We start from the raw sequence: 112,554 nt of genomic DNA on the forward strand, positions 1-112,554 counted from the left end.
CGACGAAGCCGCGCTGGGCGACTAGGAAGATCAGCAGGATCGGCACGACGTACATCACGGAGGCCGCGGCCTGGAGGTTGGCGACCGGGGTGCCGGCCGAGGTGACGTACGTCGTCATGACGGCGACGGCGAGCGTCGACTTGTCGGTGGACAGGAGGAGTTGGGGCGCGATGTAGTCGCCCCAGCTCCAGGTGAAGGCGATCACGAAGCTCGCGGACAGCACCGGCCAGGACTGCGGCAGGAAGATCCGCCAGAAGATCATGCCGTAGCCGCAGCCGTCGACGATCGCGGCCTCCTCCAGCTCACGGGGCAGCCCGGCGAAGAACTGCCGGAAGAGGAAGACCAGATAGGGAGCGGCGGCCAGTCCCCAGAACACCCATGGCCAGTACGTGTCGACCATGCCGAGCTTGGCGAAGATCAGGTACGTCGGCAGCAGGGTGATCATCTGGGGCAGCATCATCGAGCCGATGAGAATGCCGAACAGCGTCTTCTTGCCGGGGGCTTCCAGCCGGGCGAAACCGAAGCCGACCCAGGCCGAGCTGAGCGTGACGAGCACGGCGTAGATCAGGGCGATGATCAGGGAGTTGCGGGCGTAGCCGAGGAAGTCGATCAGGTTGAAGGCGTCGGCGAAGTTCTGCCATTGGAAGGTGGTGGGCAGCCAGTGCACGGGCGAGGCGGCCAGTTCCGCCGGGGTCTTCAGGCCGGAGAGGATCAGCCAGCCGAAGGGGCCGATGAACAGCCCGGTGAGGGCGACGAGGACCGTGTAGAGGACGAGGCGGTTGGCGCGCACCCGCACCCGGGGCGCGGAGTTCGGGGGCAGGCTGGTGGCGGTCACTTCTTCGCCTCCGGGTCGACGTTGTAGAACACCACGCCGGACGTGAACTTGAAGATGAGTCCGGTCACGATGAGGATCAGGACGAAGAGCACCCACAGCAGTGCGGAGGCGTAGCCGTAGCGGCCGAGCGCGAAGTACTGCGAGAAGACGTGCATCATGTAGAGGTAGTTGGACTGCGGCAGGGCGGTGACGCCGGCCGTGGTGCCGTCGGGTGACAGCAGCAGCGGCATGATGGTCTGCACGGAGGCGATCACGCCGGTCACGGTCTGGAAGAGCAGCACCGGCGACAGCAGCGGCACGGTGATGCTGCGGAAGGTCCGCCAGGCACTCGCCCCGTCGATCCGGGCGGCCTCGTGGAGTTCCCGGGGCACGTCCTGGAGGCCCGCCAGCGAGATGATCATGACGTTTCCGGCCGCCCACAGCACGCTCATCAGCAGCACGTAGCGGGCGTAGGGATCGGCGAGCCAGCCCAGCGCGTCGAAGCCGAACAGGGTGATGACGCCGTTGGCGGCACCGGAGTTCTGGTCGAAGAGCGCCTTGAAGGTGAGGCCCACACCGACCGGGGGCACCACGGCCGGCAGATAGAGCAGGGTGCGGAACAGCCCGCGCGCCTTGACCGGCCGGTTGACCAGGACGGCGAGGCCGAGCCCAGCGATGATCGACAGCGGCACCGACGTGAGCGCGAACAGGCCGGTGCGGCCCAGGGAGTTCCAGGTCTGCGGGTCGGAGAACAGCTCGGTGTAGTTACCGAGGCCGACGTAGCGCCAGTGCGGCGAGATGCCGTCGTACGTGGTGAAGCTCAGCCACAAGGCGTAAGCCATCGGCACGATCGTCAGCAGCAGGAAACCGATGATCCAGGGCGCGGTGAACAGGTAGAAAGCGCGATGCCTGCGCGCGGTCATGGAGATCCGGGGCCGCCGGGCGGCCGGTGTGGCGCGGCCGGCACGCGCGGCCGGGTCGGTCCGCCCCGTGGCGGGTATCTGGTCGACCGTCATCCCACCTGCTCCTTACCGCGCTTGAGCTGCTCGTTCATGGCCGAGTTCAGGCGGCCCGCGAGGGTGTCGACGGACATCCGGCCGTTCATCGCGGCCGGGGCCTCCTGGTTGAAGAGGGCGTAGAGCGAGTCCGCCGTGGCGTAGGGGGTGTAGGCGATCACCGAGAAGTGCTTCAGCTCGGCGTTCTGCACCTTCAGCACGCGCTTCTGGTAGTCCTCCTGGGCCGGCATCAGCGGGCGCAGGGACTTCAGCGTGGGGATGCCCCAGCCACTGGAGGCGCGGGCCTTGGCGGGTCCCTCGCCGAAGAACCACTCGAAGACCCGCCAGGCGGCGTCCTTGTTCTTGGCCTTCTTCGGCATCCACAGTCCGGTGCCGGCCTGGCAGGGGCTGACCCGCTGACCGCCCTCGAAGATCGGAGCCGGGGCGAGGCGGGCGAGTGGCGCCAGCTTCTTGTCGGCGTTGATCAGCCCGCCGAGCCAGTAGCCGGAGTTGGACATGGCCATGCGGTTCGCCTGGAACGTGGGGCCGTCCCAGGTGTTGGGGTCCGGCTGGATGATGCTGGGGCCGACCCTGGCCCGGCCGTACTCGATGTACCAGTTCAGCGCCTTGCGGGCCTCGGGGGTGGTGAAGTCGACCCGGGAGAAGTCGTCGCTGAACAGGCTCCCTCCCGCCGCCGCCGTCAGGCTCGCCAGGAGGTTGGGTGTCAGCACGCCGTTGTAGCTGCCGCCGAAGACGGTCGTCTGGCCGCTCTTGCGCCGGGTGAGCCGCTTGGCGTTCTCCAGCCACTCCTCGAAGGTGACCGGCTCCGTCTCGGGCGGGTAGTCGACGCCCGCCTTGTCGAAGAGGGCGGTGTTGTACCAGAACATGGAGTCCTGGGAGAAGTCCTTCGCCATGCCGTAGCGGGGGCCCATGCCCTGGGTGCGGCCGTCGAAGCGCCACAGGTCGTTGACCGGGTCCAGGTCGTCGACCCTGAGGATGTTGCTCCGGGCGAAGTAGGGGTCCAGGTCCTCCATCGCGTCCCGCGCCGCGAAGTAGGGCGCGTCGGTGGCACCGACCCCGCGGACCAGGTCGGGTGGAGCGCCGTTGGTCATCATGCCGATGAGCTTGGTGATGTCGTAGCGCACCGTGACGATCTTGACGCCGATGTCCTTCTGGGCCTGTCTGACCAGCTCCGGGGAGATGTCGTCGGGCTTGACCATCAGCGTGACCGTCTCGCCGCCGCCGCTGACACCGCCGGAGACCTGCATCGCGCAGCCGCTCAGCGCCGCCGCGCCGGTCGCGGCACCGGCCGCGGACAGGGCGAGGAAACGGCGGCGGCTCAGGGAAGCACCAGCATGTGGGTGCATGAACGCACCACCTCCTTGCTTTTCCGGCTCGCTGTGGCAACCGGTTGTTGTGCGTGGGGCAGAGCTTCTTGCGGTCGGGATGGCGCGTCAAGAGCCTTGACGAATTTTCGAAAAGACTGTGTAACCTCGGCTTCATCAGCCAGAGTGCCGGTGAGACCTGTTTCCGGGCGCCGCACACCAGCCGTCTACGGGCGACCGGACCACCCCTGACCAGGGGCGCGCCGGATCTCGTCTCGGCAACGGAATGGGGAACCGGTTGCTGAAGCGGTCGTCCGGGCACTCGGGGGGCGACGGCGGCGCAGCCGGTCCCCACGGTCACGCACTGAAACAGTGGTAATCGATTTCCATGATGCGCTTGCATCGAGCCGCCCCCGAGGGGGTGGCGGCTCGGGCTGCACCCTCAAGCCACACGCACCCCTGCACCCCCGCTTCGCTCCCCTCCGCCTGTCGCCCTCAGGGGACGACGTGGGAAAACCAAGGCCGTTGCCCGGAAACCCGGCGTCGCCGACCATCACCCCGGCCCTGCCGATTGACCGCCGCTTCCCGGCGGATCTACGGTAGAAGGCGCTTTCTGAAACTGTTTCCGTCCTCTGCTCCAGGAGAGTCATGCCCAGCCCTCAGCTGCCGCGGGCCGTGTTCGCGATGGATCCGGTACACCTCCCGCTGCTCTTTCCTCCGCCGCTGATGGAGCGGCTGAGGCGCACGGCCGACATCGACCCCGGGTTGGTCGTGCGGGACTTCACCGATCCGGCCGCGGCCGGCGCCCTGGCCTGCTCCGAGGTGCTGATCACCGGCTGGGGCTGCCCGCATCTGGACGCCGGTGCCCTCGCGGCGGCCCCGAAGCTGGGCGCCGTCCTGCACGCGGCCGGCTCCGTGCGCTCCCTGGTCGGCGACGCCCTGTGGGAGCGCGGCGTGAAGGTGTCCAGCGCGGTGACGGGCAATGCCCTGCCCGTCGCGGAGTACACGCTCGCGATGATCCTGCTCGTGGGCAAGGACGCCTTCGACCACCGCGAGCGTTTCCGCCGCACGCACACCTACCCGGGCCCGGCGGAGACCGCGGCGACCGGCAACCTCGGCCGCCGGGTCGGTGTCATCGGCGCGTCCCGGGTGGGCCGCCGGCTGCTGGAGCTGCTGCGGCCGTTCGACCTCACGGTCCTGCTGCACGACCCGTATGTGAGCCCGGCCGAAGCCGCCGCCCTCGGTGCGGAGTCGCTGTCGCTGGAGGACCTGCTCGGACACAGCGACATCGTGAGTCTGCACGCCCCCGACATCCCCGAGACCCACCACATGCTCGACCGCGGCCGGCTCGCCCTGGTGCGGGACGGCGGCGTGCTCATCAACACGGCCCGCGGCGCGCTGGTCGACCATGACGCGCTCGCCGACGAACTGGTCTCCGGCCGGCTCAGCGCGGTCCTCGACGTCACGGACCCGGAGCCGCTGCCGGCCGGTTCCCCGCTGTACAACCTGCCCAACGTGTTCCTGACCCCGCACATCGCCGGCTCCCTGGGCAACGAACTGGAGCGGCTCGGCCGCATCGTCGTCGAGGAACTGGAACGCCTGGTGGCGGGCGCGCCGCCGGCCCACGAGGTGCTGCGGGCGGATCTGGCGCGGGTGGCGTGACGCCGTGGCGGTCGGACGGTCCGGGCTCAGGGCGGATCGAGCAGGACCGGCACCCTTCCCCGGTGGACACGCCATGACAGGTGGCGCTGCGACCGGACGACGCGGCCCCGCGACCGGACGGCAAGGAAGGAGCGCGAAGTCGGCCGACGGGCCCTCACTCGGGGGACGGCCTCGTCACTCCGAGGTCCTCGCGCATCGTGGTGCGCATCCTGGACAGGTCTTGCCAGCCCTGCTTGATCGCATCCCGCACGTCCTCGATGTCGTCGCCGTCGCGTGTGGTGCCGCGGGTGAGTCGGGCCAGGACGCCGTAGACGGAGTTCAGGTCGCTGTCGACCCGTCTCACCTCCGTCAGCACGATGTCCGGCACGATCATCTGGGCCTCGGCGTAGCGGCGACGGTAGTCCACGCGGGCCGCCTCCACCGTGGCCAGCGACTCCTGCGGGTCGTGCCCGATGCGCAGTACGTGGGAGTGGTCGTTGAGGGTCGCCAGATAGTGGCGGGCGGCGGCGTTGAACTCCGTGTACGCCGCTCTGCGGGCCTCACGGCCCGACTCCGCTCGCCGGGCGGCCGTCTCGGCGCGGCGTGTTCCTTCGAGTCGTTCCCACTCCTCGCGGCGGGAGACGTCTCCGCGGCGCTGGGTCAACCACGCCGAACCCAGCGTGCCGCCCACGCCCACCACCGCCGCCAGCAGGCCTGCCACAGTCGAGTCCATCGCGCCTCCCCCGTGCCACCAGCGCCTCCGTACCGCCACTCAGTGTGCCTGCCGGAGGCGCTCCGCCACAGAACGCGTTACGGCTCGGTGACCAGCGGCCGGGGGATGCTCCGCGGCCGGTCACGGCAGGGCAGGCGATTCCTGCACACGTCATGCCGGGCGGGCGCCTCCAGCCCCTGTCCACAGGCCCTCCAGCCCTGGAGTAACGATGGGATACGGTTTCCGCACGGCGCGGGCACGACCCCGGCAGCAGGCGCGGCGCGGCCCGCCACCGACCGGACGACAACAGGCCGGGCCACTACCGTGAAGGAGCCGCAAGGGTGAGTCAGCGCAAGGCGACGAGCGACGCCGGACGGGCGACCATTCGCGACGTCGCGGAGCGGGCCGGCGTCTCCGTGGCCAGCGTCTCGCGGGTGCTGTCGGGCAACTACCCGGTGTCGGAGGAGCTGCGCCGCAGGGTGATGAAGGTGGTCCGGGACCTGGACTACGTCACCAACGCCCACGCCCGTTCGCTCGCCGGCGGCGGCACACCGACGGTGGCGATCCTCATCAACAACATCACCGGCGCCGCGTTCGCGCATGTCGCGAAGGGCGTCGAGGGCGCCGCCACGCTGCGCGGCTGGCTCTCCCTGGTCGGCACCACCGGCGACGACCCGGAGCGGGAGCTGGCCCTGGTGAACCTGATGCGCCAGCAGGGCGTGGCTGCCGTGATCCTGCTCGGCGGCGCGTACGACTACGACGAGTACCAGCTGCGCATGGCCCGCTTCGCCCGTTCCCTGGACGCGGCAGGCTCGCACCTGGTCCTGGTGGGCCGGCCCCCGCTGGAGGGCGACGTCCCGGCGACGACCGTCGACTACGACAACGAGGGCGGCGCCTACGCGATGGCCAGCCACCTGCTGTCGGCCGGTCACCGGCGCGTCCTGGTCCTGCCGGGACATGCGGAACTCACCACCGCGCAGGGGAGGTTGAGGGGAGCGCAGCGGGCCTTCGAGGCGTACGGCGTGCCGTTCGACCCGGGTATGGTCCGGCACGGCCCGTACGACTACGAGCACGGGTACGAGGCCGTCGAGGCGGCCCTGCACGACACGCCTGACTTCACCGCCGTGCTCGCGGGGACGGACGTGGTCGCGGCGGGCGCCATGCAGGCGCTGCGCGCGGCGGGCCTGCGGGTGCCCGAGGACGTCTCGATCGTCGGCTACGACGACATCCCGCTCGCGTCCCAGCTCACTCCCCAACTGACCACCGTGCACGTGCCGTACGAGGAGATGGGCCGTGTCGCGCTGCGCGCGGTGGCGGACCGGCGCGAGGGCGGCGCGGGGCGCCGCAAGAGCGCCGACGGCGACCATCTGGTGCTGGGTACGCATGTCGTGGTCCGCAACTCGGTGCAGCCGCCGGGTCAGCACGGATAACGACCAGAGGTCGTTACGTAACCGTTTTCCAGAGCCTTTGCGGCCGGTTCGAGGTTTCGTCGGCGTGCCCGCCGAGGCCTGGGGCCGACCGGTCCGACACCGCATTGACCTGCGCGGATAAGCGCCCGCGGGCGAGCGCCTGCCGCGTGTCCGGAGATAACCGGGCGGACAATCCGCCGTAACAAATTTCCGCGCACCTCTTGCTAAGAGCCGAGCCAGCCGCCTACCGTCCCAGCAACCGCTTACTACAGCTTCTGCTTCCGCTTGGCCGAACCCCCCGCAACCGCGAGCCGACGGTTTCCGGCCGCCGTTCCTGGCCAGCACAACCGAGCCGCTGCCGTCCTCTCGTTCTGAGAACGCCTATTCCGAAGGATCACGGTCAGATGAACTTCACCAGCCCCCGGAGAAGGTTCGCCTCCGCCGCTGTCGCGGGTATCGCGCTGACAGGTCTGCTCTCCGCCTGCGGCGGATCCGGCTCGGGTGACGACGCCGCGTCGAAGTCCGGCCCGGTCACCCTCCCCTTCTGGGGCTGGGCCAACGGCCAGGAGGCGGTCGTCAAGGCGTTCAACGCCTCGCACAAGGACATCCAGCTGAAGTACACCAAGGTCACCGACCAGCTGACCATGCAGAAGCAGCTGACCAACGCGGTGAAGGCCGGCAACGCCCCCTGCCTGGTGCAGAACACCGCCGAGTACGTGACCAGCTGGGTCTCGCAGGGCGCGCTCGCCGACATCTCGCAGTACGTGGAGAGCGAGAAGGACAAGTTCAACACCGGCGCCTGGGCGAGCGCGCAGGTGCAGGGCAAGCTCTACGGCGTGCCGACCAGCTCGGCGCCCCAGTTCACGATCTACCGTACGGACATCTTCAAGAAGCACGGACTGAAGCCCCCGACGACCTGGGACGCCTTCATCGCCGCGGGCAAGGAGCTGAAGAAGCACAACATCAAGATCACCAACTACGCCGGCGAGGACCCGAGCACCCTGGAGGTGCTCGCCATGCAGGCCGGTGCGCACTGGTACTCGATCGACGGCAACGCCTGGAAGGTGAACTTCCAGGACGAGGGCACCCTCAAGGCCGCGAAGGTGATCCAGGAGATCATCGACAACGACCTCAACGCCAAGCTGTCCTTCGCCGACTACGCGGCCGTGCAGCGCAGCTACGACACCGGCGCCACCGCCACCCGGCAGATCTCCACCTGGCAGATGGCCGGCATGGTGCAGAACTTCACCAAGTCCTTCGGCGACTGGGCCCTGGCCCCGTGGCCGACGTACAAGGGCGAGGCGCCCAAGACGCCGGCCGGCACCAACCTGACCGGCAGCGTCACCCTGGTGACCGAGCAGTGCAAGAACCAGGAGCAGGCGGCGCAGGCCGCGCTGTGGATGTCGACGAACCAGGACGCGGTCAAGACGATGGCCAGCCCGGAGACCGGCAACGGCGTGATGCCGGCGCTGGCCGACAGCAAGTCCTACGTCGGTGAGTCGATCTCGCAGAAGCTGCTCGGCAAGAACTACGAGCCGGCGCAGAAGGTCGTGACGGACAGCCTGGGCACCGTCACCACCGACTGGACCTTCGGACCCAACTGGACCGCGATGTTCACCGAGCTCCAGGCGGGCTGGGCCAAGGTCGTCAGCAAGGAGCAGACGGTCACCGACCTGCTCGCGCACATGCAGCAGTGGACGGTCAAGGACCTGAAGTCCCGCGGTATCAGCGTCAAGGGCTGAGGCATTCGATGATTCGCTCCCTGCGCTGGAAGGGTGCCGCGTTCACGGTGCCCTTCCAGCTCGGCTTCGTCTTCCTGTATCTCCTCCCGATCGGCTACGCCGTCTACGAGTCGCTGTTCACGGAGAAGCAGTCCGGGCTCGGCCTCGGTGGCGCCACGACGGAGTTCGTCGGGCTCGACAACTACACCCAGGGGCTGACGGACTCGGCGTTCATGAACTCGATCCTGCGGGTGGTGCTCTTCGCCTGTGTGCAGATCCCGTTCATGCTGCTGATCAGCCTGCTGCTGGCGCTGTTCCTGGACGCTGTCACCTCAAGGGTGGCGAGCCGGTTCCGGATCCTGCTGCTGGTGCCGTACATGATCCCGGGCGTGGTCGCGGCGATCGTGTGGGTCAACCTCTACAGCCCGGACGTCGGCCCGCTCACCCCGATCGGCAAGGCCCTCGGCTTCGACTGGAACTTCTTCGCGCCGTCGATGGTGTGGCCGTCCATCGGCAACCTGCTGACCTGGCACGGCATCGGCTACAACATGGTGATCATCTACTCGGCGCTGCAGGGCGTGCCCCGCGAGCTGTTCGAGGCGGCCCGGCTGGACGGCGCCTCCGAGCTGCGGATCGCGCGCAGCATCAAGATCCCGTACGTGCGCGGGGCGCTGGTGCTGACGGGTCTGCTGTCGATCATCCAGATGCTCCAGATCTTCAACGAGCCGGCGCTGTTCCGGAACATCACTCCGCAGACGGTCAGCGACAGCTTCACCCCGATCATGATCATCTACAACCAGGCGTTCAACGCGGGCAACTACAACTACGCGGCGGCGCTGTCCGTGCTGCTCGCCCTGATCCTGGGCGTGGCCTCCTTCCTCTTCTACCGGCTCACCTCGAAGGAGGCCGACTGATGGTGCTGACCGAGCACACCACGAAGCGGCCCCCCGTCCGCAGCGTCCGGCGCCTCCCCCGCCCTGACGCGGCCTCCCGCGGGCGGGGCGGTCAGCGCTTCCTCCTCGTCGGGCTGATCCTGGCCAGCGTCTACAGCCTGTTCCCGGTGTGGTGGCTGATCGTCGCCGCGACCAAGGACCGCACGGCGCTGTACCAGAGCAACGGCCTGTGGTTCTCCGGCTGGCATCTGTGGGACAACCTGCAGCAGGTGTTCACCTACCAGGACGGCATCTTCCTGCGGTGGACGGCCAACTCGTTCCTGTACGCCGGGGTCGGCTCGCTCGGCGGCACGCTGATCGCGCTCGCAACCGGTTACGGCCTTGCCCGCTTCGACTTCCCCGGCCGCAACGCGATCTTCGCGTGTGTCGTGGGCTCGTTCCTGATCCCGATCGCCCTGCTCACGCTCCCGCTGTATCTGCTGTTCTCGGCGCTCGGCATGGTGGACACCCCGTGGGCGATGCTGATCCCCTGCCTGATCAACCCGTTCAGCGTGTATCTGGCCAAGGTGTACACCGAGGCCACGGTCCCCTACGAGCTGCTGGAGGCTGCTCGGATCGACGGCGCCGGCGAGCTGCGGATCTTCTTCAGCATCGTGCTGCGGATGATGACGACGGGCGGCGCGACGGTGTTCCTGCTGGCCTTCGTCAACACCTGGAACGCCTTCTTCCTCCCGCTGACCGTGCTGCGCGGCAAGGAGAACTGGACCCTCAACCTCGGCCTCTACAACTGGACCGGCACGCGCCTGGAGTCCGGCATCGACCTGACGGGCCTGGTGCTGACCGGCGCGCTGCTGTCCATCGTGCCGATGGCGATCATGATGGTCGCGATGCGCCGCTACTGGCGGTCGGGCGTGACGCTCGGCGCCCTCAAGTGATGGTCGCCCTCGAGTGACCGGCGCCCTCAAGTGATGCCCCTCGCCTCTTCCTGACTCCCGGGGGCCGCAGGTGACCCTGACTCCCTGCGGTCCCCGGGTGCCCGACCCTCCCGGAGCCCTCGCGTGACCGTCCTGCACAACCCCGTCCTCCGCGGCTTCGCCCCCGACCCGTCCCTGATCCGGGTCGGCGACTGGTACTACGTGGCGACCAGTTCCTTCGAGTGGTTCCCGACGATCCCGGTCCACCGCTCCCGCGACCTGGCCCACTGGGAGTACGCGGGGCACGTCCGGGGCGCGGCCCCCGGCGGTTCGCTGGCCGGGGTACCTGACTCCGGAGGCATCTGGGCGCCGTCGCTGAGCTGGGACGGGGAACGGTTCTGGGTGACGTACACCGTGGTGCGCTCGGTCGGCACGCCGTACTTCGACCTGGACACGTACGTTTCGACGGCCACCGAGGTGAGCGGCGAGTGGAGCGCGCCGCGCCGGGTCGCGAGCCACGGCTTCGACCCGGCGCTGTTCCACGAGGACGGCAGGCTGTGGCTGCTGAACCTCCAGAACGACCACCGGCCGGGCGGCCGGAGGTTCGCCGGGATCGTCGTCACGGAGCTGGACCGGGACACCCTGGCGCCCGTCGGGCCGACGCGTCTGCTGCTCCAGCACGACCGGCTGATCGAGGGGCCGAAGCTGCTGCGGCGGGCCGGCTGGTACTACCTCATGCTCGCGGAGGGCGGCACGGGCTGGGAGCACGGGGTGCGGGTGGCCCGCAGCCGGGAGCTGACCGGTCCGTACGAACTCGACGAGCGGCCGCTGCTGACCACCCGGGACGACCCGGACGTGCCGTTGCAGAAGGCCGGGCACGGCGAGCTGGTCGAGACGCCGGACGGGCAGTGGCTGCTCGGCCATCTGACGGCCCGTCCGCTGCACACACCCCGGGGCCGCCGCTGCCCGCTCGGCCGGGAGACCGCGATCCAGGCGGTGACCTGGGACGCTGAGGGCTGGCCGCGGCTGCGGCAGGGCGGTTGGCACCCGGCGGTGGAGGTCGACGTACCGACGCGGCCGCACCCGCTGCCCCCTGCTGCCCCACCCGGGGGCCTGTCCTGGCCGTGGAGCTCCCTGCGCGAGCCGCCGGACCCGTCCTGGGCCGACACGACGGCCCGGCCCGGCTGGATCCGGCTGCGCGGCCGGCACGGGCCGGAGTCCCGCTGGGCGAGCAGCCTGCTGGCCCAGCGCGTCACCGAGCACCATGCGGAGGCCGAGGTCACCGTGGAGGCGCGGCCGGTCACCTTCACCCAGGCCGCCGGTCTTGTGCTCTGGTACAACCCAGAGGCGTATCTCAGCCTGGACCTGACCTGGGCGGAGCCCGAGGGCGAGCCGCAGCGCGGACAGCAGTGGCGGGGAACGCCCGGCGCTGGGGGCCGTACGGTACTCAGCCTCGTGGAACGCGACGAGGAGACCACCCGCCAGGTCGCCGTCGTGGAGGTGCCGGTGGCGGCGGCCGTGACGCTGGGGGTGACGATCGAGGGGGCCGAGGCACGCTTCTGGCACGTCCGGGACGGGGTGCGGACGGCGATCGGCCCGGCCCTGGACTTCAGCCGACTCTCCGACGACCACGGTTCCCGGCTGCGCTTCACCGGTGCGATGGCGGGCATCCACGCCCGGGACCTCGTCGACGCGGCGTTCACGGCGGACTTCACGGGGTTCCGGCTGACCTGTTCCGGCTGACCTTCACACCCGACTGATCGCGTTGTTCGGGGTTTCGAAAGTTTTGACCGACGAGAACCGGTGATTTCACTTGTCTTCCCGCCGTCCTGCGCCGCACCTACAGTAGGAAGCGCTTTCTGCCCGGTCGGACTCCGGATTGCGGTGAGCAGCGCTGGTCGAAACTTTCCACGGCCCTCGGGCGGGCCGGAGAGGTGGGTTCCCGATGGTCCGTACGGCGAGTGCGAGCGTGGCGGCCGGTCCGACGCTGGCGGTCGTGGCCCGCGAGGCGGGGGTGTCGGTGCCGACCGCGTCCAAGGTGGTCAACGGCCGGGAGGATGTGGCGCCCGAGACGCGCCGCCGCGTCACCGAGGCGCTCGACCGGCTCGGCTATGTGCGCAGACCCCGGTTCGACGCGTCGAAGGCGCCCCGGCTGGTCGACCTGGTCGTGCACTCACTGGAGAGCTCCTGGTCGGGCGCGGTGCTGCACGGGGCGGAGGAGGCGGCGCACGACGCGGGCCTGGAGGTCGTGGTGTCGGCGGCCCTGACCCGCACCCGGGCCGGCCGCCCGGAGCGCGGCTGGCTGGACAAACTGGTCGCCCGGGGCTCCTCCGGGGTCCTGTTCAACCTCGCCGAGCTGAGCGATTCCCAGTACGCCTGGCTGGAGCAGCACCGCATCCCGTTCGTGATGATCGACCCGGTCCAGGAACCGCCGGAGGGTGTCGCGTCGGTGGGCGCGGCGAACTGGCAGGGCGGTCTGACGGCCACGGAGCATCTGCTGTCCCTGGGCCACGAGCGCGTCGCCGTCATCGCCGGTCACCGGCGCACGATGTGCAGCAGCGCCCGGGTCGCCGGTTACCGCTCGGCGCTCGCGTCGGCCGGGCTCCGGCACCGTGCCGAGTACGTCCGGCACGCCGGGTTCGACGAGAGCCTGGCCCGCCGCCGCATGCTGGAACTGCTCGACCTGCCCGAGCCGCCGACGGCCGTCTTCGTCTGCTCGGACCGGATGGCGCTGGGGGTGTACGAGGCTCTGGCCGAGCGGGGGTTGAGGGTCCCGGACGACGTCAGCGTGGTCGGCTTCGACGACCTGCCCGAGGCGCGCTGGGCCTCCCCCGCGCTGACCACGGTCCGCCAGCCGCTGTCGGAGATGGCCGCGACGGCCCTGCGGTCGTTGCTGCGCCTGATGGACGGCCACCACCCGGAGAGCACGCGGACGGAGCTGTCGACGCGGCTGGTGGAACGGGCGAGCACGGCGCCGCCACGAAGGTAGCGGCGGTGCCACGCGGGTAGCGGCGGTGCACAGCGGGCCGGACGAGCGCGGATCCAGCGAGCCGCAGGCGTTCGCCACGCGCGTGCGAGGAAGGTGTGCGGCGGACGGAATGCCGTACAGGCGCGAGGAGTTGGGGAGGAGTGCCAGGGTCGCCGTCGGTGTGCGGAGGCCGAACTCCGAGAAAGGACAGCCCGGTCATGACGCGCGACTCGCGCACGATCACCAACCCGGCCACCCTCCACGACCCCACGCCGTTCGGCTACAGCCACGCCGTCTCGGCACCCGGTGAAACCGTATTCATCGGAGGCCAGTACGCCTCCGACGCCACCGGCGCCCCGGTGCCCGGCGACTTCGCCGCGCAGGTGGAACTGGCCTTCGACCGGCTGCGGTCGGCGCTGGAAGGGGTCGGGCTCGGCTATGAACACGTCGTACGGCTCGGCACGTTCATCGTGGACCACGACCCCGGCAAGCTGGAGATCCTCGGCAAGGCGCTGCACGCGCGCTTCGGCGGGCGGCTCCCGGCGCAGACCCTGAGCGGTGTCGCGTCGCTGGCGCTGCCGGGGATGCTGTTCGAGGTCGACGCGGTGGCGGTGCGTCCCGGCGTGTGACGGTCGCCCGGTCGGCAGCCGCACACCCCTTACGCGCGCCGCGCGCCCGTCGTGATGGGGAACTGGCCGGAACCGGTCGGCGTCGAACGATGCGGTGGGGAGGGGCCGTTGCCCCGGGCGGAGCGGCGGCGGGCAGTTGGGGGACGACCATGACACGCTGGCGGCCGCTTCCGGACGCACTGCCGAGGGAGGCACGGCACCTGGTCGCGCAACTGCGGGCCCTGAAGGACCGCACGGGTCTGAGCCTGGCCGAGCTGGCGCGGCGGACGGCGTACAGCAAGTCGTCGTGGCAGCGGTATCTCAGCGGGGCCAAGCAGCCGCCGAGGGGGGCGGTGCAGGCACTGTGCCGGGTGGCGGGGGCGGACCAGGCGCGGCTGCTGGCGCTGTGGGACCTGGCGGACCAGACGTGGCCGCACGGCGCGGCGGTGCCGGTGGCGCCGGCCGGGCAGGCGGTGGACACGGCGATGCCGCCGCCCGGCGCCGAGTACCGGCGGTGGCGGGCGGCGGCGTTGGTCTCCTTCGCCGTCATCGTGGTGCTGCTGGCCGGGCTGCTGTGGGCGCTGCCGACGAGGAGCGGGTGAGGGGCAGGTCAGCCGAGGCTGCGGTAGTAGGCGTTCTTCCAGGGGCCGACGTTCTTCAGCTTCACCTGGTACTTGCCGCTCACGCGCTTGAAGTTGACGTTCCGCGCGTCGCCCTTGTACTGGACGATGTTCCCCGGGTGGCTCTGCAGCCGGGTCTGGGCGAAGTCCCAGCTCTCGCTGACGACGACACCGTCGGTCTCCGGCAGGTTGTGCCGGCTCTGCCACCACTGCGTGGCCGACTCGGTCTCCGGCCCGAACGAGCCGTCGATCTGGCTCTTCTTGAAGGGCCGCCACTCCCCCTCGTCGTCCTCCCACAGGGCACCGTCCGCCCACAGGACGGTCTCCCACAGGGCGATGGCGTTGCCCCTGGCGTAGGCCTCGACGCCGAGGTTCTCCTCGTCCTCCCAGTCGTTGCCGACGGCGCCACCGCCGTCGATTCCGAAGTAAGCGGGTGCGGCACCTGCGGCCGGCGCCAGGGCGATTCCGGTGCCCCCGGCCCCCAGCAGTACGGCCGTCACCATCGCCATGGCCCGATTGCGCATGCTCATGCGGTCTTCCTTTCCGAACCGCCGTCACCCGTGGGTTCCCCCGGGGCGGCTCGTCTCATCCGGCACGGCACAGCCTCACGGGCCGGGGGCGGCCGGAGCGAGCTTTCCCGCCGTACGCGGACCGCCCAGGGACGGTTCACGAGCGGGGCGGCGGCGTCCCGGCGGGGGGTGGGACGCACGGAACCCGCATGGGCCGGGGCGGGACGGGTCCAGGAGGTCGATGCGGCAGAACGAGGCCCAGCACTGCTTCGTGACTCCCGAGTTGGACGGATGGGGGCCGCTCACCCTTCCGTCATGCTGTGACAACCGGCCGAAATTGGCATAGACCTTTTCTGTGATCACGGGCTAGGCTCTGCCGCGCACATCACGAGAGCGCTCTCAAGCACTGCTGTTCCACCCTCACCCTGCTGGAACAACGAAGGGTCATTCCCTTGAGACGCACCACAACACTGCGCACCGCACTGTCCGCACTCCTCCTGCTCGGCACCTGGGCGACCGCGAGCGTCCTGCCTGCCTCCGCCGCGGATGCTCCCGCGCGCTCCGCCGAAGCACCGGCCTCCCCCGAGCTCCTGTCCGCGATGCAGCGCGACCTGGCGCTGACGCGGAACGAGGCCGTGGCACGCCTGGCCGCGGAGAAGACCGCTACGGCCGTCGAACGCAAGGCGCGCAGCGCGGCCGGTTCGGCCTACGGCGGCTCCTGGTTCGACGCCGGCAGTGGCCGACTCACCGTCGCCGTCACCCGTGCCGCGCGTGCCGACGCCGTACGCGCGACCGGAGCGGCCGTACGCCTCGTGCGCTACGACGCACGGCAGCTCGACGCGGCGAAGAAGAGCATCGACTCGCTGTCCGCGCCCGCCAAAGTCGCCAGTTGGCACGTGGATCCCAAAGCCAACAAGGTCGTCGTGAATATCGTCGCCGCTCACCGGGACGACAACGATGTCCGGGCCTTTCTCGCCCGAGCCCGCGAAGCGGGCCCCGTGACGGTGCGCCAGACCCCCACCGCACCGCGTACCTTTGCCGCCGGCACCGTGGGCGGTGACCCCTACTACACCGGCAACGTCCGCTGCTCCATCGGCTTCTCCGTGCACGGCGGCTTCGTCACCGCCGGGCACTGCGGCGCGCCGAGTGCGGCCGTGTACGGCTGGGACCGGTCCTACATCGGCAATTTCCAGGGGTCATCGTTCCCGGGTAACGACTACGCCTGGGTGAACGTGGGCAGCGGCTGGTGGACCGTACCGGTGGTGCTGGGCTGGGGCACGGTTCCCGACCAGCTCGTCCGCGGCTCCGCCGAGGCCCCGGTGGGTGCCTCCGTCTGCCGTTCCGGCTCCACCACTCACTGGCATTGCGGCACCGTGCTGGCGAAGAACGAGACGGTGAACTACAGCCAGGGCGCCGTCCACCAGATGACGAAGACGAGCGTCTGCGCCGAACCCGGCGACTCAGGAGGCTCCTTCATCAGCGGCGACCAGGCCCAAGGCGTCACCTCCGGCGGCTGGGGCAACTGCAGCGGCGGCGGCCAGACCTGGCACCAGCCCGTCAACGAGATCCTCAACCGGTACGGGCTGACACTGCACACGGCCTGATCCCTCATCAGCACGGCCGAGCGGACTCCGTCACGGGACTGTCGACGGAGTCCGCTCGAACTTCACGTCCCACACGGACATGACCGGATCCGGCCCGCTGCGCTCAAGTGGGCCTCTGCGCTTCCGCCTCCTACCGTCAAGGCCGTCAGCACTGCTCTGACGCCCCGGGTTGCGTCGTCGGCGTGACTCTCGAAGTACCTGACACCCTCGAGTACGGCCCGGACCCGTCCCCACAGGAGTCGAGCCCGTGAGGAGTAGCCGGCCGCCCAGGACCTGACGAACCAACCCCCAGGGTCGGTCCCGTCGGCATGATGATCGGCATGCAACCAGAAGTCCTCTCGGGCCTGATCGGTTTTGGCGGGGCAGTCCTCGGCGCGGTCATCGGTGGCGGCACGTCCTTGATGGCGACCAGACTGACCTTGGTTCACCAGAGGGAACAGCTGCGAGAAACTCGGCTCGCCGACCTACGGCATTCAGCCACGGAGTCCACTGCATCCGAGCTGATTGAACTCAGCCAGTACCTCCGTACAGTGACGTGGGATCCCCAATCTGGACAAGAAATCAACCACTGGATTCCAGGAGCTGCCGCTCACGTAAGGCGGGTCCGCCTGGCAATGGCTCGCATTCCTGATGAGGCCGTCCGGGAGAGACTGAGTGTCCCACTCGATCTTGCTCTGGAGTATCGGGCTGCCGAAGTGCGCGTGGCACAGGTCCTTGCGGCCTGGGTGGAGTGGTTCGATGAGATGACTCAGGATGCCCTGAATGCAACGTTCGCCCACCTCCGTAACGAAGAGCCGCCTCCGCTGTCAGACTTCGTCCTCTCAGCGCAAGAGCGATTCGCGGCGTGGACGCAACGGCGGGAGCAACAGTTTCGCGAGTGGCAAGAGCAGGATCGCCTGCGCGGCGTTCAGAGGCCCACCTCCGGCGAAGGGACCTGAGTGGCCTCGGCTAGATCAACGCCATCAACGCTCACATCGCCGCAAGCTGATCACCATGCAAGCAGAGACGTTGGCGGGGCTGATAGGTCTCGCGGGTGCCGTGGTCGGTGCGGGGGGTCTCCACGGCAGCCGTGATCTGGCAGCAGCGGAAGACCGCTCATGAGGCCGAGCGGACGCATCTGCTGGGCCTGGCCGAGGCAGCGGGCAACGAGGTCATCCGACCGAGCCAGGAACTTCAAGACCACTTCGCCGAGGACGTAGAGGTGGACCCCTGCAATAGCAGGTATTGGGCCTGGGCTTCCCGCCTCGCGGAGCTGAACCGCTCCCTGGAACAGCAGGCCCTCAGGCCCTAGCAGCCCCTAGTTCAGTGACGTCGGAACAGTCGCTTCCGATCCGTTAGCCGTCGTCGCGCCATTCAGGCTGACACCGTTCAGGACAGGGATCTGTGCCTGGGCGAACTTCAGAATCAGCGCAGCCTGCAGCTGGGATTTCAGGGCTGGGTTCTGGACGTCGTCAAGGAGCGCAACGGCCTGCCGAGCATCACGCTCCATCGCCATATCCGCCCTGAGATTCCTGGTCTGGTCCGTCAGATGCTCAAGCGCTTTGTCGGCACGGCGATGAAAGAGTGTCGCAACCACGGACATCACCAGACCCGCCAGGCTGGTGACGATCGCGGCGTAGAACTCACCAGTCGTCTCTGCCTTCCAGATGGCAAGGCCAACGCCTCCCAGCAGTACAAGGCCGCCGAGAACCGAGAAGCTGACACTCGTCACTTGGTTGATGCGCGCCTGCGAGAGTCCATGTGCGTAGTACTTGCGCAGCATCTTCGTGAAGTCCTTTTCGAGCGTCCGCGTACGCGAGTCTCCGCTCGAAGGGTCCGTCTCCGGCTCCATATCGAGCTGGTCGACCTCTTTCTTGATCGAACGGTCGACGAGCCAGGACGAGATGCCGGAAACACCCATGGCGCTCACGGCGGCCAACAGGACCTGAACAATCTGCATGGCGCTGATGTTGTCAGGGCAACCGGGGCACCGTCAGCCGTTCTCGCTGACTGGCCGGTCACCCGTCACCACACGCGCGTGAGGGGGTGAGCCGGCCGTGGCCCGAACCTTCTCCGCCGAGGACGAGGAGCGGCTCCGTCTCCACGCTGACGGCGTCAGCCGCAATGAGATCGCCCCTCAGTTGGAGTGGTCCGTCGGCACGATCACGAACCACGCGAGGCGCCTCGGGCTCTCCTTCGACCGGGAGGCCGTCAGGGCCGCCACTGACGCCCGTCAGGTGTGCCTCGTCCACGGCTACCAGTGGCCCGGGGGCTGGTCCCGGACCTCGGGCCACGGCGGTAGCGGAAAGCTCCTGCCTGCACACCGCCCTGGACGCCCCCCCGCCTGGCCTACACCGAAGACCTGCCCGACGAGACCGCCCCGACCTGCGCAGGCTTCCTCACCCGCGCCACCACCTGACCGACAACGCCTGGGCCTACACCAAGAACACCTGGCGCGGCCTGCCACGACCTGGGCATCAGCCCCCGCTGGACCCGACCCTGGCGGCCCCGGACCAACGACAAGGTCGAACGCTTCCACCGCACCCTGCTCGACCGGCATCGGCGGCCACACCCCAGCCAGCCGCGTCACCAACCTGTGCGATCAGCACCACCTAGGCGCGTTCCATCAGCCGCTTGAGGGCGGTGAGGTCGGCGGTCACCGCCTCCGCGTCGCGGTGGAAGTCCTCGTCGCTCATCCAGGGCCGGCGGCGCAGGGTGAAGACCACCTCGCAGCCGGGGCCGTCGGTGAGCACCCGCATCGGGTTGTGGACGGTCTCCCCCGAGGGCAGAGTGACGTCGTGGTCGAGCACGCCGAAGTCGTTCCTGGGCGTGAAGTCCACCACGACCCGCCCCATGGGCGACTCCCCCACCCACCGGCCGTCCACCAGCTCGAGGGAACGGGCCAGTCCGGGGGCCCAGCCGGGGACGTTGGCGGGGTCCGAGACGTAATCGTAGACCTCCTGGGCGGGTCGGTCGATGGAGATGCCGAGGTGCCTGGAATGCCGTGTCGTGGTCGTCATGGCGGCGACGTTACGGGCCTGCCCGGGGGCCGTCTTGAACGTATCGGACACCGCGCGACCGGTGTCCGATTCCTTCAAGACCCAGCGTCGCGGGCCTGCCTACGGTGGGCCCATGACTGCACGATTCGATGCCATCGGCCTGGTCGTCTCCGACATGGCCGCCTCCGTCGCCTTCTACCGCCGGCTCGGGTTCGCCTTCCCGGAGGGCGCCGAGAACCAGCCGCACTCCGAGGCCGGGCTGCCCGGCGGACTGCGGCTGATGCTCGACACCGAGGAGACGGTCCGCTCCTTCCTGCCCGAGTGGCGGCCGCCGACCGACGGCGGCCGGACCTCGCTGGCCCTTCGGTGTGACGGGCCGGAGGAAGTGGACGCGCTGTACGCGGAGTTGGTGAGCGCCGGGTGCCGGGGTGAGCTGAAGCCCTGGGACGCCTTCTGGGGTCAGCGGTACGCCGTCGTGCTCGACCCGGACGGCAACGGGGTGGACCTGTTCGCTCCGCTAACCGGGTCGGGCGAGTAGCTCCCCCAGCGGCAGGCCGGTCAACTCTCTGACGTCCCGGGCGAGATGGGCCTGGTCGGCGTAGCCGGCCCGGGCGGCCGTGTCCGCGAAGGGCACACCGCGCCGGGCCAGCGCGAGGGCGCGGCGCAACCGCAGGATCCGGGCCAGGGTCTTGGGTCCGTAGCCGAACGCGGTCAGCGAACGGCGGTGCAACTGGCGTGCCCCGAGGCCGAGTTCGTCGGCGGTCGCGGCGACGGGCCGGCCCGCGCCGAGGGCGGCCACGACCTGCCGCAGCAGCGGATCCGGCGGATCGGCACCGGCCGCCTGCCGCAGGGCGAGGTCCTCCAGTCCGCTCGCCGGGTCGGGGGCGGCGTTCACCCGTGCCGCCAGTCGCCGTACCTCCGGGGCCGGCCACAGATCCGTGAGCTCGACGCGGCGGTCGCGCAGCTCGTGCGCCGGTACGCCGAGCAGGGCCGGGGCCGTGCCCGGGTAGAAGCGGACGCCGGCCCAGGCGCCGGTCTCGCCGTCCGTGACGTACGCGTGCGTGTCGGGCCCGGCGACCAGCAGCCGCCCCTCGTGCCACAGCAGGTCCATGCACCCGTCGGGCAGCACACGCGCTGCCCCGTCCCGCTCCGGGGCATTGCTCCACACGACCGCTCCCGCCAGTCGTGACGCCCGCTCCACGTACACGTGAGCCAGGCTACGCCGCCGGCCGCGAGGCTGCCGCGAGCGTCCCGGGCCGGGGTGCCCCACCGCCGCTGACCAGGGCGTCCGGCCAGGGCACCGTGGCTCCCGGCCGCTACGCCCCCCGCCCCCGGTACTCCACCGGGCTCACCCCGTACACCCGCTTGAACGCCGTCGACAAGGCGAACGCGCTGCCGTACCCCACCCGGCGGGCCACCGCGTCGAGCGTGTCCTCGGAGTCGCGCAGACGGTCGGCGGCGAGGGCGAGGCGCCAGCCGGTGAGGTACGCCATCGGGGGCTCGCCGACCAGGGCGGTGAAGCGGCGGGCGAGTGCGGCGCGGGACACCCCGGCCTTGGCGGCGAGCGCGGCCACGGTCCACGGGTGGGCGGGGTTGTCCTGGAGCAGGCGCAGGACGCCGCCGACGACCGGGTCGGCGAGGGCCCGGTACCAGGCGGGGGCCTCCGCCTCGGGGCGGGCGAACCACGCGCGCAGCGCGGCGATGACCAGCAGGTCCAGCAGCCGGTCCAGGACCACCTCCTGGCCGGGCTCGTCCCGCACGATCTCCTCGGCGACGTACGGCGTGAGCGGGCAGTCCCACACGTCGGACGTGAGGGCGAGCAGCGGCGGCAGCGCGTCCAGCAGCCGGCCGTTGATCTCGCCCTGCATCGGGTACGTGCCGATCAGCATCACCGTGGACCCGTCGAGCCGGTCGCCCCAGGTGCGTACGCCCAGGTCCATGGAGCCGTGGAGGGGGCGTCCGTCCGGGTAGCGGCACTCCTGGCCGGGCAGGATCAGCGCCTGCGGTGCCGTGCCGGGGGCGTCCCCGCAGGTGTAGGGGTCCGGGCCGCGGGCGACGGCGAGGTCCCCGGCCCGCAGCAGGGTCCGCTCGCCCCGGTCGGGCAGGACCCAGGCCTCGCCGCGCACGACGAGCATCACGGTGAGCGGCGCCCGGTCCTCCACGCGTACCGCCCACGGCGGGTCGAAGCACGCCCTGATCATGAACGCGCCCCTGGCGCGCGGGCCCTCCAGCAACCCTGAGAGTGCGTCCATGGGGTCAGCGTAGACGCGGCCGTATGGGAATGAGCCGTTCAGCGATGGTTCCGTGCGGTGTACGGCAGTTGACTCGACGGCATGACGAACACGACACGGAACTCGAAGGACATGACGGTTGTGGTGACGGGCGCCTCGGGCCGTACGGGCAGCCGGGTGGCACGGGCGGCGAAGGCGGCCGGGCTCACGGTACGGGCGGCGTCGCGGGCGACCGGTTTCGACTGGTGGGACCGCTCGACGTGGGCGGACGCCCTGCGCGGCGCCGATGCGGCCTACCTCGTATACCCCTCGGACGTCGGCGCGCCGGGCGCCGCCGAGGCGGTCGGGGACCTCGCGCGGGAAGCGGTCGGGCTCGGGGTGCGGCGGCTGGTGCTGCTGTCCGGGCGCGGCGAGGACCAGGCCCTGCCCACCGAGGAGGCGCTGAACGCGTCGGGGGCGGACTGGACGGTCCTGCGGGCCGCGTGGTTCGCGCAGAACTTCAGCGAAGGGCCGCTGGTGGCGGAGCTGCGGGAGCGGGGGGAGCTGGTGTTCCCGGCCGACGAGGTGCGGGAGCCGTTCCTCGACGTGCGGGACATCGCGGACGTGACGGTGACCGCGCTGACGTCCGGCGACCGGTACGTGGCCCGGACGGTCACCCTCTCCGGGCCGCGCCTGCTCACCTTCGGCGAGGCGGTCGCGGAAATCGCCCAGTCGACGGGCCGCCCACTCACCTACCGGGCGGTGTCGACACACGAGTACGGCGAGATCCTGCTCGGCTTCGGCATCCCGCCGCAGGAGGTCACGGCCCTGACCGGAATCTTCGACACCCTCCTCGACGGCCGCAACGCACACGTCTCGGACGGCGTACGGGAGGTCCTGGGCCGCGCGCCCAGGGACTTCGCGGACTTCGTACGGGAGGAGACGGCGGCGGGAACGTGGCAGACGTGACGACGGGCCGCCGCCGGGCCGGGCCCTGGAGACGAGTGACGGTGCGTCGCCTGCCGACGAGCACACGGTGCCTCGAAGGCACGCCGACGGCGACCCGCCGGGCCAGGGGTGAGTGACGGCACGTCGCCCGCCGACACCCAGCGCCGGCCGCCGGCAGACCGGACCCCGGAAGGCGTGACGACGGCCAACCGCCCGCAGGGCAGGCAGCGCGCATCACGAGCAGGCCACGCCCGGACCCGCCCCGGCGGCGATGCGGCACGGCCGCAGTCCCGGCGGGCCCGCCGGACCGCGTGCCCGTTGCGGCCCCGGCGGCTCGATACGCAGGCCCGTTACTTGTCGGCGGGCGGTGGTGGCTCCCCGTTCGCGTGGCCGGGGCCCTTCGTGTGGGTGTGGGTGCTCTTCACGTGTGTCCGCAGGCGGGCCGTGACGTCCTCCGGAGGGAGGAAGCGGGACCAGCGTTCGGGGAACTCGGAGGGCATGTCGGGGTCGGACTCGCCCGCGGCGGCGGCGCGGGCGACGTACTCGGCGACCTGCGCCTGCCGCAGGCGTTCGTTGGCCTCGCGGGCCGCGGCCGTCGCGGCGGCCGGCCAGACCCGGTCGATGGCGGCGTTGACCGCGGCGCCGACGAGCACGGCGAACGCGGACACACCGATCCACAGCAGCACGGCGACGGGCGCGGCCAGGGAGCCGTAGATCGTCGGGCCCTCGACCGTGCTGGTCAGGTAGATCCGCAGCAGGAAGCTGCCGAGGACCCACATGCCGAGGGCGACGAGCGCGCCGGGCACGTCCTCGATCCACGGGGAGCGGACGGGGACGGACACGTGGTAGAGCGTGGTCAGGAAGGCGATCGACAGGAGGATGACGACCGGCCAGTAGAGGACCTGTACGACCGTGGTCGACCACGGCACGATCCGTACGACCGCGTCCGGCCCGGCCACCATCAGCGGCAGCGCGATCGAGCCGATCAGCAGGGCGACGATGAACAGCGCGAAGGCCATCAGGCGGGTCTTCACGATGCCCCGGACACCGTCGAGGCCGTACATGACGGTGATGGTGTCTATGAAGACGTTCACGGCGCGGGAGCCGGACCACAGGGCGAACAGGAAGCCGATGGAGATGACGTCGGGCCGGCCGCCCTTCATCACGTCGTGCAGGATCGGCTCGGCGATCTGCCGCACGCCCCGGTCGGACAGCACCGTGCGGGCGGCCTCCAGAAGGTTGGCCTGGAGGCTCTCGATGGTGTCGGCGCCGGTCCAGGCGTCGACGTAGCCGAGCAGTCCGATCATGCTCAGCAGCAGCGGCGGCACCGACAGCAGCGTGAAGAACGCGGCCTCCGCCGCCAGGCCCAGGATGCGGTACTCGATGCAGGAGTTGACGGTGTCCTTGAGCAACAGCCAGGCGGTCCTGCGCTTGGAGACGTTCCGGTAGAGAGCACGAGCCCGGTGGAGGCGCCCGGAGGGTGTGTCGGGGGTTTCACTTGCTGGCTGCACCCCCTAACGGTATCCGCCGCGCCTGACCGTACTCACCCACAGGCTGGTCTGCGGCACCCGGCCCCCGCCGCTGGGTGACCAAGGTGCCGCCCCGGGGTACTTTCGCAGCATGGCTGGCAGCACCCACTCCGTGAACAACCAGGTCCCGCCGCTGGTCGGGTACGACGTCTTCTCGGCCGACCGGGCTCTCACGGCGGCGGTCGAACGGCATCTCGATCCCGGCCTGCGCGACGAGGTGCTCGGCGAGCTCTCGGCGCTCGGGCGGTCCGCCGGCTCGGCCCAGGTGCAGGAGTGGGGGGCGCAGGCCAACGAGAACCCGCCCCGGCTGCGCACCCACGACCGGTACGGCCGGCGGATCGACGAGGTCGAGTTCCACCCGTCCTGGCACCGGCTGCTCGGCAAGGGCGTCTCGGCCGGCCTGACCGCGGCCTGGGACCGGCCGGCCGGGCATCTGCGGCGGGCCGCCGCCTTCCTGGTGTGGACGCAGGTCGAGGCCGGCAACGGCTGCCCGCTGTCGATGACGCACGCGGCGGTGCCCGCCCTGCGCACCGACCCGGACCTGGCCGCCGAGTGGGAGCCGCGGCTGACGTCCATGGTCTACGACCGTGAGCTCAGGCCCGCGCGCCTCAAGGCCGGGGCGCTGTTCGGGATGGGCATGACGGAGAAGCAGGGCGGCAGCGACGTACGGGCCAACACGACGTCCGCGCGGCCGCTCGCGGAGGACGGGACGTACGAACTGACCGGGCACAAGTGGTTCTGCTCGGCGCCGATGTCCGACGGTTTCCTGGTGCTGGCGCAGGCGCCGGGCGGGCTCACCTGCTTCCTGGTGCCGCGGGTGCTGGCGGACGGCACGCGCAACGTGTTCCTGCTCCAGCGGCTCAAGGACAAGCTCGGCAACCGGTCGAACGCCTCGGCAGAGGTCGAGTTCGACGGGACCTGGGCGCGCCGGGTCGGCGAGGAGGGGCGCGGGGTGCGCACCATCATCGAGATGGTGGCGGCGACCCGGCTCGACTGTGTGCTGGGCTCGGCGGGGCTGATGCGGCAGGCCGTGGCGCAGGCGGTGCACCACTGCACGTACCGGGAGGCGTTCGGCGGGAAGCTCGCCGACAAGCCGCTGATGCGCAACGTCCTCGCCGACCTCGCCCTGGAGTCGGAGGCGGCGACGACGCTGGCGCTGCGGCTCGCGGCGGCCTACGACGACGGCGGCGAGCAGGAGCGGGCGCTGCTGCGGATCGCGGTGCCGGCGGCCAAGTACTGGGTGACCAAGCGGTGCCCGCCGGTGGCGGTGGAGGCGGCCGAGTGCCTGGGCGGCAACGGCTACGTCGAGGAGTCCGGGCTGCCCCGGCTGGTGCGCGAGTCGCCGCTCAACTCGATCTGGGAGGGTGCGGGCAACGTCCAGGCCCTCGACGTGCTGCGGGCGTTGCAGCGGGAGCCGGGGGCGCTCGACGCGTATCTGCGGGAGGTCGGGCAGGCGCGCGGCGCCGACCACCGGCTCGACGGGGCGATCAAGAACCTGCTGACCGAACTCGCCGATCTGGAGGGGGTGGAGGGCAGGGCGCGGCGGCTGGCGGAGCGGCTGGCGCTGGTGCTCCAGGGGTCGCTGCTGGTCCGTTTCGCGCCACCGCAGGTCGCCGACGCGTTCTGCGCGGCGCGGCTGGGCGGCGACGGGGGCGCGGCGTTCGGGACGCTGCCGCACACGCTCGATCTGGCGTCGGTGGTGGAGCGGGCCCGGCCGGTGGCCTGATCCGGGCAGCCGAAGCGGAGGTGGTGCTGCGCCGACACGGCACCACCCCCGCCGCACTGGCCCGTTCGAGCCACTGAACGCCGCTCGGGACGGCGCCGCTCAAGTTTCGGACACGGCCGGGCTGTCCACCAGGGTTGCAAGGGGTTGCAACTTGCTGCTGACTGTGCGCGCCCCTGGGGGGCAGACGGCACTATGAGACGGACAGTCAGAAGCGACTCGGGGGGGGCCCACGCCTATGGACGTCACGCAGCTCGCCGCCGGGGACACCACGCGTGCGGCCCGGGTGCTCAGCGAGGTCCGTTCCGCCCGGCTGTCCGGGCAGCCCGCGCCCGTGCCGCCGCGCCGGGTGATCGAGCAGTCCTGGGAGCGGATGCTGCGCAGCGGTGTCGATCCGGACCACGACTTCCGGGCGGATCTGCTGTCCCGCGAGGAGGTGCAGCGGCGGCGCGAGACGTCGGTGCTGCGCCATGTGCTGCCGGTGCTGCGGGAGGGGCTGCTGGGGTTCGCGGACGTCGCGCACCACATCATGGTGGTCGCCGACGAGGAGGGCCGGGTGCTGTGGCGCGAGGGCAGCGCGCCGGTGCTGCGCAAGGCCGACGGGCTCGGCTTCGAACTCGGCGCGGACTGGCGTGAGGACATCGTCGGCACGAACGGTCTGGGCACCCCGGCGGTGGTGCGCCGGCCCGTACAGGTCTTCGCCTCCGAGCACTTCGTGCGCTCCCAGGCCGTCTGGACCTGTGCCGGCGCTCCGCTGACGGATCCGCGGGACGGCCGGCTGCTCGGCGTGGTGGACGTGAGCGGTCCGCTGGAGACGATGCATCCGGCCACGCTCGCCTGGGTCGACTCGGTGGCGAAACTCGCCGAGGCCCGGCTGCGGGAGCGGCACCTGGAGTCGCTGGAGCGGCTGCGCGCGGTCGCGGCGCCGGTGCTGGCCCGGCTCGACGGGCGTGCCCTGGTCGTCGACCGGGACGGCTGGACCGCCGCGGTCAGCGGGATGCCGTACACGCGGCGCGTGGCCGTGCCCAAGTCCCTGTCGCCGGGCCCGAGGTGGGTGCCGGCGCTCGGGCTGTGCTCGGTGGAGCCGCTGGCCGGGGGCTGGCTGCTGCGGTCGGCCGCCGACGAGCCGGCGGTGCGTGGGGCGGCCAGGATCGTGCTGGACCTGAGACAGGCCCGCGGCTGGACGGTGGCGGTCCGCGGCGGCGCGGGCTCCTGGACGCGCGAACTGAGTCCCCGGCATGTCGAGTTGCTGTATCTCCTCGCCGTCCACCGCACCGGCCGCAGCGCCTCGGATCTGGCCGGCGACGTGTTCGGCGACCCGGCCCGCACGGTGACGGTACGCGCCGAGATGTCGCGGATACGGCGCTACCTCGGCGCGTTCCTGGAACACCGGCCGTACCGCTTCGCCGAGGACGCCGAGGTCGAGGTGCTCCTCCCGGACGACCCGAACGACCTGCTGCCGCACTCGACGGCACCGGCGGTGGGGAGGCTGCGCGGCTCCGCACCGGCCCCCTGAGGTTCACGGGACGTGCCGTCCGGCCGCCCCAGGGGTGCATCTTGCGCATATTTGCAAGGTCTTCGCCCCCCGCCCCGCCCACCTGCCGTAGCATCCTCTACGGGCCACCCCACCTGCTCCTCCGTCAACGTACGGACCACAAGGCGCAGTTGGCCCGCCTCGGGAGGACGTTATGAAGCATCGTGGCAGACACCGGCGGCGCAGGCGGGGCAGGGCGCTGCGTGGGGTCCTGGCCGGGACGGCACTCGCACTCACCGCCGCCGCCACTCTGATCAGCGCCTCGCAGGCCACGGTCGCCGACGCGCCCGGGGCTCTGAAGCCGATCGGTGCGTCCGCCGAGGCGGGGCGGCTGCCGCTGGCCGAGCACCGGGTGCCCGGGCGGTGGCTCGACCGGCTCACCTCTCTGATGGGCCGGCCCGTCGGTGCCGGCACGGTGCTGGACAGCGCCGACCGCACGCTGCGGAACGCGGACGGCTGCCCGGCCGCCGAGAAGCACACCCTGCCGGTCGAGCCGGCGGCCACGCGCGCGTACTGCTTCGACGGCGCCGACACCCGGGGCTGGCAGCCCGGCGCGGTCACCACCTCGGGCGACGCGGACGACGACGGCCGCTGGGGCCACAACCGTGTGATCCTCTCCGGCTGGACCCGCGGCGCCACCGCGGGCGGCTCCCTGGACGGCCCGGCCCCCGAGCAGGGCTTGGCCAAGGTCGCCTTCGTCGACGCGAACGACCCCGACCGGCTCCGCTACACCTGGGCGCTGCTGGCCGTCCCGGTGGACGGCGGGCGGGACTACCGGGGGCTGGTCTCCCCCCTGTCGGGCATGGTCTGGTATCAGGACAAGCTGCTGGTGACGACCCGCGAGGGCGACCGGGACGCGCTGTACGTGTACGACATGGACCGCATCCAGCGCGCCACGGTCGACTCCGACGCGGTCGGCCGGGTGCGGGGCGGCTGGTCGGCGTCCGGCTACCGGTACGTGCTGCCCGCGGTCGCCTCGTACGCCCTGCCCGACGGGGACGACGTGCCGCACCCGGCCGCCGTCTCCCTCGACCGCAGCACCACCCCCGACAGCCTGGTGGCGAGCGAGTGGGTGCCCGCGGACGGTGACCGGCGCACCCGGTTGTGGCGCTACGCGTTGAGCCGGGACCCGGCCCGGTCCGGCCTGCTCGCCACGGACTCCTCGGGACATGCGGACCCGGTCGAGGCGTACGAGACGAAGACGGCCGACGTGCGGGGCGTGCTGTCGTACCGCTCGGGCTGGTACCTCGACCGCGCGGCGGGCACGTCCGGCGGGCACGGGACGCTGTGGCGCCAGGACACGAAGGGCGCCCGGGCGACGGAGTGCGCGACGGACGAGACGCGCCACTGCTGGAGCGGCCGGTCGGGTTCCCTGTCCTACTGGGAGGAGACCGGTGAGGTCTGGTCCCAGTCGGGGCGGATGCTGTTCGCGCTGCCGCTGGCGTCGGTGGACCGGTCCCTGGGCCGATCGGCGGACCGGTAGGCCACGATCGACAGACCAGTGGGTCAGATGATTTTCTGGCCCGCATGACCACCATCGCCGTGACCACCTGGTCCCTGGAGCAGACCGCCCCGACCGACCTGCTGCCGGCCGCCGCGCCGGACGGGGACGTCCGGGTCGTCCGCTCCGAGGTGCCCTCGCCCGAGTTCAGCCGGTACCTGTACGCCTCGGTCGGCGGCGACATCCTCTGGACGGACCGGCTGAGCTGGTCGTACGCGCGGTGGCTCGAGCACCTTCAGCGGCCCGGCGTGGAGACGTGGGTGGCGTACGACCGGGGCACGCCCGCGGGCTATGTGGAGCTGGAGGCGCAGGACGACGCGGTCGTGGAGATCGTCTACTTCGGGCTGCTCCCCGCTTTCCGCGGCCGGCGCATCGGCGGGCACCTGCTGTCGTACGGCACGGCCCGTGCGTGGGACCTCGCGGACCGCTGGGCGGGACTGACGCCGACGAAGCGGGTCTGGCTGCACACCTGCAGCAAGGACGGCGAGCACGCGATGGACAACTACCAGCGCCGCGGCTTCAAGCTGTTCGACACCAAGGTCGAGGAGGAACCGGACGTCACCACTCCGGGACCGTGGCCTGGGGCGTTCCCCGTCTGACCTGGTCGGACACCCCGGGGCGGCCCGATGTGACCAAGGACACTCATGTCTTGGATAGCGAGACACGAGTGTCCGAATCTTGGACGAAGCTGGACTGTGTCCAGATCGCCGTGACACGCTTCCGTCATGCCTGGAACTGGGATTGCCTTGGTGAGTCGACGCCACGTCGACCTCGGCCGCATGTCCAGCGCCATCTGTCCGGCGCGCTGAGAGCACTCACGCAGCGCCCGACATCCCCCTTTTTCGTCGCATTCCCGCGCAATGACGCGCCCTATGCCCATGCGCCCGCACGCGCAGGTCAGAGCCGCTTTCCCGCCTGTCCCGAAGGACGTATCAACCATGGCCGCCACCCCGCAGAACCCTGCCGCCGCGACTCCCCGCCGCAAGGTGAGCCGTCACCGCGGTGAGGGTCAGTGGGCCGCGGGGCACCACACCCCGCTCAACGGCAACGAGCAGTTCAAGAAGGACGACGACGGTCTCAATGTGCGGACACGCATTGAGACGATCTACTCCAAGCGGGGCTTCGACTCGATCGACCCGAACGATCTGCGCGGCCGGATGCGCTGGTGGGGTCTGTACACCCAGCGCCGTCCCGGGATCGACGGCGGCAAGACGGCGGTCCTGGAGCCGGAGGAGCTGGACGACGAGTACTTCATGCTGCGCGTCCGCATCGACGGCGGGGCGCTGACCACCCGGCAGCTGAGGGTCATCGGCGAGATCTCGCAGGAGTTCGCGCGCGGCACCGCCGACATCACCGACCGGCAGAACGTGCAGTACCACTGGATCCGGATCGAGGACGTGCCCGAGATCTGGAACCGGCTGGAGGGCGTCGGCCTGTCCACGGTCACCGCCTGCGGCGACACCCCGCGTGTGATGATCGGCTCCCCGGTGGCGGGCATCGCCGAGGACGAGATCATCGACGGCACTCCGGCGCTGGAGGAGATGAAGCGCCGGGTGCTGAACAACAAGGCGTACTCGAACCTGCCGCGAAAGTTCAAGACCGCGATCTCGGGCTCGCCGGTGCTGGACGTCGTGCACGAGATCAACGACGTCGCGTTCGTCGGCGTCGTGCACCCCGAGCACGGCCCGGGCTTCGACGTGTGGGTCGGCGGCGGCCTGTCCACCAACCCCAAGCTGGGCGTGCGGCTGGGCGCCTGGGTTCCCAGCGACGAGGTCCCGGACGTCTACGAGGGCGTCATCTCGATCTTCCGTGACTACGGTTACCGGCGGCTGCGCACCCGGGCCCGCCTGAAGTTCCTCGTCGCGGACTGGGGCGCGGAGAAGTTCCGCCAGGTCCTGGAGGACGAGTACCTGGGCCGCAAGCTGGTCGACGGCCCCGCTCCCGAGCAGCCGGTCCAGCAGTGGCGCGACCACATCGGCGTACACCGGCAGAAGGACGGCCGCTTCTACGTCGGCTTCGCCCCGCGCGTGGGACGCGTCGACGGTGCGACGCTCACGAAGATCGCCGACCTCGCGGAGGCCCACGGCTCCGGCCGGGTGCGCACCACCGTCGAGCAGAAGATGATCGTCCTCGATGTCGAGGAGGACAAGGTCGAGTCGCTCGTCGAGGGCCTGGAGGCGCTCGACCTGACCGCCCGGCCGTCCTCGTTCCGGCGCGGCACCATGGCCTGCACCGGCATCGAGTTCTGCAAGCTGGCCATCGTCGAGACCAAGCAGCGCGGCTCGCAGCTCATCGACGAGCTGGAGCGCCGTATGCCGGACTTCGACGAGCCGATCACCATCAACCTCAACGGCTGCCCGAACGCCTGCGCCCGTATCCAGGTGGCGGACATCGGTCTCAAGGGCCAGCTGGTCGTCAACGACAAGGGCGAGCAGGTCGAGGGCTACCAGGTGCACCTGGGCGGCGCGCTCGGCCTGGAGGCGGGCTTCGGCCGCAAGGTGCGCGGCCTGAAGGTCACCTCCGACGAACTGCCCGACTACGTCGAGCGCGTCCTGAAGCGGTTCCAGGCGGAGCGCGAGGACGGCGAGCGGTTCGCCACCTGGGCGGCCCGGGCCAGCGAGGAGGCCCTGTCGTGAGCGAACGAGCGGCCCCCTTCTACTGCCCCTACTGCGGTGACGAGGACCTGCGTCCGCACGAGGACGGACACGGCGCGTGGGAATGCGCGGCGTGCAACCGAGCCTTTCAGCTGAAGTTCCTCGGGCTGCTGGCCCAGGGGCTGAAGCGATCCGACACCGGAGGGGCGAAGATATGACCACGGTTCAGGAACAGCGCACGGCAGAGGAGCTCAAGGCCCTCGCCGAGCAGGCGGGCCGCGACCTGGAGGACGCCTCCGCGCTGGAGATCCTCCAGTGGGCGGCCGAGACGTTCGGCAAGCGCTTCTGCGTGACCTCCTCCATGGAGGACGCGGTCGTCGCCCACCTGGCCTCCCGGGCGATGCCGGGCGTCGACGTCGTCTTCCTCGACACCGGCTACCACTTCGAGGAGACCATCGGCACCCGCGACGCGGTCGACGCCGTGATGGACGTCAACGTCATCACGCTCACGCCGCGCCGGACGGTCGCCGAGCAGGACGCGGAGTTCGGCCCGAAGCTGCACGACCGCAACCCCGATCTGTGCTGCGCCATGCGCAAGGTGGAGCCTCTGGAGCGAGGCCTTAAGGACTATCAGGCCTGGGCGACCGGTCTGCGCCGCGACGAGTCCCCGACCCGGGCGAACACCCCGGTGGTCGGCTGGGACGACAAGCGCCAGAAGGTCAAGATCTCCCCGATCGCCCGCTGGACCCAGGACGACGTGGACGCCTACGTCACCGAGCACGGCGTCCTGACGAACCCGCTGCTGATGGACGGCTACGCCTCCGTCGGCTGCGCCCCCTGCACCCGCCGGGTCCTTCAGGGCGAGGACGCGCGCGCCGGCCGCTGGGCGGGCCGCAGCAAGACCGAGTGCGGGCTGCACGGATGACCGCGCCTCAGACTCAGACTCCTCAGATGACTCAGACGATTCAGGAGACCGACGTGACGACCGGAGCCACCGTCTGGCTCACGGGTCTGCCGAGTGCCGGCAAGACCACCATCGCCTACGAGCTGGCCGGCCGGCTCCGCGCCGAGGGCCACCGCGTCGAGGTGCTCGACGGCGACGAGATCCGCGAGTTCATCTCGGCGGGCCTCGGCTTCAGCCGCGAGGACCGGCACACCAACGTGCAGCGCATCGGCTTCGTCGCCGAACTGCTCGCCCGCAACGGCGTGCTCGCCCTCGTCCCGGTCATCGCGCCGTACCAGGACAGCCGCGACGCGGTGCGCAAGCGGCACCAGACGAACGGCACCGCGTACGTGGAGATCCACGTGGCGACTCCGGTGGAGGTGTGCAGCGAGCGGGACGTGAAGGGCCTGTACGCCAAGCAGGCCGCGGGCGAGCTCAAGGGGCTCACCGGGGTCGACGACCCGTACGAGGCACCCGAGTCGCCCGACCTGCGCATCGAGTCGCAGAACCAGACCGTGCAGGAGTCCGCGGCTTCCGTGTTCGCCCTGCTGACCGAAAGGGGACTGGCATGACGACCGTCGCCACCGTTTCCGAGGAGACCGACAGCCCGTACGCGCTGTCGCACCTCGACGCCCTCGAGTCCGAGGCCGTGCACATCTTCCGCGAGGTGGCGGGCGAGTTCGAGCGGCCGGTGATCCTCTTCTCCGGCGGCAAGGACTCCATCGTCATGCTGCATCTGGCGCTGAAGGCCTTCCGGCCGGCGTCGGTGCCGTTCTCGCTGCTGCACGTGGACACCGGGCACAACTTCCCCGAGGTCCTCGACTACCGCGACCGCACGGTAGAGAAGCACGGGCTGCGGCTGCACGTCGCTTCCGTGCAGGACTACATCGACCGCGGTGTGCTCAAGGAGCGCCCGGACGGCACCCGCAACCCGCTGCAGACGCTGCCGCTGACGGAGAAGATCCAGGCGGAGAAGTTCGACGCCGTCTTCGGCGGCGGGCGCCGTGATGAGGAGAAGGCCCGGGCCAAGGAGCGGGTGTTCTCCCTGCGCGACGAGTTCTCCCAGTGGGACCCGCGCCGGCAGCGCCCGGAGCTGTGGAACCTCTACAACGGCCGGCACGCCCCGGGCGAGCACGTCCGCGTGTTCCCGCTGTCCAACTGGACCGAGCTGGACGTGTGGCAGTACATCGCCCGCGAGGGCATCGAGCTGCCGCAGATCTACTACGCGCACGAGCGCGAGGTGTTCTCCCGCAGCGGCATGTGGCTGACCGCCGGCGAGTGGGGCGGGCCGAAGGACGGCGAGACCGTCGAGAAGCGCCTGGTGCGCTACCGGACCGTGGGTGACATGTCCTGCACCGGCGCGGTCGACTCCGACGCCGACACCATCGAGAAGGTGATCCTGGAGATCGCCGCCTCCCGGCTCACCGAACGCGGCGCCACCCGCGCCGACGACAAGATGTCCGAGGCCGCGATGGAAGACCGCAAGCGCGAGGGGTACTTCTAGAGATGAGCACCATCACCACCGAGGAACTCTCGGAGACCACCCTGCTGCGGTTCGCCACCGCCGGCTCCGTCGACGACGGCAAGTCCACCCTCGTCGGGCGACTCCTGCACGACTCCAAGTCGGTCCTGACCGACCAGCTGGAGGCCGTCGAGCGCGTCTCCGCGAGCCGTGGCCAGGAGGCCCCGGACCTCGCGCTGCTGACCGACGGTCTGCGCGCGGAGCGGGAGCAGGGCATCACGATCGACGTGGCGTACCGCTACTTCGCCACGCCCCGGCGCCGGTTCATCCTCGCCGACACCCCGGGCCATGTGCAGTACACCCGCAACATGGTCACCGGCGCTTCCACCGCCGAGCTGACGGTGATCCTGGTCGACGCCCGCAACGGCGTCGTCGAGCAGACCCGCCGGCACGCGGCCATCGCCGCCCTGCTGCGCGTGCCGCACGTGGTCCTCGCCGTCAACAAGATGGACCTGGTGGGCTACGAGGAGAAGGTGTTCGCCGCCATCGCCGAGGAGTTCACGGCGTACGCGACGGAGCTGGGTGTCCCCGAGGTCACCGCGATCCCGATCTCCGCCCTCGTCGGCGACAACGTGGTGGACGCGTCCGCGAACATGGACTGGTACGGCGGCCCGACGGTGCTGGAGCACCTGGAGACGGTGCCGGTCGCGCACGACCTGAGTCACTGCCACGCGCGGCTGCCCGTGCAGTACGTGATCCGGCCGCAGAGTGCGGACCACCCGGACTACCGGGGTTACGCCGGTCAGATCGCGGCCGGTTCCTTCCACGTCGGCGAGCAGGTCACCGTGCTGCCGTCGGGCCGCTCCACGAAGATCTCCGGTATCGACCTGCTCGGTGAGCCGGTCGACGTCGCCTGGACCACCCAGTCGGTGACCCTCCTGCTGGAGGACGACATCGACATCTCGCGCGGCGACCTGATCGTGCCCAGCAAGGACGCGCCGCCGACCACCCAGGACATCGAGGCGACCGTCTGCCATGTCGCGGACGCCCCGCTGACCGTCGGCCACCGGGTGCTGCTCAAGCACGGCACCCGCACGGTCAAGGCGATCGTCAAGGACATCCCCTCCCGCCTCACGCTCGACGACCTGTCCCTGCACCCGCACCCGGGACAGCTCGTCGCCAACGACATCGGCCGGGTGAAGATCCGTACGGCCGAGCCGCTGCCGGTCGACTCCTACTCCGACTCGCGCCGCACCGGCTCGTTCATCCTGATCGACCCGAACGACGGCACCACGCTGACCGCGGGCATGGTCGGCGAGTCCTTCGCCTCCCCGGAGCCGGTCAAGGACGAGTCCGAGGACGACGGGTGGGACTTCTGACATGAACTCCCCCGACTTCTACTCGATGTTCGCGAAGGAGGGCGGCCGCGTCGGCAGCGGTGCTCTCGGCAGCGGGCAGGGCGGAGTGGCGCGATGTGTGTGCTGACGTACGCGCACCGCTTGCGCGCCCTCACCCCCCACCGCCGTAGACGAAAACCTGCCGACCTCCCGGCCACGACCTGAGAGACCGTGACCGCCGGGCCTCCGAGAGGAAACCCTCCCGTGCCTGCATCATCCGCTCTGCGCCGATCCTTCGCGGTACTGGCCGCACTGCCCCTGCTCACGCTGGCCGCCTGCGGCTACGGCTCCCAGGCCAAGGACGACGGCACCGCCAAGGTCGCCGCCGGGGCCAAGAAGATCGAGGGTCTCGACACCGTCAAGATCGGCTACTTCGGCAACCTCACCCACGGAACCGCGCTGGTGGGCATGCAGAAGGGCTTCTTCCAGAAGGCGCTCGGCGCCACCAGGGCCGAGCCCGCGCTCTTCAACGCGGGGCCCTCCGAGATCGAGGCCCTCAACTCCGGGTCCATCGACATCGGCTGGATCGGCCCCTCCCCGGCCATCAACGGCTACGTCAAGTCCCAGGGCAAGAACCTGCGGATCATCGGCGGTTCGGCGTCCGGCGGTGTCAAGCTGGTCGTGAACCCGGACAAGATCAAGTCCCTGAAGGACGTCAAGGGCAAGCGGATCGCGACCCCGCAGCTCGGCAACACCCAGGACGTGGCGTTCCTCAACTGGGCCGCCGACCAGGGCTGGAAGATCGACCCGCAGAGCGGCAAGGGCGACGTCACGGTCGTGCGCAGTGACAACAAGGTCACCCCCGACGCCTACAAGTCCGGCTCGGTGGACGGTGCGTGGGTGCCGGAGCCGACCGCGTCGAAGCTGGTCGCCGAGGGCGGCAAGGTCCTCCTCGACGAGGCGTCGCTGTGGCCGGACAAGAAGTTCGTGATCACGAACATCATCGTGCGGCAGGAGTTCCTCAAGAAGTACCCGAAGGTCGTCGAGGCCGTGCTGAAGGGTTCGGTCGAGACCAACAAGTGGATCAACGCCAACCCGGACGCGGCGAAGGCGGCGGCGAACGAGCAGCTGGAGGCGGACTCCGGCAAGGCGCTGCCCGCTGATGTGCTGGACCCGGCGTGGAAGTCGATCCGGTTCACCGACGACCCGCTGGCTTCCACCCTCAACACCGAGGCCGAGCACGCCGTGAAGGCCGGGCTCCTGCAGAAGCCCGACCTGAAGGGCATCTACGACCTCGCGCCGCTGAACAAGGTCCTCAAGGCCGAGGGTGAGCCCACGGTCGACGACGCCGGTCTCGGCGCGAAGTAAGCCCGGTTCCCGAAGAGTCCCAGGAGGTGACGACCATGGCCACGACCCTCGCCAAGGCCGCCGACGGCACGGAGGCGGCCACCCACGCCGCCCGGATCGAGCACGTCTCGAAGTCGTTCGCGGGCCCCGCCGGGCAGCAGCTCGTCCTGGACGACATCACCCTCGATGTCGCGCCCGGCGAGTTCGTCACCCTCCTGGGGGCCTCGGGCTGCGGCAAGTCCACCCTGCTCAACCTGGTGGCGGGCCTGGACCGGCCCTCCGCCGGCGAGATCAGCACGGACGGCCGCCCGGCCCTGATGTTCCAGGAACACGCCCTGTTCCCGTGGCTGACCGCCGGCAAGAACATCGAACTCGCCCTGAAGCTCAGCGGTGTGCCGAAGGCGGAGCGCCGCGAGCGGGCGGAGCGGCTGCTGGAACTCGTCCGGCTCAAGGGCGCGTACGGCAAGCGGGTGCACGAGCTGTCGGGCGGTATGCGCCAGCGCGTGGCGCTGGCCCGCGCCCTGGCCCAGGAGAGCAAGCTCCTGCTGATGGACGAGCCGTTCGCCGCCCTGGACGCCATCACGCGGGACGTGCTGCACGACGAGCTGACCCGTATCTGGCGCGAGACGCAGGTGTCCGTCCTGTTCGTCACGCACAACGTGCGCGAGGCCGTCCGCCTCGCCCAGCGCGTGGTGCTGCTGTCCTCCCGTCCGGGCCGCATCGCCCGCGAGTGGACGGTGGACATCGAGCAGCCGCGCCGCATCGAGGACACCGCCGTGGCGGAGCTGTCCGTCGAGATCACCGAAGAACTGCGTGGGGAGATCCGCCGTCATGGCCAGCACTGACACGACGACGACCGTCGACAAGGACGGCAACGATCTCGCCGGTCTGGAGGCGGGTCTCGACGCGCTGGAGACGCGGCAGACCAGCCGCAAGCCGTTCCGGCAGACCCTCACCGAGAAGATCCTGCCGCCCGTCCTCGCCGTCGCGCTGGTGCTGGCGGTCTGGCAGGCCCTGGTCTCCTTCAAGGTCGTCGACGACCCGACCAAGCTGCCCGCCCCCTCGGCGGTGTGGGACGTCGTCCACCAGGCCTGGCTCCAGGGCGAACTGCTCGGCTACATCTGGACCAGCGTCTCGCGCGGTCTGCTCGGCTTCTGCTTCGCCCTGGTCATCGGCACCCCGCTCGGCCTGCTGGTGGCCCGAGTGAAGTTCATCCGCGCGGCCATCGGCCCCATCCTGTCCGGCCTGCAGTCCCTGCCCTCGGTCGCCTGGGTCCCCCCGGCCGTCATCTGGCTGGGCCTGAACAACTCCATGATGTACGCCGTCATCCTGCTCGGCGCCGTGCCGTCCATCGCCAACGGCCTGGTCTCCGGCGTCGACCAGGTGCCCCCGCTGTTCCTGCGCGCGGGCCGCACCCTCGGCGCGACCGGCCTGAAGGGCACCTGGCACATCGTCCTCCCGGCCGCCCTGCCCGGCTACGTGGCGGGCCTGAAGCAGGGCTGGGCGTTCTCCTGGCGCTCCCTGATGGCCGCCGAGATCATCGCCTCCTTCCCCGACCTCGGCGTCGGCCTCGGACAACTCCTGGAAAACGGCCGCAACGCCAGCGACATGGCCATGGTCTTCGAAGCCATCCTGCTCATCCTCATCGTCGGCATCGCCATCGACCTGCTGATCTTCAGCCCGCTGGAGCGGTGGGTGCTGCGCAGCCGCGGTCTGCTGGTGAAGTGAACCCGTGATCAACAAGCCTGTCCTCCTCGTCATCGCGCACGGCAGCCGCGACCCGCGGCACGCCGCGACGGTGCATGCCCTGGTACGCCGGGTCCGCTCCCTGCGCCCCGACGTACGTGTGGAAACGGGCTTCCTGGACTTCAACGTGCCCTCGGTGCAGGGGGTGCTGGAGTCCCTGGCGGTCCAGGGTGTCCGGGACGTCGTGGCCCTCCCCCTCCTGCTGACCCGGGCGTTCCACGCGAAGGCGGACATCCCGGCGGTCCTCGCGGATGCACCCCCACAGCTCCGTATCCGCCAGGCGGAGGTCCTGGGCCCGTCGCCCCTGTTGCTCTCCGCCCTGGAGCGCCGCCTGCACGAGGCGGGCCTGTCCCCCGCCGACAAGTCCTCGACCGGGGTCGTGCTGGCCTCGGCGGGGTCCACCGACCCGGAGGCGATCGCAGTGATCGCAGAAATCGCGCGGGAGTGGCGGCACACCGGTTGGTGCGCCGTGCGGCCTGCGTTCGCCTCCGCATCTCTCCCCCGCACGGAGGACGCCGTCCGGGAACTCCGGGCCCTCGGCTGCGCCCGGGTGGCGGTCGCCCCCTACGTCCTCGCTCCCGGCTTCCTCCCGGACCGCATCGCGCGGGGCGCGGCTCAGGCGGACGTTCTGGCGGACGTACTGGGGCCGGCGCCGGAGGTGGCCCGGGTGGTGCTGGAGCGGTACGAGGCGGCTCGGGTGCCGGCGTTGGCGGCTGCGAGTGCCTGAGGGAGAAGCGGCCATCAGGGCAGGGGCCCCGACGGGCCCTCACGCGGCAGGTTCCGGCTCCGGCTGGAGTGCGAAGGAGTAGGGGGCCCACGGGCCGGTGACCTCGACGCGGAGGCCGGGGACGCCCTCGGCGGCCGCCAGTAGGGCGGCGCGGAAGGCGTCAACGCGGTCGGCGGGGACGAGGTAGGCGTCGTTGCCGACGTTGGTGCCGGGGGCCGGTCCCGCGAGGCTTCCGCGTTGCGGGGTGTGTGCGACGCGGTCGACGGCGAGGGTGCCGGCCGTCCGCGTGAGGTGTGCGGCGGCCTGTGCGACCGTACGCCAGGCTTCCTCGTTTCTGCGCTGTCTGCGGCGGCGGATCGACAGGTAGGCGCGGCCGACGCCGAGGCCGGTGGGCGTTTCCGGTCCGGTGCCGGAGTCCGGCTCGGGTGGTGTGATGTCGGGTGTTGCGTAGATCTTGACGCCGAGTTCGACGTGGCCGGTCAGGCGGTCCAGGAGGGACAGGAAGTACGCGCGGCGGGTGTCGAGGGCCTGCCGGGCGCGGTCCTCGTCGGGGTAGACGGTGGCCAGGCGCAGGGGCAGGACGGCGGTGCCGCTCGCGACGAGCGCGGCGACCACGGCGTGGTGGGAGCGGACCGTGGACTCCATCCAGTCCAGGTCGTCGAGGTGGGCCTTGAGGGGCGCCTCGTCGTAGACGGCGGCCGGGACGTGGCCGACGGCGAAGGCCAGCCGGGAGGTGGGGTCGACGGGCGCCACGAGGTGGATCGGGTCGCCGGCGACGCCGCGCACGGCCGTCACCGCCGCGGCGGCCTCGGGGGTGCGGCGCAGGACCGCGTAGACGTAGACGACGTTCGGGTCGGTCGGGTCGGTCATGGCTCCGGCCTCCTGTCGGCCGCCTTGAGGGCGGCGATCTCGGCGCGCAGTCGTTCGTTCTCGTCGGCCAGGGACCGCTCGGGGCGGGCGGCGCGGGAGGAGAGGGAGGGATCGTGTTCCCACCAGTCGATGCCCATCTCCTTCGCCTTGTCGACGGACGCGACGAGCAGGCGCAGCTTGATGGTGAGCAGTTCGATGTCGAGCAGGTTGATCCGGATGTCGCCGGCGATGACCACGCCCTTGTCGAGGACGCGTTCGAGGATGTCGGCGAGGTTGGCGCTCTGGGCGCCGGGCCCGTGGTCGTAGGGGGAGGGAAGGCGGGGCGGCCCGGTGAGTCCGCCTGTTGCCGGATGGGTCATGGTCGCAGGGCTCGTCTCCGGGCGGTGATCTCGTCGAGTCGGTCCAGCAGTTCGTCCTCGCGGCGGTCGTACTCGTCCTCGTCGACGCGACCCTCCAGCAGGGCCCGTTCCAGGTCGACGAGGGCCTGCCGGACGGGGGCCGGGTCGTAGTACTGCGCCTCGGCGGCTGCCTGGAGCTGCTCGGCGGCCCAGAGGGTGGTGCGCAGGGGCGCGAGCGGGAGGGTGAGGATGCCGGTGAGCAGACCCATGTCAGGCGGCGAAGCTGTAGGGGGGCAGGGGGCCGCGCAGCCGGAAGTCGTAGGCGGCGCCGTAGTCCTGGGCCAGGCGCCGGCCGGCCGTGGTGAACTCCTCGGCGCGGGCGCGTTCGACGAGGAACGACACGTTGAGGAAGTCGTCCTTGGCCGGGTCCGCCACGACGCTGGATCTGGCGAGTCCGGACAGCCGTCCGACGATCTCCTCGGCCTGCCGCCGCTGCCGGGCGTCGACCTGCCGGGCGACCAGTTCGCCGAGGGCGAGCCGGTCCTCGTAGCTGCCGGTGCCGTCGCGGGTGCACCGGTTGAGCCGGCGGGCCTCCTCGGACGCGTCGAGCACCTCGCGCAGCAGGTCGTCCTGGTCGCGAGCGGCCTTGAGGTTGAACTCTGCGGTGCCGTGCAGTTCGCCGAGCCTTCGGGCGTAGGCCTGGCCCTGCTCCTCCAGGGCCGTCCTGACGGCGGTGTCGTCGGGGGCGAGCAGGCCGAACCGCATGGGCAGGACCGAGCCGTCGGCCATGAGCCGTTCCTGGAGTTCCTGGTGGGCGGCGAGGTCGCGCCGTTTGGGACGCAGGTCGGGGGGTGCGGCGCTGACCACGGCGGCGAGCGGGCCGTGGACGACCACGCGCGGGGGGTCGTCGGTCCCGCCGACGGTGCGCAGGCCGTCGAGCCGCAGGGGGTGGTCGGAGCGGGTGACGGCGTAGACGTAGACACCGCTCACCGCTCTTCCTCCCTGCCGTCCTTGTCGTCGCGGTCGAAGATGTCGCCGATCGCGTCGATGGCACCGCCGATCGCTCCGCTGGTCTTGCCCCGGGCGCCGCTCTCGACGAGGTTGCCGACTATGTCGGTGAGCTTGTCGGGGGCCTTGCGGCCGGACTCGAGGTCGAGGCGGTTGCAGGCCTCGGCGAACCGGAGGTAGGTGTCGACGCTCGCGATGACGATCCGTATGTCGATCTTCAGGATCTCGATGCCGACCAGGGAGACACGGACGAACACGTCGATCACGAGTCCGCGGTCCAGGATCAGTTCCAGGATGTCGAAGAGGCCGCCGGTCCCCGAGCCGCTGGAGGTGGTGGCGGGTTGCGTCCCGCCGGTGTGCGTCATGACGGTCACGGTGCGATTCCTCTCGCGAGACTCGTTCTCGTGCCGCCCGTAGGTACGGGGGTGGCGGCGGGCGTGTTCACGCAGACACCGAAAACGGGTCCCGCGGAGGGGAGTCGAGAGCAGCAGGAGGCGCGTCAGCGGCCTCGGTCGAGTTGGCCGCGGGCGTACCGGCGCACCCGTTCGTAGCCCAGGAGCCGGCCCTCCGGGTCGAGGGTGACCTGGTAGGTCGCCATGATGGTCATGGTGTCGGGGACCCGCTCCAGTTCCACGACCTCCACGTCGGCCGTCCAGCCATCGGGCGTCAGGCGGACGGCGGTGACGGAGTCGGGGGCCGTGCCGAGCAGTTCGGCAAGCTGGGCCGCCGCGCCGCGCATGGCCTGGACGGCCGTCGTACGACCGGATGGAGTCGCCTGGTCATCGGTGCTCGTCATGGTCCTACCGTGCCAAGGCCCCGGTTCGTGCGGGGGTGTTTCGGCCAAACGTCCGGGGTCGTCGGCCAAGGGACCGTCCCGGCCGGGATCACGTCGTACCCGCCCTGCCTCGGCGACCGGAAGGTCACTCCTGCCGCTCGCTGAACGGCGTCGCCTGGTGGAAGTACAGCAGCCATCCGTCCTCGGTCCGCCGCCACAGCGAACTGCGGTGGGCGTGTCTGCCGTCGTACTCGGTGTCGAAGGTGAGGTGGACGAGATCGGGGGCCAGCCGTACGCCGCGCACCTGGGAGGTGACGACGGGCGGCGACTCGAGGTCGGTGGTCTCGGCCAGGGCGGCCATGATGGCGGCCCGGCTCCAGTGCCGCCCGGAGGCGCCGAACTCGTGGAAGTCGGGGTGCAGCAGCGCCCCGACCCGTTCGGGCGAGCGGCGCACGTCCGGGTCGAGCAGCGCCAACTCGCCCTCGACGGCGGCCTCGACGGCCGGGTCGTGTTCAGGCACCCGTGAGCTCCACCAGCTTGACGACGGTGTTCCAGTTGCGGGTCGTGGCGATGACGCCCTTGTTGATGCGCGGCTTCGAGAGGTGTTCGGCCAGCTTGGAGCGGCCCAGGCCGTTCGGGGCGTACAGGTACAGGGCGCGGTCTCCCAGGCGGAACTCCTCGGGGAGGTAGGCGGATTCGTCGATCTCCGCGAAGCGCTCGGGGGTCACGGGGGCGGAGAAGTAGGTGACGTGGAGCTGCTTGGGTTCCAGGTCGGCGGCCGGGAACGGGCAGGCGTCGGCGATCGCCTTCAGATAGGCGTGATCGCGCACGATCACGTCGACGCCGAAACCGAAGTGCTTCTCGACGGCGTGCCCGATCTCGGCGGCCAGCGACTCCTCGTCACCGTGGCCGGAGGCGAACACGGCCTGGCCGCTCTGGAGGTACGTCCGTACGTCCTCGTGGCCGAGGCCTGTCAGGAGTGTGCGCAGGTCCGCCATCGGGACCTTTCTGCTGCCGCCCACGTTGATCCCGCGCAACAGTGCCGCGTACGTCGTCGTCATCCGCTCACCATAAGGCGGCCGTCGTGCCCCGTGGGGGTGGGCACGACGGCCGGTGGGCGACTGCCCGAGCCCCGTAAATTACTCACCGGTCACTGTGAGGCACAACCTTCTGCTCAGGATCCACACACCCGAGGAGACCGGTATGTCACCCTTCGGGTCCCGATATGTGTAAGGGGCCACCGCCCGTCGCCGTCCTCCTCAGTGGGGAGAGAACGCGGGCCATGGGGATGAGGTCCTGCCCCGCGACTTCGCCGGGCAGCACGACGTGGCGGCTTTATCCGGCCCATACCTTCGATACGAAAGGGGTCGGCAGGGGGCCGCCCCCGCATCACGAGGGGGGCAAGCCCGTCATGGGGAACGGAGAAGCACGGGTGCGGGGCCTGGCCGCCCGGGCCGGCGGCTGGAGCGCCCGGCACCGATGGGCTGCCGTCGGGATCTGGGTGCTGTTCGTCGTCCTGGCGACGGGGCTCGGTTCGACGGCGGGCCGGGTCGACGTCAAGGACAGCGACCAGCTGAAGGGGGAGACGCACACCGCCGCGAAGATCATCGAGGACGCCGGCATCGACGAACCGGCCGGCGAGACCGTGCTGATACAGGCCAGGGGCTCCGGTCCGAAGGCCACCGACGCCGAGTTCCGGGACGCTGTCACGGACGTGGTCCGGGCCGTCGAGGGGACCGGCCGCGTCACCCACGTGACCTCGCCGTACGACACGAAGACCATCTCGAAGGACGGGCGCAGCGCGCTCGTGCAGTTCGACATGCGCGGCGAGCCGGACACCGCCGGTGAGCGGGTCGAGCCGGTGCTGAAGGCCGTGGAGGGCGTCCAGGAGGACCACGGGTCGCTGCGGATCGAGGAGATCGGCGGCGCCAGCATGATGAAGACGTTCGCCGACGCGTTCGGGGACGACTTCAAGAAGGCCGAGTACTCCGCGGTGCCGGTGGCGTTCGGCATTCTGCTCATCGCCTTCGGTGCGCTGGTGGCGGCGCTGCTGCCGGTGGCGCTGGCGCTCACCGCGATCATGGCGACGATGGGCCTGATGGGGGTGGTCAGCCACGCGGTGCCGATGACGGACGCGGCGAACTCCGTGATGCTGCTCGTCGGTCTGGCCGTCGGTGTCGACTACTGCCTGTTCTATCTGCGCCGCGAGCGGGAGGAGCGCGCCGCGGGCCGGGACGCGCAGACGGCGCTGCGGATCGCCGCCGCGACCAGTGGCCGCGCGATCGTGGTCTCCGGCGTCACGGTGTGCGTGGCCATGGCGGGCATGCTGTTCACCGGGCTCGCCGAGTTCGAGGCGATGGGCCTGGCCTCGCTGATCGTGGTGGCCGTGGCCATGGTGGGGTCCGTGACCGTGCTGCCCGCGCTGCTGTCGCTGCTGGGCGAGCGCGTGGAGAAGGGCCGTATCCCGTTCCTGCGCCGGCGCGGGAAGGGCGGCAACGGGGAGAGCCGGTTCTGGACGGTCGTGCTGCGGCGGGTGCTGGCCAAGCCGGTCGTGTCCGTCACGGTGGCGACCGGAGCGCTGCTCGCCATCGCGGCTCCCGCGGTCGGCATGAAGACCCAGAACCTCACGCTGGACCAGGAGTTCGGCGACTCGCTGCCGATCGTACAGACGTACAACCGGCTCAACGAGGCCTTCCCGGGCGGCTCGGACCCGGCCCAGGTGGTCGTCAAGGCGGACGACATCAACGCGCCCGAGGTGCGGTCGGCGCTGGCCGACTTCCGTGAGCGGGCGGTCGGTTCGGGTGCCTCGCGCGGCCCGGTGGAGATCGAGCTGCACGACGCGCAGAACCTCGCGGTCGTGTCCGTCCCGCTGGTCGGCGGCTCCGACCTCGACAAGGCGGGCGCGAGCCTGGACAAGCTGCGCGACGACGTGCGGCCCGCCACGCTGGGCAAGGTCGACGGCGTCGAGGCCCCGATCACCGGGCAGGTCGCGGGTTCGAAGGACTTCAACGACCAGTTGGCGGGAGCCGTCGTCCCGGTCTTCGCGTTCGTCGTGGTCTTCGCCTTCGCGCTGATGCTGCTGTCGTTCCGCTCGCTGACCGTCGCGCTGACGTCGATCGTGCTGAACCTGCTGTCGGTGGGCGCGGCCTACGGCATCCTCGTTGCGGTCTTCCAGCACGGCTGGGGTGCCTCGCTGGTGGGGGCGGAGGGCGTCGGCGCGATCATCACCTGGCTGCCGCTGTTCCTCTTCGTCATCCTGTTCGGCCTGTCGATGGACTACCACGTGTTCGTGGTCTCCCGGATCCGCGAGGCGCGGCTGCGGGGTATGGCGACGAAGGACGCGATCCGGCACGGCGTGGTCACCACGGCCGGGGTCGTCACCAGTGCCGCGGTGATCATGGTCGCCGTGTTCGCGATCTTCGGGACGCTGTCCATGCAGTCCATGAAGCAGATGGGCGTCGGCCTCGCGGCCGCGGTGCTCATCGATGCGACGATCATCCGGGGCGTGCTGCTGCCGGCGGTGATGGCGCTGCTCGGGGAGCGCAACTGGTACCTGCCCAAGTGGCTGAACCGGCTGCCCGACCTCACGCACGACGAGACGCCGCAGGCGGTCGCGGGAGGGGCGGCGCGGGACGACGAGGGCGAGCCCGTCAAGGTCTGATCGCTCCCCGTGGCCGTGTACAGGGCCCGCCGGTTCCGGGGGAACCGGCGGGCCCTTCAGCCGGTGAGCCGCCGCACGTGCAGTACGTCCTCGTCGCAGCGCAGGATTTCCAGCTCCCGGTCCGGGCGGGCGCCGCCGAAGGTGAGCGCGATGTGACGGTCCGACACGAGCCGCCAGCGGCCGGGCACGGCGCCGGGAGCGTCACCGCGTCCCAGTGGATGGTCCACGTACGCGCCGTCGGGCGCGAACTCCATACCGCGCCGCCCGCGCGCCGGCGGGAAGGGGTGGTCGTCCGGCCGGTACACCCGTACGTCGTCGTGGTCCTCCTCGTAGGAATGGACCCACGAGCGGAACAGGCCCGATGGGGGCTCACTCATGATTCGGGCCACCTCGCTCACCCATAGCCGTCCAAATTGCCGGTTTTGTACCTGAGTGGCTAGGATTACCAGTGTATGGGTTCGGAGGGAACGGGCAACCGACCGCTCCGACGGCGCCGCCCGGCCCCCCAGCGCGTGTCACACGCGCCCTTCCGCAGCCGCGAACGCGCGGCACACCCCCAGCTCCCCCGAGGGACAGACATGTCCGATGCGCAGTCCTACCATCGCGTCACCTCCGCCGACTACAGCCGCTGGTGCGGTGCCATGGAGGTGCACCGCAGACTCCTCAGCCTGAACCCCGAGTACGCCGAGAACCGGGCGCAGATCGAGAACGCCGCGTTCACCTACGAGCACTTGGAGACGGCCACCGCCCGGCAGAGCCTCGTCGACATCCCCGTCGTCGTGCACGTCGTGCACAACACCCCCGAGCAGAACGTCAGCGACGCCCAGATCCACAGTCAGATCGAGGTGCTCAACCAGGACTTCCGCGCGAGCAACCCGGACGTCGGCAGGGTTCCCGAGGCCTGGCAGGAGCTCGTGGCCGACGCGCGCATCCAGTTCCACCTCGCCCGGACCGACCCACTGGGCCGCCCCACGGACGGCATCACGCGGACCCCGACCTCGACTCCGGCCTGGGACACGGACGACCTGGTCAAGTTCAGCCTGAGCGGCGGTCACGACGCCTGGCCCGCGGACGTCTACCTGAACCTGTGGGTCTGCCAGTTGCGCCGCGGACTGCTGGGCTACGCCCAGTTCCCGGGCGGCGCCGCCTCCACGGACGGAGTGGTCGTCACGCACACCGGCTTCGGGACCACCGGCACCGCCACCGCGCCCTTCGACGGCGGCCGCACCGCCGTGCACGAGATCGGGCACTGGCTGAACCTGCGGCACATCTGGGGCGACGACGACGAGGGGTGCAGCGGCAGCGACTTCGTCTCGGACACCCCCAACCAGGGCGGGCCGAACATGGGTTCACCCGACTTCCCCCATGTGTCGTGCGGCAACGGACCGAACGGCGACATGTTCATGAACTACATGGACTACACGGACGACGCCGCGATGTTCATGTTCACCAAGGGCCAGGCGGCGCGCATGGACGCCGCTCTCGACCACGCCCGCATCACCCTCACCCGCCAGGCCGTCACGGTGTGACGGACCGGCGGGCGACGGCCGCCCCGACTACCCCTGGCGCGTGTGCAGTTCGGCCTCGATGAGGTCGGCCGCGCGCCGGGTGCCGCCCTCCTGGGCCAGCTCCGCCTGGATCTCCTTGAGGCGGCGGGCGACCTCCGGGTCGTCGACGAGGGCGAGGGCCGTCTCGCGCAGGGCCTCGGCAGTCGCCTCCTCCGTCGGGAGGTACCGGGCGACACCGAGGCCCTGGAGCATCTCCGCGTTGCCGAACTGGTCCACCGCCTGCGGTACGGCGATCATCGGCGTGGCCGTGGCCAGCCCCTCCTGGCTGCCGCCCGCCCCGGCGTGCGTGACGAACAGGTCGGCCTGCTTCAGGATCGCCAACTGCGGTACCCAAGAGCGCACTTCGACGTTCGCGGGGACCTCACCGAGCTCGGCGGGGTCGACGTGGTTGCCGATCTGGAGCACCAGGTGCCAGCCGGGCAGGTCACCGAACGCCCTGACGCACTCGCGGTAGAACCCGGGCTGCTTGGTGAAGGCGGAGCCGAGCGAGACGAGCGCGACCTTCTCGGCCCCCGCCGGGCGCTGCCAGTCGCCCTCGGCGGTGCGGTCGCCCTGGCAGGCCCCGACGAACGTGTGCACGGTCGCGTCGACCCGGTCCGCGTTCGGCTGGAGCACCCTGGGGATCAGGACGACGGAGCGAGCGGGATCGGCGGCGAACCGGTCGGGGTGCCAGGTGATCCCGTTCTCCCCCAGCCAGGCCTGGAAGCGGGCGTAGTAGGCGCGGCCGCGCTCGGTCTGCCTGGGCTCCGCCCACATCGGCTCCCAGACCTCCTCCATGTACCCCTCCCAGGCGACGATGTTCGGCGACAGGGAGACCGCCGGGACGCCCCAGCGGTGGGCGAGCACGCGAGCCGGGTACGAGCTGATGTCGTACAGCACGAGGTCCGGCTCGTCACCCTCGTACGCCTCGATCAGCTGCGGGAGGGCCTGGATCGCGTCGTCGAGGAACGGCTCCACGTTGTCCAGCAGCGTGCTCCCCCAGGCCTCCGGGTCGTCGTCGGGCGAGGGCAGCGTCGAGTTCCACGGCTTCACCTCGGCACCGGTGTCCGCGACCTTCTCCGCGAAGGCCGGCGGGATCGCGTAGGTCACACGGTGGCCGCGCGCCACGAGCTCGCGGATGACCTCCAGACTCGGGTTCACGTGGCCGTGGGCGGCGATGGAGAACATGGCGATATGAGCGCGACTGGTCATGCGTCCGACCGTACGCGAGACGAGACGTCTCGTGCAACCATTTTGAGTTCAGCGGGTCAGCTCCGCGTGCAGCCGCAGCCACCGCTCCGGCGCCACCTCGCCCACCAGTACGCCCGGGTCCAGGCGTGCCGCCCGGAACGCCGCGTCCACCCGCCGCCTCGGATGGGCCCGCCGCAGCGACGCGCGCAGTGAACCGCCGGCTCCGCAGAAGCCCAGCTCCACCAGATCGAGCCAGCTCCGGTACCCGGCGGCGTCGAGCAGCGGGGGCTCACGCCGCTCCACGCGCAGCACCCCGGCGTCCACGCGCGGCACGGGCCGGAAGCAGTGCCTGCCGACGCGGCCCAGCAGCCGCCACTCGTAGCGGGGCCAGGTCCGCACCGTCAGCAGCGTCCAGCTGCCGTAGTCGCCGGTGCGCTTACGGGCGTACTCCAGCTGGGTGAGCAGCGTGGCGTCGGTGAGGGCGGGGGCGCGCAGGCACCAGTCGACGACGGCAGCGGTGCGGGAGAACGGCACGTTCCCGGCGACCGAGAAGGGCGTGCGCGGCGGGTGTGCGGCCAGGAAGTCCCCGCCGACGACCCGCACCTGCGGGGTGCCGGAGAAGCGGCCGCGCAGCACGGACACGAGCCGCGGGTCGATCTCGTACGCGCGCAGCTCCCGGCAGCGTCGCGCCAGCGGGGCGGTCAACGCGCCTTTGCCCGCGCCGACTTCGAGCAGCAGCGGGACCGGCCGGGCCCGCGGGGCGGCGAGCCGGGCGAAGCGTTCGGCGGTGGCGCGGTCGGCGAGGAAGTTCTGCGAGAGCGCGCGAGAGGCAGCGGTGGGGCGGGCCATGGCCTGCGGTCCTTGTCTTCCGTGAGGGATTGAGGGCAGCCGAAGGCCCCGACCGGAAGACAGAGGAGACAGAAGAGATGAGACGCCGGGCTCAGAGGCTCAGCGGGCGTGGCTCCCCGGGCCGGTCAGGGCTCCGGGGCCGCTGCGCACGCGTGCGGCGTGCGGGCAGCCCCGGCCGTGACCGGAGATGCAGATCGCGTTGATTCCCACGGGCAACACGCTAGGCGCTGCCGGTGACGACGCTCAACGGGATTTCGCCGGGGTTCAGCGCTGGTAGCGCGCCAGCACCAGGTTGCCGTCCTCCTCCAGGCGTTTTCGCAGCTCACGGATGCCGATGGCCCCGCTGTAGTACTCCTGGAGGGCCGGGGTCGCCACCTTGTCCTTCCACTCGGGGTAGCCCCGTACGGTCTGTGCGGGCGCCGGGCGCAGGTGGGCGGCGAGCGCGGTGCCCGTGGACCAGCCGTGCTCGGGGGTGCGCAGGGCCGGGTCGTGCAGCGCCCGGGTGCCGGTCGGCAGCATCCAGTCGCCGAGGGCGAGGCGGACCATGTTCCGCGGCCGCAGCAGGAAGTCGATGAAGGCGGCTGCCTCCTTCTTGTGCGGGGAGTCCTCGGCGACGGACAGCGTCTGCGGGCTGACGCCCTGGGTGAGTCCCCCGGCGCCGGCCGGGGCGGGCAGCACCTGCCATGCGAAGCCCTTCGGGGCCTGCTGAACGATCTGCTGGCGGTAGGAGAAGCCGAGCGGGACCATCGCGTACCTGCCGCCGAAGAAGCCGGGCAGGGTGTCGGAGCCGCCGCTGCCCAGGGTCGTGGGTGAGGCGCTGCGGTCGGTGCCGGCCTGGGCGTGGATGGTGCGCGGCACCACCTGGTCGGCCGCCTCGAACCGGACCGTCACCTTGCCGTCGGCCCCGCGGTGGAAGAGCTGCCCGCCCGCCGACAGGGAGAGGTTGAGCGTGGCGGAGACCGGTTCCTTCAGGGGCCAGGCGATGCCGTACTTCCCCCGGCCGCTGAGCCGTTCGGTGATCCGGCGGAACTCGGCCCAGCTCCACGGTTTCTCGGGGGTCGGGATCCGTACGCCGGACCGCTTGAGCCACTTCGCGTTGGCGATCAGCACGCGCGGTTCCTGGAGGAACGGCACACCGTAGATGCCGTCGCCGAAGGTGGTGGTCTCCCAACTGCGCCGCGGGATGTCCGACTTCAGCCGGGCGGGCAGCAGATCGGTGAGGTCGGCGAGGTAGCCGCCGTGGGCGAAGTCGGCGAGGTCGTCGGAGGCGTCGTGGATGATGTCGGGCGCCTCGCCGCCCTCGAAGGCGGTCAGGAGCTGGTCGTGGACGCTGTCCCAGCTGCCCTGGACGTACTCGACCCGGACGCCCGGGTGGGTGGCGTTCCACTCCCTCACCAGTTCCTTGTTGGCCTCGACCGACTCCTCCTGCCAGGCCAGGGACTGGAAGCGCAGGGTGATCCGGCCGTCGTCGCGGGTGCCGCCGGAAGAGCAGCCGGCGAGCAGCAGCAGGAGGACGAGGGCCAGCAGGCGTGCGCGCATCAGCTCTTCACCGCCCCGGTGAGCATGCCGCCCGTGATCCGCCGCTGGATGATCGCGAAGACGACCAGCGAGGGCAGCGTCGCGAGGAACGCCGCCGCCGCGAGCGGGCCGAGGTCGGCGACGCCCTCGGCGCCGATGAAGTGGGTGAGCACCACCGGAAGGGTCTGCTTCTCCGGCGTCTTCAGCAGCACGAGCGCGAAGAAGAACTCGTTCCACGCGGTGATGAACGCGAACAGCGCGGTCGCCACGATGCCCGGCGCGAGCAGGGGAGCCGTCACCGACACCAGCGTCCGCACCCGGCCCGCCCCGTCGACCGCGGCGGCCTCCTCCAGCTCGGGCGGAAGCGCCCGGACGTACTCGGCGAGCATCCACAAGGCGAACGGCAGCGCCCACACCACGTACACCAGCACCAGCCCCGGCACGGAGTTGATCATGCGGAGGTTCTTCAGCACCAGGAACAGCGGGATGATCAGCAGCACGAACGGGAACGCCTGGCTGACCACCACCCAGCCCGTCACCGCCTTCGCGAGCCGGGTGCGGCGCCGGGCGACGGCGTAGGCCATGGGCGTCGCGATCAGTACGGCGACTACCGCCGCTGCGAGCGCGGCGAGCAGGGAGTTGAGGGCGGCGTGCAGCAGCGGCTGTTCGTCGAAGGCCTGCCGGAAGTTGGCGAGGGTGGGGTCCTCGGGGATCCAGGTCGGGTGCAGGCTGCCCAGCTCGCGCGGCGGTTTGAACGCGGTGGAGACCAGCCAGAGGAACGGGAAGGCCAGGAAGACGAGGTAGGCGAGCAGCGCGGTGTACTGGCCGACGCGGGCCGGTGTGCTGGTCCTCATGCGTCGTCACCTCCCCTGAGGCGGCCGGCGAGGAAGACGGCCAGGGCGATCGAGATCACGGCCACCATCACGCAGCCCATCGCCGCCGCGTAGCCGAACTGCCCGTAGCGGAAGGCCTCTTCGTACGCGAAGAGCATGGGCAGGCGGGTCCGGCCGCCGGGACCGCCGCTGGTGAGGACGTAGACCAGGGCGAAGGAGTTGAAGTTCCAGATGAGGTTGAGTGCGGTGATGGCCAGGGCGATGGGTCTGAGGGCGGGCCAGGTGACCGTGCGGAAGCGGCGCCAGGCGCCCGCGCCGTCGACCGCCGCCGCCTCGTGGAGTTCGCGCGGGGTGTTCTGGAGTCCGGCGAGCAGCGCGACCGTCGTCTGCGGCATGCCCGCCCAGACGCCGACGACGATCACGGCCGGCAGCGCGGTGGCCGGCCCGCTCAGCCAGTCGCGGCCGCCGCCGAAGCCGAGGTCGCGCAGGGTCTCGTTGAGGATGCCCGCGTCCGGGTTGTAGACGAGCCGCCACATGATGCCGACGACGACCTCGGGCATGGCCCAGGGGATGATCGCCAGGGCGCGGGCCAGCCAGCGCAGCCGCAGGTCCTGGTTGAGCAGCAGGGCGAGTCCCAGCGCGAGCAGGAACTGCGGCACGGTCACCCCGACCGCCCACACCAGCCCGATCCGGAACGACTCCCAGAACAGCGTGTCCTGCAGCAGGTCCCGGAAGTTGAGGCCGCCGATCCACTGGGTCGGCTCGGTACGGCCCGACTGGGCGTCCGTGAAGGCCAGCAGGATCCCGTACAGCAGCGGCCCGACGCTGAGGACGAGGATGGGGAGCAGGGCGGGCAGCACCAGGAACCAGGCACCGTGGTCCACGGCCCGCCGGGGCCGGCCCCTGCCGGGCTTGTGCCCGGCAGGTCCCCTCGGTGGCGAAGGGGGTGAAACCTCGGTCACCGATGTCACGGAATCATCCCCTTTGACGGCTCGGCCGGCCAGGTCATGGTCGTGAAGGCGTTCTGCCTCGTCAAGGCACCGCGCACGCCGCCCGACCTGTGCCGATGCGACACTGACCGGCGGATGGCCGGAACCCGACGGCACAGGACGTGGACGACGGCGGAAAGCGTGACGACGGAGGCGGACGATGGACGAGGCACGGGCTCGGGACGTACTGGCCGCGGCGGGCGTGCTGCCCGGTGCGGCGGGCGAGGCGCGGTTGCTCGCGCTGGGCGAGAACGCGGTGTTCGCCGCCGGTGACCTGGTCGTCAAGGTGGGCCGCGACGCCGAACTCCTCGACCGGGCGCGGCGCGAACTGGACATCGCGCTGTGGCTTGCCGAGGCGGGTGTCCCGGCGGTCCGGGCGGCCGAGCCCGAGCCCCTGCTGGTCGAGGGGCACCCGGTGACGGTCTGGCACCGGCTGCCCGATGCGATACGGCCCGCCGAGCCGCGGGATTTGGCCGAACTGCTACGGGTCGTGCACGCCCTGCCCGCGCCCTCCTTCGATCTGCCGTCCCGCGATCTGCTGGGCGGTGTGGAGCGCTGGCTGCGGCTGGCGGGGGACGTGATCGATCCGGCGGACGCGGCGTATCTGCGGGAGCGGCGGGACGGGTTCGCCGCCGAGGCTGCGGCACTGACGCCTCATCTGCCACCGGGGCCGATCCATGGGGACGCGCTGCCGCGCAATGTGCATGTAGGGCCGGAGGGTCCCGTTCTGGTCGACCTGGAGACGGTCTCGTCCGACCTGCGCGAGCACGACCTGGTGGTGATGGCGCTCTCCCACGACCGGTACGGGCTCCCGGACGAGGCGTACGACTCCTTCACCGAGGCGTACGGCTGGGATGTGCGGGAGTGGGAGGGGTGCTCGGTGCTGCGTGGGGCCCGGGAGACGGCCAGTTGCGCGTGGGTGGCTCAGCATGCGCCGAGCAATCCCAAGGCGCTGGCGGAGTTCCGGCGGCGGGTGGCTTCGCTGCGGGAGGGGGACGAGACGGTGCGGTGGTATCCGTTCTGAGCGTCTGTGGTTCGAGGGCTACGCGCCGCTGTCCTGGATGCTTCGGGCTGCTCGGCGTAGCTCCGTGAGGACCGTGCGGACCGCTGTGCGGGCCGTGCGCTCGGGGCGGTACAGGGCGTCGATGTGGCGTCGCGCCTGCGCTCCGCTGAGGGGCCGGAGCACGAGCGCCGGATGCGGGCGCGTGGTCCAGCGTGGCATCAGGGCGATACCGCCCCCGGCGGCCACGACCTCGGCGACCACCGAGAACTCGTTGATGCGATGGGCGAGATGGAGCCTGCGGCCCGCCGCGGCGGCGATGGCCTCGATCGTCGCCAGGACGGGGAACCCCTCATGCACGGTGATCCACGGCTCGTCGGCCACGTCGCGCGGGGTGACGCGGCGCTTGGTGGCCAGGGGGTGGCCGGCGGGCATGGCCACGTCCAGCGGCTCGCGCAGCAGCGTCGTCGTGGCCACCGTGCCCGGCCATGGCGGGGCGTGGTCCAGGCGGTGGGCCAGGACCACGTCGTACTCCCGGGTGAGCCGGGGGAAGTCCTCCTGCGGTACGTCCTCGTCGGCCAGCCTCGGCACCGGCTTACCCGCACCGGTCAGCGCGCGCAGCAGCGGCGGGAAGAACGCGGCGCCCGCGCTGTGGAACGCCGCCACCGACACCTCGCCGTCGGGGGCCCCCGCGAACTCCTCGACGGTGTGCCGTGCGCGGGCCAGTGCCGTCTCCACTTCCACGGCCGCGCCCGCCAGCGCCTGCCCGGCGTCGGTGAGCACCAGCCGTCGCCCCTGACGCTCGGTGAGCGGCACCGGGATCGCGCGCTGAAGCAGCCGCAGCTGCTGGGAGATCGCCGACGGCGTCACCAGCAGCGCCTCGGCGACCGCCGTGACGCTGCCCAGTTCGCCGAGCTCCCGCAGGATCCGCAGCTGACGTTCGTCCATCGCCTCAGTGTAGGGACGATGTAGCTCTGCTAAATGATCGTTTTAGAGACTGGTACTGGGCTTCATGGATGTCTCCGGTGCACCGTAGGCGCGTGTCCGACGTCCGCCGTACCGATGCGGTACTCCTCCTTGTCGCGCTCGTCTGGGGTTCCAGTTATCTGTCCGCCCAGACGGCCACTGCCGCGCTCCCCGTCCTGCTGGTGCTGTTCGCCCGCTACGCCCTCTCCGCGGTCGCCTGCCTGGGCGTCGTCGCCGCCCGACGGCGCGGGTCGCGCCGGTGGACGCGTGACGAGCTGCGGGCCGGGGTGCCCCTGGGACTGACCCAGGCCGCGGTCCTGGTCGTGGAGACGTACGGCGTCGCACACACCAGCGCCGCCAACGCCGGGCTCATCATCAGTCTGACCATCGTCCTCACCCCGCTCCTCGACCGTGGCGGACGCCGTGGCGCACTGCCTTTCGCCTTCTTCGCCGCGACCGGCGTGTGCGTCCTGGCCGTCGGGCTGCTGATGTCCGGCAACGGCTTCCACGCGCCACGCCTCGGCGACCTGCTGATGCTCGGCGCCGCGCTGATCCGGGCCGTGCATGTCGCGCTCGTCGGCCGCTTCACCACCGGGCGGGCGATCCGGCCCCTGCATCTGACGACGGTGCAGACCCTCGTCGGCACGGCCCTGTTCCTGCCGGTCGCCGCCCCCGGCCTGCCGGCGCTGGTCCGCGCGGACCCGGCGACCTGGGTCCAGCTGGTCTATCTCGCCCTGTTCTGCAGTGTGTTCGCCTTCCTGGCCCAGACCTGGGCCGTGCAGCGCACCTCCGCCAGCCGGGCCAGCCTGCTGCTGGGCACCGAGCCGGTCTGGGCCGTCGCGGTGGGCATCGCCCTCGGCGGCGAACACCTCACGCCCCTCACCGGCCTCGGGGCGGCCCTGATGGTGGCCGGTACGTACTGGGGCCAGGCAGTGGAACGCGCGCACCGAAGCACCCCCGGGCCCCTGCCTCCCCCGTCCCACCCTCTCGACAAGGACTCCGCATGCCCGACCGCACCCATCACGCCCCCAGTCGGCACGACACCGGCCGGCACGACACCTACCACCACCTGATCTCCCTGCTCGACTCCGCCTCCGTCGACTACCGCCTCATCGACCACGAGCCCGAAGGCGCCACCGAAGCCGTCTGCGCGTTGCGCGGGCATCCGGCCTCCGAGGCCGCGAAATGCATCGTGCTGCGGGTCAAGGTGGACCGCCGCACCACACGCCACGTCCTCGCGGTCGTCCCCGGGGACCGGCGGGTGGACCTGGCCGCCGTCAGGGCCCTGTTCGCGGCCCGCTATGCCGGCTTCAGCGACCCCGAAACCGCCGAACGCCTGGCCCGCGCCGTCCCCGGGGCGGTCCTGCCGTTCAGCTTCGACCCCGGTCTCGAACTGGTCGCCGACCCGGACGTCGTGGCCCGGCCGAGGCTGTACTTCAACGCGGCCCGTCTCGACCGCTCGCTCCTCATCTCGGGCGCCGACTACGAGCGACTGGCCAAGCCCCGCATCGAACGCATCGCGGCGCCCGAACCGGGGTGACGGAGAGAGCGCCGGGACTTGTGACGGTGGGCGTGGCTCACGCGTCCGCCGGCTCCCTCAACGGCCATGCCCCGTCCACCAGGGCCGTCGCGTCGCCCTTGCCGCGCAGGAAGTTCTGGAAGTCCGCCGCCCACTCCGCGTACCACTCGATCTGGCGGCGGTGGAGGTCCGCCGGGCCGAGGGACGCGATCTTGGGGTGGCGGGCGGCTATCGCACCGGCCAGGCGGGCCGCCGCGAGGGCGTCGGCCATGGCGTCGTGGGCGGAGTCGAGGACGACGCCGTACTCGGCGCAGACCGCTTCGAGGTTGCGTTTGCCCCGGCGGTAGCGGTCGACCCAGCGGTCGATGGTGTACGGGTCGATGACCGGGGCGGGGTCCACGCCGCCCAGGCGGTCGCGCAGGGACGGCAGTCCGTAGCGGCGCAGCTCGGCGGAGAGCAGGGACAGGTCGAAGGCCGCGTTGTAGGCGACGACCGGCACGCCCGTCTTCCAGTAGGAGGTGAGGACGTCGGCGAGGGCGTCCGCCACCTGGTCGGCCGGTCTGCCTTCGGCCGCCGCGCGCTCGCTGCTGATGCCGTGGACCGCCACCGCGTCCTCGGGGATCGGCACCCCCGGGTCGGCCAGCCACTCCCGGCGCCCCATCGGCTCCCCGGCCCTGACCTCGATCACGGCTCCCGTGACGATGCGTGCCTCGCGCGGATCCGTGCCCGTCGTCTCCAGGTCGAAGCCGATCAGCAGCTCCCGGTGCCAGCCCATGGGCGGCCCCCCTTCTATGGTGCGTTCCCCCAGTGGTCTCCACCTTCCCATGCACCACTGACAATCAGAGGACCGCGTTCCGCTTGGGCGCCGAACCACGCGCCCAGGAGGGACGGTTCACGACACCGGTCGTGAATCCGCCCACATCACCTCGAACTCCTCGCGATAGGTGGGGAAGAGGCCACTTTCGTCGATCTCGCCCGACTTGACCACCTTGCCGCTGTTGCGCAGCACGAACACCGGCGCTTCCATCCCACGGGTCCGCCGCAGGTAGTTCTGCACGACCGCGATGCCGTCCGCGCCGTCGCCGTCGACCAGATAGGCCGTGAAGCGGGGTGTTTCGTCGAAGACCTGGATCTCGAAGGCCCCCGGGTCGCGCAGCCGGGCCCGCACCCGGCGCATGTGCAGGATGTTCATCTCGACGGCCCGGCTGAGCTCACCGCGCTTGATGCCCAGTTCGCGCTCGCGCCGCTTGACCGCGCTGGAGGCCGGGTTGAGGAACAGCAGCCGCACCCGGCAGCCGGACTCCGCCAGCCGGACCAGGCGGCGGCCGGAGAAGTTCTGCACGAGCAGGTTGAGGCCTATGCCGATGGCGTCGAGCCGGCGGGCCCCGCCGAAGATGTCCTCGGCCGGGAACTGACGCATCAGCCGCACCCGGTCCGGATGGACGGCGACCACGTCGGCGTACCGGTCGCCGACCAGGTCCTCGACCGCGTCGATGGGCAGCCGGCGCGCCGAGGGCACGTCACCGCCCGTGCCGAGCATCTCCAGCAGCCGGGCGGAGGCGCGCTCGGCCTGGTTCAGGACGGCCTCGGACAGGGCCCGGTTGCGGGAGACGACGTTCCGGGTGACCTCCAGCTCGTCCAGGGCGAGCTCGACGTCCCGGCGGTCGTCGAAGTAGGGCTCGAAGCAGGGCCAGTGCTGCACCATCAGCTCGCGCAGCTGCGGCAGGGTGAGGAAGGACAGGACGTTGTCGTCGGCCGGGTCGAGCAGATAGCCCTTGCGGCGGCTGACCTCGCGTACGGCGACCGCGCGCTGCACCCACTCCTGCCCGGCGGGTCCGGCGGCGGCCACGACCCAGTCCTCGCCGTGGACGGGTTCGTACACGGGGCGCAGTACGGCGGCGACGACCGCGCGCAACCGCTGCTCGACGAGGTTCAGCCAGATGTAGGCCCGGCCGGCCCGCTGGGCGCGGGTGCGCACCTCGCGCCAGGCGTCGGCGTCCCAGTCCAGCTCCGGGCCGATCGAGCCGGTCGCGTCCATCGGCCGTGCCAGGGACACGGCACCGGTCGGGACGTCTGTGGAGGTCCCCTCGTGACCCTCGTCACCAGGGGGCAGCTCCAGCCCTCCCGAGCCCACCCGCGCACCGCCTTCCGCTCCCCCGAGCACTCCCCTTGTCAACGATCAAGGAAGGGTACTCCGGGAGCGGTCGGCGGTGCAGCCGGATGGGCAGGGTAGTTCTCCTCCCGGGCGGGCTGCCCCGCCCGGGTCCCCGTGTCATATCTTCCCTCTACTCCCTCAACAGCCCCGGGAGTATCACTTGCCCCACTGGTTCGGCATAACGCGTATGCACTGGTCACCCGGTAAGAGGGACATAAGTCATAGGAGGTTCCCTCACTTTCGGGGAGACTCGGAGCCAAGGCGTCCCCACCGGCGCCGCTCACCTGAAAGAGTCGTATCCATGCAGGTCTGGCCTGGAGAGGCGTATCCACTCGGTGCCACGTACGACGGCGCCGGCACCAACTTCGCGGTCTTCTCGGAGGCCGCGGACCGAGTAGAGCTGTGTCTGCTGCACGACGACGGCTCCGAGACGGCGATCGAGCTCCGGGAGAGCGACGCGTTCGTGCGGCACGCGTACGTGCCGGGCATCATGCCGGGGCAGCGGTACGGGTTCCGGGTGCACGGCCCGTACGCCCCGGAGCGCGGGCTGCGCTGCAACTCCGCGAAGCTCCTGCTCGACCCGTACGCGCGTGCGATCAGCGGTGCGATCAGCTGGGGCGAGGAGGTCTACGGCTACCACTTCGACGAGCCCGACCGGCGCAACGACCTGGACTCCGCGCCGCACACGATGACGTCGGTCGTGGTCAATCCGTACTTCGACTGGGGCGACGACCGGCGCCCGCGCACCGAGTACCACCACACGGTGATCTACGAGGCCCACGTCAAGGGCCTCACCATGCGGCACCCGGGCCTGCCGGAGGAGCTGCGCGGCACCTACGCGGCCCTCGCGCACCCGGCGATCATCGAGCACCTCACCGAGCTCGGCGTCACCGCCCTGGAGCTGATGCCCGTACACCAGTTCGTGAACGATCACCGTCTGGTCGACATGGGCCTGAACAACTACTGGGGCTACAACACGATCGGTTTCTTCGCCCCGCACAACGCCTACGCCTCCTGGGGCGACCGGGGCCAGCAGGTGCTGGAGTTCAAGTCGGCGGTGAAGGCGCTGCACGAGGCCGGGATCGAGGTGATCCTCGACGTGGTCTACAACCACACCGCCGAGGGCAACCACCTGGGCCCGACCCTGTCCTTCAAGGGCCTGGACAATCCGCGCTACTACCGGCTGACGGACGACCCCCGCTACTACATGGACACGACAGGGACCGGGAACTCCCTGCTCATGCGGTCCCCGCACGTCCTCCAGCTGATCATGGACTCGCTGCGGTACTGGGTCACGGACATGCACGTCGACGGGTTCCGCTTCGACCTCGCTGCGACGCTCGCCCGGCAGTTCCACGAGGTGGACCGGCTGTCGTCGTTCTTCGACCTGGTGCAGCAGGACCCGGTGGTCTCGCAGGTCAAGCTGATCGCCGAGCCGTGGGACGTGGGCGAGGGCGGCTACCAGGTGGGGAACTTCCCGCCGCTGTGGACCGAGTGGAACGGCAAGTACCGGGACACCGTGCGGGATCTGTGGCGGGGCGAGCAGCGCACGCTCGCGGAGTTCGCCTCGCGGCTGACCGGCTCGTCCGACCTGTACCAGGACGACGGGCGGCGCCCGCTGGCCTCCATCAACTTCGTGACCTGCCACGACGGCTTCACCCTGCACGATCTCGTGTCGTACAACGACAAGCGCAACGAGGCCAACGGCGAGGACAACCGCGACGGCGAGAGCCACAACCGGTCCTGGAACTGCGGGGCCGAGGGCGAGACCGACGACCCGGACGTGCTGCGGCTGCGGGCCCGGCAGATGCGGAACTTCATCGCGACGCTGATGCTGTCCCAGGGCGTCCCCATGATCAGCCACGGCGACGAGTTCGCCCGCACCCAGCGCGGCAACAACAACGCCTACTGCCAGGACAACGAGCTGGCCTGGGTCGAGTGGCCGGAGGACGGCGAGGAGGGCGAGGACACCGAGGGGGGCCTGAGCCGGGAGCTGCTGGCGTTCACGCGCGCGATGGTGTGGCTGCGCCGGGACCACCCGGTCTTGCGCAGGAGGCGCTTCTTCCACGGCCGGCCCGTGGAGGGCACGCACGACGACCTGTCCGACATCGCCTGGTTCACCCCCGAGGGTCGGGAGATGACCCAGCGGGACTGGGACTCGGCACGGGCCTCGGCGCTGACGGTGTTCCTCAACGGCAACGCGATCTCGGAGCCGGGCCCGCGCGGGGAGCGCATCACCGACGACTCGTTCCTGCTGATGTTCAACGCCTCGCCCAAGCCGCTGGAGTTCCTGGTTCCGGTCAATCACGGGCGGCAGTGGCAGGTGGTGGTCGACACGGGCCGCGCCGACGGTGTGCCGCCCGGCACGGGCCCGAAGGTGCAGGCCGGGGACCGGCTGACCCTGACCGACCGGAGCATGACGGTGCTCCAGCGGCCCGTGTAGCCGACGGCGGCCGTCGTCCGGTCTCGGCCCGGTCGTCGCCGGCTCGTCGCCCGGACAGAGCCACTCGTCCGGGCGACGGGCGGCGCACCTGGCGCGGGCGATGACACGAACGGCGGCAGGGGGGGTACGTAGGTCTCCATGACACCTGAGCGACCTGACCCCGTGGTGCCCACGGCCACGTACCGGCTGCAACTGCAGCCCGAGTTCCCCTTCGGGGCCGCGGCGGCCGTCGTGCCGTATCTGGCCTCGCTCGGCGTCTCGCACCTGCATCTGTCCCCCGTCCTGGAGGCCGTGCCGGGCTCCGCGCACGGCTACGACGTCGTCGACCACGCGCGCGTGCGCGAGGAACTGGGCGGCGAGGAGGGACTGCGGGCGCTGGCGCGCACGGCGCGCGAGCACGGGCTGGGCCTGGTGGTGGACATCGTCCCGAACCACATGGCCATGGCCCCGCGCCACAACCGCGCCCTGTGGGAGGTGCTCCGTGAGGGCCCGACGTCGCCGTACGCGCGCTGGTTCGACATCGACTGGGAGGCCCAGAACGGCCAGGTGCTGCTGCCGGTGCTCGGCGGGCCGCTGGGCGAGGTGCTCGGGGAACTGCGCGTCGACGGTGACGTCCTGCGCTACTACGACCACGTGTTCCCGCTGCGCGAGGGCACCGGGGACCTGCCGCTGCCGCACCTGCTGGACGCGCAGTGGTACCGCCCGGTGTGGTGGCGGCTGGCCCGGACCGACCTCAACTACCGGCGGTTCTTCAGCATCTCGGAGCTGATCGGGGTGCGGGTGGAGGACCCCGAGGTGTTCGAGGCCACCCACGACAAGATCCTCCAGCTGCTCCACGAGGGCGTGATCGACGGGCTGCGCGTCGACCACCCCGACGGGCTCGCCGACCCCGACGGCTACCTCCGGCGGCTGCACGAGGCGACGGGGGGCCGCTGGACCGTCGTGGAGAAGATCCTGGCCGACGGTGAGCGGCTGCCGGCCTCCTGGCCCGTCGCGGGCACCACCGGCTACGACGCCCTGCGGCACGTGGACGGGCTCTTCACGGATCCGGCCGGGTTCGGGGAGCTGCTGGGGCAGTACCGGCGGTTCGCGGCCCCGCAGACGGACCGGGGCGGGCAGTGGGAGGCGACGGTGCGGCGGGCGGCGTACAAGGTCCTCACCCACGAGCTGGCGACCGAGACCGACCGGCTGGTGCGGGTGGCGGACCGGCTGTGCGCGACCTCGCCGGAGCCGGCGCTGCGCGACCGCGCGCCCTGGGCGCTGCGCACGGCGCTCCAGGAACTGCTGGTGCGGATGGAGGTCTACCGGCCGTACGAGTCCGTCGACGCGGCGTCCGTGGTCACCGAGGAGGCCGCCGCCGAGGCCCGGCTCGCCTTCGTGGTGCCCGAGGAGGCCGGCGCGGTGGACGTCGTACGGGACCTCGTGCTGGGGCGGTACGGCGACGGGCCCGCGCAGCTGGAGTTCCGGACGCGGTTCGCGCAGACCTCGTCGGCGCTGCGGGCGAAGTCCGTGGAGGACACGGCGTTCTACCGGTACGTGCCGCTGCTGTCGGCGACCGAGGTGGGCGGGAACCCGGGCGGTCCGGCGCTGTCGCCGGAGGAGTTCCACGCGTACTGCGCGCGCGTGCAGCGCGACTGGCCGGTGACCGGGACGGTCGCCTCGACGCACGACACCAAGCGCAGTGCCGACGTCCGGGCGGCGCTGCACGTGCTCGCCGAGTGCCCGGACCGCTGGGCGGACGTCCTCGCCGAGGTGACCCGCACCGGCGAGGGTGTGCCGGACGCGCAGCTGGCCTGGGCGGCCTGGCAGACGGTGTTCGGGCTGGGTCCGGCGTCGGGGGCCCTGGAGCGGGTGCAGGGGGCGCTGCTGAAGCACGTGCGCGAGGCGGGCCTGTACACCAGCTGGACCGAGCAGGAGCCGCCGTACGAGGAGGCGGTGGCGCGGTTCGTGGCGGCCGGGCCGTGCGGGGCGCCGGGTGAGCGGGTCGCCGCGTTCCGGGACTCTCTCGGGCCGCACATCCGGGCGAACGTGCTGGGCATGGCTCTCGTCCAGCTGACGATGCCGGGGGTGCCGGACGTCTACCAGGGCACGGAGGCCGAGTACCGGGCGCTGGTCGACCCCGACAACCGGCGGGCGGTGGGCTTCCCGCCCGAGGAGGCCGGCGGGACGTCCGGGGAGAAGAGCGCGGTGACACGGGCGGCGCTGGGGCTGCGGGCCCGGCGGCCCGACGCCTTCGGCGACACGGCGACGTACATGGCGCTGCCGGCACAGGGACCGGCGGCGGCCCACTGCCTGTCGTTCGCCCGCTCCGGTGAGGTCGTGACGGCCGTGACCCGCCTGTCGCTCCGGCTCGCGCAGGCGGGCGGCTGGCAGGACACCCGCCTGCCGCTGCCGCCGGGGCGCTGGGCGGATGTGCTGGAACCGGGGCGGGCGTTCACGGGGCACGCGCGCGTGGAGGAGCTGTTCGAGCGGCTGCCGGTGGCGTTGCTGGAGCGGGTCGGGGAGTGAAGCGGGACGGCTGGTCGTCAGGCCACCGCCGTGCCGTCCTCAGGACAGTCGTCGTAGGCGCGCAGCGGTGCGGCGGAGGGGACGCGTGGGTGGGGCCAGGCCGAGTGCAGCAGGGTCACGAAGGCCTCGGCCGCCCCGGTCGGGGGCAGGCGGGAGAAGACCGTCAGCGTGCGCTTCCAGGGCGGGTCGGGGGTGAGGACGACGCAGCCGTCGCCGACCGCGTCGCGGACGAGGTGGGCGGGCGCGGCGCAGACACCGACACCGGCGGCGGCCATCCGTACCGCCGTCGACGTGTGCTCGGTGAACACGGCGGTGCGCGGGGTGAAGCCGGCCCGTCCGCAGGCCCAGTCGAGGAAGCGTTCGCCGTGGACGACGGGTTCCATGGCGCAGCGCACCCAGGGGCGGTCGGCGAGCTCGGCCAGCGTCACCGTCGTACGGCCGGCGTGACGGTCGTCGAAGGGCACCACGAGGACGATGTCCTCCTCGCCGACCGGCACGACGGTGCCCGGCCAGTCGGCGGGAGCCGGGCCGACGGCCAGGTCGGCGGTGCCGCGCTCGACCTGTTCCTCCAGTGCCTCGGACGTCGCGTACTCGTGAAGGTGCAGCAGCACGCGCGGGTGTGCGGCGCGCCAGCGGGCGAAGACGTCCGGGAGGACACCGACCGCGACGGAGTGGACGGCGGCGACGTGCAGTTCGCCGCCCTCGGCACCGGCGGCGGCGCGGGCCGCGCGGCGGGCCTGCGCGGCGCTGCGCACGGCGAGTTCGGCGTGCGGCAGGAACGCGCGTCCCATCGGGGTCAGGCGCACGCCGCGCGGCATGCGCTCCAGCAGCGCGCCGCCGACCGACCGTTCCAGGGCCTTGATCTGGTGGGAGAGGGCGGGCTGCGAGACGTGCAGGAGCTCGGCCGCACGGGTGAAGGACGCCTCCTCGACGACCGTCAGGAAGTACTCCATCTGCCGCAGGCTCACGACCGGCCGCCCCTCCCATAAACGCCCTGCATCGATTCCACAAGAACATTGCCTTGGACTCATGACAAGGGCCGGGCGGAGGCTGAGGGCATGAACTCACCGGACGTCATCGTCATCGGCGGCGGCACGGGCGGTTACAGCACCGCCCTGCGCGCCGCGGCCCTCGGTCTGGACGTCGTGCTCGTCGAACGGGACAAGGTCGGCGGGACGTGTCTGCACCGCGGCTGCATCCCGAGCAAGGCGATGCTGCACGCGGCCGAACTCGTCGACGGCATCGCCGAGGCACGCGAGCGCTGGGGCGTGAAGGCGACGCTGGACACCGTGGACTGGCCGGCTCTGGTCGCCACGCGTGACGACATCGTGTCCCGCAACCACCGGGGGGTGGAGGCGCATCTCGCGCACGCGGGCGTGCGAGTGGTGCGGGGCAGCGCGCGGCTGACGGGGCCGCGTTCCGTTCAGGTGGCCGGCGTGGACGGCGAACCCGGCATGTTCGACCTCTCCGCGCGCCGTGGTCTCGTGCTCGCGACCGGCTCACGGCCGCGCACGCTCCCGGGGCTCGCACCGGACGGGCGGCGCGTGGTGACAAGTGACGACGCGCTCTTCGCGCCCGGGCTCCCGGCGTCCGTGCTGGTGCTCGGAGGGGGTGCGATCGGCGTGGAGTACGCCTCGTTCCACCGCTCCCTGGGCGCCGACGTCACCCTCGTGGAGGCCGCCGACCGGATCGTGCCGCTGGAGGACGCCGACGTGAGCCGGCATCTGACCCGCGGCCTGAAGAAGCGCGGCATCGACGTGCGGGCCGGTGCCCGGCTCCTGGACGCGGAGGTCCTCGACGACGGGGTACGCGCACGCGTGCGTACCGCCCGGGGCGAGACCCTCACGGTCGAGGCCGAGCGGCTGCTCGTGGCGGTCGGGCGGGACCCGGTCACCGACGGCCTGGACGTGGCCGCCGCGGGCATCGGCACGGACGAGCGCGGTTTCGTCGTACCGGCCGACTGGGACCGGCTGGAGACGGCCGTGCCCGGCGTCCACGTCGTGGGCGACCTGCTGCCGCCGCCGTCGCTCGGACTGGCCCACGCGTCGTTCGCGGAAGGGCTGTTGGCGGCCGAGACACTGGCGGGCGTGCCGTCCGCGCCCGTGGACTACGCGGCCGTGCCCCGGGTCACGTACTCGTCGCCGCAGACCGCGGCCGTCGGTCTGAGCGAGGCCGAGGCACGCGCGCGCGGACACGAGGTGGAGGCCAACAGCATGCCGCTGACGGCCGTCGCGAAGGGCATGGTGCACGGGCAGGGCGGCATGGTGAAGGTCGTCACCGAGGCCGACGGCGGACGCGTGCTGGGCGTGCACCTGGTGGGCCCGCACGTGTCGGAGATGATCGCCGAGAGCCAGCTGATCGTCGGCTGGGACGCGGAGCCGTCCGACGTGGCCCGGCACGTCCACCCGCACCCGACCCTGTCGGAGGCGGTCGGCGAGGCGTTCCTGACCCTGGCCGGACGGGGGTTGCACCAGCAGTGACACCGGGCCGGTGACGCCACCCGGCGGCGGTGGCGGCACACCGTGCAGGGCGCCCGCCGCGCACCGGCCGGCAATGCTTCCGGGCGCCCCCTGGAGCCTCCCCCGTCGTGCCCTTGACACCGCACCATGGCCGTGGGGTACTGCGATGGCGAACTCGGGCGGATGTGACGGGGGTGAGTGTCCTGCCGGAGCTGCGCTACCCGACGGTGGCCGAACAGGTCTCAGCCGCCCGGGCGTTGACCTCTCGTCGGCCCGGGCTGTGCACCCTGCGGCAGGTGGGTGCCTCGCGTGCGGGCAGACCTCTGCACCTGCTGTCGGTGGGCCGCGCCCGCCGCGCCGTGCTGGTGGTCGCCGGCGCCCACGCCAACGAGCCGACCGGCTCCTGCACTCTGCTCGCACTCGCCCGACGGGTGCTGGAGCAGCGGGAGTTACGCGACGGCATCTCCTGGCACTTCCTGCTGTGCGCGGACCCCGACGGGGCCAGCCTGCACGTGACGCCGGCGCCGCGCAGCCTGTTCGACTACCACCTCGGCTTCTTCCGCCCCGCGGGCCCGGAGCAGCCGGAGTGGGCGCCGTCCGTGCTGCCGCCCGACCGGCTGCCGCCCGAGACCCTGGCCCTGACCGGCGTCATCGACGAGCTGCGCCCCTACCTCCAGGTGACCTTGCACGGCACGGACCTGGGCGGCAGCTGGGTGCAGTTGACGAAGGACGTGCCCGGGCTGGCCGAGCCGTTCGCCAAGTCCGCGGCCGAGCTGCACATCCCGGTGGAGACCGGCGCCTCGGACGCCGCGGGCTGGCCCGCCTCCGGGCCGGGCGTGCACGTCATGCCCCCGCCGGAGGCCGGGCCCGCGTACCCGAGCCTGCCGGACGACGCACGGCACAGCACCTGGTACCACGCCCACCGGTACGGCGGCCTGACCGCGGTGGTCGAGGTGCCGATGTGGGCGAGCGACCTGGTGGACGACCCGGCTCCGCATCCTGCCCCGGCGGCGGCGATCGGGCGGCTCGCGGGCCGGCTGCGACGGGACGCGCTGGAGGTGACGCGGGTGCTCGACGGCGCGCTGCCCCGGCTCGCGGAGCTGGACGGGCCGTTGCTGCGGGCCGCGCGGTGGGGGCTGGAGCTGGTGCCGGGACTGGCCGACGACCTGGTGCACACCCCGCCCGCCGACCGCACCCGGGCGTACGTCGGCAGCGTGGACGCGTTCGCACGCCGGGTGCCTCTGCGGGCGGCGGCGATGCTGCGGCGGGTACTGAGCGGGACCGACGACCGGGCGGCCGGGCAGCTGGAGGAACTCGTGGCGACCTGGAGCGACGCTTTCGCGGAACGGTTCCGCGCCCGCTGGGTGCCGTTGGAGCACCAGGTCGAGCACCAGTCCCGCACCGTGGTCGCCGCGGCGCTGCACGCGCGCGAGGGTGCGTCGTAGTCACCGGCCCCGGCCGCGCCGTCATCGCGGTGTCACTCCCGCTGCAGCGGTACCGCCGCCCCTGACTCCCACCCCGGCTCGCCCGAGCGGGAGCGCGCGCTCGTGTTCCGCGTGGCCAGTTCGAAGGCGGCGAGCACGACGCGCGCCTGGTACTCCGCCTGGCGCGCCACCGGGATCCAGCGCGCCCCGCAGCCGTCGCGGTAGTCGGCGCACCACTCGTCGATCAGCCGGTCCAGCTCCGGCAGTGCCCCGGCCGGGTCGTGTCCGGCGGCCCGCACGAGCTGGTGCAGGAGCCCTGCGGTGCGCAGGGCCAGCCGCCGCCCGGAGATGCGCAGGGCGGCGAGGTGGGCGGTACTCAGGGGCGGGAGGGGGCGGGCCGCGCCGTCGCCGGTGTCGGGGTCCCAGGCGTCGGCGAGGCCGGGGCAGACGAGTATGTAGTCGTCGACCGGGGCGAGCAGGCGCGCCGCGTCGGGATCAGCCGCCAGGTGCGGCCGGATGCGGGCCAGGAGGTGCCGCAGGAGCCCCGTGTCGTGGCGCAGGGTGCGGCTCACGGCCCGCAGCACCGCGTCCCGGTCGGCGGGCGGGGAGCCGTCGGTCACGGCCGCCACGCCCCACATGGGCGCTTCGACGACGGCGGTGACGGTGCCGTGCCGGTGCGGGTGGAACCACGTCGACTCGACGGCGGCCTCCGTGATGGCCGCGGCCAGGCCGGCCCGGCGCGGCGGCGGAATCCGGTAGACGGCGGGTCCGAGGCCGGGCCAGTACAGGGCGTCGTAGGCGCCGAGTTCGCGGGGGATGCCGAGCCGGGCGGCGATGTGGGCGAGGCGCCGGCCGAGGCCGGGCAGGTCGTCGGTGAGCTCGACGAAGCCGCCGCCGACGTCGACACCGTGCAGGGAGCACTGGAGGAACGGCCGCAGTTCGTCCTGGACGTCGAGCAGGGCGCGGGTCTCCGGCAGGGTGGCGCCGGCCGCGCCGTCGGGCAGCCACTCGGGCTGCTCCAGGAAGCCGGGCCGGAAGAAGTTCCGGAAGTACTGGCCGAGTGCGTACGGGCCGGTCAGCCAGCCCTCGTTGCGGCGCAGCCCGTCCGGGTCGAGGCACAGCAGCAGGTTCCAGGTCGCGTCGGCGCCCTCGGTGAGCCGCGGGTCGGCCAGCGCCCGCTCGGCCAGGCGCAGCACCGTGGCGCCGCCCACGGGTTCGTTGGCGTGGGGGCCGGCGACGACGAGGGCCTGACGGCTGCCGTGGCCGACGGAGAGCAGCGACAGGGGCGTGCCCGCGCGGGATGTGCCGATCCTGCGCAGCCGGGCGTCTCGCGGGTGGCGTGCGACGAGTGCGGCGGCCCGGGCGCCCAGTTCGTCGACGGTCGGGTAGCGCAGGAGGGGCGGCAGGGCACACCTCCCCGATGCGGTGCCGTCACTTCACCAGCTGTACATGGCGTACGCACAGTCAGTCACGACTTCAGGGGTACGTCAACACCGTGCGGTGCAATGGGTTTTGAGCCACTCTCCGGGGAGCGACAGCTGGTAAACCCAAGGCCAGAGCTAAGGTGTGGCTCGGTTTCCGGTCAGCCGGCGGCGGAGCGGCACTCGGTCAGCCGGCCGACAGCCGGAACGCCATCCGCCCGAAGCCCACCTGGTCGCCCTCGCGGACGACGGCCGCGCCGACCACGCGCCGTCCGTTCACCGTCGTGCCGTTGGTGGAGCCGAGGTCGCGCAGGACCCACATGCCGCCCTGGTGGCGGAGTTCGGCGTGGACGCGGGAGACGGTCTCGTGGTTGAGGCGCAGTCCGCTGGCGGGGTCGCGGCCTATGCGCAGGGGATGGCCGTGTGACGGGTGCGGCAGCAGCAGCTTGGGCAGTTTCTCGGCCTGCCAGGCTCTGCGCAGCCGTACGGTGAATCCGGAGACCGCCTCGACGGTGCCGAACACCAGGCGGGAGAACCGGCTCTCCGTGGGCAGGTCCGCGGTGAGCACGGCGAGCTCGTCCGGGCGGCGGGCGGCGAGCGCCAGTTCCATGCGGCGGATGAACGTGTCGTGGGACAGGCGGCCCATGGCGACGCCGTCACGGAGCACCTTCAGCGCCCTGTCGCGCTCCACGTCGGAGAGCCGCGCGGGGTACGTGTTGAACTCGAAGGACGACGTCACGCTCGTGATTGTCGGGCAGTGCGGCCGGGCTGTCCAGAAAACGGGAAAAGGCCCGCCACGCGCCCGCATCCGCCGAGACCCGCCGCAAATGGGTGGATGCACCAGCGGATTGATCGCGTTTGACGCACCATGGACGGGCTACATCACGGTGAGCAGACGAAGGGGAACCGTCCGTGCAGTTCGAGGTGTGGGCACCGCAGGCAGGCCGTGTGACGCTCCAGTGCGACGGCGTCACGCGCGCGTTGGAGCGCGATCCGGAACGGGCGGGATGGTGGCGGGGCGAGGCGGACGCGCGCGACGGGTCCCGGTACGGCTTCGCGCTGGACGACGGTCCCGTACGGCCCGATCCGTGCTCGCGCCGGCAGCCGGACGGTCCGGACGGGCTGAGCGCGGTCGTCGACCACGAGCGGTACGAGTGGCGCGCGCAGTGGCGGGGGCGGCCGCTGCCCGGCGCGGTGCTGTACGAGCTGCACGTCGGGACGTACACCCGCGAGGGCACCCTGGACGCGGCCGCCGAGCGGCTCGGTCACCTCGCCGAACTGGGCGTCACACACGTGCAGCTGATGCCGCTGTGCCCCTTCCCGGGCACGCACGGCTGGGGGTACGAGGGCGTCTCGCTGTGGGCCGTGCACGAGCCGTACGGCGGGCCCGAGGCGCTGAAACGCTTCGTCGACCGGGCCCACGAACTCGGCCTGGGCGTGGTGCTCGACGTGGTGCACAACCACTTCGGGCCGTCCGGCAACTACCTGCCCGTCTTCGGGCCGTATCTCACGGACCGGCATCACACGCCCTGGGGCGCCGCGGTCAACCTGGACGCGCCCGGCTCGGACGAGGTGCGCGCGTTCCTGATCGGCAGCGCGCTGGCGTGGCTGCGCGACTACCGGATCGACGGGCTGCGCCTGGACGCGGTGCACGCGCTGGTGGACACGCGCGCGCTCCACTTCCTGGAGGAACTGTCGACGGCCGTGGACGCCCTGGCCGCCGAGGTGGACCGGCCGCTGTTCCTGGTCGCCGAGACGGATCTGAACGACCCGCGGCTGATCACCTCCCGGGACGAGGGCGGCCTCGGGCTGCACGCGCAGTGGAACGACGACTTCCACCACGCCCTGCACACCACGCTGACCGGCGAGTCGCAGGGCTACTACGCCGACTTCGCGCGCGCTCCCCTCGCCGGGCTCGCCAAGACCCTCACGGGCGGCTACTTCCACGACGGGACGTACTCCAGTTTCCGGGAGCGGCACCACGGGCGTCCCCTGGACCGTACGCGGGTGGCCGGGCACCGGCTGCTCGGCTACAGCCAGACCCACGACCAGGTGGGCAACCGCGCCCAGGGGGACCGCCTTTCGTCCCTGGTCTCCCCCGGGCTGCTGGCCTGTGCGGCCACGCTGACCCTGACGGCCCCGTTCACGCCGATGCTCTTCATGGGCGAGGAGTGGGCGGCGGGCACGCCCTGGCAGTTCTTCACCGACCACACCGACCCGGAGCTGGCGGACGCGGTACGGCGGGGCAGGCGGCGGGAGTTCGCCGCGCACGGCTGGAAGGAGGAGGACGTTCCCGACCCGCAGGACCCGGCGACCCGGGACCGCTCCTGCCTCGACTGGTCCGAGCCGGAACGCGAGCCCCACGCGCGCGTGCTGGCCTGGTACCGGCAGCTCCTCGCCCTGCGCCACGAGCAGCCCGACCTGACCGATCCCGACCTCGCCGACACCAAGGTCGCCTACGACGAGGAGCGCCGCTGGATCGCCTTCCGGCGCGGGGACGTCCTCGTGGCGGTGAACCTGGCGCCGGAACCGGCCGCGCTGTCGCTCGGCGTCCCGCACGCACGCGTGCTGGCCGCGTGGGAGCCGGTGGAGACGCCCGGGGCGGACGGGGTGGTGCATCTGCCCGGGGAGTCGGGTGTGGTGCTCGTCCAGGACTGACCGTCAGGAGAGGTCAGCCGAGCTTCGCGTCCTGCGCCTCGATCACGGGCGCCAGGAGGTCCGGTCGCGCGATGAAGGCGCCACCCACCGCGGTGTAGACGGCGATGACGTCCGCGTGGCGTACGACGGTGGTGCGGACCGGCCTCGACGCGCCGCCCTGGACCGTGATGACCCCGCGGTAGGCGAGGGCCTCGTCGCCGACCGCGGGGGTGTCCTCGGGCTGGAACGGGTCGTACAGCTCGCTGGTGCCGTTCGCCTTGGCGGTGAAGCCGAGAGAACAGCCCTGCACGGCATCGGCGAGGAGGGTGTCCATCGCCGTCACCGCCCTGCCCGGGTCGTAGGTGGCGAGGGTGACGTAGATCCGGGTACCGGGCGCCTCTTCGGCCGAGACGACACGGCTCTGAAAGGCCTGCGGCGTGCCGAGGGGCAACTGGTGCGTCATGGCCGCCAGCGGCGTGCAGGGCGCGTCGCCGGTGATCTCCTGCGCGGACCTGGCGAAGACGGACTTCCCCTCGGCCGGGTCGAACTCCCGTACCGAGTAGCCGGTGCCGAGGTCGGCCGGGGTGAGCAGGAGCCTGGTGACGCGTTCCGCCGGGGCCGGCTGCCGTGCCGGGGAAGCCGTGGCGCCCGACGTGGACGGTGCGGCGGTGCTGGAGCAGCCGGTGAGGGCGGCGGCCAGCAGGGACACGGCCGCGACGGTGCGCTTCATGGGCGGAGGATAGCCGTACGGGATCTCGCCGCTCCGCCCGCTACAGGGCGTCGTCCGGGTCGCTGTCCCTCAGGTCCGTCACGCGTTCCAGCAGGATCGGCTCCCAGGCCCGGCGCAGCTGCGTACGCAGCGAGGTGAGCCGGCCCGGGTCCCGGCTCGTGAGGGCATCGGCGAGGTGGACGACCGTGTCGCAGCGGGCCAGCCACAGGCCGCGCAGGCAGGGGCGGGCGCCGTAGCCGGCGAGGGTGGCGGCGCGTACGGCGGCGGGTGAGCCGACGGCGAGCGCGAGGCCCGCGATGTCCTCGGCCGGGTCGCCGACGACCGCGCCGGCCCAGCCGAGAACGCCGCGCACCCGTCCGTCGGCGCTGACCACGAGATGGCCGCCCGTGAGGGCGTGGTGGGTGAGGACCGCCGAGCCCGACTGGGCGGCGAGCTGCGCCGCGGCGGGCGCGGTGAGCTGGTTCAGCCGGGCGGCGTCGAACTCGTCGGCGTCGGCGAGGCGTTCGGCGGCGCGTACGGCGGCCCGACGCAGCGCCTCCAGGGAGCGCGGGGCGGCACGCGGAACGCCGAGGGTCTCGGCCTGCCGGACGGGTACCTCGCGCAGCCCCGAGAGCAGTCCGGCGAGGTCGGCCTCGCCGACGGCGGACACGTCGTGCTCCTCGCCCGAGCCGCCCGGCACCTTGGTGTCGAGCGTGTAGGTCAGCCCGGGCGCCCACTCGCCGTGCGCCACGCTGACCGGCACCGCCACCGGGACGTGCGGGCGGACGAGGTCGCGCAGGCGCAGTTCGCGGCGCTGGCGCACGGTGGCCTCGCGCTCGGGGGCGAGGCGCAGCACGTGGCGGGTGCCGACCCACCAGGTGGCCGGGTCGGCGCCCTCGGTGGCGGGCCGGACCTCGGGTCCGGCCGCGGAGCCCGTGCCCTGCTTGGGCTCCTTGCCGTCCTTGCCGTCCTTGCTGCCCTTGTCGCCGTCCTTGCTGCCCTTGTCGCCGTCCTTGAGCAGGGAACGGACCAGCCGGCGGACGGTGTCCGCGGTGGGTGTCGGTGCCTGGGTCATGGTCGCGCCGTTGCCGTTCGGGAGGCGTGTGGTGGACATCGGTGCCGTCACTCCACTATGACCAGCTCGCGGGAGGTGGTGTTCAGACGCCGCGCGCCGTCCTCGGTGACGGTCACGATGTCCTCGATGCGCACGCCGAACCGGCCGGGCAGATAGATGCCGGGTTCCACGGAGAAGCACATGCCGGGCACGAGGGGCCGCTCCTCGCCCTCGATCATGTACGGCGGCTCGTGGGTGGTGACGCCGATGCCGTGTCCGGTGCGGTGGATGAAGTACTCGCCGTAGCCGGCGCCGGCGATGACCGCCCGGGCGGCGCGGTCGACGTCCTGGCAGGCGGCGCCCGGCCGCACGGCGCGGAACCCCGCTTCCTGGGCCTCGCGCACGATGTCGTGCACGCGGCGCTCCTCGTCGGTGGGTTCGCCGACGTGGACCGTGCGGGAGGTGTCGGAGCCGTAGCCGTCCTTCAGGCCGCCGAAGTCGAGGACGACCATGTCGCCGCGTTCGATGACGCGGTCACCCGCCTCGTGGTGCGGATTGGCGCCGTTCGGGCCGGAGGCGACGATGGTGAAGTCGACCTGCTCGTGTCCGTGCCGGCGCAGGAGCCGGTCGAGGTCGGCGGCCACCTGTGATTCCCGGCGACCGGCGAAGGGGACGTCGCGGATCTCCTCGAACGTCGCGTCGGCGGCGGCTCCCGCGGCCGTCATGAGCTCCAGCTCCGCCGTGTCCTTGACGGCGCGAAGCATCGGCAGGGCCTCGGTGAGCGACGTGTAGGAGCTGCCGGGCAGGGCCTGCTGCAAGGCCAGCAGGTGCAGGGCCCAGGCGTTGTCACTGATGCCGAACCGGCCCGAGGCGTCGAGCAGGGCGGCGGTGGCGGCGTAGGGGTCCTTGCCGTCGGTCCAGTCGCGCAGGGCCAGGGCGGGCGCGCCGGCCGCCTTCTGCGCGTCCGGGGCCTCCAGCGCGGGGACGACGAGGACGGGGTCCTGTCCGGCGGCGAGGACCAGCAGGGTGAGCCGTTCGGTGACCGCCGGGGGCGTGTAGCCGGTGAGCCACACCAGATCCGGTCCCGGAGCCACCAGCAGGCCCGCGAGACCGGCCTCGGCGGCCGTCCGCGCGGCGCGCTCCATACGGGCCCGGTAGTCGTCGGCGGTGAAGGACGCGGCCGTGCTTCCGGACATTCCGGGCCTCCCAGGGACGGACGAAGGGGCTACGGGCAGCATCCTGCCCGGCCGGAGGGGGCGACGCGAGCCGTCTGCGCACTTCGCCCGAGCATCGCCACTAATGGCAGAGGATTGCTCATGCGTTAGAAGTAATGCTTAGATGATCCGCATCCATTAATTGTTCGATCCAGGGGGGCGTACGACCGTGCTCGTACTCGCAAACATCAGCGATCTGCATCTGGACGGGAGCGCGCGGGCGACGGAGCGCGCCGAGCGGGTGTGCGAGCGACTGCGGGAGCTGCCCGGCCAGGTGGACGCGTTGCTGGTGACCGGGGACATCGCGGACCACGGCACGGAACCGGAGTACGAGGAGGCCGCACGCATCCTGGGGCTGCGTGACGGCGACGCACCGTTCCCCGTGCTGACCTGCCCGGGCAACCACGACAGCCGCGCGCCCTACCGCAAGGCGCTGCTGGGCCTGCCGGGCGCGGAGGGACCCGTCAACTGCGTGCAGGTCTTCGACGACGGTGCCGTGCTGATGTGCGACTCCAGCGTCCCCGGCAGCGACGACGGGGAGCTGGCCGAGGAGACGTACGACTGGATCGAGACGACGCTCGACGAACTCGACGGCGGCCTTCCGGCCCTGCTCGCCTTCCACCACCCGCCGGTGGCGCTGCACCACCCGCTGCCCGACTCCTACCCGTTGCGGGAGTCCGGCAGGCTGGCCGGACTGCTGGCCCGCCGGCCCGAGATCGCCGGTCTGGTCACCGGCCACGCGCACACGCCCGCCGCGACCTCGTTCGCGGGGCGGCCGCTCGTCGTCGGCCCCGGCGTGACGTGGACACTGCGGCTGCCCTGGGAGGGCGAGCAGATCGCCGACCGGGACGCGCCGCCCGGGATCGCCTTCCACGTCCTGGACGACACGGGGCGGCTCACGAGCCACTTCCGGGTGGTGACGTGACGGCGTGCTCACGTGACGACGGCCGGTACGACCGTCAGCTGCTGGTACCCGCCGCTGCGGTGCCGCACCGTCAGTTTCACCTCGGCGCCGGGGCGGGCGCGGGCGACGGCCCGGACCAGGTCGGCGGCCGTGTCGATGCGGGTCGTGCCGAAGACGAGGAGCAGGTCGCCGCGCACCAGGCCCGCCTCCTGAGCCGGCCCGGGGACGTGGAGCCCGACGACCAGGGCACCCGGCTTCCCGGCGTCCATGACCTCGACGCCGAGGGTCACGGCGGCGGGCGCGGACGCGGCGGCGGACGGCGTGGGGCCGGTCGGCGACGGCGTGTGCCGCCCGCGCGGATCGATGCCCGCGCCCTTGCCGATCACCGTGGCGCCCATCGCCCCAAGGCCGATTCCGGACAGGACCAGGACCGCACCGGCCAACCCGGCGAACAGCACGTTGAGCAGCCGCCGCCCACGGCGCCGGGCAGCGTGCAGACGGGGGCGTGACGGGCGCGACCCCGCCGCCGTCGCCGCCCCCTCGGGCTCCTGCCCCGGCATCGGCTTGGGTCGCAGCGCGGTCTGTTCCATGGCTCGCCTCCGGATGGTGCCGATCGCCTCCGGGGGGGGTCCCGGAACGATCACGGCAGATGCTCTACCCGGCACATCGGCGGCCGACGAGCCACGAACGAGTGAGACTGACCGGGGCCGAGGCGGCCGGGGGCCTGCCCGAACACGGGCGCGGCCCGTACCGCACCCGGTCGCCGGGAGCGGTACGAGCCGTGGGAACAGGCGGGTAGGTCAGCCCGTGTGGCCCTCCCCGTGGCCGCCGTGGGCGAACACTTCCCCATGACACGGAGCATCTGGTTCCCGGGCACCCGGAAGACGTCCCGAGACTTCCGGCGCACCACCGGGCGCTCCGTCATGTCCCGTTCCGCGTCGATCTGGCCGGAAAGCGCCGCCTCAGCGGAAGGCGGGCACAGGCACCGCCGGCGGGCGGTCCGGGAGGAAGCCGTGGGCGCGGCGGGACAGCCACTCGTCCTTGTAGCGGTCCACCTCGCGATGCCAGTTGAGGATGCCCGCCATCCAGTTCCGCAGGTCCTCCACGTACGTCCCCATGGCCGCGCGCGCTTCCTTCGTGAGCTGGAAGTCGTCGTACAGGATGGGCAGTTCGTGCTCGACGACGTGCTCGAACTGGCGCATGCGCTGGCTCATCAGGTCGTGCACGATGCCGAGCCCGGTCGGGTAGTCGCAGCCGAAGAAGGTCTGCACGACGAGGATCGCGTTGTGGATCTCGCCCTCGAACTCGATCTCCTTCTGGTACGAGAAGACGTCGTTGAGGAGGCACGCGAAGTCCATCGCGGCGTTCTCCAGGGAGCGGACCGGGCCGCTGCGGTAGACCTCGGGCGGGACGGCCGGGCCGTGTCCCATCCGGCACAGGCTCAGCGTGAGGTCGGAGCCGAAGGTCGCCCGGCGCATCTCCAGGTAGTCGACCGGGTCGGGCACGCGGTTCTGGAGCTGGTTGGACAGCTCCCACACCCAGCTCTCGGTCATGACGTTGATCGCGTCCTTGAGGGTGCGCCGCGCGCCGGGCGTCATCTCCGCGGTGGTGCGCACCCACAGGTCGAGCAGGCCGCGCTCCATGGCGTTGACCGGGAGCAGCGGCTCATCGCCGTCGACGGGCATGCAGTCGGACAGCCGGGCCGTGGTCAGCCGGGCGGCGGCGAGGTCGCGGCGGTGGCCGTAGACCAGGGGGTAGTAGTCGTCGCCGTAGGTGCCCCAGGCGAGCCACTGCGCGCTGAGGTCGAGGGCCTCGGGGGTGGCGTCCGGGTCGAGGCCGGCCGAGCAGAGCGCGAGGTCGTAGGCGCGGAGCTTGTCCTCGTCCCAGACGCCCTCGGCGAGGATGCCCATGCGGTCCGCCCAGTCGCGCAGACTCCGGCGGGCGTTGTCCAGGTGCGGGCTGAGCTCCAGGGGGAACGGCATGCGGATGTCGGGGATCCGCGACGGCCCCACCTTCTGGTACGGCACGTGCGTGTAGGAGCGCAGCCGCTCGGCGCCGGCCGTGGCCAGCAGGGCGCGTACGTCGGCGGCGGAGGTGCCGATGCCGCTGAACCCCGGCCACGGCTTGCTGCCTCGCGCGTTCTCGTTCATGTAGCGGCTGGAGCGCAGATGCCACTCGTGGCCGCCGGACTGCCAGTCCTGGAGTCCCTTGGTGTACGCCGCCACGGCCGCGACCTCGCCGGGAGTCAACCCGTGCTCCAGGGCCGCCGCGGGCACTTCGGTGAACGCCGTGTGCTCGAACTGGTGGAGGCGGGACGTGAGGACGTCGTTGACGGTGTCCGCGGCCTCCTGGGTGGTGCAGCCGAAGAAGGTCTCCAGGACGAGCACGCCGTTGCTGAGCTCGCCCTCGTCCTCGACCTCCCGCTGGTAGGAGAACAGGTCGTTGCGCAGGTGCACGGCGTCGGAGAACGTCTCCATCAGCACCCTGAGCGGCCTGGACTGCGCGACGGACGCGGGCACTTCGGCCGTCGCGTACTCCACGAGGCCCGCCGACCAGGGGGCGCCGCCCACCTTGCGGCGCATCTCGATGTACTCGACGGGGTTGGCGATCCGCCCTTCGTTGATGTTGGACAGCTCCCACAGGGACTCGTTCAGCAGGTGCTCGGTCGCCACGGCGAAGCGGCGGCGCCAGTCCTGCGACATCGTCGGCACCGTCCGCGCCCACAGGTCGGCGAGGCCCGCCTCGACCGGGTTCTCCGGCTCCGGTACGGGAGTCGAGAGGTCCAGCGGCATGAACAGGGGCAGCCGGTCCAGGTGGGCCTTGCCGGCGACGCGGTCCTGGCTGCGCTTGTACTTCTCCAGGAAGTGGTCGTCGAAGAAGAAGACCCACACGTACCAGTCGGTGATGAGGGAGAGGGCGGGTCCGTCGCAGTCGGGGTGGGTGTAGGCGCAGAGCAGGCCGTAGTCGTGCGCGTCGAGGTCGGCCTGGTCCCAGACGCCGGAGCCCTCCAGCATGCCCATCTCGCGCGCCCACTCGGTCGAATGGGCCCGGGCCTCGTCGAGATGGGGGTTCAGCCGCGCGGGATGCGGCATGTAGAAGTGCGGGAGTTCGAACGGCTGCGTCATGGCCGGGGCCCTACCCGGCGTCTCGCGGCGGCATCCGCGAGGCCGGACATGATCACACCATCGCGTGAATCGGGGCTGAATGCCGGTGTTCTCGCCGGAGGTTGTGTGAGGCTGTGGGACCTCCTAGGGCGTCCCCGGGCCGCGCAACTGGATCAGCGCGTGTGTGCCGCTGGTGCGCCAGTGCTGGTCCTCCGCAGCGACGAGTTCCGCCTCGGTGCGGGCGTCGAGGCCGGTGATCACGTCGGACTTGAGGGTGCGCAGGGCGGCGACGGGGCCGGGGAAGTACGCGGTGACGTCCGGGAACGGCGTGGTCGGGGCCCAGAGCCGGTCGCCCACCAGGCGACGGTAGTTGAGGTCGCCCTTGACGACGGTGAGCGTGGCCGAGGCGAAGTCGGCGCGCAGGTCCGCGGGCATCTCCTCGTACGGCAGCGGGGCGCAGGAGAAGGGGTGGGCGCGCAGCGTCAGGCGGCCGTCGGCCAGGGCGGCCCACAGGTGCTGTCCGTACTCGGCGGCCGCTCCCCCGGCGCCGGTCAGGCGGCGCAGTGCGTCGACGACGTCGGCGGTGGTGGCGTCGGAGACGTAGTACGGGTAGGGCTTGACGTGCAGCACGGCCCGTCCGATGCGCCCGTGGGCCAGGAGGTGGGCGATGAGGAGCAGGTCGGGGACGAGTTCGCGGCCGGCGTTGTCGGCGACGAGGCACAGGGTGCCCGTGCCGGTGCCGCCGAGCAGGGCCCACAGGCTCTCGCTGTCGTCGGCCACCAGCCCGGGGGCGGCGTCCGCGGTCCGTGCGCCCTCGGCGGAGAGACGGAAGCCGAGGTCGGCGCGGTTGCCCCAGAGGGAACCGTGCAGCAGGGCCTGTGCCTGTTCTCCGGCGGGCCGGGCGGCGAGGCCGTCGAGCGCGGCCAGTTCCTCGTCGGTCTCGGGGGAGTCGAGTTCGGCCAGTTTGGAGGGGCGGAAGGGGTCGATGCCCTGCCAGGGGCCGGGGCCGAAGTAGCCGACGGCCTGGAGGAGCCGGCGGTAGAACCAGCTCTCGGACCAGAGCCACGGCACGTCGAACCAGGACCGGCCGGCGTACTCGCGCAGCCCCCAGGTCTCCCAGAGGTCGCGGTCGTGCGCGTCGGCGGGGAGCGGTTCGATCTCGCCCTTGGTGCAGTTCGCCAGGAGTTCGTCGAGCGCGCGGTGCTGCCAGGGCTCGTACGGGAAGGCCTCGCGCACCTGCCGGATGATGGCCGGGTGCCGCTCGGCGAGCACGCTGTGGGGGAAGGAGCCCGGCTGGTCGCCGAGGAGCAGGGGTGCGGATGGGGTGTCGGGCATGCGGCTCACCGTAACGCGGGCGTCCCACTCGACCGAACCGGCCGCGCTACGGCCGAGCCCGTCGGATCGTCCGGGCCGAAGGCCCGTCAGACCGGCGCCAGTTCCCGCTCCAGGCGGGCCGCCAGGCTCAGGTAGCGGGCGCGGCGGGTGACCGGGACCAGGCCGCGGATGAGTATGTTCCACATCTCGGCCGTCCGGCGGGGCTGGCGCGCGACCGGCTCGCGGGAGCGGCCGACGACCCGGGTGCCGACGAAGAAACAGACCAGGGAGTGGGCCACGACGTCGATGTCGATGTCCGGGTGGACGTCGGACTCCTTGACCGCGCCGACGAGCCGGGCCGTGACGATGTCCAGCCACTCCGTGAACGGATGGCTCAGCGGCGGGCGGGGCCGGATCCCGCCCGTGGCGAGCCGCAGTCCGGCCCTGAGGACCGGGTCCTCGACCGACATGCGGGTGATGCCGAACGTGAGGCGCATCAGCGCCTCGAGGGACGTGTGGCCGCGATGGTCGGTCTCCGCCGCCAGCCGCCGGGCGGTGTGCGACTGGAGTTCGAGGATCGCGTGGGCGAGATCCTCCTTCGCCGCGAAGTGGAAGTACAGGGCACCCTTGGTGACCTGAGCGTGCTCCACGATGTCGCTGAGACTGGTCGATTCGTAGCCGCGACGGTCGAACAGGTCAGCGGCGGCCGTGATGATCGTCGAGCGGGTCTGCTCGGCTCGCAACTGCCTCGCCATCGACTGAACTCTCCCGGGACAGAAATGAACGGGTCATGCCGTTTGTTTTTACCCCCCGTACACGATAACTCACCCTCAGACGGCGTTCACCACACCAGTGTGCCGGAGTGCGGGTGCACATCCGGCAAAACAATCGCAACTGGTGAAAGAAAACAGCGCGTTCGGTATCTAACTGTGGGGGTTGTGCGGCCGCACGTAAAGACGGGCCGGCCGGTGCCCCATCCGCACCGGCCGGCCCGCCCGCTCGTGAGCTGCCCGTTCAGCGTCCTCGTCGAAGGAGGACCGGGAGATCGAGAAGGATCAGAAGGTCAGCTTCCAGCCGTTGAGCGTGCCGGTGTCCTGCGCCGCGGTGTCCTGGACGCGCAGCTTCCAGGTGCCGTTGGCGCTCTCACCGGAGGCGTTCACCGTGTAGGTGGTCTTCACGTCGTCGGCGGAGTCCGAGGCGGCGGACTTCAGACGGTACGCCGAACCGTCCGGTGCGACCAGGTCGATGACGAGGTCACCGCGGTAGGTGTGGGTGATGTCGACGCCGACCTGGAGGGCGGAGGGGGCGTTGCCGCTGCGGCCGGTGACGCTGATCGGCGACTCGATCGCGGCACCGGCGTCCGGGATGGCGACGGCGGTGGTGCTGGAGAAGGTCGTGCCGGTGGACGAACCGCCCTTGACGGCCTGGACCGTCTTCGCGGCGTCCGCGAGGCCGGCGCCGCAGCCGCCGGAGCAGGTGCCGGGCAGCGGACGGGCGTTGGCCTTGATGGCCGACTCGATCTGCGCCGGGGTGAGGGCGGAGTTGGCCGACTTCATCAGAGCGGCGAGGCCCGCGACGTGCGGGGTGGCCATGCTGGTGCCCTGGTAGTAGTCGTAGTTCTCGCTCGACGGCGTCTTCGTGCCGGAGTTCAGCGTGGACAGGATGCCGTTGGCGGTGGAGGTCCGGGTCTCGCCGCCGGGGGCGGAGATGTCCACGAGCGAGCCGTAGTTGGAGTACGAGGCCCGGCTGCCCGCGCGGTTGGTCGCGGCGACCGCGATGACGTTGTTGCAGTTCGCCGGGGACGCGTTGGAGACGTTCTGGTTCTCGTTGCCGGCCGCGACGACGACCGCGGTGCCGCGGTTCACGGCGCCGTTGATGGCGCTCTGGGTGGCGCTGGAGCAGGCGCCGCCCCCGCCGAGGCTCATGTTGATGACCTTGGCGACGTTGGTGTTGGCGGGGACGCCGGAGACGGTGCCGCCGGACGCCCAGGTGATGGCGTCGATGATGTCGGAGTCGTAGCCGCCGCACTTGCCGAGGACGCGGACCGGGGAGATCTTCGCGCCGTGGGCGATGCCGGCGATGCCCTTGCCGTTGTTGGTGGCGGCGGCGATGGTGCCGGCCACGTGCGTGCCGTGCCAGGAGGAGTCCGAGGCCGGGATGCCCGCGCCGCACTCGTTCGCGTTGTACCAGTCGCCCGGGTCGGCCGGGTTGCTGTCACGGCCGTTGCCGTCGACGGAGACGGCGGTGTCGGCGATGAAGTCGTAACCGCCGACGATGTTCGCGGCCAGGTCGGAGTGGGTGACGTAGCCGGTGTCGATGACGGCGACGGTGACGCCGCTGCCGGTGGTGGTGTCCCAGGCGGCCGGGACGTTCATGCCCGCGGTGGACTCGAACAGGTCCCACTGCTTGCCGTAGTCGGTGTCGTTCGGCGTGACGGCCGTCGGCTTGTTCAGACGGTCCGGCACGACGTAGGCGACCTGCGGGTCGGCCTCGTACTGGGCGACGACGTCGGCGACGTCCGCCCGGGCGGGGTTCGTGCCCAGGTCGACGAGGGCGGCGCCGGTGCCGAGGCGGCGCTGGAAGTCGACGTCCTCGCCGGTCTTCTCGGCCTTGGCCGCGGCGTCGGCGGCGGCGGCCTTGTCGGACTTCGCCTCGCTCGCGCCGGACTTGTAGCCCACGATGAGCCGCTCGGCCGGGGCACCGGGGGCGGCCTCGGTCTGAGCGGCCGGGACGGCGGCGGGCCCGGGGGCGGTCTCCTGGGCGACGGCGACCGAGGCCGGGGCGGCGGTCAGCAGGGCGGCGGAGACGGCGGCGACGGATATCAGCTTCCGTCTGAGCTCTGGGGAGATACGCACGGTCGTTGCCTTTCGTGGCCGGACTCCGGGCTGGGCGGAGCGGCGGTGGATGCGCTTCGTCGCTGAAGCGGAGGGGGGTGGTTCGAAAGAGCGACGCGGTGGCCGGCCAGGCGTGTGGGGAGCGACCCGTTCGGGGTTACCTGTGGGTCAGCTGTGGTCGAACGATAGGCAAAGGGCAGGTCATCGGGATACGGGGGAAACCCTCGATCCGGCCGGAAACCCACCCTCTATGGCGGGCAGTTGGGCGCGAATGAACCCCTTTTCGAACAGGTCGTGGCGCGGTGAACGCACCGGGCCGGTTGCCCGTATTGCACTACCGACCGCTCCGGCCCGGCCGAGGAGACGCAGACGGATGCCCCGTACGACCGCACACCGCGCCGCACTCGCGGCCGCCCTCGTGACCCCGTTGCTCCTGCCGCTGTGGGCGGCGGGGCCGGCGCGGGCGCACGGTGCGCCGACGGATCCGGTGAGCCGGGTGGTGGCCTGCTCCCCCGAGGGCGGCGACCGGGCGGGCTCGGCGGCCTGCCGCGCGGCCGTCGCCGCGAACGGCGCGCCCTTCACGGCGTGGGACAACCTGCGGGTGGCGAACGTGGGCGGCCGCGACCGGCAGGTCGTCCCCGACGGGAAGCTGTGCAGCGGGGGCCTGCCCGGCTACAAGGGGCTCGACCTCGCCCGCGCCGACTGGCCGGCGACCCGGATGACGCCCGGTGAGACGCTGACCATGCGGTACGTCTCGACGATCCCGCACACCGGCACGTTCCGGATGTACCTGACGAAGCCCGGCTACGACCCGAGCGGGCCGCTGTCCTGGTCCGACCTCCCCGAGAAGCCGTTCGCCGAGGTGACGGACCCGGCCCTGACGGACGGCGCGTACCGCCTCGAGGCGGCCCTGCCGTCCGACCGGACGGGGCGGCACGTGCTGTACACGGTCTGGCAGAACAGCAGTACGCCGGACACGTACTACTCGTGCTCGGACGTGGTGTTCCCGGAGAAGAAGGACACGGCGCTTCCGGAGAAGACGCAGGAGAAGCAGCCGGAGAAGCAGCCGGAGAACGAGCCCGCGAAGCAGGAGGCTCCGCAGGAGAAGAACGAGAGCGCCCCGCTGGCCTCCCCCTCCGAGCCCTCCTCGGCATCCACATCCGTATCCGCCTCCGAGCCCTCTTCCGGCCCGTCCACGCCCATGCTGGCGGGCGGCGCCGCGGCGGTGCTGGTGCTCACCGGCGGCGCCGCCCTGGCGGCACGGCTGCGTCGGCGCTGAACCGACGCTCGTCGGCCGTCAGTTGACGTTGACTGCGACGCCTCCCTTGGTCACCGGGGCGTACTTGGCGGTGAAGAAGGCGTTGGCGAAGCACAGTGACGAGCCGGACACCTTCGTGAACTGCTGGTTGGTGAAGGAGATGCTGTTGTCGGCGTTGTCCGCCTTGCCGGTCAGGCTGGGGGCCCGGTAGACGCAGTTGATGGTGCCGAGCAGGGTGCGCAGCTTGACGGTGGACTGGATGGCGGAGCCCTCGCCCGGGGTCACGGAGACGGTGCCGTCCGAGGACACGCTGGTGGTGTACGGCAGGTTGTCGACGGTGATGCCGCTGACGCCGAGCACTCCGACGACGTTGGCGGTGCAGCCGCTGGTGTCGAAGGTGTGGGAGGTCAGGGACTCGGTGGCGGTGCCGGGAGCGGCCGGGTTGTCGGTGACGGTGGCGGCGAACGCCGACGAGGTGCACGAGATGCCGCTGGTGCCGGTCGCGCTGGAGTAGAAGGTGGCGGCGGTGCCGCTCGCCAGGGAGGCGTTGAGGACGTCGCCGACCGCGACGGCCGCGCCGTCGGTGGTGGTCAGGACGGGGGTGTCGGCCGCCGAGGCGGGGGCGGCGAGCCCGAGGGCGGCGACGGCGGCGGTGAGGGTGAGGAGGGTGCGCGTACGCATGCGGGTGTACCTCTTCTCTAAGCGGGGGGTGAGGGTGCAGGGGACGCGGTTCGGCGTCCGCCGTTGCCGGCCCGTTACGCCTTCTCCGTACGTGACGGACCGGCAACGGCAGACCGGTGACCGGCCGGAGGCACGCACGGGGACGGGCCGTCGGCCGGGCCGGGCTGGGGGTGGCTGGTGGCACGCACCGGGGAAGGGGCCGTGCCGGTGCCGTGGAGGGTCGGACCCGTGCAGTGGAAAGCCCGTGCGGACGCACCGGGCGGCGAGATGCCCTTACGGGACGAGCGGTTCCGGGACACGCGGACGGTGCCGCGCGGCGGATCCGGCGCCACGGATCCGGTGGGACGAGGAGAGTTGTAGACCTGCCGGTCAGTCAACGTCAAGGCTTCGCAAGGGAGTTGTGCGTTCGCTGAGACTTTCCGAAGGGCGGTGACTCACATGCGGCGCACATTCCACACTCTTTGTTCACACTTCCCTTGACCCTTCATGTAACCCCCGGTAACTTCCGAGTCGGCTACTGCGGCGTAACGGAAAGCCCTTGCAACCGCCGGGAGTTGCGGGGGGACGTGCGCACGCGGTCGGTGTCCGCGCCAGGGCAACGTGCCATCGAAGTCGCAATGCGCCGCCAACGTCGCAACGTGCCACGAAGTCCGATCCGCACCGACACGCACCTGGAGCAGACATGACCTCCTCCGCCGAGCACACCTCCGACAGACCGGAAGGCGCCGCCCCTGCGGACTCCGGTGACGTTCCCGCGCGCCGCGGGCGGGTCCGGGCACGCCGGGCCGCCGTGATGGCGGTGCCGGCCGCCGCGGTCGCCGCCGGCCTCGCGATCCTCACGGCCGAGGGGGCGCTGGGCGTGCAGTTCGCCATCTCCGGCATGCCGTTCACGGTCACCGCCACCGAGCTGAACGGCACCGGCTTCGCGCAGTTCGGCGGTCTGGACGAGATGGCCGAGGGCAGCCCCAACGCGGGTGACACCGGCGGTCAGGTCCTGGTCGTCACCTCCGTGATCAAGGAGGCGACGCTCAGCAAGCTGTGTCAGAGCGTGGACCTGGGCGGCACGAACCTGGTCATCAGGGCGGGTGAGGGTGCGGCGAAGGTCCGGGCCAGCGACCTGACCACCGACTCCACGGAGCTCACGGGCGACGCGGCCTTCAACAACATCGAGATCGGCAACGACGCCAGCACGCTGAACAAGGCGGGGCCGAAGGGCCGTGGGCCGAAGGGCGTGTTCAGCCAGCAGTCCGACACCGTGCACATCGCCAACCTGCGGCAGACCAACTACGCCACGACGGCCGGTGTGTTCAAGCTGCCCGGGCTGAAACTGGGCTTCAGCGGGTCGGGTTGCTGATGCCCGGCGGTCCACGCGGGAAGACCCGGCCCGCCTTCCGCCGGTGGCGGGCGGGCCGTCCCTTCTGGGGCGGGCTGCTGCTCGCCCTGGGCGGGGCGGAGGTCCTGCTCACCCTGAAGGCGTCGCTGGACGTCATCCTGCACGTCGGCATGCAGGGCCTGGCCGGCTATCTGCTCCCGGCCGTGATGCTGCTGTGCGGCGTGCTGATCCTCTTCAACCCCTCCCAGCGCCTGTTCTACTCGGTCATCGGGGTGCTGGTCTCCCTGGGGACCTGGCTGACCTCGAACCTGGGCGGCTTCTTCGTGGGCCTGCTCCTGGGCGTGGTCGGCAGCTGCCTCACCTTCGGCTGGCTGCCGGACCAGGAGCCGCGCGTGAGCCGGCGGCAGCGCAGGAAGGCGGCCCGGGCCGCGAAGGCGGTGGCGCAGCCCGTGGAGCGGGAGGCCGGCCAGACCGCCTGAAACAGACTGCCGGCCAGACCGCCTGAAACAGACTGCCGGCCAGACCGCCTGAAACAGGCCAGTGATTCTCGACCCCCTGGCGCCACCCCGCCGCGGCCACTTGGCTGGACGTGGCACGTACCCGCCCACGAGGCGTCCGCGTGCCCTGTGAACCGCTGCTGCCAGCCCAGGGAGAGAGCCCAATGGAGTTCACGCACCCGATAGTGATAGACCCGACCGGCCGCGACATCCACGGCGAGGCCACCCGGATCCGCGAGCGCGGCCCCGTCACCCCCGTCGAACTCCCCCACGGTGTCCCGGCCTGGGCGGTCAGCAGCGCCCCACTGCTGAAGCGGCTGCTCACCGACCCGCGGGTGTCGAAGGACGCGCGCCGGCACTGGCACCGCTGGCTCGACGGCGAGGTCTCACCGGACTGGCCGCTGTACACCTGGGTCTCGGTGCAGAACATGTTCACGGCCTACGGCACCGACCACAAACGGCTGCGCACCATCGTCTCCAAGGCGTTCACCGCCCGCCGCACCACCTCGCTGCGGCCCCGGATCGAGGAGATCACCGCGGCGCTGCTCGACCGGGTCGCCAAGGCCGGGGCGGGCGGTGGGGCGGACGGCCACGCGGTCGATCTGCGGGAGGAGTTCTGCTATCCGCTGCCCATCCAGGTCATCGGCGAACTGCTCGGGTTACCCGAGGAGTTGGGGCCCGAGCTGCGTGCCGTGGTGGACAGCGTCTTCCACACCTCGGCCGACGCGGCCGAAGTCGCCGACACCTACGCCCGGTTCTACGCCGTCCTCGGTGAGCTCGTCGCCGTGAAACGGGCGGCACCCGGCGACGACCTGACCAGCGCGCTGATCGCGGCCCGCGAGGAGGAGAGCGGTACGCGGCTCAGCGAGCAGGAGCTGCTCGACACTCTGATGCTGATGATCAGCGCCGGCCACGAGACGACGGTCAACCTGCTCGACAACGCCGTCCACGCGCTGCTCACCCACCCCGACCAGCTCGCGCACGTCCGTGCCGGTCGCGCCTCCTGGGACGACGTGATCGAGGAGACCCTGCGCGCCGAGGCGCCGGTGGCCAGCCTGCCGCTGCGGTACGCCGTCGAGGACCTGCCCCTCGGCGAACTGGGCGGCCCGGAGGGCAGTGTGATCCGCAAGGGCGAGGCGATCCTCGCCGCGTACGCCGCCGCCGGACGCGACCCGGAACAGCACGGCCAGGACGCCGGCGCGTTCGACGTCACCCGCGCCGTGAAGGATCACCTGGCCTTCGGCTACGGCGTCCACCACTGCCTGGGCGCCCCGCTCGGCCGGCTGGAGGCGCGTGTGGCCCTGCCGGCCCTGTTCGAACGGTTCCCCGGCCTCGCCCTCGCCGTACCCACGGACGAGCTGCGGCCGGTGGACTCGTTCATCTCCCACGGCCATCGGTCGCTGCCGGTTCTGACGGGCTGACGGGCTGCGCGGCGGACCCGGCCGGATCTCCGGGGGCCGGGTCCGCCACACCCTCCTCCTTCAGCGCCTTCGCCTCGCTCTTGAGGATCCGCATCGAGCGGCCCAGTGAACGCGCCGTGTCGGGCAGTTTCTTCGAGCCGAACAGGACGATCACGACGATCGCCACGATCAGCAGATGCCAGGGCTCCAGTCCGTTGCGCAGCACGTCATGCCCTCCCTCTCTTCGACAGTTGCTACATTGCGCAACTGTACAACCCCCGGGTGAGAGGCAAGCAGACGCCGATGACGGTCACCAGCAACCGGAGGACGGAGCAGCCGCGGCACAGCGCCGCCGCGCGGGACCACAGGCGGCGGCGCGGTCGCCGGCGCGGCCGTGACCGTGGCCGTGGCCGTGGCCGTGGCATACGGGTCGGTCTCGCCGTCTGTCTGGCCCTGCTCGTGCTCGCCGCGGGCGGAGCCGGCTGGCTCTACCTGAAGCTGGACGGCGACATCAGCACCTTCGACTCGGGCGGCCTCTCCGACAACCGCCCCGAGGCCGGTTCGTCGCAGGGCGAGAACGTCCTGGTCATCGGCTCCGACACCCGCACCGGCGGCAACGAGGCGCTGGGCGGCGGCGACAAGGACGACGTGGGGCGCTCCGACACCGCGTTCCTGCTGCACGTCTACGCCGACCACCGGCACGCCCTCGCCGTCTCCATCCCCCGCGACACGCTGGTGACCATCCCGCCGTGCAAGCTGCCCGACGGCGGCTGGACGAAGGCCCAGCCGGACATGATGTTCAACGCGGCGTACTCCGTCGGCCAGACGGCCAAGGGCAACCCCGCCTGCACGCAGAACACCGTCGAACAGCTCACCGGCCTGCGCGTCGACCACACCGTCGTCGTCGACTTCAAGGGCTTCGCCCGGCTCACGGACGTGGTGGGCGGTGTCAAGGTGTGCCTGCCGCAGGACGTCTACGAGAACGACCTCGATCCGCACCTCACCGCCCCGGGCAAGCTGCTCTTCCACAAGGGCGAGCAGACCGTCGCGGGCCAGAAGGCACTGGACTACGTCCGGATCCGGCACGGCATCGGCGACGGTTCCGACATCGGCCGGATCAAGCGCCAGCAGGCGTTCGTGGCGAGCCTGCTGAAGGAGGTGAAGAGCCAGGGCCTCACGCCGACACGGCTGCTGCCGCTGGCCGAGGCCGCCACGAAGTCGCTGACCGTCGACCCCGGCCTCGGCTCCGCCGACAAACTGATGTCCTTCGCGATGTCCCTGAAGGACATCGACCTGCACAACACCAAGTTCGTGACCTTGCCCTGGCGCTACGAGGGTTCACGGGTCGCGATCGTGCAGCCGGACGCCGACGACCTGTGGGCCGCGCTCAGGGCCGACCGCACGATCGACGGCAAGAACGCCGGCGGGAAGCGGACCGGGACGCCGGGTTCCGAGGCGTCCGCCTCCCCCACGCCGGTCTCCGGTGAGGGCATCGACGTCGCCGTCTACAACGGCACCTCGGTCCCCGGCCTGGCCGCCCGCGCCGCCGCAGTTCTCACCGCGGACGGCTTCACCGTCACGGGCACGGCCACGGCGTCCGCCCAGGACCACACCACGACGCTGGTCGAGTACGGCCCCGGCCTGGAGGACCGAGCCCGGACGGTGGCGGCGGCCTTCCCCGGCGCGGAGCTCCAGCCCGTGACCGGCAGCGGAATCAGTGTCGTGCTGGGGCAGTCGTACGCGAACAGCGACAGCCCGGCGGCGACCGCGTCCGCGTCCCCGGCTCCGACCGCCGTGCCGTCGGAGGTCGCCGACGGGGCCCGGTCCGCGGACGACAACCCGTGCTCGAACCTCACCTACGGCTGACGCCGCCCCTGCCGGGCCCGGGCCGCCGTCAGGGCCAGGACGTACAGGCCGAGGACGACGGCCGGCAGGAGGTAGTACGCGGCGGGCAGGGCCGTCATGCCGAGGGCGGTGCCGAGGGGGCTCGGCGGCAGCAGCAGGCCGACGGCGGCAAGGCCGGCCGCCGCGAGAGAGACCGGGCCGGGGGTACGGCTCGCCCCGTCGCGCCGGCCGGTGCGCAGGAGCAGCATCACCAGGGCCTGGGTGAGCAGGTTCTCGGTGAACCAGGCGGAGTGGAAGACGGCTTCGTCGTCGACGGCGTCGGGACCGTCGAGCGCGAACGCGAGGACGGCGAAGGTGGCGAGGTCGGCGACCGCGTTGAGCAGGCCGAAGCCGGTGACGAACCGGAGGAAGGAGCGTGGCCGCAGCACGGCCGGACCGCGCAGGGCCGCCGCGCCGGGACGGTCATGGGCGAAGGCGAGCTGGGCCGCGTCGAAGCACAGGTTCTGGGCGAGCACCTGGGCGGGGAGCATCGGCAGGAACGGCAGGAGCAGGCCCGCGGCGAGCATCGCGACGACGTTGCCGAGGTTGGAGGAGAGCGTGACGCGCAGGTATGAGGCGATGTTGCCGCTCGCGTGCCGGCCGGCGGTGATCGCGTGGCCGATCGCCCTGAGGTCCTTCTCGGCGAGGACGACGTCGGCGCTCTCCCGTGCCACGCCGACGGCGGAGCGGGGCGCGAGCCCGACGTCGGCGACACGCAGGGCGGCCACGTCGTTCACCCCGTCGCCGAGGAAGCCGACGGTGTGCCCGGCGGCGCGCAGGGCGGCGACGATCCGGGCCTTGTCCTCGGGGGTGCAGCGGGCGACGACGGTCGCCTCGCCGGCGGCCTCGGGGTCTGCCGGTTGTGCGGCGGCGGTCCGTACCTCCCCGGGATCCAGGCCGAGTTCCCGGCAGGCCCGGGCCGCGGTGGCCGGATGGTCGCCGGTGAGGACCTTCACGGTGACGCCCCGGTCGGCCAGGCCGCGCAAGGCCTCGGCGGCGGTCGGGGCGAGGGCGTCCCGGAAGGTCACCAGGCCCCGAAGGGTCAAGCCCCGCGTGCCGGGCGGCCCGGGCGCGCCGGCGGGGCGGTCGGCCGTGGCGACGGCCAGCACCCGCAGCCCGGCGTCCGCCTCCCGGGCGGCGAGCGCCAGCAGCCGGTCGCGCTCGCCGGGCTCCGTCGTGCAGCGCTCCACCACGGCCTCGGCGGCGCCGGTGACGACGACGGTGTGACGCCCGAGGGAGCCGCGCACCACCGCCGTGGAGAAGCGCCGTACCGGGTCGAACGGCACGGCGTCCACCCCGTCGTACTCCTCGCCCACCGGCCCGGCCGCCTCCAGCAGGGCCTCGTCGAGGGCGTCGGGCGCGGGCAGTTCGGCGAGCTGCAGGGTCCACCAGGCGCCGACGGCGGCCCAGCGCAGCACCTCCGGGTCGTCGCGGCCGGCCGGGTCGAGGGCCCGTTCGACGACCGGCCGGTCCTGGGTGAGGGTGCCGGTCTTGTCGACGCACAGCACATCGACAGCGCCCAGGTCGTGCAGCGCGGGCAGCCGTTTGACGATGACGCCGTGGGTGCGGGCGAGCAGGGCGGCGCCCCGGGCCAGACAGGTGGTGACGATCACCGGCAGCATTTCGGGCGTCAGCCCGACGGCGACCGCGACAGCGAAGGGCAGGGTCTCCAGGCCGCGTCCGCGCAGCGCGGCGTTCGCCATCAGGACGAGGGGCGGCGTCAGCAGCATGAAGCGGATCAGCACCCAGGAGATGCCCTGCACGGACCGGTCGAAGGCCCCGCCCCCCAGCCGTGTGGCCGGCTGCCGGTGAGCGGCGGCGAACCGGGTGCCGCCCCCGGTCGCGACCACGACGGCGGTGGCGGTGCCCCGGGCGACAGCACTCCCCTGGAAACACAGGTGGGGCGCCTCGAACGGGTTGCCGCCGGGCCCGCCGGACCCGTCGGCGGCGGCTTCCCCGACGGCGGGCGAGAGCGCGTCACCGCCGGACGAGGACACCGCCCCGGACCCGTCCGCCCCGCCGTCCCCGGGCCCACCGCCCGCCGTGCCCTCGCCGGGCACCTCCACCGCCGTCTTCCCCACCGGCGCCGACTCCCCGGTCAGGGCCCCCTGGTACACGGCGAGCCCCCGGGCCCGGAGCAGTCTCACGTCCGCCGCTATCAGGTCCCCGGGGCCGAGGCGCAGCACATCGCCGGGAACCAGCTCGGTGACCGGGACCTCCCGGGCCCGGGGCGGCTCCCGGGCGTCGTCGCGCCGCAGCACCGTGGCCGTGCCGGCGACCAGTTCGCGCAGGGCGGCCATGGAGCGGTCGGCCCGGTGCTCCCCGCTCGCGCGCAGCACGCAACTGACCGCGACCAGGGCGAGGATGACCACGGCGGTGCCCCAGGAGGCGACGGCGGCGGACACCAGGCCGAGGCAGAGCAGGACTGCGGTGAAGGGGTCGCGCAGGGCGTGCGCGCACCGGCGGGGCCAGGACGGCGTGTGCCGGTCCGGCAGGGTGTTCTCGCCGTGGGTGAGCAGCCTGGCCGCGGCCTCGGTCTCGGTCAGCCCCCGGGGCCCCGACTCCAGCCGCCGCAGCACCTCCAGGGTGGTGCCGCCGGCGGTCTCAGAGGCCATGGAGGCGCCGGCGCGGCGGCGCGGCGCGGTCGGTGAGGCGGCCCACCAGCAGCCGTACGACGTCGACGACGTCGGGGTCGTCGACGTAGTACACCTGCCGGCGGCCCTCGCGGCGGGAGCCGACGAGTCCGGCCAGCTTCAGCTTGGTGAGGTGCTGGCTGACCGCGGGCAGCGCGCCGCCGACCCGCTCGGCGAGCCCGGTCACGTCGCTCTCGCCCTGGGCCAGCGCCCAGACGATGTGCAGCCGGGCCGGCGAGGCCAGCAGCCCGAAGGCCGCGGCCGCCTGGGCGACCACGTCGGCGGGCGGGTCCTCGAAGCCACTGCCGGCTGCCGCCACCGTCGCCGTCCCTTCCGTCTCCGCGTCGTCTCAGTCGTCCTGCGAGCCGCACCAGTTTAGGCGGGCCGCGGCAGCCGCCTCGGGAGACCCTTTCCCTTGCGGGACGCCGGGGCCCGAACCGCATGGACGGTATGAAAATCATGGGGATGACCTCCCATGTTCGACCCGTCGGACAGATCATCACGATGCGGCAGCGCTAACTCACGGCATGTGGCCGCTCACTTGACGCCCAGTGGTCACACACGGTTGGCTCCGGGCCAACGAGAGTCATCCGGCCCGTGCTCAACTGCGGTCCGCCCGGCTCTCATCCTGCTCTTGCTCGGCCGCACAGCGAGGTCCGCCCCTCATGAACACTCCTCCCCCGCCGCACACCTCCGCGAGACTCACCCGGGTCGCGGCCCTGGTGTCCGCCGTGTGTCTGCTGGTGGCCGGCTGCTCCGTCCTCGGCGCGAGCGACGACGGGTCGGACGCGGACCCGGTGGGCGGTCCGGGCGGCGGGATGAAGGTCGCCCTGGTCACGCACGGCGGCAAGGGCGACGCCTTCTGGGACCTGGTGCGCAGGGGCGCGGAGACGGCGGCCGCCAAGGACGGCATCGACCTGACGTACGCCAGCGACGCCGACGCGGCCGCGCAGGCCGCGCTGGTGCGCGACGCGGTCCGCGACAAGGTCGACGGCATCGCCGTGACGCTCGCCAAGCCGGCGGCGATGCGGGGCCCGATCGCCCAGGCCAAGGCGGCCGGCATCCCCGTCGTCGGGCTCAACTCCGGAATCGACGCCTGGCGCCCGGCGGGCCTGCTGGAGTACTTCGGCCAGGACGAGTCCGTCGCCGGCCGGGCCGTCGGCGACAAGCTGGACGAGGTCAAGGCCAAGCACGCCCTGTGCGTCGTGCACGAGCGGGGCAACGTCGCGTTGGAAGCCCGCTGCGCCGGCGTGCGCAAGACGTTCGGCGGCGAGACCGACAACGTGTACGTGGACGGCGCCGACATGAACGCGGTGACCGCCACGATCGCGTCCCGGCTGCGGCAGGACTCCAGCATCGACGAGGTCGTCACCCTGGGCGCCCAGTACGGGCTCAGCGCGGTCGACGCGGTCGAGCAGGCCGGCAGCAGAGCCAAGGTCGCCACCTTCGACCTCAACAAGGACCTGGTCAAGGCGGTCCAGGGCGGCGAGGTGCAGTTCGCCGTGGACCAGCAGCCCTACCTGCAGGGCTACCTCGCGGTGGACGCCCTGTGGCTGTACCGGACCAACGGCAACATCAGCGGCGGCGGGACGGCCCCGGTGCTCACCGGCCCCGCGTTCGTGACCAGGTCCAACGTGTCCGCGGTGGCACGGTTCGCCGCCGCCGGGACCCGGTGACCGGACCCTTCCTGTGACGGTGTCGCCAAAGATTCGGTCAGGCCCGGGCCCTGCGGTCACTTGTACGGATAACATCCTGCGCATCCCATGTGCCGTAACAGGCACGCGAAACCCTCCGCGCCCGTCCCCCACTCCCCGCCCCGCCCGTTCCGCCTCCCCGTTTCTCGCTCCCCGCTGATCGCCCTAGGACGACGATGTCTCGACGGACAGGTGCCCGGCGCCGTCTCGGTTCCATACGCCTCTCCCTGGTGCTCCTGGCCCTGGTGCCCAGCGTCACCCTCGCCGCCATGTGGGGCGTGACGACCATCCAGATGTTCTCGGAGGGGCTTCGGCTGCGTGACCAGACGGAGCTGAGCCGGTCGACCGGTGCCATGGGCACCGACACGACACTCGCCCTGCAGCGGGAACGCAGCCTGTCGGCGGCCTGGCTGGCCTCGCCGCACGGCTCCCGGGCCGCCCTCGACAGACAGCGCGAGGAGACCGACGCGGCGGTCGCGAAGCTGGTCGGGCAGGCGGACGCGATCGAGAAGGCGCCCTCCCGCATATCGGACCGGCTGTACTCGGTGCTGGGCTCGGTGGGCAGCCTGGAGTACTACCGCGACCAGGTGGACCACCCGACCGACATCACCGCGCAGCAGGCGCTGGACCAGTACTCCTCGATCATCGACGACCAGATCCACGCCTTCCAGGAGCTCTCCCAGGTCGACGACGGCGACCTCACCTCGCAGGCCGGTCCGCTGGTCGCCCTGGAGCACGCGGCGGAACTGGTCTCCCGCGAGGACGCGCAGCTGACCCTGGCCTGGCCGTCCGGGCACCTCGACGACAAGGCCTGGGTGCAGTTCACGGAGCTGGTGAACACCCGGCGCTGGCTCGTCAAGGACCAGGTGGTGCCCCAGCTGACCGGCAGCGCCAAGGCACAGACCGAGCGGATCCTGGCGAGCCCGGAGTGGCAGACGCTCCAGGCCGTCGAGGACCAGGTGCTTGCGGCCCGCAACTCCGGTGCCGCCTCGGACCGGATCGCCCTGCCGGACACCCAGAAGCGGTGGAACGCCGCCATGGACAAACTGTCCCAGCACTACGCGAGCCTGATCCAGCGGCAGACGACGGGCCTGCTCGAACGCAGCGCCGACAAGGCGGACGCGCTGCTGATCAAGGCGGGGATCCTGAGCGCCGGAGGGCTGCTCGCGCTGCTGGTGTGCGTCGGCATGTCCTGGCGGATCACCCGCTCGCTGTCCCGGCGGCTGCGCGGCCTGCGCCGGGCCGCCGTCAGCCTCGCGCAGGAGCGGCTGCCCGACGTGGTGGCCCGCCTCGACCGGGGCGAGACGGTCGACCCGGAGTCCGCGACGACACCGCTGGACTACGGACACGACGAACTCGGCCAGGTGGCGCAGGCGTTCAACACCGCCCAGCGCACGGCCGTGCACACCGCGGTCGAACTCGCCGACACCCGGCGCGGCTTCCAGAAGGTCATCCTGGGCATCGCCCGGCAGAGCCAGAACCTGGTCAACCTCCAGCTCAGCCGGCTCGACATGCTGGAACGCGAGCACACCGACCCCGACATCCTCAAGGGCCTGTACGAACTGGACTCCACGGCCAGCCAGTTGCGCCGCTACGAGGAGAACCTCGTCATCGTCAGCGGCGAACGGCCCGGCCGCAGCTGGAGCGAGCCGGTCGCGCTGATCGACATCCTGCGCAGTGCGGTCGGCGAGGTCGCCGAGTACCAGCGGGTGGAGGTGCACACCGAGGAGGAGGTGTTCGTCGCGCCGCCCGCGGTGGCCGACGTCATCCATCTGCTGGCCGAGCTCATCGACAACGCGACCGCGTACTCGCCCGCCCCGAGCCCCGTCACGGTGCGGGCCGGGATGGTCGCCAAGGGTCTGGCCGTCGAGGTGGAGGACCGCGGCCTCGGCATGTCGGAGGAGGACTACACGTCCTTCAACGAACAGCTCGCGGTGCCCCCGCAGTTCGACGTGGTGGCGCTCGCCGACGACCTGCGGCTCGGCATGTTCGTGATAGCCCAGCTGGCCCATCGGCACGGCATCGCCGTCACCCTGCGCGCCTCGCCGTACGGTGGGACCACGGCCATCGTGCTGATACCGCACGACATCGTGGTGCGGGAGATCCCGACGGACGGGCAGAGCCCGATGGACGCCAAGACCGCCGAGACCACCGACAACGGCGGCAACACCATGCCCGCCGAGGAGCCGGAGGGTGCTGCCGATGCCGCCGGGACCGCCCGCGAGCCCCGGCCCCTCACCTCTGCCCGGACCGCCACCACCACCGCAGCCGTCCCTGCCGCCGTGTCCGCCGCCCGCGAGGTCATCCCCCGCCGGGACGGGCTCGCCCCGCTCCCCCGCCGGGTGCCGCAGACCAGCCTGGTGGAGGAACTGCGCGAGGAGTCCGCGCCCGCCGAAGACGACGGCTCCCCCGACGACTTCACCGCGGAAGCCGCCGCCTCCTCCCTGGCCGGCTTCCAGCGCGGCACGCTCCGGGCCCGTGACGACGACGCCGAGCCGCCCCACGACGAGGACGCGGCCGCACCACCCCGGCAGGCCGCCGCCGACCCCGTCCCCTCGACTCCGCCCGCCGACCGCTGACGAAGGACACCGCAATGACACGCCCCATCCCCGCCACGCACACCCAGCTCGACCAGCTGCTGACCGGACTCGTGGAGCGGGTCGCCGACGTGAACCAGGCCGTGGTGCTGTCCGAGGACGGCCTGGTGGTCAGCAAGTCCACCGGATTCCTGCGCGACGACGCCGAGCGGCTGGCGGCGACCGCGTCCGGTCTGATGAGTCTCAGCAAGGGCGTCAGCATGGACTTCCGGGGCGGTCCGGTGCGCCAGGCGCTCATCGAGATGGCCAACAGCTATCTGATCCTCACGTCCGCCGGTCCCGGCGCCCACCTGGTCGTGCTGACCGGGCCGGGCGCGGACGTCGGTGTGGTGGCGTACCAGATGAACATGCTGGTGAAGAAGATCGGCGAGCACCTCAGCGCGGCACCGCGGGGCATGGCCGGCCCCGTCGTCGACCCCGGCGTGTGAGGTGGGCGGAGGCGACTCGGCGGGGCGGCTCGTACGGCCGTTCACGCTGACCGGTGGCCGGACCCGGCCCAGCCGCGCCGACTTCACGCTCATCGCGACGGTGACCGCGGTCGATCCCCAGCCCGCCGAGGCGGCCCGGTGCCAGCCCGAGCACACCCGGATCCTCCGGCTGTGCGCCGAGCCGATGGCCGTGGCGGAGCTGGCCGCCCGGCTCGACCTGCCGGTGAGCGTGGTCGTCATCCTGCTCTGCGACCTGCTGGAGGCGGGCCGGATCACCGTCCGTCCGCCGCGCCCGGTTTCCCGTACCACTCCGGACCTGGACCTGCTGAAGAAAGTGAGGGACGGCCTTGGCCGGCTCTGACGTCGCCACCGACGCGTCCTCGGCACCCGACACGGTCAAGATCCTCATCGCCGGTGGCTTCGGCGTGGGCAAGACCACGATGGTCGGGTCGGTCAGCGAGATCGCCCCGCTGCGCACCGAGGAACCCCTGACCATGGCAGGGCTGGGCGTCGACGACCTGGACGGTATCGAGGAGAAACGGGCCACCACCGTGGCCCTGGACTTCGGCCGGATCACCATCAGCCGGGACCTGGTGCTGTACCTGTTCGGTACGCCGGGGCAGCAGCGGTTCTGGTTCATGTGGAACGACCTGGCCCTCGGCGCGCTCGGTGCCGTGGTCCTGGTCGACGTCCGCAGACCCGAGTCCAGCTTCGCCGCCATCGACTTCTTCGAACGCCGGGGCATCCCGTTCGTCGTCGGGGTCAACGGCTTCCACGGGGAACACCCGTATCCGCCCGAGGACATCCGCGACGCGCTCGCGGTACCCGAGCACGTGCAGGTGCTGCTGTGCGACGCGCGCGAGAGGGAGTCGTGCCGGGACGTGCTGATCGCCCTGCTCGACCAGCTCATCGCGACGGCGGTGCAGGCCTGAGCCAGGCGGTACGAGCCTGCGACCAGTGGTGTCTCAGCTCCGGCCGGGTGTGGGCCCGGGCCACTCGGTGTACGGCACCGGGCGGCCCGTGAACGCGTCCAGGACGATGCGGCCGCCGACCGGCCGGTCCAGCTTCACCGTCACCTTCTCGCCGCGCAGGTCACTCGTGCAGGGACCGTCGTCGGTGCCGGTCACGGAGGCGGACAGCACGACGCTGCCGCGTGTCTCCAGCGCCGTCACGACGGGGCCGTCGTCGCAGGATCCGTGGTGCGCCACCACGGTGACGGACCGGCCGTCCTGCGCCACCCCTGTCAGGCCGCCGAGCGGCGCCAGTACGTCCGTGGGTACGTCCGGCCCGAGCGGCGCGACGGGCGGCGCGGGCAGCTCCGAGGGGGTCACGGCGGCCGTCTTCAGGGGAGCGGCATAGCCCTCCAGGGTGAACAGCCAGGCCGGGACTGTCGCCGGCCCGCGACCGGTGAGCACGGTCATGTCCCCCGACTCGGCCTTGGTGACGGTCAGCCGGGGACCGGGGCCGCTGTTGCTGTCCAGGGCCCGGTAGGCCCGCTCGGCCGCCACGAGGGGCCTGGTGAGCGAGCCCCCTTCCTGCCACGTCACCCGGCCGCTCTTTCCCCGGGCGGAGGGGAGCGGCGCCTTCAGGTCGAAGGTGCCGGTCGCGTACGCGCGCCGGTCGGCGTCGTTGCGGAGGCCGCCCGGGGGCAGTTGGACGACCGGTGCGATGGGGTGGTAGCCCGCGCGCCACTGCGCGGCCGCCCGGGAGCCGTCCCAGGCTTCTGCGACCCGATGGGCGCGGTCGTTCGAGCGCGGGGACGGGCTCGGGGCGGTGCGGCCGGCTTCCGCCGTGCCGCACCCCGCGGCGGCACCGGCTCCGGAGGCGGACAGGGCCAGGACGAGGAGGAGACGGGCGGCGCGGGTCATGTCGGTACGCATGACGCTCCCAGGGGTTCGCGGTGACCGGGGATGGTTCCGTCCCTGTGACGCCCCGCCCCCGGCCCGCGTTCGATCCACTGGGGATCCGACCGAACCGTTACCGCATCGTGCCGGGCAGCCTGCCCGGAGTCAGACCAGACCCGCCGACTTCAGCCACGCCTTGGCCACGTCCAGCGGGTCCTTCTTCTCCAGCTGTACCTGCGCGTCCAGTTGGAGGAGTGCCTTCGTGTCGAGCTTGGCCGAGACCGCGTCGAGCGCCGCGGCACCCTCCTTGGACAGCTCGCCCTTGCGGACCAGCGGCTGCACGTTCTGGAAGCCGAAGAGGTTCTCCGGGTCCTTCAGGACGACGAACTTCTCCCGGGCGATGGTCGGGTCGGTGGTGAAGAGGTCCGCGGCCTGCACGGTGTTCTTCTTCAGCGCCGCCTGGGTCAGCGGCCCGCCCGCGTCGAGGGACTTGAAGGACTTGAACTCCAGGCCGTACACCGACTTCAGGCCCACCAGGCCCTGGTGCCGGGTCTGGAACTCCGGCGAGCCGCCGAAGACCAGGTCCTTGGCGACGTCCTTGAGCTCCCCGATGGAGGAGTCGGAGGTGAGCTTGTACTTCTTCGCGGTCTCCGCGTTCAGGGTCACGGAGTCCTTGTTCTGCGCGGCCGACGGCTTCAGCAGCTCCAGCTTGGGGTCGAGCTTGCCGTTGATCGCGGTCGTGGTCTCCTCGACCGTCTTCGGCTTGGCCTTGGCGTCGAGGTACGCCAGCAGGGAGCCGTTGTACTCCGGCAGCAGCGTGATGGCGCCGTTCTTCATCAGACCGTACGTGGTCTCACGGCTGCCGATGTTGGGCTTGTAGGTGACCTTGATGCCCTTGGCCTTGAGGGCCTCGCCGTAGATGTCGGCGAGCAGGATGCTCTCGGCGAAGTTGTTGGAGCCGACCACGACGGTGCCGCTCTCCGCTCCGCCGCCCTTGAGCGGGTCCTCGGAGGTGCCGCCGGAGGAACAGCCTCCGAGAAGAGCCGCCGCCGCGGCGAGCGCGACCGCGGCCGCGCCGGGGTGCCTGGTGATGGACCGGGTGCTGCTCTTCGCCGTAGTAATCACCCATTGATCCAAGCCAGCCGCTATTCGGTCAGTCAAGAGCAGCCTGGTTACCAATCGGCGTCGATGTGCGACAAACCATGGCAACCCGGCCCCTCAACTCCTGCGCACGCCCGGCGACACCGCCACCCGCGCCACCGCCCAGAACAGCGCGAGCGTGACCAGCGCCAGGACGGCGACCAGCGTCGCGCCGCCCACCACCTTCTCGTAATTGCGCTGGTAGAGGCCGTCGACGATGTACCGCCCGAGGCCGCCCAGGCTGACGTACGCGGCGATGGTCGCCGTCGACACGATCTGGATGGCCGCCGAGCGCAGCCCGCTCAGGATCAGCGGCAACGCGACCGGCAGTTCGACCTGGAAGAGGATCCGGGACTCGTGCATGCCCATGCCGCGGGCGGCGTCCACCGGCGAGGGGTCGACGGACCGCATCGCCTCGTAGGTGGTGACCAGGATCGGCGGGACGGCCAGGACGACCAGCGGGATCATCACGGGCAGCATCCCGAATCCCAGCAGGGTCGTCATCAGCACCAGCAGGCCGAAACTGGGCAGGGCCCGCCCGGCGGTGGCGACCAGGGACAGGGCGTTCCCGCCGCGCCCGTAGTGACCGGTGACCAGGCCGATCGGCAGTCCGATCGCGGCGGCGAGGGCGAGTGCCTCCAGGGTGTACTGCACGTGTTCCCCGAGGCGGGCCGGGATGCCGTCGTAGCCCTGCCAGTGGGCGCTGTCGCTGAAGAAGGCGTTGACGAAGTTGAGTACGTTCACCGGGCTGCGTCCTTGAGGGCGGGCGCCTGCCTGCGACCGGCCGAGCCGCTGGGCATCCAGGGCGTCAGCAGCACGCGCACGAGGACCAGCAGGGCGTCGACGAGGATCGCCAGGAGGGCCGTGGTGATCACGGAGTTCCAGGTCAGTTCGGGCCGGTTGTAGATCTGCGCGTCGTGGAGCAGGTTGCCGAGCGCGCCCTGGTTGCCGATCAGCATGCCGACGCTGACGAGGGAGATGCTCGACACGGTCGCCACCCGCAGACCGGCGATGATCGCCGGGACCGCGATCGGCAACTGCACCTGGAAGTACCGCCGTACGGGCCCGAAGCCCATGGCGGTGGCCGCGGACAGGGTCTCCTGCGGCACCGAGCGCACCCCGTCGACGATCGCCGGGACGAGCACCACCAGGCTGTACACCGCCAGCGGGATCATCACGGTGAGTTCGGTCTGCCCGGTGTAGTTGATGAGGACGACGAAGAACGCCAGCGACGGGACGGCGTACAGCACGGTCGTGACGCCGAGGACGGGCGGGTAGAGCCAGCGGAAGCGGATGCAGAGCTGGGCGATCGGCAGTGCCAGGAGCAGTCCGGCCGCGACCGGCAGCAGGGCCTCTCTCAAGTGCAGTCCGACCAGCCCGATCCAGCTGTGCTGGAGGTCGCTCGGCATGTCGAAGAAGTCGTGGAGGAACTCGCTCATCCGGCGACCTTCTCGTCGTCGAGTCCCGCCGCGTGGGCGCTGCGGATCGCCTCGCCGATGGTCGCTTGCGAGACGACTCCGGTCACCCGCCCGCCGGTGTCCACGGCGACGGCCCAGCCGGTCGGCGACAGCACCGCGCAGTCGAGGGCGACCCGCAGCGAGTCGGTGCCGGGCACGAACGGCCGCCCGTGGGACAGCAGCCGGTCCGGCCGGATGTCCCCCGCGACCAGGTCCCGCGGCTCGCTCCAGCCGAGCGGCCGGCCGTCCGCGTCGGTCACCAGGAGGTAGGGGGCGTCGGGGGCGGCGATCTGCTCGGCGGTGGCGTCGAGCGGGATCACCGGGTCGCTCGTCAACTCCAGCCGGGCGGACGGGAAGAAGGACAGCCGCCGGATGCCGCGGTCGCCGCCGAGGAAGTCCTCGACGAAGGCGTCGGCGGGGCTGGACAGCAGCTCGGCCGGGGGCGCGTACTGGGCGAGGTGGCCGCCGGTGCGCATCACGGCGACCATCGTGCCGAGCTTGATGGCCTCGTCGATGTCATGGGTGACGAAGACGATGGTCTTGCCCAACTCGTCCTGGATGCGCAGCAGTTCGTCCTGGAGCCCCTTGCGCACCACCGGGTCGACCGCCGAGAACGGCTCGTCCATGAGCAGCACCGGCGGGTCGGCGGCGAGCGCCCGGGCCACGCCGACGCGCTGCTGCTGGCCGCCGGACAGCTGGTACGGGTACCGCTTGGCGAGCGCGGCGTCGAGTCCGACCCGCTCCATCAGCTCCGCGGCCCGCGCCCGGGCCTTCTGCTTGCCCCAGCCGAGCATGCGGGGCACGGTCGCGATGTTGTCGACGATCGTGCGGTGCTGGAAGAGGCCGGCGTTCTGGATGACGTAACCCATGGACCGGCGCAGGGTGGTGACGGGCTGCCGCTGGATGTCCTCGCCGTCGAGGAGGATCGTTCCCTCACTCGGCTCGACCATTCTGTTGATCATCCGCAGCGTGGTCGTCTTGCCGCAGCCCGACGGTCCGACGAGGACGGTGATCGAGCGGTCGGGTATCTCCAGCGAGAGCCGGTCGACCGCCACCGTGCCGTCCGGGTAGCGCTTGGTGACTGAATCGATCCGTATCAAGACGCCGGGGCCCTTCGGTTGGCGGAGGCTTTGGCCATGGTCGTACGGGCTGGTCGTACGGGCTGTTGCCGGTCGAGTCTAGACCGCGGTCGTTTCCGGCCCCGGAGCGGCCGGGAGCCCCGCCCCGTCGAGCGGCAGGCGCACGGTGAACACCGTCGCCCCGGGTGCGCTGTTCAGCTCGATGCGGCCGCCGTGGGCCCGGACCAGGGACTGGGCGACCGCCAGGCCGAGGCCGCTGCCGCCGCGGTCGCGGCTGCGGGCCTTGTCGACGCGGTAGAAGCGGTCGAAGACGCGCTCCTGGTCCTCGGGCGGGATGCCGGGGCCCGCGTCGGCGATCCGGACCAGAGCGGCGTGGGAGGCGACGGTGACGTCCACGGACACCGGGGTTCCGGGCGGGGTGTGCACGGCGGCGTTGGCGAGCAGGTTGTCCAGGACCTGCCGGACGCGCTGCGGGTCCAGGCGCACCTTGAGGGCCCCCGGGCAGGTGGTCACCGTCAGCGGGTGGTCGGGACGGCCGGCCCGGAAGGCGTCCGCGGCCTGGCGCACCAGCTCCGTCAGGTCGGCGTCCTCCAGCCGCAGCGGCGCCTCCACCTCCGCCGCGTCCAGCCGGGCGAGCAGCAGCAGGTCGTCCAGGAGGATGCCCATCCGGGCGGCCTCGGCACGCAGCCGTGCCAGGTGCCGGTCGCGTTCCTCGGGGGCGTTGGCGGCGGCGTACTGGAACAGGTCGGCGTAGCCGCGTACCGACATCAGCGGGGTGCGCAGCTCGTGCGAGGCGTCCGCGACGAACCGGCGCAGCCGCTGCTCGGCCTCCGCGCGTACGGCGAGGGAGTCGTCGATGTGCTCCAGCATCGTGTTGAAGGCGGTGCGCAGCTCGTCCACCTCCGGGCCGCCGTCCCGGCCGTCGGCACGCAGCGGCAGCCGGGCCGCCGACTCGGTCAGGTCGTGCGAGGCGATGCCCTGCGCGGTCGACGCCATGTCGCTGAGCGGCTTCAGCCCGCGGCGCAGCATCCGGCGGCCGAAGACGACCAGTGCGAGCAGCGCGAGCGCGAAGGTGACGACCTGGATGGTGATGAGCTGCCCGACCGTGTCCTCGATGTCCTCCATGGGCGCGGCGCTGACCAGGACCACGCCGGGTTCGACCTCGCAGGCGCGCAGCCGGTAGGTGCCCGCGCCCCTGAGGTGCTCGGTGCGCAGGAGCTCCTGGTGCGCGGTCGTCTGCGCCGAGGCCAGGGCCGTGAAGTCGTCGACGTCCTTCGGCAGGTCGGCGGGGTCCTCGGGCCTGCGGAGCTCGGGCGTGCCGTCCGAGACGTCGTACACGGCGTAGAACCAGCTGTAGTACTTCTTGCCCGAGAGGGTGCCGTAGTCCGCGATGCTCTTGGACTGGGCGATCTGGGCCTGCGCGAGCTGGGTGTCGAGCTGGGCCGACAGGTAGTCGCGCATGTACGTGGTGAGGGCCGTGCCGACGACGGCGAACACGACCAGCGCCAGGGCGCCGAGGCCGAGGGCCAGCCGGGTGCCCAGGCGCATTCCGCGGTAGGCCCGCCGCAGCCGGGCGATCACTCGGAGGCCTGTCGCAGGACGTACCCGAATCCTCGCACGGTGTGGATCAGCGGCGCGCCGCTCTCGTCCGTCTCGTCGAGCTTGCGGCGCAACCGGCTGATGACCAGCTCGACGACGTTGGAGCGGCCGCCGAAGCCGTACTCCCAGACGTGGTCGAGGATCTGCGCCTTGGTGAGCACGGTGGGCGACTTGCGCATCAGGTAGCGCAGCACCTCGTACTCGGTCGGGGTGAGCGACAGCAGCTTCTCGCCGCGCCGCACCTCGCGGGTGTCCTCGTCCATGGTCAGGTCGCCGACCTGGAGCACGGACCGCTGGAAGGCGGGGCCGGCGCTGCGCCGCAGCACGGTGCGCAACCGGGCCATCAGCTCCTCCACGGCGAACGGCTTGACCAGGTAGTCGTCGCCGCCCCGGGTCAGGCCCGCGACCCGGTCGGCGACGCCGTCGCGGGCGGTGAGGAACACCACCGGCACCATCGTGCCGGAGGCGCGCAGCCGGTCCAGGACGCCGAAGCCGTCGACGCCGGGCAGCATCAGATCGAGCACGACGATGTCCGGGTGGAACTCGGCGGCCCGCTGGAGCGCGTCCTCGCCGGAGTACGCCGTGACCGCCTCCCAGCCCTCGTAGCGGGCGACGGTCGCGACGAGGTCGGCGATGGGCGGGTCGTCGTCGACGACGAGGAGTCGTACTTTTTCCACCCGCTCATAGTGCTTCACGTGTCCGGTGCCTCCATAGCCGCTCGCCCCTTCGCCGCCGGATCGATAAGTACTTGAAAGTTGGGCGACAGTATTCCGACAGCTCCCCCGCGACAAGCTCGGTGTCCCAGGATCCGATCAAGGAGCTGCCGATCGTGACGACCCTCCAAGAACCCCCCGCGGCGACCCGGCCGGGCGTGCGCCCGAGAGTGGTGGGCCGCACCGGCCTGTACGCGGTGCTGCTGGCCAACGCGGTCGTGGTGACCGTCTTCTTCGTCCAGGCCGGTTTCGCCTCGAACACGCTGATCGTGCTGGGGCGGCTGGCGGGGCTGTACGGGGCGCTGCTCATGGCGTTCCAGCTGCTGCTGGTGGCGCGGCTGCCGTGGTTCGACCGGCGGATCGGCATGGACCGGCTGACGTCCTGGCACCGCTGGACGGGGTTCTCGGTGCTGTGGCTGCTGCTGGCGCACGCCGTGTTCATCGTCTTCGGCTACGCGCAGTCCTCGTCCCTGGACCCGGTGAACCAGCTGGTGGATCTCGCGGAGACCGTCGAGGGCGTACTGCGCGCGATCGCCGCCCTGGCGATCATCATCGTGGTCGGCGTGGTCTCGGCCCGCTCCGCCCGGCGCCGGCTGGCGTACGAGACCTGGCACTTCATCCACCTGTACACGTACGTCGCGGTGGTCCTGGCGTTCACGCACCAGGTCGCGGCGGGCACGTCGTTCACCTCGTCGTCGGTGGCGCGGACGTACTGGTACGCCGTGTGGGGCGTGGCCCTCGCCTCGGTGTTCACGGGCCGGCTGGTCCTGCCGCTGTGGCGCAACCTCCGCCACCAGCTGCGTGTGACGGCCGTGGTCCCGGAGAACGACGACGTGGTCTCGGTCTACGTCACGGGCCGCGACCTGGACCGGCTGCCCGCCCGGGCCGGACAGTTCTTCCTGTGGCGGTTCCTGACGAGGGACCGCTGGTGGCAGGCCAACCCGTTCTCGCTGTCCGCCGCGCCGGACGGCCGTACCCTGCGCCTGACCGTCAAGCGGGCGGGCGACGGCAGCGCGGCCCTGCGGCACCTGAAGGCCGGCACGCGGGTGTTCGCCGAGGGCCCCTACGGCGCCTTCACCACCCTGCACCGCACCCGCCCGGACGCCCTGCTCATCGCCGGTGGCGTCGGTGTCACCCCGATCCGGGCCCTGCTGGAGGAGCTGCACGGCCACGCGGTCGTGATCTACCGCGTGGCCACGGACCGGGACGCCGTCCTCTACGACGAACTGCGCGAACTCGCGCTCGCCAAGGGGGCCGAGCTGCACCTGGTCACCGGGCCGGCCGTGCCCGACCGGCTGGCGCCGCAGGAGCTGGCGCGTCTGGTCCCGGACATCACCGGCCGGGACGTGTACCTGTGCGGCCCGCCGCCGATGATGAACGCGGTGCTCGGCAGCCTGCGCGAGCTGGGCGTGCCCAGGACGCAGACCCACTTCGAGCGCTTCAGCCTGGCCGGCTGACGGGAACGAGGAGAACACCGTGAAGCGAGCCATACCCGTCCTCGTCCTGAGCGTCGCGGGCCTGATCCCGCTCTGGCGGTACACGCCGTCGCAGGACACGGGGTCGTCGTCCGCCACGGAAGCCGCCGCGCCCGCGTCGACACCGTCGGTCTCATCATCGGGCGGCACGACAACCACGGTCGTGTCGGGCTCGACGCTCGACACCGAGAAGGGCCCGGTGCAGGTCGAGGTCACCTTCTCCGGCGACAGGATCGCCTCGGTGCGGATGCTCCAGCAGCCGAACCATCCGCAGACCACGGCCGCCGTGCCCAAGCTGATCGAGGAGACGCTCCAGGCGCAGAGCGCCGACATCGACACGGTGTCCGGTGCCACGATCACCAGCGACGGCTACAAGGAGTCGCTCCAGGCCGCGATCGACGCGAGGGGCTGACGCCATGCGCCGCGTCGAGCACGTCATGGGGTTCCCGGTGTCGGTACGGATCGACGACGAGGGCTTCCCCGAGGCACCGGTGGACGGCTTCTTCGCCTGGCTGCGCGAGGTCGACGCGCGGTTCAGCCCGTTCCGCCGGGACAGCGAGGTGTCCCGGCTGGACCGAGGGGAGATCTCGGCCCCCGGCCCGGCGCTCCGCGAGGTCCTGGACCTGTGCGAGGAGTACCGGATCGCGACCGGGGGCGCCTTCGACGTCCGGCTGCCCGGCCGCGGCCTCGACCCCTGCGCCGTGGTGAAGGGCTGGTCGGTGCAGAAGGGAGCGGAGCTGCTGTCGGCGGCCGGGGCGCGGCGCTTCTGCCTCAACGCGGGCGGCGACGTGATCGCCTCCGGCGGACCCTGGCGCGTCGGCGTACGCCACCCCGAACACGCCGACCGGCTCTGCACGGTCCTGGACCTCACCGACCGGGCGGTCGCGACCTCCGCCCGCTACGAACGCGGCGACCACATCCTCGACGCCCGCACGGGCCGCCCGGCGACCGGCCTGCTCAGCATGACCGTCGTGGCTCCGACCCTGACCGAGGCGGACTCGGTCGCCACGGCGGCGTTCGCCCTCGGCGCGGAGGGGGTGCAGTGGGCGGCGGCCCGGGAGCACTGCGAGGTGTTCGCGGTGGACACGGAGCGGCGGGTCCTGCGCAGTCCCGGGTTCCCGGTGGTGGGGGCGCTGGCGGCGTAGGCCGTGCGGGACTCCCCGCGGTGGCGGCGCAGGGCCGTGCGGGGATCCTCCGGTGGGGCGATGGCGGCGCAGGCCGCGCGGGGTGGCGGGGAGGTGGTGGCGCACGCGCGTGCGGGAGGGCGAGTCGTGTGACGCGATCGGCCGGATTCGGCCGTGTCGTTCTCCCGCCCCTGTCGCTTTTTCTGGCGGACACCGGGCCGTCACACCGGACGGGCACGTTTCCGCCGTCCCCTTGCCTCGCCCTGCATCCGTCCGCCCTGTCCCCGGGGCGCGACGCGGAAGGACGACGTACGCCGTGTCCCAGCTCCAGCTCGAAACACTCCCCGCACCGCTCCCCGCCGCCCCCTGCCCCGCCGCCCCGCGCCGCTCCCGCGCCGCGCGCCTCGTCCGGCCGGCCCTGGTCCTCCTCCCGCTGCTGCTGGTCGGGGTGTGGGCCCTGGTCGACCGGCGCACCGCCTACGCGGGTGCCGCGCGGCTGGCCTCCGCCGACCCGTGGTGGCTGCTCGCCGCGTTGGTCTTCACCTGCCTGACCTGGGTGGCCGCCGCCTGCGTCCGGCAGGGCGCCCTGCCGGAGCGGCTGCCGCCCGGCCTGCTGGTGGCCTCGCAGTTCGCCGCCGGTGCCGCGAACCAGGTGCTGCCGGCCAGCCTGGGCGCGCACGCCGTGACGCTGCGCTTCCTGCAGCGCCGCGGCATCGCCCTCCCCCGGGCCACCGCGTCGCTCGCCCTGTACTCCCTGGTCAAGCCGGTCGCCAGGACGCTGGTGCTGCTGGTGTTCCTGGTGGCGTTCCCGGACGTCCTGCGGCTCGGCGCGCTCGTCCCCGACGACCGCACGCTGCTCCTGGCGGCGGGCGGTGCCGCGCTCGCGCTCACCGTGGCCGCCGTGCTCCTGGTGACCGTACGGGCACTGCGCCGCCCCGTCCTCGGCTTCCTGCGCACCGCCCTGACCGACGTCCGCGAGCTGCACACCCGCCCCGGCCGCGTGCTCGCCCTGTGGGGCGGTGCCGCGGCCACCCCGCTGCTCCAGGGCAGTGTGATCGCCACGGTCGGGTTCTCGCTCGGGCTGCCGCTGTCCTGGGCGCAGGTGGTCCTCGCGCTGCTGGTGGCCGGCACCGCGGTCGGGGCCGTGCCCGCGCCCGGCGGAATCGGCCCCGTGGACGCGGCGCTGGTCTTCACCATGGCCGCGTTCGGGGCGCCCGTGGGCACGGCCACGGCCACCGTCATCGGCTACCGCGTCCTGACGGTGTGGCTGCCTCTGCTGCCGGGCGCCCTCGTGCTGTCGGCCCTGCTGCACCGCAAGGTGCTCTGACGGCTACTCGGCCCCGCCGGCGAGGGGCTGGTGAGCCCCTCCGGAGACCCGAGCAGCCGCCGCGTGGGGCCGGCTTCGGCCACCCGGCCCCCGGACATGACGATCAGCTCGTCGGTCGTCCGGTCGGCGACCAGGCGGAGGTCGTGGCTGACGAGCACCAGGGCCAGGCCGCGCCGGTCACGCAGCTCCGTCAGCAGGTCCATCACGGCGACGGCCGTCTCCGCGTCGAGCGCGGAGGTGACCTCGTCGCAGAACAGCACGTCGGGGTCGGCGGCCAGGGCCCGCGCTATGGCGACGCGCTGGCGCTGCCCGCCGGACAGCTCGTGGGGGTAGCGGTCGGCGGCCGTCGCGGGCAGGCCGACCTGCTCCAGCAGTTCCCGCACCCGGGCGGGAGCCGGCCCGGGCCTGCCGAACGGCATCGCCGAGCGCAGTATCTTCTGCTCGGAGCCGTCCGGGCCGAGGACGGTGTTGACGTCCTTGTGCGAACCGGGCGCGTCGAGTTCGAGGTCGGTGAGCTTGGTGCGGCCTATCACCTTCTCCTGCGCCTCGGCGGCGAGGGCATCCCACGCGTCCACGTCGTGCAGGTACTTCTGCACGATCGCGTAACTACCGCCGCTGAAGCCGGGATCCTCCTCGCCGACCAGCGCCGCGTCGGCCGCCGCCCGGCCGACGGGGTTCTCGGTGCCGTCGACGAAGCCGAAAACGTTGCGCGAGTCGAAGTACGAGAACGCCTGTGTCTCGTCCCGCACGGTGACCGTGCCGCGCAGCCGCCGCACGAGCTCGGCGGCGAGCGCGAAGCACAGGTCGGTGCGCGCGGACTTGATGTGGAAGAACAGGTCGCCGGGGGTGGCCGGGGCGTGGTGCCGGGGCCCCGCCAGCTCGCGGAACGGGTGCAGTTCGGCGGGCCGCGGGCCGCCGAACAGCCGGTCCCAGGCCCGGGCCCCGATCCCGGCGACGCAGCCGAGACCGCCGTCGGGGCTGGGGAAGCCGACGGACCGCACCAGGCCCGCGAGGGACCCCAGCACCTCCCGGACGACGGCTTCCCCGCCGGGGTCGATCGTGGCGACGAGGAACACCGCGACCGACGCCGGCGGGTTCAGCGCCGGCTGTGGCAGCGTCTCTCCCGAGGGCAGCGGTGACGTCATGGCTTCCCATCCCTTCGGCCGGCCTCTGCGGCCCGTCCGCTCTCCCTCCGGGACGGCGCGGCCCACGCCCCTGACACGATGCCCAGCGAAGGGGCGGCCGGAACTCGCCGGGCGGAACGGATGGTTGCAGTCCCGTACTTCGCGCGTCGTTCTGTTGTGCGCCGGTCCCTTGGGCGTCGATCAGGGCGGTGGCGTCACGAACGCCTACCGGGCCCGGGACTCGATCGCCAACCGGGTCCACACCAGCCAGTCCTGAGTGGAGTCGCCGTCGGCGTCGACTTCCACGTACAGGGTCCGCGAGCAACCGCTGAACGGGGAGAGATCCACGCTCAGCGTGTCGAGCCGTCCGGTGTAGCGCTTCGCCACTTCCGCGAGTTGTACGCCGTCGCAGCCGATCCTGATGAGGACGCCGTTGGTCTGCGGAGGGCCCATGGGGCGGAAGAAGCCGTACTCCGCGATGAGCCGGCCCCCGGAAGCGAGCGACGGGAGATGGAATTCTCCGCGGATCCAGCCGTCGTCCGTCCACCGGGGATGCGTCTCCAGGACACGCTCGTGCGCCGAGCCGTCCTCCAGCAGCAGACCAGGCCGCGGATGGATGGCGAACCCTTGCGGGTTGTTGCGCGAGCCGCCGAACACGAGCCGCCCGGCCCCGCTCGACCAGACCGCTCTCGGCGCCTCCTCGATCAGGTCCACCATCAGTCCTCCCGAGTCAGAAGCACGGTGTAACCGCCTGCCGGACCGTCCTGGCACCCCTCGACGACTACGGTGCAGTCGCCGGCCGCGCCGATGTCCACCGGTCCGATGCGTGACCGCCGCCCTTCCAGGGCACGTCCCTCGGCCAGCACGTCCCCGTTCCGCCCGTACAAGGTGATGCGAGGGTCCAGATCGATCCCCTCGGCAGCGATGTCGATCGTCATACGGCCGCATGGCTCAGCGACCTGCCACTCGCGGCTGCGCCCGGCCTGGACCGCGTCGAAGACGCGAACCCCGGCCGCAAGAGATGGCGCTCCGGGGCGATGGAGGAGTGCCGACTCGACAACGGGACGAAGAGCGGCGCGAGTGAGCGGAACGACGGAGGGAACAGGGGTCTCAGGTGGAGGGTTGCCGAGAGGATCACAGCTCGGCTCCATGATCAGAGCCGATCGTTCCGCACATGTGAACCGATGGATCAGCCGGTTCTCGTAGGCCCAGGCGAGGAGCTCCGCATGGCTGTGCAGCCGCCAGACACGGATCTCGCCCTCAGCCGAGGCCGAGATCATGATCATGCCGGAATCGTCGGCCGCGCACTCCAGACCGATCACCGCGCTGGTGGCAGCGGTGAAGTCGCGTACTCCCTGACCTGTGGTCACATCCCAGACGAACACACCCCCGCGCTCGTCACCCGACACGACGAACCGGCTGTCCGGAGAGAACGCGACCGCCCGGACCGCCTCCGTGTGACCGACCAGCACCCTCCGGCTGCCGTCGGCCGGACTGCACAGAAAGACCGCGCCGTCGGCGGTACCGCAGGCGACCAGCGCGCCGTCCGGGCTCAGCGCGATGGCGAGAACCGCCGATTCGTGGCCGAAGCGGTGGCGGACCCCGCCGGTCGCGACGTCCCAGATGATGCTGCTGGCGTCCTGCGAACCGGAGACGACCAGTTGTCCGTCGGGGCTGACGGCGACGGCATGGACCGTGTCGTTGTGCGCCTGGAAACTGCGTACGAACTCGCCCTGCGCGGCGTCCCAGAGGATCACCCGGTGATCGACCGAACCGGAGACCGCCACCTGGCCGTCGGGGGTCAGTGCGACACAGCGGACCGCCTCCGTGTGACCGCTGAGCATGCGCTGCACGCCGGCGCGGAAATCCCAGACGAGCAGCGGCAGTACCTCGGACGCCCCGATCGCCAGGGTGCCGTCCGCGGACAGCGCCAGCCCGTTGCACTCGTGGTCGTGCCATCTCTCGACCAGCTCCCCACCGTCGAGGTCCCACAGCGTCATGCCCCCGTCCTCGGCGCCGACGAGTGCGAACCGCCCATCCGCCCCCACGGCCAGGGCGCGCGTACGGCCGAGCGGGGGCAGCACCCGTAGTACATCGCCCCGCCCGGCGGCCCACACGCCGAGTTCGGCGCAGTCCCTTGCCGTCAGTACGCACTGTCCGTCGGCGCTGAGCGCCGATGCCGAGGTCGGTGCTCCCGGGCCGCCCAGGCGGTGGAGCTCCCATGTGGCCAGATCGAGGACAATCGTCCCTCCGTCGTCGGTCCGCATCAGCGCCCTGCCTCCGTCGTGGCTCAGCCCGACGGCACGCACGGTGAGATCGGTCCCGTCCAGGTGCTGCGCCGGCTCTCCCGAGGCGAGTCCCCAGACAGCGACCCTGCCCGCGCCATCGGCCGAGAGCGCGATCGCCCCGTCCCCGCTGACGGCCACGTCCCGTACCCCGGTGCTGTGGCGGCCCTCCAGCAGACGGTGCCGGTGGCCGGGGCCGGTCCACACATGGACGTGGCCGTCCGCGTCCCCGGCCGCCAGCGTGTCTCCGGTGCCGTCGACGGCAACGCAGGTGACTCCCCTTTTGTGAACCCTGCGCCAGTGCGGTTCGCCGAAGGGCGAACCGACGTAGGCGGCACCCTCGTCCGTCGCCATCAGGCAGATGCGGCCGTCCTCGCTGAGTGCCATCCCCACGACGGTCGCGGGGTGTACCCGCGCGCCGTCATC

Annotated in this window: 105 protein-coding genes and 2 pseudogenes (2 of these 107 only partly in view); 55 read left to right on the plus strand and 52 right to left on the minus strand. The window is 71.8% G+C overall.

The genetic code is table 11. The features are described from left to right. The 3 genes in view from MQE23_RS10405 to MQE23_RS10415 are tightly spaced (each overlapping or abutting the next) and all read right to left on the minus strand, a layout consistent with a single transcriptional unit that may run on beyond the window. Positions 1-835, minus strand: partial view of a carbohydrate ABC transporter permease gene (locus MQE23_RS10405; RefSeq protein ID WP_020274412.1) — the 5' portion only. 29 nt of this gene lie to the left of the window's left edge; the window shows 835 of its 864 coding nt (coding positions 1-835); its start codon is at positions 833-835; its stop codon lies beyond the left edge, outside the window. Beyond that, positions 832-1,830, minus strand: a complete 999-nt coding sequence (locus MQE23_RS10410; protein WP_243378962.1) for a sugar ABC transporter permease — start codon at positions 1,828-1,830, stop codon at positions 832-834. The genes MQE23_RS10405 and MQE23_RS10410 overlap by 4 nt, the downstream gene beginning before the upstream one ends. Continuing rightward, positions 1,827-3,176, minus strand: coding sequence for an extracellular solute-binding protein (locus MQE23_RS10415; protein ID WP_243378963.1), 1,350 nt, complete (start codon positions 3,174-3,176; stop codon positions 1,827-1,829). Before MQE23_RS10415 ends, MQE23_RS10410 begins: the two co-directional genes overlap by 4 nt. Positions 3,177-3,782: 606 nt before the next feature. Here MQE23_RS10415 and MQE23_RS10420 point away from each other — a divergent pair. After that, a complete protein-coding gene (locus MQE23_RS10420) occupies positions 3,783-4,796 on the plus strand; it encodes a hydroxyacid dehydrogenase (protein WP_243378964.1) in 1,014 nt (337 codons plus the stop codon). 154 nt (positions 4,797-4,950) lie between these two features. Here the strand turns inward: MQE23_RS10420 and MQE23_RS10425 are convergent, their stop codons facing one another. Continuing rightward, a complete protein-coding gene (locus MQE23_RS10425) occupies positions 4,951-5,508 on the minus strand; it encodes a hypothetical protein (protein WP_020274408.1) in 558 nt (185 codons plus the stop codon). 320 nt (positions 5,509-5,828) lie between these two features. Between MQE23_RS10425 and MQE23_RS10430 the strand changes: the two genes are divergently transcribed. The 8 genes from MQE23_RS10430 to MQE23_RS10465 all read left to right on the plus strand — a co-directional run bounded on the left by MQE23_RS10430 (position 5,829) and on the right by MQE23_RS10465 (position 14,602). Continuing rightward, positions 5,829-6,917 carry a LacI family DNA-binding transcriptional regulator gene (locus MQE23_RS10430; RefSeq protein ID WP_020274407.1) on the plus strand — a complete coding sequence of 363 codons (1,089 nt, stop codon included), beginning with the start codon at positions 5,829-5,831 and terminating at the stop codon, positions 6,915-6,917. A 383-nt stretch (positions 6,918-7,300) separates the two neighbouring features. Beyond that, positions 7,301-8,638, plus strand: coding sequence for an extracellular solute-binding protein (locus MQE23_RS10435; protein ID WP_243378965.1), 1,338 nt, complete (start codon positions 7,301-7,303; stop codon positions 8,636-8,638). Positions 8,639-8,646: 8 nt separating this feature from the next. Beyond that, positions 8,647-9,531, plus strand: coding sequence for a sugar ABC transporter permease (locus MQE23_RS10440; RefSeq protein ID WP_020274405.1), 885 nt, complete (start codon positions 8,647-8,649; stop codon positions 9,529-9,531). Next, a complete protein-coding gene (locus MQE23_RS10445) occupies positions 9,531-10,445 on the plus strand; it encodes a carbohydrate ABC transporter permease (RefSeq protein WP_020274404.1) in 915 nt (304 codons plus the stop codon). Before MQE23_RS10440 ends, MQE23_RS10445 begins: the two co-directional genes overlap by 1 nt. Positions 10,446-10,568: 123 nt before the next feature. Next, positions 10,569-12,167 carry a glycoside hydrolase family 43 protein gene (locus MQE23_RS10450; RefSeq protein ID WP_243378967.1) on the plus strand — a complete coding sequence of 533 codons (1,599 nt, stop codon included), beginning with the start codon at positions 10,569-10,571 and terminating at the stop codon, positions 12,165-12,167. A 202-nt stretch (positions 12,168-12,369) separates the two neighbouring features. After that, the gene (locus tag MQE23_RS10455) at positions 12,370-13,413 is read left to right on the plus strand and encodes a substrate-binding domain-containing protein (RefSeq protein ID WP_243378969.1); all 1,044 of its coding nucleotides are present in this window, start codon (positions 12,370-12,372) and stop codon (positions 13,411-13,413) included. 197 nt (positions 13,414-13,610) lie between these two features. Beyond that, positions 13,611-14,021 (plus strand): Rid family hydrolase, encoded by a 411-nt coding sequence (locus tag MQE23_RS10460; RefSeq protein ID WP_020274401.1) that lies wholly within the window; start codon positions 13,611-13,613, stop codon positions 14,019-14,021. A gap of 149 nt (positions 14,022-14,170) precedes the next feature. Further along, a complete protein-coding gene (locus MQE23_RS10465) occupies positions 14,171-14,602 on the plus strand; it encodes a helix-turn-helix transcriptional regulator (RefSeq protein ID WP_243378970.1) in 432 nt (143 codons plus the stop codon). Positions 14,603-14,610: 8 nt separating this feature from the next. On the opposite strand, the gene MQE23_RS10470 is transcribed toward MQE23_RS10465, so the two are convergent. Then, entirely contained in the window at positions 14,611-15,150 is a 540-nt protein-coding gene (locus tag MQE23_RS10470; RefSeq protein WP_020274399.1) for a peptidoglycan-binding protein, read from the minus strand. A 431-nt stretch (positions 15,151-15,581) separates the two neighbouring features. Here MQE23_RS10470 and MQE23_RS10475 point away from each other — a divergent pair, with 431 nt between their 5' ends. From MQE23_RS10475 to MQE23_RS10485, 3 genes are all read left to right on the plus strand, one after another. Continuing rightward, entirely contained in the window at positions 15,582-16,733 is a 1,152-nt protein-coding gene (locus MQE23_RS10475; RefSeq protein WP_243378971.1) for a S1 family peptidase, read from the plus strand. Between the two features lie 308 nt (positions 16,734-17,041). Continuing rightward, the gene (locus MQE23_RS10480; RefSeq protein WP_037670792.1) at positions 17,042-17,671 is read left to right on the plus strand and encodes a hypothetical protein; all 630 of its coding nucleotides are present in this window, start codon (positions 17,042-17,044) and stop codon (positions 17,669-17,671) included. Between the two features lie 107 nt (positions 17,672-17,778). After that, positions 17,779-18,024 (plus strand): hypothetical protein, encoded by a 246-nt coding sequence (locus MQE23_RS10485; RefSeq protein WP_243378972.1) that lies wholly within the window; start codon positions 17,779-17,781, stop codon positions 18,022-18,024. Between the two features lie 6 nt (positions 18,025-18,030). Here the strand turns inward: MQE23_RS10485 and MQE23_RS10490 are convergent, their stop codons facing one another. Beyond that, positions 18,031-18,672 (minus strand): hypothetical protein, encoded by a 642-nt coding sequence (locus MQE23_RS10490; RefSeq protein ID WP_243378974.1) that lies wholly within the window; start codon positions 18,670-18,672, stop codon positions 18,031-18,033. A 350-nt stretch (positions 18,673-19,022) separates the two neighbouring features. Here MQE23_RS10490 and MQE23_RS10495 point away from each other — a divergent pair. Beyond that, a pseudogene (locus tag MQE23_RS10495) lies at positions 19,023-19,321 on the plus strand (IS481 family transposase); the annotation flags it as partial. A 3-nt stretch (positions 19,322-19,324) separates the two neighbouring features. On the opposite strand, the gene MQE23_RS10500 reads toward MQE23_RS10495, so the two are convergent. Next, positions 19,325-19,732, minus strand: coding sequence for an SRPBCC family protein (locus MQE23_RS10500; RefSeq protein ID WP_037670798.1), 408 nt, complete (start codon positions 19,730-19,732; stop codon positions 19,325-19,327). A 112-nt stretch (positions 19,733-19,844) separates the two neighbouring features. Between MQE23_RS10500 and MQE23_RS10505 the strand changes: the two genes are divergently transcribed. Beyond that, on the plus strand, positions 19,845-20,249 hold the full coding sequence (locus MQE23_RS10505) for a VOC family protein (protein ID WP_020274394.1): 405 nt from the start codon (positions 19,845-19,847) through the stop codon (positions 20,247-20,249). On the opposite strand, the gene MQE23_RS10510 is transcribed toward MQE23_RS10505, so the two are convergent. Beyond that, complete coding sequence (locus tag MQE23_RS10510) at positions 20,229-20,918, minus strand: helix-turn-helix domain-containing protein (RefSeq protein WP_243378975.1); 690 nt, start codon at positions 20,916-20,918, stop codon at positions 20,229-20,231. The genes MQE23_RS10505 and MQE23_RS10510 overlap by 21 nt on opposite strands. Before the next feature lie 109 nt (positions 20,919-21,027). Beyond that, entirely contained in the window at positions 21,028-21,963 is a 936-nt protein-coding gene (locus MQE23_RS10515) for an AraC family transcriptional regulator (protein ID WP_243378976.1), read from the minus strand. Positions 21,964-22,044: 81 nt separating this feature from the next. On the opposite strand from MQE23_RS10515, the gene MQE23_RS10520 reads away from it, so the two are divergent. Continuing rightward, on the plus strand, positions 22,045-22,890 hold the full coding sequence (locus MQE23_RS10520; protein ID WP_243378978.1) for an NmrA family transcriptional regulator: 846 nt from the start codon (positions 22,045-22,047) through the stop codon (positions 22,888-22,890). A gap of 329 nt (positions 22,891-23,219) precedes the next feature. Here the strand turns inward: MQE23_RS10520 and MQE23_RS10525 are convergent, their stop codons facing one another. Beyond that, on the minus strand, positions 23,220-24,380 hold the full coding sequence (locus MQE23_RS10525) for a YihY/virulence factor BrkB family protein (protein ID WP_020274389.1): 1,161 nt from the start codon (positions 24,378-24,380) through the stop codon (positions 23,220-23,222). A 109-nt stretch (positions 24,381-24,489) separates the two neighbouring features. Between MQE23_RS10525 and MQE23_RS10530 the strand changes: the two genes are divergently transcribed. From MQE23_RS10530 to MQE23_RS10600, 15 genes are all read left to right on the plus strand, one after another. Next, a complete protein-coding gene (locus tag MQE23_RS10530) occupies positions 24,490-26,124 on the plus strand; it encodes an acyl-CoA dehydrogenase family protein (protein ID WP_243378979.1) in 1,635 nt (544 codons plus the stop codon). A gap of 235 nt (positions 26,125-26,359) precedes the next feature. Then, positions 26,360-27,637 (plus strand): helix-turn-helix domain-containing protein, encoded by a 1,278-nt coding sequence (locus MQE23_RS10535; RefSeq protein WP_243378980.1) that lies wholly within the window; start codon positions 26,360-26,362, stop codon positions 27,635-27,637. A 172-nt stretch (positions 27,638-27,809) separates the two neighbouring features. Next, the gene (locus MQE23_RS10540; RefSeq protein WP_243378982.1) at positions 27,810-29,138 is read left to right on the plus strand and encodes a hypothetical protein; all 1,329 of its coding nucleotides are present in this window, start codon (positions 27,810-27,812) and stop codon (positions 29,136-29,138) included. Between the two features lie 44 nt (positions 29,139-29,182). Beyond that, positions 29,183-29,755: a GNAT family N-acetyltransferase gene (locus tag MQE23_RS10545; RefSeq protein ID WP_020277783.1), complete on the plus strand. Its 573-nt coding sequence runs from the start codon at positions 29,183-29,185 to the stop codon at positions 29,753-29,755. Between the two features lie 126 nt (positions 29,756-29,881). Next, the gene (locus MQE23_RS43640; RefSeq protein WP_310887545.1) at positions 29,882-29,965 is read left to right on the plus strand and encodes a putative leader peptide; all 84 of its coding nucleotides are present in this window, start codon (positions 29,882-29,884) and stop codon (positions 29,963-29,965) included. Between the two features lie 129 nt (positions 29,966-30,094). Next, positions 30,095-31,792: a nitrite/sulfite reductase gene (locus tag MQE23_RS10550; protein ID WP_020277782.1), complete on the plus strand. Its 1,698-nt coding sequence runs from the start codon at positions 30,095-30,097 to the stop codon at positions 31,790-31,792. After that, complete coding sequence (locus MQE23_RS10555; RefSeq protein WP_020277781.1) at positions 31,789-31,968, plus strand: hypothetical protein; 180 nt, start codon at positions 31,789-31,791, stop codon at positions 31,966-31,968. The genes MQE23_RS10550 and MQE23_RS10555 overlap by 4 nt, the downstream gene beginning before the upstream one ends. Then, positions 31,965-32,675 carry a phosphoadenylyl-sulfate reductase gene (locus MQE23_RS10560; RefSeq protein WP_020277780.1) on the plus strand — a complete coding sequence of 237 codons (711 nt, stop codon included), beginning with the start codon at positions 31,965-31,967 and terminating at the stop codon, positions 32,673-32,675. Before MQE23_RS10555 ends, MQE23_RS10560 begins: the two co-directional genes overlap by 4 nt. Before the next feature lie 26 nt (positions 32,676-32,701). Beyond that, the gene (gene cysC, locus MQE23_RS10565; RefSeq protein ID WP_020277779.1) at positions 32,702-33,265 is read left to right on the plus strand and encodes an adenylyl-sulfate kinase; all 564 of its coding nucleotides are present in this window, start codon (positions 32,702-32,704) and stop codon (positions 33,263-33,265) included. Continuing rightward, on the plus strand, positions 33,262-34,197 hold the full coding sequence (gene cysD / locus MQE23_RS10570) for a sulfate adenylyltransferase subunit CysD (RefSeq protein WP_020277778.1): 936 nt from the start codon (positions 33,262-33,264) through the stop codon (positions 34,195-34,197). Before cysC ends, cysD begins: the two co-directional genes overlap by 4 nt. 2 nt (positions 34,198-34,199) lie before the next feature. Further along, positions 34,200-35,534: a GTP-binding protein gene (locus tag MQE23_RS10575; RefSeq protein WP_020277777.1), complete on the plus strand. Its 1,335-nt coding sequence runs from the start codon at positions 34,200-34,202 to the stop codon at positions 35,532-35,534. Between the two features lie 222 nt (positions 35,535-35,756). Further along, positions 35,757-36,860 (plus strand): ABC transporter substrate-binding protein, encoded by a 1,104-nt coding sequence (locus MQE23_RS10585; RefSeq protein ID WP_020277775.1) that lies wholly within the window; start codon positions 35,757-35,759, stop codon positions 36,858-36,860. A gap of 35 nt (positions 36,861-36,895) precedes the next feature. Beyond that, complete coding sequence (locus MQE23_RS10590) at positions 36,896-37,684, plus strand: ABC transporter ATP-binding protein (RefSeq protein WP_037674564.1); 789 nt, start codon at positions 36,896-36,898, stop codon at positions 37,682-37,684. Continuing rightward, positions 37,671-38,567, plus strand: a complete 897-nt coding sequence (locus MQE23_RS10595) for an ABC transporter permease (protein WP_243378983.1) — start codon at positions 37,671-37,673, stop codon at positions 38,565-38,567. The genes MQE23_RS10590 and MQE23_RS10595 overlap by 14 nt, the downstream gene beginning before the upstream one ends. Positions 38,568-38,571: 4 nt before the next feature. After that, positions 38,572-39,312 (plus strand): sirohydrochlorin chelatase, encoded by a 741-nt coding sequence (locus tag MQE23_RS10600; protein ID WP_243378984.1) that lies wholly within the window; start codon positions 38,572-38,574, stop codon positions 39,310-39,312. Positions 39,313-39,351: 39 nt separating this feature from the next. Here MQE23_RS10600 and MQE23_RS10605 read toward each other — a convergent pair whose 3' ends face one another. The 8 genes from MQE23_RS10605 to MQE23_RS10640 all read right to left on the minus strand — a co-directional run bounded on the left by MQE23_RS10605 (position 39,352) and on the right by MQE23_RS10640 (position 43,364). Then, on the minus strand, positions 39,352-40,182 hold the full coding sequence (locus MQE23_RS10605; RefSeq protein ID WP_243378986.1) for a GvpL/GvpF family gas vesicle protein: 831 nt from the start codon (positions 40,180-40,182) through the stop codon (positions 39,352-39,354). Beyond that, on the minus strand, positions 40,179-40,541 hold the full coding sequence (locus MQE23_RS10610) for a gas vesicle protein (protein WP_020277769.1): 363 nt from the start codon (positions 40,539-40,541) through the stop codon (positions 40,179-40,181). The genes MQE23_RS10605 and MQE23_RS10610 overlap by 4 nt, the downstream gene beginning before the upstream one ends. Continuing rightward, positions 40,538-40,789: a gas vesicle protein GvpG gene (locus tag MQE23_RS10615; RefSeq protein ID WP_020277768.1), complete on the minus strand. Its 252-nt coding sequence runs from the start codon at positions 40,787-40,789 to the stop codon at positions 40,538-40,540. Before MQE23_RS10615 ends, MQE23_RS10610 begins: the two co-directional genes overlap by 4 nt. Before the next feature lies 1 nt (position 40,790). After that, on the minus strand, positions 40,791-41,510 hold the full coding sequence (locus tag MQE23_RS10620; protein WP_020277767.1) for a GvpL/GvpF family gas vesicle protein: 720 nt from the start codon (positions 41,508-41,510) through the stop codon (positions 40,791-40,793). Then, the gene (gvpJ, locus tag MQE23_RS10625) at positions 41,507-41,893 is read right to left on the minus strand and encodes a gas vesicle protein GvpJ (RefSeq protein WP_243382571.1); all 387 of its coding nucleotides are present in this window, start codon (positions 41,891-41,893) and stop codon (positions 41,507-41,509) included. The genes MQE23_RS10620 and gvpJ overlap by 4 nt, the downstream gene beginning before the upstream one ends. Positions 41,894-42,027: 134 nt before the next feature. Beyond that, positions 42,028-42,324 carry a gas vesicle protein gene (locus MQE23_RS10630; RefSeq protein WP_243378988.1) on the minus strand — a complete coding sequence of 99 codons (297 nt, stop codon included), beginning with the start codon at positions 42,322-42,324 and terminating at the stop codon, positions 42,028-42,030. A gap of 124 nt (positions 42,325-42,448) precedes the next feature. Next, on the minus strand, positions 42,449-42,823 hold the full coding sequence (locus tag MQE23_RS10635) for a nuclear transport factor 2 family protein (protein WP_020277764.1): 375 nt from the start codon (positions 42,821-42,823) through the stop codon (positions 42,449-42,451). After that, positions 42,816-43,364: a DUF1697 domain-containing protein gene (locus MQE23_RS10640; protein ID WP_020277763.1), complete on the minus strand. Its 549-nt coding sequence runs from the start codon at positions 43,362-43,364 to the stop codon at positions 42,816-42,818. Before MQE23_RS10640 ends, MQE23_RS10635 begins: the two co-directional genes overlap by 8 nt. 350 nt (positions 43,365-43,714) lie before the next feature. Between MQE23_RS10640 and MQE23_RS10645 the strand changes: the two genes are divergently transcribed. Further along, the gene (locus MQE23_RS10645) at positions 43,715-45,964 is read left to right on the plus strand and encodes an MMPL family transporter (RefSeq protein ID WP_243378989.1); all 2,250 of its coding nucleotides are present in this window, start codon (positions 43,715-43,717) and stop codon (positions 45,962-45,964) included. Positions 45,965-46,020: 56 nt separating this feature from the next. Here MQE23_RS10645 and MQE23_RS10650 read toward each other — a convergent pair whose 3' ends face one another. Continuing rightward, positions 46,021-46,341, minus strand: a complete 321-nt coding sequence (locus MQE23_RS10650) for a hypothetical protein (RefSeq protein WP_243378990.1) — start codon at positions 46,339-46,341, stop codon at positions 46,021-46,023. A gap of 201 nt (positions 46,342-46,542) precedes the next feature. Between MQE23_RS10650 and MQE23_RS10655 the strand changes: the two genes are divergently transcribed. Further along, the gene (locus tag MQE23_RS10655) at positions 46,543-47,493 is read left to right on the plus strand and encodes a zinc metalloprotease (protein WP_243378992.1); all 951 of its coding nucleotides are present in this window, start codon (positions 46,543-46,545) and stop codon (positions 47,491-47,493) included. 27 nt (positions 47,494-47,520) lie between these two features. Here the strand turns inward: MQE23_RS10655 and mgt are convergent. The 5 genes and pseudogenes from mgt to MQE23_RS10680 all read right to left on the minus strand — a co-directional run bounded on the left by mgt (position 47,521) and on the right by MQE23_RS10680 (position 52,786). Then, a pseudogene (gene mgt / locus MQE23_RS10660) lies at positions 47,521-48,775 on the minus strand (macrolide-inactivating glycosyltransferase). After that, a complete protein-coding gene (gene erm, locus MQE23_RS10665; protein WP_243378993.1) occupies positions 48,772-49,551 on the minus strand; it encodes an ErmE/ErmH/ErmO/ErmR family 23S rRNA (adenine(2058)-N(6))-methyltransferase in 780 nt (259 codons plus the stop codon). Before erm ends, mgt begins: the two are co-directional and overlap by 4 nt. 264 nt (positions 49,552-49,815) lie before the next feature. Next, a complete protein-coding gene (locus tag MQE23_RS10670; RefSeq protein WP_020277756.1) occupies positions 49,816-51,090 on the minus strand; it encodes a sugar ABC transporter substrate-binding protein in 1,275 nt (424 codons plus the stop codon). After that, on the minus strand, positions 51,090-51,923 hold the full coding sequence (locus tag MQE23_RS10675) for a carbohydrate ABC transporter permease (protein ID WP_243378995.1): 834 nt from the start codon (positions 51,921-51,923) through the stop codon (positions 51,090-51,092). The genes MQE23_RS10670 and MQE23_RS10675 overlap by 1 nt, the downstream gene beginning before the upstream one ends. Further along, positions 51,920-52,786, minus strand: coding sequence for a sugar ABC transporter permease (locus tag MQE23_RS10680; protein WP_020277754.1), 867 nt, complete (start codon positions 52,784-52,786; stop codon positions 51,920-51,922). Before MQE23_RS10680 ends, MQE23_RS10675 begins: the two co-directional genes overlap by 4 nt. A gap of 265 nt (positions 52,787-53,051) precedes the next feature. Between MQE23_RS10680 and MQE23_RS10685 the strand changes: the two genes are divergently transcribed. Further along, positions 53,052-53,915 (plus strand): aminoglycoside phosphotransferase family protein, encoded by an 864-nt coding sequence (locus MQE23_RS10685; protein ID WP_243378996.1) that lies wholly within the window; start codon positions 53,052-53,054, stop codon positions 53,913-53,915. 18 nt (positions 53,916-53,933) lie between these two features. On the opposite strand, the gene MQE23_RS10690 is transcribed toward MQE23_RS10685, so the two are convergent. Then, positions 53,934-54,839 carry a LysR family transcriptional regulator gene (locus MQE23_RS10690; RefSeq protein ID WP_020277752.1) on the minus strand — a complete coding sequence of 302 codons (906 nt, stop codon included), beginning with the start codon at positions 54,837-54,839 and terminating at the stop codon, positions 53,934-53,936. Positions 54,840-54,931: 92 nt separating this feature from the next. On the opposite strand from MQE23_RS10690, the gene MQE23_RS10695 reads away from it, so the two are divergent. Together MQE23_RS10695 and MQE23_RS10700 are read left to right on the plus strand one after the other, a co-directional pair. After that, a complete protein-coding gene (locus MQE23_RS10695) occupies positions 54,932-55,930 on the plus strand; it encodes a DMT family transporter (protein WP_243378998.1) in 999 nt (332 codons plus the stop codon). Beyond that, positions 55,861-56,397, plus strand: a complete 537-nt coding sequence (locus MQE23_RS10700) for a YbaK/EbsC family protein (RefSeq protein WP_243378999.1) — start codon at positions 55,861-55,863, stop codon at positions 56,395-56,397. The genes MQE23_RS10695 and MQE23_RS10700 overlap by 70 nt, the downstream gene beginning before the upstream one ends. A gap of 37 nt (positions 56,398-56,434) precedes the next feature. Here MQE23_RS10700 and MQE23_RS10705 read toward each other — a convergent pair whose 3' ends face one another. Both MQE23_RS10705 and MQE23_RS10710 read right to left on the minus strand, forming a co-directional pair. After that, complete coding sequence (locus tag MQE23_RS10705; RefSeq protein WP_020277749.1) at positions 56,435-57,151, minus strand: 3'-5' exonuclease; 717 nt, start codon at positions 57,149-57,151, stop codon at positions 56,435-56,437. 117 nt (positions 57,152-57,268) lie between these two features. After that, complete coding sequence (locus MQE23_RS10710) at positions 57,269-58,540, minus strand: SAV2148 family HEPN domain-containing protein (RefSeq protein WP_243382574.1); 1,272 nt, start codon at positions 58,538-58,540, stop codon at positions 57,269-57,271. 292 nt (positions 58,541-58,832) lie between these two features. Between MQE23_RS10710 and glgX the strand changes: the two genes are divergently transcribed. Both glgX and treY read left to right on the plus strand, forming a co-directional pair. Next, positions 58,833-60,974 carry a glycogen debranching protein GlgX gene (gene glgX / locus MQE23_RS10715; RefSeq protein WP_020277747.1) on the plus strand — a complete coding sequence of 714 codons (2,142 nt, stop codon included), beginning with the start codon at positions 58,833-58,835 and terminating at the stop codon, positions 60,972-60,974. A gap of 138 nt (positions 60,975-61,112) precedes the next feature. Next, positions 61,113-63,482 carry a malto-oligosyltrehalose synthase gene (treY, locus tag MQE23_RS10720; RefSeq protein WP_243379001.1) on the plus strand — a complete coding sequence of 790 codons (2,370 nt, stop codon included), beginning with the start codon at positions 61,113-61,115 and terminating at the stop codon, positions 63,480-63,482. A gap of 17 nt (positions 63,483-63,499) precedes the next feature. Here treY and MQE23_RS10725 read toward each other — a convergent pair whose 3' ends face one another. Beyond that, the gene (locus tag MQE23_RS10725) at positions 63,500-64,450 is read right to left on the minus strand and encodes a LysR family transcriptional regulator (protein WP_020270706.1); all 951 of its coding nucleotides are present in this window, start codon (positions 64,448-64,450) and stop codon (positions 63,500-63,502) included. Positions 64,451-64,540: 90 nt separating this feature from the next. On the opposite strand from MQE23_RS10725, the gene lpdA reads away from it, so the two are divergent. Continuing rightward, complete coding sequence (gene lpdA / locus MQE23_RS10730; protein ID WP_020270705.1) at positions 64,541-65,962, plus strand: dihydrolipoyl dehydrogenase; 1,422 nt, start codon at positions 64,541-64,543, stop codon at positions 65,960-65,962. Between the two features lie 173 nt (positions 65,963-66,135). After that, a complete protein-coding gene (locus MQE23_RS10735) occupies positions 66,136-67,386 on the plus strand; it encodes a M14 family zinc carboxypeptidase (protein ID WP_243379003.1) in 1,251 nt (416 codons plus the stop codon). Positions 67,387-67,418: 32 nt separating this feature from the next. Here MQE23_RS10735 and MQE23_RS10740 read toward each other — a convergent pair whose 3' ends face one another. After that, positions 67,419-68,771 (minus strand): M14 family zinc carboxypeptidase, encoded by a 1,353-nt coding sequence (locus MQE23_RS10740; RefSeq protein WP_243382578.1) that lies wholly within the window; start codon positions 68,769-68,771, stop codon positions 67,419-67,421. A gap of 202 nt (positions 68,772-68,973) precedes the next feature. Beyond that, positions 68,974-69,525, minus strand: a complete 552-nt coding sequence (locus tag MQE23_RS10745) for a DUF1707 and FHA domain-containing protein (RefSeq protein WP_020270701.1) — start codon at positions 69,523-69,525, stop codon at positions 68,974-68,976. Between the two features lie 173 nt (positions 69,526-69,698). On the opposite strand from MQE23_RS10745, the gene treZ reads away from it, so the two are divergent. Beyond that, positions 69,699-71,444 (plus strand): malto-oligosyltrehalose trehalohydrolase, encoded by a 1,746-nt coding sequence (treZ, locus tag MQE23_RS10750; RefSeq protein WP_243379004.1) that lies wholly within the window; start codon positions 69,699-69,701, stop codon positions 71,442-71,444. Between the two features lie 13 nt (positions 71,445-71,457). Here the strand turns inward: treZ and MQE23_RS10755 are convergent, their stop codons facing one another. The 3 genes from MQE23_RS10755 to MQE23_RS10765 are packed head-to-tail and all read right to left on the minus strand — an operon-like array spanning position 71,458 to position 74,382. Beyond that, positions 71,458-72,153: a hypothetical protein gene (locus MQE23_RS10755; RefSeq protein WP_243379006.1), complete on the minus strand. Its 696-nt coding sequence runs from the start codon at positions 72,151-72,153 to the stop codon at positions 71,458-71,460. Between the two features lie 40 nt (positions 72,154-72,193). Beyond that, entirely contained in the window at positions 72,194-73,207 is a 1,014-nt protein-coding gene (locus tag MQE23_RS10760) for an aminoglycoside phosphotransferase family protein (RefSeq protein WP_243382580.1), read from the minus strand. A 47-nt stretch (positions 73,208-73,254) separates the two neighbouring features. Then, on the minus strand, positions 73,255-74,382 hold the full coding sequence (locus MQE23_RS10765) for an aminopeptidase P family protein (RefSeq protein WP_020270697.1): 1,128 nt from the start codon (positions 74,380-74,382) through the stop codon (positions 73,255-73,257). Between the two features lie 187 nt (positions 74,383-74,569). Here MQE23_RS10765 and MQE23_RS10770 point away from each other — a divergent pair, with 187 nt between their 5' ends. Beyond that, entirely contained in the window at positions 74,570-75,325 is a 756-nt protein-coding gene (locus tag MQE23_RS10770) for a phosphodiesterase (protein ID WP_243379008.1), read from the plus strand. A gap of 8 nt (positions 75,326-75,333) precedes the next feature. Here the strand turns inward: MQE23_RS10770 and MQE23_RS10775 are convergent, their stop codons facing one another. The 5 genes from MQE23_RS10775 to MQE23_RS10795 all read right to left on the minus strand — a co-directional run bounded on the left by MQE23_RS10775 (position 75,334) and on the right by MQE23_RS10795 (position 82,577). Continuing rightward, on the minus strand, positions 75,334-75,894 hold the full coding sequence (locus MQE23_RS10775; protein ID WP_020269434.1) for a PDZ domain-containing protein: 561 nt from the start codon (positions 75,892-75,894) through the stop codon (positions 75,334-75,336). 372 nt (positions 75,895-76,266) lie between these two features. Next, a complete protein-coding gene (gene cyc2, locus MQE23_RS10780; RefSeq protein WP_243379009.1) occupies positions 76,267-78,429 on the minus strand; it encodes a germacradienol/geosmin synthase Cyc2 in 2,163 nt (720 codons plus the stop codon). Positions 78,430-78,552: 123 nt separating this feature from the next. Beyond that, positions 78,553-79,743, minus strand: coding sequence for a damage-control phosphatase ARMT1 family protein (locus MQE23_RS10785; protein ID WP_243379010.1), 1,191 nt, complete (start codon positions 79,741-79,743; stop codon positions 78,553-78,555). Positions 79,744-79,829: 86 nt separating this feature from the next. After that, entirely contained in the window at positions 79,830-80,477 is a 648-nt protein-coding gene (locus tag MQE23_RS10790) for a ScbR family autoregulator-binding transcription factor (protein WP_020273182.1), read from the minus strand. Positions 80,478-80,777: 300 nt separating this feature from the next. After that, positions 80,778-82,577, minus strand: coding sequence for a S8 family serine peptidase (locus MQE23_RS10795; RefSeq protein WP_243379011.1), 1,800 nt, complete (start codon positions 82,575-82,577; stop codon positions 80,778-80,780). A gap of 352 nt (positions 82,578-82,929) precedes the next feature. On the opposite strand from MQE23_RS10795, the gene MQE23_RS10800 reads away from it, so the two are divergent. Continuing rightward, entirely contained in the window at positions 82,930-83,835 is a 906-nt protein-coding gene (locus tag MQE23_RS10800) for a lytic polysaccharide monooxygenase (protein WP_243379012.1), read from the plus strand. A gap of 18 nt (positions 83,836-83,853) precedes the next feature. On the opposite strand, the gene MQE23_RS10805 is transcribed toward MQE23_RS10800, so the two are convergent. Then, positions 83,854-84,495 (minus strand): hypothetical protein, encoded by a 642-nt coding sequence (locus MQE23_RS10805; protein ID WP_020273185.1) that lies wholly within the window; start codon positions 84,493-84,495, stop codon positions 83,854-83,856. A gap of 682 nt (positions 84,496-85,177) precedes the next feature. Here MQE23_RS10805 and MQE23_RS10810 point away from each other — a divergent pair. The 3 genes from MQE23_RS10810 to MQE23_RS10820 all read left to right on the plus strand — a co-directional run bounded on the left by MQE23_RS10810 (position 85,178) and on the right by MQE23_RS10820 (position 87,746). Continuing rightward, complete coding sequence (locus tag MQE23_RS10810) at positions 85,178-85,849, plus strand: DUF6230 family protein (protein WP_243379013.1); 672 nt, start codon at positions 85,178-85,180, stop codon at positions 85,847-85,849. Continuing rightward, positions 85,849-86,307: a DUF6114 domain-containing protein gene (locus MQE23_RS10815; protein WP_243379014.1), complete on the plus strand. Its 459-nt coding sequence runs from the start codon at positions 85,849-85,851 to the stop codon at positions 86,305-86,307. Before MQE23_RS10810 ends, MQE23_RS10815 begins: the two co-directional genes overlap by 1 nt. Positions 86,308-86,489: 182 nt before the next feature. Further along, positions 86,490-87,746 (plus strand): cytochrome P450, encoded by a 1,257-nt coding sequence (locus MQE23_RS10820; RefSeq protein WP_243379015.1) that lies wholly within the window; start codon positions 86,490-86,492, stop codon positions 87,744-87,746. On the opposite strand, the gene tatA is transcribed toward MQE23_RS10820, so the two are convergent. Next, complete coding sequence (gene tatA, locus MQE23_RS10825) at positions 87,703-87,951, minus strand: Sec-independent protein translocase subunit TatA (RefSeq protein ID WP_020273190.1); 249 nt, start codon at positions 87,949-87,951, stop codon at positions 87,703-87,705. The genes MQE23_RS10820 and tatA overlap by 44 nt on opposite strands. 77 nt (positions 87,952-88,028) lie before the next feature. On the opposite strand from tatA, the gene MQE23_RS10830 reads away from it, so the two are divergent. After that, positions 88,029-89,591, plus strand: a complete 1,563-nt coding sequence (locus MQE23_RS10830) for an LCP family protein (RefSeq protein ID WP_243382582.1) — start codon at positions 88,029-88,031, stop codon at positions 89,589-89,591. Here the strand turns inward: MQE23_RS10830 and mgtA are convergent. Both mgtA and MQE23_RS10840 read right to left on the minus strand, forming a co-directional pair. Further along, the gene (gene mgtA, locus MQE23_RS10835) at positions 89,582-92,224 is read right to left on the minus strand and encodes a magnesium-translocating P-type ATPase (protein ID WP_243379016.1); all 2,643 of its coding nucleotides are present in this window, start codon (positions 92,222-92,224) and stop codon (positions 89,582-89,584) included. The two genes, MQE23_RS10830 and mgtA, sit on opposite strands and share 10 nt — an antisense overlap. Then, positions 92,214-92,561, minus strand: a complete 348-nt coding sequence (locus tag MQE23_RS10840) for a metalloregulator ArsR/SmtB family transcription factor (RefSeq protein WP_020271572.1) — start codon at positions 92,559-92,561, stop codon at positions 92,214-92,216. The genes mgtA and MQE23_RS10840 overlap by 11 nt, the downstream gene beginning before the upstream one ends. Positions 92,562-92,907: 346 nt before the next feature. Between MQE23_RS10840 and MQE23_RS10845 the strand changes: the two genes are divergently transcribed. From MQE23_RS10845 to MQE23_RS10865, 5 genes are all read left to right on the plus strand, one after another. Then, positions 92,908-93,918, plus strand: coding sequence for a substrate-binding domain-containing protein (locus tag MQE23_RS10845; RefSeq protein ID WP_020271573.1), 1,011 nt, complete (start codon positions 92,908-92,910; stop codon positions 93,916-93,918). 194 nt (positions 93,919-94,112) lie between these two features. Continuing rightward, positions 94,113-96,515 carry a nitrate- and nitrite sensing domain-containing protein gene (locus MQE23_RS10850; RefSeq protein ID WP_243379017.1) on the plus strand — a complete coding sequence of 801 codons (2,403 nt, stop codon included), beginning with the start codon at positions 94,113-94,115 and terminating at the stop codon, positions 96,513-96,515. Between the two features lie 14 nt (positions 96,516-96,529). After that, entirely contained in the window at positions 96,530-96,961 is a 432-nt protein-coding gene (locus MQE23_RS10855) for a roadblock/LC7 domain-containing protein (protein WP_020271575.1), read from the plus strand. 1 nt (position 96,962) lies between these two features. Then, the gene (locus MQE23_RS10860; RefSeq protein WP_020271576.1) at positions 96,963-97,322 is read left to right on the plus strand and encodes a DUF742 domain-containing protein; all 360 of its coding nucleotides are present in this window, start codon (positions 96,963-96,965) and stop codon (positions 97,320-97,322) included. Continuing rightward, positions 97,309-97,893, plus strand: coding sequence for an ATP/GTP-binding protein (locus tag MQE23_RS10865; RefSeq protein ID WP_020271577.1), 585 nt, complete (start codon positions 97,309-97,311; stop codon positions 97,891-97,893). The genes MQE23_RS10860 and MQE23_RS10865 overlap by 14 nt, the downstream gene beginning before the upstream one ends. A gap of 33 nt (positions 97,894-97,926) precedes the next feature. Here MQE23_RS10865 and MQE23_RS10870 read toward each other — a convergent pair whose 3' ends face one another. From MQE23_RS10870 to MQE23_RS10900, 7 genes are all read right to left on the minus strand, one after another. Beyond that, positions 97,927-98,841, minus strand: coding sequence for a hypothetical protein (locus MQE23_RS10870; protein WP_243379019.1), 915 nt, complete (start codon positions 98,839-98,841; stop codon positions 97,927-97,929). Positions 98,842-98,970: 129 nt separating this feature from the next. Beyond that, positions 98,971-99,930 (minus strand): glycine betaine ABC transporter substrate-binding protein, encoded by a 960-nt coding sequence (locus MQE23_RS10875; protein WP_020271579.1) that lies wholly within the window; start codon positions 99,928-99,930, stop codon positions 98,971-98,973. 93 nt (positions 99,931-100,023) lie between these two features. Continuing rightward, positions 100,024-100,689, minus strand: coding sequence for an ABC transporter permease (locus tag MQE23_RS10880; RefSeq protein WP_020271580.1), 666 nt, complete (start codon positions 100,687-100,689; stop codon positions 100,024-100,026). Continuing rightward, complete coding sequence (locus tag MQE23_RS10885; RefSeq protein WP_020271581.1) at positions 100,686-101,384, minus strand: ABC transporter permease subunit; 699 nt, start codon at positions 101,382-101,384, stop codon at positions 100,686-100,688. Before MQE23_RS10885 ends, MQE23_RS10880 begins: the two co-directional genes overlap by 4 nt. Beyond that, a complete protein-coding gene (locus MQE23_RS10890; protein WP_020271582.1) occupies positions 101,381-102,502 on the minus strand; it encodes an ABC transporter ATP-binding protein in 1,122 nt (373 codons plus the stop codon). Before MQE23_RS10890 ends, MQE23_RS10885 begins: the two co-directional genes overlap by 4 nt. Positions 102,503-102,580: 78 nt before the next feature. Beyond that, positions 102,581-104,062, minus strand: coding sequence for a HAMP domain-containing sensor histidine kinase (locus MQE23_RS10895; protein ID WP_020271583.1), 1,482 nt, complete (start codon positions 104,060-104,062; stop codon positions 102,581-102,583). After that, the gene (locus tag MQE23_RS10900; RefSeq protein ID WP_037668180.1) at positions 104,059-104,757 is read right to left on the minus strand and encodes a response regulator transcription factor; all 699 of its coding nucleotides are present in this window, start codon (positions 104,755-104,757) and stop codon (positions 104,059-104,061) included. The genes MQE23_RS10895 and MQE23_RS10900 overlap by 4 nt, the downstream gene beginning before the upstream one ends. 152 nt (positions 104,758-104,909) lie before the next feature. On the opposite strand from MQE23_RS10900, the gene MQE23_RS10905 reads away from it, so the two are divergent. From MQE23_RS10905 to MQE23_RS10925, 4 genes are all read left to right on the plus strand, one after another. Next, positions 104,910-106,250, plus strand: a complete 1,341-nt coding sequence (locus MQE23_RS10905; protein WP_243379020.1) for a ferredoxin reductase family protein — start codon at positions 104,910-104,912, stop codon at positions 106,248-106,250. Positions 106,251-106,269: 19 nt separating this feature from the next. Continuing rightward, positions 106,270-106,680 carry an FMN-binding protein gene (locus MQE23_RS10910; RefSeq protein WP_020271586.1) on the plus strand — a complete coding sequence of 137 codons (411 nt, stop codon included), beginning with the start codon at positions 106,270-106,272 and terminating at the stop codon, positions 106,678-106,680. Between the two features lie 4 nt (positions 106,681-106,684). Next, positions 106,685-107,413 (plus strand): FAD:protein FMN transferase, encoded by a 729-nt coding sequence (locus MQE23_RS10915; protein ID WP_243379021.1) that lies wholly within the window; start codon positions 106,685-106,687, stop codon positions 107,411-107,413. Between the two features lie 295 nt (positions 107,414-107,708). Further along, positions 107,709-108,719, plus strand: coding sequence for a lysylphosphatidylglycerol synthase transmembrane domain-containing protein (locus MQE23_RS10925; protein ID WP_243379023.1), 1,011 nt, complete (start codon positions 107,709-107,711; stop codon positions 108,717-108,719). Here the strand turns inward: MQE23_RS10925 and MQE23_RS10930 are convergent. The 3 genes from MQE23_RS10930 to MQE23_RS10940 all read right to left on the minus strand — a co-directional run. Further along, the gene (locus MQE23_RS10930; RefSeq protein WP_243379024.1) at positions 108,638-109,864 is read right to left on the minus strand and encodes a Dyp-type peroxidase; all 1,227 of its coding nucleotides are present in this window, start codon (positions 109,862-109,864) and stop codon (positions 108,638-108,640) included. The genes MQE23_RS10925 and MQE23_RS10930 overlap by 82 nt on opposite strands. A 204-nt stretch (positions 109,865-110,068) precedes the next feature. Continuing rightward, entirely contained in the window at positions 110,069-110,560 is a 492-nt protein-coding gene (locus MQE23_RS10935; RefSeq protein ID WP_020270101.1) for a hypothetical protein, read from the minus strand. After that, a protein-coding gene (locus MQE23_RS10940; RefSeq protein WP_243379026.1) for a trypsin-like peptidase domain-containing protein crosses the window boundary here: on the minus strand, positions 110,560-112,554 show its final stretch. The gene runs 3,546 nt beyond the window's last position; only the last 1,995 of its 5,541 coding nucleotides appear in the window; the start codon falls outside the window, past its right edge; the stop codon is at positions 110,560-110,562. Before MQE23_RS10940 ends, MQE23_RS10935 begins: the two co-directional genes overlap by 1 nt.

The organism is Streptomyces sp. HP-A2021 (assembly GCF_022807935.1).
Lineage (GTDB): Bacteria > Actinomycetota > Actinomycetes > Streptomycetales > Streptomycetaceae > Streptomyces > Streptomyces afghaniensis.

What these genes read in the sequence shown, in the direction of transcription:
- MQE23_RS10535 (WP_243378980.1), top strand. Translation starts at nt 26,360, where the DNA reads ATGGACGTCACGCAGCTCGCCGCCGGGGACACCACGCGTGCGGCCCGG.
- mgtA (WP_243379016.1), bottom strand. Translation starts at nt 92,224, where the DNA reads ATGGCCTCTGAGACCGCCGGCGGCACCACCCTGGAGGTGCTGCGGCGG.
- MQE23_RS10830 (WP_243382582.1), top strand. Translation starts at nt 88,029, where the DNA reads ATGACGGTCACCAGCAACCGGAGGACGGAGCAGCCGCGGCACAGCGCC.
- erm (WP_243378993.1), bottom strand. Translation starts at nt 49,551, where the DNA reads ATGGCCCGCCCCACCGCTGCCTCTCGCGCGCTCTCGCAGAACTTCCTC.
- MQE23_RS10855 (WP_020271575.1), top strand. Translation starts at nt 96,530, where the DNA reads ATGACACGCCCCATCCCCGCCACGCACACCCAGCTCGACCAGCTGCTG.
- MQE23_RS10655 (WP_243378992.1), top strand. Translation starts at nt 46,543, where the DNA reads ATGTCCGATGCGCAGTCCTACCATCGCGTCACCTCCGCCGACTACAGC.
- MQE23_RS10415 (WP_243378963.1), bottom strand. Translation starts at nt 3,176, where the DNA reads ATGCACCCACATGCTGGTGCTTCCCTGAGCCGCCGCCGTTTCCTCGCC.
- MQE23_RS10815 (WP_243379014.1), top strand. Translation starts at nt 85,849, where the DNA reads ATGCCCGGCGGTCCACGCGGGAAGACCCGGCCCGCCTTCCGCCGGTGG.
- cysD (WP_020277778.1), top strand. Translation starts at nt 33,262, where the DNA reads ATGACGACCGTCGCCACCGTTTCCGAGGAGACCGACAGCCCGTACGCG.
- MQE23_RS10670 (WP_020277756.1), bottom strand. Translation starts at nt 51,090, where the DNA reads ATGCGCGCACGCCTGCTGGCCCTCGTCCTCCTGCTGCTGCTCGCCGGC.
- MQE23_RS10650 (WP_243378990.1), bottom strand. Translation starts at nt 46,341, where the DNA reads ATGAGTGAGCCCCCATCGGGCCTGTTCCGCTCGTGGGTCCATTCCTAC.
- MQE23_RS10440 (WP_020274405.1), top strand. Translation starts at nt 8,647, where the DNA reads ATGATTCGCTCCCTGCGCTGGAAGGGTGCCGCGTTCACGGTGCCCTTC.
- MQE23_RS10785 (WP_243379010.1), bottom strand. Translation starts at nt 79,743, where the DNA reads ATGCCCGACACCCCATCCGCACCCCTGCTCCTCGGCGACCAGCCGGGC.
- cyc2 (WP_243379009.1), bottom strand. Translation starts at nt 78,429, where the DNA reads ATGACGCAGCCGTTCGAACTCCCGCACTTCTACATGCCGCATCCCGCG.
- MQE23_RS10575 (WP_020277777.1), top strand. Translation starts at nt 34,200, where the DNA reads ATGAGCACCATCACCACCGAGGAACTCTCGGAGACCACCCTGCTGCGG.
- MQE23_RS10930 (WP_243379024.1), bottom strand. Translation starts at nt 109,864, where the DNA reads ATGACGTCACCGCTGCCCTCGGGAGAGACGCTGCCACAGCCGGCGCTG.
- MQE23_RS10500 (WP_037670798.1), bottom strand. Translation starts at nt 19,732, where the DNA reads ATGACGACCACGACACGGCATTCCAGGCACCTCGGCATCTCCATCGAC.
- MQE23_RS10675 (WP_243378995.1), bottom strand. Translation starts at nt 51,923, where the DNA reads ATGAGGACCAGCACACCGGCCCGCGTCGGCCAGTACACCGCGCTGCTC.
- MQE23_RS10885 (WP_020271581.1), bottom strand. Translation starts at nt 101,384, where the DNA reads ATGAGCGAGTTCCTCCACGACTTCTTCGACATGCCGAGCGACCTCCAG.
- MQE23_RS10515 (WP_243378976.1), bottom strand. Translation starts at nt 21,963, where the DNA reads ATGGACGCACTCTCAGGGTTGCTGGAGGGCCCGCGCGCCAGGGGCGCG.
- MQE23_RS10640 (WP_020277763.1), bottom strand. Translation starts at nt 43,364, where the DNA reads ATGACGACGACGTACGCGGCACTGTTGCGCGGGATCAACGTGGGCGGC.
- MQE23_RS10605 (WP_243378986.1), bottom strand. Translation starts at nt 40,182, where the DNA reads ATGACCGACCCGACCGACCCGAACGTCGTCTACGTCTACGCGGTCCTG.
- MQE23_RS10425 (WP_020274408.1), bottom strand. Translation starts at nt 5,508, where the DNA reads ATGGACTCGACTGTGGCAGGCCTGCTGGCGGCGGTGGTGGGCGTGGGC.
- MQE23_RS10700 (WP_243378999.1), top strand. Translation starts at nt 55,861, where the DNA reads ATGCCCGACCGCACCCATCACGCCCCCAGTCGGCACGACACCGGCCGG.
- MQE23_RS10755 (WP_243379006.1), bottom strand. Translation starts at nt 72,153, where the DNA reads ATGAAGCGCACCGTCGCGGCCGTGTCCCTGCTGGCCGCCGCCCTCACC.
- MQE23_RS10465 (WP_243378970.1), top strand. Translation starts at nt 14,171, where the DNA reads ATGACACGCTGGCGGCCGCTTCCGGACGCACTGCCGAGGGAGGCACGG.
- MQE23_RS10775 (WP_020269434.1), bottom strand. Translation starts at nt 75,894, where the DNA reads ATGGAACAGACCGCGCTGCGACCCAAGCCGATGCCGGGGCAGGAGCCC.
- MQE23_RS10805 (WP_020273185.1), bottom strand. Translation starts at nt 84,495, where the DNA reads ATGCGTACGCGCACCCTCCTCACCCTCACCGCCGCCGTCGCCGCCCTC.
- MQE23_RS10595 (WP_243378983.1), top strand. Translation starts at nt 37,671, where the DNA reads ATGGCCAGCACTGACACGACGACGACCGTCGACAAGGACGGCAACGAT.
- MQE23_RS10760 (WP_243382580.1), bottom strand. Translation starts at nt 73,207, where the DNA reads ATGACCCAGGCACCGACACCCACCGCGGACACCGTCCGCCGGCTGGTC.
- MQE23_RS10705 (WP_020277749.1), bottom strand. Translation starts at nt 57,151, where the DNA reads ATGGGCTGGCACCGGGAGCTGCTGATCGGCTTCGACCTGGAGACGACG.
- MQE23_RS10915 (WP_243379021.1), top strand. Translation starts at nt 106,685, where the DNA reads ATGCGCCGCGTCGAGCACGTCATGGGGTTCCCGGTGTCGGTACGGATC.
- MQE23_RS10685 (WP_243378996.1), top strand. Translation starts at nt 53,052, where the DNA reads ATGGACGAGGCACGGGCTCGGGACGTACTGGCCGCGGCGGGCGTGCTG.
- gvpJ (WP_243382571.1), bottom strand. Translation starts at nt 41,893, where the DNA reads ATGACGCACACCGGCGGGACGCAACCCGCCACCACCTCCAGCGGCTCG.
- MQE23_RS10690 (WP_020277752.1), bottom strand. Translation starts at nt 54,839, where the DNA reads ATGGACGAACGTCAGCTGCGGATCCTGCGGGAGCTCGGCGAACTGGGC.
- MQE23_RS10800 (WP_243379012.1), top strand. Translation starts at nt 82,930, where the DNA reads ATGCCCCGTACGACCGCACACCGCGCCGCACTCGCGGCCGCCCTCGTG.
- MQE23_RS10935 (WP_020270101.1), bottom strand. Translation starts at nt 110,560, where the DNA reads ATGGTGGACCTGATCGAGGAGGCGCCGAGAGCGGTCTGGTCGAGCGGG.
- MQE23_RS10490 (WP_243378974.1), bottom strand. Translation starts at nt 18,672, where the DNA reads ATGCAGATTGTTCAGGTCCTGTTGGCCGCCGTGAGCGCCATGGGTGTT.
- MQE23_RS10560 (WP_020277780.1), top strand. Translation starts at nt 31,965, where the DNA reads ATGACCACGGTTCAGGAACAGCGCACGGCAGAGGAGCTCAAGGCCCTC.
- MQE23_RS10810 (WP_243379013.1), top strand. Translation starts at nt 85,178, where the DNA reads ATGACCTCCTCCGCCGAGCACACCTCCGACAGACCGGAAGGCGCCGCC.
- MQE23_RS10630 (WP_243378988.1), bottom strand. Translation starts at nt 42,324, where the DNA reads ATGACGAGCACCGATGACCAGGCGACTCCATCCGGTCGTACGACGGCC.
- MQE23_RS10610 (WP_020277769.1), bottom strand. Translation starts at nt 40,541, where the DNA reads ATGACCCATCCGGCAACAGGCGGACTCACCGGGCCGCCCCGCCTTCCC.
- MQE23_RS10850 (WP_243379017.1), top strand. Translation starts at nt 94,113, where the DNA reads ATGTCTCGACGGACAGGTGCCCGGCGCCGTCTCGGTTCCATACGCCTC.
- MQE23_RS10550 (WP_020277782.1), top strand. Translation starts at nt 30,095, where the DNA reads ATGGCCGCCACCCCGCAGAACCCTGCCGCCGCGACTCCCCGCCGCAAG.
- MQE23_RS10615 (WP_020277768.1), bottom strand. Translation starts at nt 40,789, where the DNA reads ATGGGTCTGCTCACCGGCATCCTCACCCTCCCGCTCGCGCCCCTGCGC.
- MQE23_RS10765 (WP_020270697.1), bottom strand. Translation starts at nt 74,382, where the DNA reads ATGTCCGGAAGCACGGCCGCGTCCTTCACCGCCGACGACTACCGGGCC.
- MQE23_RS10505 (WP_020274394.1), top strand. Translation starts at nt 19,845, where the DNA reads ATGACTGCACGATTCGATGCCATCGGCCTGGTCGTCTCCGACATGGCC.
- MQE23_RS10645 (WP_243378989.1), top strand. Translation starts at nt 43,715, where the DNA reads ATGGGGAACGGAGAAGCACGGGTGCGGGGCCTGGCCGCCCGGGCCGGC.
- lpdA (WP_020270705.1), top strand. Translation starts at nt 64,541, where the DNA reads ATGAACTCACCGGACGTCATCGTCATCGGCGGCGGCACGGGCGGTTAC.
- MQE23_RS10530 (WP_243378979.1), top strand. Translation starts at nt 24,490, where the DNA reads ATGGCTGGCAGCACCCACTCCGTGAACAACCAGGTCCCGCCGCTGGTC.
- MQE23_RS10410 (WP_243378962.1), bottom strand. Translation starts at nt 1,830, where the DNA reads ATGACGGTCGACCAGATACCCGCCACGGGGCGGACCGACCCGGCCGCG.
- MQE23_RS10460 (WP_020274401.1), top strand. Translation starts at nt 13,611, where the DNA reads ATGACGCGCGACTCGCGCACGATCACCAACCCGGCCACCCTCCACGAC.
- cysC (WP_020277779.1), top strand. Translation starts at nt 32,702, where the DNA reads ATGACTCAGACGATTCAGGAGACCGACGTGACGACCGGAGCCACCGTC.
- MQE23_RS10545 (WP_020277783.1), top strand. Translation starts at nt 29,183, where the DNA reads ATGACCACCATCGCCGTGACCACCTGGTCCCTGGAGCAGACCGCCCCG.
- treY (WP_243379001.1), top strand. Translation starts at nt 61,113, where the DNA reads ATGACACCTGAGCGACCTGACCCCGTGGTGCCCACGGCCACGTACCGG.
- MQE23_RS10470 (WP_020274399.1), bottom strand. Translation starts at nt 15,150, where the DNA reads ATGAGCATGCGCAATCGGGCCATGGCGATGGTGACGGCCGTACTGCTG.
- MQE23_RS43640 (WP_310887545.1), top strand. Translation starts at nt 29,882, where the DNA reads ATGCCTGGAACTGGGATTGCCTTGGTGAGTCGACGCCACGTCGACCTC.
- MQE23_RS10455 (WP_243378969.1), top strand. Translation starts at nt 12,370, where the DNA reads ATGGTCCGTACGGCGAGTGCGAGCGTGGCGGCCGGTCCGACGCTGGCG.
- glgX (WP_020277747.1), top strand. Translation starts at nt 58,833, where the DNA reads ATGCAGGTCTGGCCTGGAGAGGCGTATCCACTCGGTGCCACGTACGAC.
- MQE23_RS10870 (WP_243379019.1), bottom strand. Translation starts at nt 98,841, where the DNA reads ATGCGTACCGACATGACCCGCGCCGCCCGTCTCCTCCTCGTCCTGGCC.
- MQE23_RS10480 (WP_037670792.1), top strand. Translation starts at nt 17,042, where the DNA reads ATGATGATCGGCATGCAACCAGAAGTCCTCTCGGGCCTGATCGGTTTT.
- MQE23_RS10445 (WP_020274404.1), top strand. Translation starts at nt 9,531, where the DNA reads ATGGTGCTGACCGAGCACACCACGAAGCGGCCCCCCGTCCGCAGCGTC.
- MQE23_RS10820 (WP_243379015.1), top strand. Translation starts at nt 86,490, where the DNA reads ATGGAGTTCACGCACCCGATAGTGATAGACCCGACCGGCCGCGACATC.
- MQE23_RS10590 (WP_037674564.1), top strand. Translation starts at nt 36,896, where the DNA reads ATGGCCACGACCCTCGCCAAGGCCGCCGACGGCACGGAGGCGGCCACC.
- MQE23_RS10790 (WP_020273182.1), bottom strand. Translation starts at nt 80,477, where the DNA reads ATGGCGAGGCAGTTGCGAGCCGAGCAGACCCGCTCGACGATCATCACG.
- MQE23_RS10520 (WP_243378978.1), top strand. Translation starts at nt 22,045, where the DNA reads ATGACGAACACGACACGGAACTCGAAGGACATGACGGTTGTGGTGACG.
- MQE23_RS10420 (WP_243378964.1), top strand. Translation starts at nt 3,783, where the DNA reads ATGCCCAGCCCTCAGCTGCCGCGGGCCGTGTTCGCGATGGATCCGGTA.
- MQE23_RS10845 (WP_020271573.1), top strand. Translation starts at nt 92,908, where the DNA reads ATGAACACTCCTCCCCCGCCGCACACCTCCGCGAGACTCACCCGGGTC.
- MQE23_RS10435 (WP_243378965.1), top strand. Translation starts at nt 7,301, where the DNA reads ATGAACTTCACCAGCCCCCGGAGAAGGTTCGCCTCCGCCGCTGTCGCG.
- MQE23_RS10540 (WP_243378982.1), top strand. Translation starts at nt 27,810, where the DNA reads ATGAAGCATCGTGGCAGACACCGGCGGCGCAGGCGGGGCAGGGCGCTG.